General features: G+C 61.7%; 103 protein-coding genes and 1 pseudogene (1 of these 104 running past the window's edge). 72 read left to right on the top strand and 32 right to left on the bottom strand.

Features of this window, described 5'->3' with window-relative positions; translation table 11 throughout:
- Both H3V53_RS01065 and H3V53_RS01060 read left to right on the top strand, forming a co-directional pair.
- A protein-coding gene (locus tag H3V53_RS01065; RefSeq protein WP_336596318.1) for an IlvD/Edd family dehydratase crosses the window boundary here: on the top strand, nt 1-1,089 show its 3' portion. Its footprint begins 696 nt before the window's first position; the window shows 1,089 of its 1,785 coding nt (coding positions 697-1,785); the start codon falls outside the window, past its left edge; the stop codon is at nt 1,087-1,089.
- Nucleotides 1,090-1,113: 24 nt separating this feature from the next.
- Entirely contained in the window at nt 1,114-2,313 is a 1,200-nt protein-coding gene (locus tag H3V53_RS01060; protein WP_336596317.1) for a fumarylacetoacetate hydrolase family protein, read from the top strand.
- Between the two features lie 291 nt (nt 2,314-2,604).
- Here H3V53_RS01060 and H3V53_RS01055 read toward each other — a convergent pair whose 3' ends face one another.
- Complete coding sequence (locus H3V53_RS01055) at nt 2,605-4,167, bottom strand: UxaA family hydrolase (protein WP_336596316.1); 1,563 nt, start codon at nt 4,165-4,167, stop codon at nt 2,605-2,607.
- A 251-nt stretch (nt 4,168-4,418) separates the two neighbouring features.
- Here H3V53_RS01055 and H3V53_RS01050 point away from each other — a divergent pair, with 251 nt between their 5' ends.
- The 14 genes from H3V53_RS01050 (at nt 4,419) to H3V53_RS00985 (ending at nt 18,526) form a co-directional block, all read left to right on the top strand.
- Nucleotides 4,419-5,561 (top strand): CoA transferase, encoded by a 1,143-nt coding sequence (locus H3V53_RS01050; RefSeq protein ID WP_336596315.1) that lies wholly within the window; start codon nt 4,419-4,421, stop codon nt 5,559-5,561.
- Between the two features lie 8 nt (nt 5,562-5,569).
- Nucleotides 5,570-6,787 carry a CaiB/BaiF CoA transferase family protein gene (locus H3V53_RS01045; RefSeq protein WP_336596314.1) on the top strand — a complete coding sequence of 406 codons (1,218 nt, stop codon included), beginning with the start codon at nt 5,570-5,572 and terminating at the stop codon, nt 6,785-6,787.
- The gene (locus tag H3V53_RS01040; protein WP_336596313.1) at nt 6,784-7,968 is read left to right on the top strand and encodes a thiolase family protein; all 1,185 of its coding nucleotides are present in this window, start codon (nt 6,784-6,786) and stop codon (nt 7,966-7,968) included. The genes H3V53_RS01045 and H3V53_RS01040 overlap by 4 nt, the downstream gene beginning before the upstream one ends.
- 8 nt (nt 7,969-7,976) lie before the next feature.
- A complete protein-coding gene (locus tag H3V53_RS01035) occupies nt 7,977-8,408 on the top strand; it encodes a Zn-ribbon domain-containing OB-fold protein (protein ID WP_336596312.1) in 432 nt (143 codons plus the stop codon).
- A gap of 121 nt (nt 8,409-8,529) precedes the next feature.
- Entirely contained in the window at nt 8,530-9,840 is a 1,311-nt protein-coding gene (locus tag H3V53_RS01030) for an MFS transporter (protein ID WP_336596311.1), read from the top strand.
- Nucleotides 9,837-10,883 carry an amidohydrolase family protein gene (locus tag H3V53_RS01025; RefSeq protein WP_336596310.1) on the top strand — a complete coding sequence of 349 codons (1,047 nt, stop codon included), beginning with the start codon at nt 9,837-9,839 and terminating at the stop codon, nt 10,881-10,883. The genes H3V53_RS01030 and H3V53_RS01025 overlap by 4 nt, the downstream gene beginning before the upstream one ends.
- A 208-nt stretch (nt 10,884-11,091) precedes the next feature.
- The gene (locus tag H3V53_RS01020) at nt 11,092-11,991 is read left to right on the top strand and encodes an MBL fold metallo-hydrolase (RefSeq protein ID WP_336596309.1); all 900 of its coding nucleotides are present in this window, start codon (nt 11,092-11,094) and stop codon (nt 11,989-11,991) included.
- Nucleotides 11,992-12,144: 153 nt separating this feature from the next.
- Nucleotides 12,145-13,320, top strand: a complete 1,176-nt coding sequence (locus H3V53_RS01015; RefSeq protein ID WP_054925994.1) for an ABC transporter substrate-binding protein — start codon at nt 12,145-12,147, stop codon at nt 13,318-13,320.
- A gap of 91 nt (nt 13,321-13,411) precedes the next feature.
- On the top strand, nt 13,412-14,281 hold the full coding sequence (locus tag H3V53_RS01010) for a branched-chain amino acid ABC transporter permease (RefSeq protein WP_336596308.1): 870 nt from the start codon (nt 13,412-13,414) through the stop codon (nt 14,279-14,281).
- Nucleotides 14,278-15,318, top strand: a complete 1,041-nt coding sequence (locus H3V53_RS01005) for a branched-chain amino acid ABC transporter permease (RefSeq protein ID WP_336596307.1) — start codon at nt 14,278-14,280, stop codon at nt 15,316-15,318. Before H3V53_RS01010 ends, H3V53_RS01005 begins: the two co-directional genes overlap by 4 nt.
- Nucleotides 15,315-16,100, top strand: coding sequence for an ABC transporter ATP-binding protein (locus tag H3V53_RS01000; protein ID WP_336596306.1), 786 nt, complete (start codon nt 15,315-15,317; stop codon nt 16,098-16,100). Before H3V53_RS01005 ends, H3V53_RS01000 begins: the two co-directional genes overlap by 4 nt.
- A complete protein-coding gene (locus tag H3V53_RS00995; protein ID WP_336596305.1) occupies nt 16,078-16,788 on the top strand; it encodes an ABC transporter ATP-binding protein in 711 nt (236 codons plus the stop codon). The genes H3V53_RS01000 and H3V53_RS00995 overlap by 23 nt, the downstream gene beginning before the upstream one ends.
- A 113-nt stretch (nt 16,789-16,901) precedes the next feature.
- The gene (locus H3V53_RS00990; RefSeq protein WP_336596304.1) at nt 16,902-17,903 is read left to right on the top strand and encodes a dihydroxyacetone kinase subunit DhaK; all 1,002 of its coding nucleotides are present in this window, start codon (nt 16,902-16,904) and stop codon (nt 17,901-17,903) included.
- Nucleotides 17,900-18,526 carry a DAK2 domain-containing protein gene (locus H3V53_RS00985; RefSeq protein ID WP_336596303.1) on the top strand — a complete coding sequence of 209 codons (627 nt, stop codon included), beginning with the start codon at nt 17,900-17,902 and terminating at the stop codon, nt 18,524-18,526. Before H3V53_RS00990 ends, H3V53_RS00985 begins: the two co-directional genes overlap by 4 nt.
- Before the next feature lie 92 nt (nt 18,527-18,618).
- Here the strand turns inward: H3V53_RS00985 and H3V53_RS00980 are convergent, their stop codons facing one another.
- The 6 genes from H3V53_RS00980 to aldA all read right to left on the bottom strand — a co-directional run bounded on the left by H3V53_RS00980 (nt 18,619) and on the right by aldA (nt 26,035).
- On the bottom strand, nt 18,619-19,029 hold the full coding sequence (locus tag H3V53_RS00980) for a Zn-ribbon domain-containing OB-fold protein (RefSeq protein WP_336596302.1): 411 nt from the start codon (nt 19,027-19,029) through the stop codon (nt 18,619-18,621).
- Nucleotides 19,030-19,033: 4 nt separating this feature from the next.
- Nucleotides 19,034-20,164 carry a thiolase family protein gene (locus tag H3V53_RS00975; RefSeq protein ID WP_336596301.1) on the bottom strand — a complete coding sequence of 377 codons (1,131 nt, stop codon included), beginning with the start codon at nt 20,162-20,164 and terminating at the stop codon, nt 19,034-19,036.
- 37 nt (nt 20,165-20,201) lie between these two features.
- Nucleotides 20,202-21,113, bottom strand: coding sequence for an SMP-30/gluconolactonase/LRE family protein (locus H3V53_RS00970; protein WP_336596300.1), 912 nt, complete (start codon nt 21,111-21,113; stop codon nt 20,202-20,204).
- 61 nt (nt 21,114-21,174) lie between these two features.
- Nucleotides 21,175-21,813 carry a flavin reductase family protein gene (locus H3V53_RS00965; RefSeq protein WP_336596299.1) on the bottom strand — a complete coding sequence of 213 codons (639 nt, stop codon included), beginning with the start codon at nt 21,811-21,813 and terminating at the stop codon, nt 21,175-21,177.
- A 48-nt stretch (nt 21,814-21,861) separates the two neighbouring features.
- Entirely contained in the window at nt 21,862-24,471 is a 2,610-nt protein-coding gene (locus tag H3V53_RS00960) for a CaiB/BaiF CoA-transferase family protein (protein WP_336596298.1), read from the bottom strand.
- Nucleotides 24,472-24,601: 130 nt separating this feature from the next.
- A complete protein-coding gene (aldA, locus tag H3V53_RS00955; RefSeq protein ID WP_336596297.1) occupies nt 24,602-26,035 on the bottom strand; it encodes an aldehyde dehydrogenase in 1,434 nt (477 codons plus the stop codon).
- 416 nt (nt 26,036-26,451) lie between these two features.
- Between aldA and H3V53_RS00950 the strand changes: the two genes are divergently transcribed.
- Both H3V53_RS00950 and H3V53_RS00945 read left to right on the top strand, forming a co-directional pair.
- Nucleotides 26,452-27,081, top strand: coding sequence for a GntR family transcriptional regulator (locus H3V53_RS00950; protein ID WP_336596296.1), 630 nt, complete (start codon nt 26,452-26,454; stop codon nt 27,079-27,081).
- A gap of 297 nt (nt 27,082-27,378) precedes the next feature.
- Entirely contained in the window at nt 27,379-28,035 is a 657-nt protein-coding gene (locus H3V53_RS00945) for a GntR family transcriptional regulator (protein WP_336596295.1), read from the top strand.
- Between the two features lie 39 nt (nt 28,036-28,074).
- Here the strand turns inward: H3V53_RS00945 and H3V53_RS00940 are convergent, their stop codons facing one another.
- The 3 genes from H3V53_RS00940 to H3V53_RS00930 form a co-directional block, all read right to left on the bottom strand.
- Nucleotides 28,075-28,800 carry a FadR/GntR family transcriptional regulator gene (locus H3V53_RS00940; RefSeq protein ID WP_336596294.1) on the bottom strand — a complete coding sequence of 242 codons (726 nt, stop codon included), beginning with the start codon at nt 28,798-28,800 and terminating at the stop codon, nt 28,075-28,077.
- A 99-nt stretch (nt 28,801-28,899) separates the two neighbouring features.
- A complete protein-coding gene (locus H3V53_RS00935; protein WP_336596293.1) occupies nt 28,900-29,592 on the bottom strand; it encodes an ABC transporter ATP-binding protein in 693 nt (230 codons plus the stop codon).
- Nucleotides 29,585-30,412: an ABC transporter ATP-binding protein gene (locus tag H3V53_RS00930; RefSeq protein WP_336596292.1), complete on the bottom strand. Its 828-nt coding sequence runs from the start codon at nt 30,410-30,412 to the stop codon at nt 29,585-29,587. The genes H3V53_RS00935 and H3V53_RS00930 overlap by 8 nt, the downstream gene beginning before the upstream one ends.
- Before the next feature lie 195 nt (nt 30,413-30,607).
- On the opposite strand from H3V53_RS00930, the gene H3V53_RS00925 reads away from it, so the two are divergent.
- The 3 genes from H3V53_RS00925 to H3V53_RS00915 are packed head-to-tail and all read left to right on the top strand — an operon-like array spanning nt 30,608 to nt 34,762.
- A complete protein-coding gene (locus tag H3V53_RS00925) occupies nt 30,608-31,837 on the top strand; it encodes an ABC transporter substrate-binding protein (RefSeq protein WP_336596291.1) in 1,230 nt (409 codons plus the stop codon).
- Nucleotides 31,838-31,872: 35 nt separating this feature from the next.
- On the top strand, nt 31,873-33,789 hold the full coding sequence (locus H3V53_RS00920) for an ABC transporter permease subunit (protein WP_054925962.1): 1,917 nt from the start codon (nt 31,873-31,875) through the stop codon (nt 33,787-33,789).
- A 16-nt stretch (nt 33,790-33,805) separates the two neighbouring features.
- The gene (locus H3V53_RS00915; RefSeq protein WP_336596290.1) at nt 33,806-34,762 is read left to right on the top strand and encodes a D-2-hydroxyacid dehydrogenase family protein; all 957 of its coding nucleotides are present in this window, start codon (nt 33,806-33,808) and stop codon (nt 34,760-34,762) included.
- Between the two features lie 83 nt (nt 34,763-34,845).
- On the opposite strand, the gene H3V53_RS00910 is transcribed toward H3V53_RS00915, so the two are convergent.
- The 4 genes from H3V53_RS00910 to H3V53_RS00895 all read right to left on the bottom strand — a co-directional run bounded on the left by H3V53_RS00910 (nt 34,846) and on the right by H3V53_RS00895 (nt 37,871).
- Nucleotides 34,846-36,261, bottom strand: coding sequence for an NAD(P)/FAD-dependent oxidoreductase (locus H3V53_RS00910; protein WP_336596289.1), 1,416 nt, complete (start codon nt 36,259-36,261; stop codon nt 34,846-34,848).
- A gap of 244 nt (nt 36,262-36,505) precedes the next feature.
- Nucleotides 36,506-36,907, bottom strand: a complete 402-nt coding sequence (locus tag H3V53_RS00905) for a hypothetical protein (protein WP_336596288.1) — start codon at nt 36,905-36,907, stop codon at nt 36,506-36,508.
- Nucleotides 36,908-36,952: 45 nt separating this feature from the next.
- A complete protein-coding gene (locus H3V53_RS00900) occupies nt 36,953-37,462 on the bottom strand; it encodes a DoxX family membrane protein (RefSeq protein ID WP_054925955.1) in 510 nt (169 codons plus the stop codon).
- An 85-nt stretch (nt 37,463-37,547) separates the two neighbouring features.
- Entirely contained in the window at nt 37,548-37,871 is a 324-nt protein-coding gene (locus H3V53_RS00895; protein WP_336596287.1) for a BufA1 family periplasmic bufferin-type metallophore, read from the bottom strand.
- 228 nt (nt 37,872-38,099) lie between these two features.
- Here H3V53_RS00895 and H3V53_RS00890 point away from each other — a divergent pair, with 228 nt between their 5' ends.
- Nucleotides 38,100-38,807: a response regulator transcription factor gene (locus H3V53_RS00890; protein ID WP_336596286.1), complete on the top strand. Its 708-nt coding sequence runs from the start codon at nt 38,100-38,102 to the stop codon at nt 38,805-38,807.
- A complete protein-coding gene (locus tag H3V53_RS00885; protein ID WP_336596285.1) occupies nt 38,791-39,867 on the top strand; it encodes a sensor histidine kinase in 1,077 nt (358 codons plus the stop codon). The genes H3V53_RS00890 and H3V53_RS00885 overlap by 17 nt, the downstream gene beginning before the upstream one ends.
- Nucleotides 39,868-39,890: 23 nt before the next feature.
- On the opposite strand, the gene H3V53_RS00880 is transcribed toward H3V53_RS00885, so the two are convergent.
- Both H3V53_RS00880 and bufB read right to left on the bottom strand, forming a co-directional pair.
- Nucleotides 39,891-40,655: an HvfC/BufC N-terminal domain-containing protein gene (locus tag H3V53_RS00880; protein ID WP_336596284.1), complete on the bottom strand. Its 765-nt coding sequence runs from the start codon at nt 40,653-40,655 to the stop codon at nt 39,891-39,893.
- Nucleotides 40,639-41,460, bottom strand: a complete 822-nt coding sequence (gene bufB, locus H3V53_RS00875; protein WP_419539384.1) for an MNIO family bufferin maturase — start codon at nt 41,458-41,460, stop codon at nt 40,639-40,641. The genes H3V53_RS00880 and bufB overlap by 17 nt, the downstream gene beginning before the upstream one ends.
- 64 nt (nt 41,461-41,524) lie before the next feature.
- Between bufB and H3V53_RS00870 the strand changes: the two genes are divergently transcribed.
- The 3 genes from H3V53_RS00870 to H3V53_RS00860 all read left to right on the top strand — a co-directional run bounded on the left by H3V53_RS00870 (nt 41,525) and on the right by H3V53_RS00860 (nt 43,483).
- The gene (locus H3V53_RS00870; protein ID WP_336596282.1) at nt 41,525-42,721 is read left to right on the top strand and encodes a PAS domain-containing protein; all 1,197 of its coding nucleotides are present in this window, start codon (nt 41,525-41,527) and stop codon (nt 42,719-42,721) included.
- Nucleotides 42,675-43,004, top strand: a complete 330-nt coding sequence (locus tag H3V53_RS00865) for a hypothetical protein (protein ID WP_336596281.1) — start codon at nt 42,675-42,677, stop codon at nt 43,002-43,004. Before H3V53_RS00870 ends, H3V53_RS00865 begins: the two co-directional genes overlap by 47 nt.
- Nucleotides 43,005-43,177: 173 nt before the next feature.
- The gene (locus tag H3V53_RS00860; RefSeq protein WP_336596280.1) at nt 43,178-43,483 is read left to right on the top strand and encodes a hypothetical protein; all 306 of its coding nucleotides are present in this window, start codon (nt 43,178-43,180) and stop codon (nt 43,481-43,483) included.
- A 604-nt stretch (nt 43,484-44,087) separates the two neighbouring features.
- On the opposite strand, the gene H3V53_RS00855 is transcribed toward H3V53_RS00860, so the two are convergent.
- The gene (locus H3V53_RS00855; protein WP_054925946.1) at nt 44,088-44,630 is read right to left on the bottom strand and encodes a carbonic anhydrase; all 543 of its coding nucleotides are present in this window, start codon (nt 44,628-44,630) and stop codon (nt 44,088-44,090) included.
- 116 nt (nt 44,631-44,746) lie between these two features.
- Complete coding sequence (locus H3V53_RS00850) at nt 44,747-45,733, bottom strand: nitrilase-related carbon-nitrogen hydrolase (protein WP_336596279.1); 987 nt, start codon at nt 45,731-45,733, stop codon at nt 44,747-44,749.
- Nucleotides 45,734-45,927: 194 nt separating this feature from the next.
- On the opposite strand from H3V53_RS00850, the gene H3V53_RS00845 reads away from it, so the two are divergent.
- Nucleotides 45,928-46,899: a GlxA family transcriptional regulator gene (locus H3V53_RS00845; protein ID WP_336596278.1), complete on the top strand. Its 972-nt coding sequence runs from the start codon at nt 45,928-45,930 to the stop codon at nt 46,897-46,899.
- Nucleotides 46,900-46,948: 49 nt separating this feature from the next.
- Here H3V53_RS00845 and H3V53_RS00840 read toward each other — a convergent pair whose 3' ends face one another.
- The 4 genes from H3V53_RS00840 to H3V53_RS00825 are packed head-to-tail and all read right to left on the bottom strand — an operon-like array spanning nt 46,949 to nt 51,148.
- The gene (locus tag H3V53_RS00840; RefSeq protein ID WP_336596277.1) at nt 46,949-48,184 is read right to left on the bottom strand and encodes an MFS transporter; all 1,236 of its coding nucleotides are present in this window, start codon (nt 48,182-48,184) and stop codon (nt 46,949-46,951) included.
- A gap of 30 nt (nt 48,185-48,214) precedes the next feature.
- A complete protein-coding gene (locus H3V53_RS00835) occupies nt 48,215-48,949 on the bottom strand; it encodes a superoxide dismutase (RefSeq protein ID WP_336596276.1) in 735 nt (244 codons plus the stop codon).
- 37 nt (nt 48,950-48,986) lie between these two features.
- On the bottom strand, nt 48,987-50,171 hold the full coding sequence (locus H3V53_RS00830; RefSeq protein WP_336596275.1) for a chromate transporter: 1,185 nt from the start codon (nt 50,169-50,171) through the stop codon (nt 48,987-48,989).
- Nucleotides 50,168-51,148 (bottom strand): chromate resistance protein ChrB domain-containing protein, encoded by a 981-nt coding sequence (locus tag H3V53_RS00825; RefSeq protein ID WP_336596274.1) that lies wholly within the window; start codon nt 51,146-51,148, stop codon nt 50,168-50,170. The genes H3V53_RS00830 and H3V53_RS00825 overlap by 4 nt, the downstream gene beginning before the upstream one ends.
- Before the next feature lie 256 nt (nt 51,149-51,404).
- Between H3V53_RS00825 and atzF the strand changes: the two genes are divergently transcribed.
- Genes atzF through H3V53_RS00775 form a run of 10 tightly spaced genes read left to right on the top strand, consistent with a single transcriptional unit; the run spans nt 51,405 to nt 61,535 of the window.
- Complete coding sequence (gene atzF / locus H3V53_RS00820) at nt 51,405-53,243, top strand: allophanate hydrolase (protein WP_336596273.1); 1,839 nt, start codon at nt 51,405-51,407, stop codon at nt 53,241-53,243.
- Complete coding sequence (locus H3V53_RS00815; RefSeq protein WP_336596272.1) at nt 53,240-54,337, top strand: BMP family ABC transporter substrate-binding protein; 1,098 nt, start codon at nt 53,240-53,242, stop codon at nt 54,335-54,337. Before atzF ends, H3V53_RS00815 begins: the two co-directional genes overlap by 4 nt.
- Nucleotides 54,338-54,359: 22 nt before the next feature.
- Nucleotides 54,360-55,475, top strand: a complete 1,116-nt coding sequence (locus H3V53_RS00810; RefSeq protein WP_336596271.1) for an ABC transporter permease — start codon at nt 54,360-54,362, stop codon at nt 55,473-55,475.
- Nucleotides 55,468-56,394: an ABC transporter permease gene (locus H3V53_RS00805; protein ID WP_336596270.1), complete on the top strand. Its 927-nt coding sequence runs from the start codon at nt 55,468-55,470 to the stop codon at nt 56,392-56,394. The genes H3V53_RS00810 and H3V53_RS00805 overlap by 8 nt, the downstream gene beginning before the upstream one ends.
- Before the next feature lie 25 nt (nt 56,395-56,419).
- On the top strand, nt 56,420-57,118 hold the full coding sequence (gene biuH, locus H3V53_RS00800; protein WP_336596269.1) for a biuret amidohydrolase: 699 nt from the start codon (nt 56,420-56,422) through the stop codon (nt 57,116-57,118).
- Nucleotides 57,115-58,707: an ABC transporter ATP-binding protein gene (locus tag H3V53_RS00795; RefSeq protein ID WP_336596268.1), complete on the top strand. Its 1,593-nt coding sequence runs from the start codon at nt 57,115-57,117 to the stop codon at nt 58,705-58,707. Before biuH ends, H3V53_RS00795 begins: the two co-directional genes overlap by 4 nt.
- Before the next feature lie 14 nt (nt 58,708-58,721).
- On the top strand, nt 58,722-59,720 hold the full coding sequence (locus H3V53_RS00790; protein WP_336596267.1) for a formamidase: 999 nt from the start codon (nt 58,722-58,724) through the stop codon (nt 59,718-59,720).
- Between the two features lie 4 nt (nt 59,721-59,724).
- Entirely contained in the window at nt 59,725-60,384 is a 660-nt protein-coding gene (locus H3V53_RS00785) for a cysteine hydrolase family protein (protein WP_336596266.1), read from the top strand.
- Nucleotides 60,384-60,782 carry an oxalurate catabolism protein HpxZ gene (gene hpxZ / locus H3V53_RS00780; RefSeq protein WP_336596265.1) on the top strand — a complete coding sequence of 133 codons (399 nt, stop codon included), beginning with the start codon at nt 60,384-60,386 and terminating at the stop codon, nt 60,780-60,782. The genes H3V53_RS00785 and hpxZ overlap by 1 nt, the downstream gene beginning before the upstream one ends.
- A 57-nt stretch (nt 60,783-60,839) precedes the next feature.
- Nucleotides 60,840-61,535 (top strand): GntR family transcriptional regulator, encoded by a 696-nt coding sequence (locus tag H3V53_RS00775; RefSeq protein ID WP_336596264.1) that lies wholly within the window; start codon nt 60,840-60,842, stop codon nt 61,533-61,535.
- Nucleotides 61,536-61,699: 164 nt separating this feature from the next.
- On the opposite strand, the gene H3V53_RS00770 is transcribed toward H3V53_RS00775, so the two are convergent.
- On the bottom strand, nt 61,700-64,807 hold the full coding sequence (locus H3V53_RS00770) for an acetoacetate--CoA ligase (protein WP_336596263.1): 3,108 nt from the start codon (nt 64,805-64,807) through the stop codon (nt 61,700-61,702).
- 577 nt (nt 64,808-65,384) lie between these two features.
- Between H3V53_RS00770 and H3V53_RS00765 the strand changes: the two genes are divergently transcribed.
- Complete coding sequence (locus tag H3V53_RS00765) at nt 65,385-66,437, top strand: GDSL-type esterase/lipase family protein (RefSeq protein WP_336596262.1); 1,053 nt, start codon at nt 65,385-65,387, stop codon at nt 66,435-66,437.
- Between the two features lie 84 nt (nt 66,438-66,521).
- The gene (locus tag H3V53_RS00760; RefSeq protein WP_336596261.1) at nt 66,522-66,839 is read left to right on the top strand and encodes a single-stranded DNA-binding protein; all 318 of its coding nucleotides are present in this window, start codon (nt 66,522-66,524) and stop codon (nt 66,837-66,839) included.
- An 18-nt stretch (nt 66,840-66,857) separates the two neighbouring features.
- Here H3V53_RS00760 and H3V53_RS00755 read toward each other — a convergent pair whose 3' ends face one another.
- Entirely contained in the window at nt 66,858-67,550 is a 693-nt protein-coding gene (locus tag H3V53_RS00755; RefSeq protein ID WP_336596260.1) for a nitroreductase, read from the bottom strand.
- Between the two features lie 161 nt (nt 67,551-67,711).
- Nucleotides 67,712-68,443, bottom strand: a complete 732-nt coding sequence (locus tag H3V53_RS00750; RefSeq protein ID WP_054925929.1) for a GntR family transcriptional regulator — start codon at nt 68,441-68,443, stop codon at nt 67,712-67,714.
- 384 nt (nt 68,444-68,827) lie between these two features.
- Between H3V53_RS00750 and H3V53_RS00745 the strand changes: the two genes are divergently transcribed.
- The 7 genes from H3V53_RS00745 to H3V53_RS00715 all read left to right on the top strand — a co-directional run bounded on the left by H3V53_RS00745 (nt 68,828) and on the right by H3V53_RS00715 (nt 76,682).
- The gene (locus H3V53_RS00745; RefSeq protein ID WP_336596259.1) at nt 68,828-70,144 is read left to right on the top strand and encodes an aromatic ring-hydroxylating dioxygenase subunit alpha; all 1,317 of its coding nucleotides are present in this window, start codon (nt 68,828-68,830) and stop codon (nt 70,142-70,144) included.
- Between the two features lie 58 nt (nt 70,145-70,202).
- Nucleotides 70,203-71,639 carry a glutamine synthetase family protein gene (locus tag H3V53_RS00740; RefSeq protein WP_336596258.1) on the top strand — a complete coding sequence of 479 codons (1,437 nt, stop codon included), beginning with the start codon at nt 70,203-70,205 and terminating at the stop codon, nt 71,637-71,639.
- Between the two features lie 26 nt (nt 71,640-71,665).
- The gene (locus tag H3V53_RS00735; RefSeq protein WP_336596257.1) at nt 71,666-71,989 is read left to right on the top strand and encodes a 2Fe-2S iron-sulfur cluster-binding protein; all 324 of its coding nucleotides are present in this window, start codon (nt 71,666-71,668) and stop codon (nt 71,987-71,989) included.
- Between the two features lie 4 nt (nt 71,990-71,993).
- On the top strand, nt 71,994-73,250 hold the full coding sequence (locus H3V53_RS00730; RefSeq protein ID WP_336596256.1) for an NAD(P)/FAD-dependent oxidoreductase: 1,257 nt from the start codon (nt 71,994-71,996) through the stop codon (nt 73,248-73,250).
- A complete protein-coding gene (locus tag H3V53_RS00725; protein ID WP_336596255.1) occupies nt 73,247-74,077 on the top strand; it encodes a gamma-glutamyl-gamma-aminobutyrate hydrolase family protein in 831 nt (276 codons plus the stop codon). Before H3V53_RS00730 ends, H3V53_RS00725 begins: the two co-directional genes overlap by 4 nt.
- A complete protein-coding gene (locus tag H3V53_RS00720; protein WP_336596254.1) occupies nt 74,053-75,027 on the top strand; it encodes a LysR family transcriptional regulator in 975 nt (324 codons plus the stop codon). The genes H3V53_RS00725 and H3V53_RS00720 overlap by 25 nt, the downstream gene beginning before the upstream one ends.
- 287 nt (nt 75,028-75,314) lie before the next feature.
- Nucleotides 75,315-76,682, top strand: coding sequence for an MFS transporter (locus H3V53_RS00715; RefSeq protein ID WP_336596253.1), 1,368 nt, complete (start codon nt 75,315-75,317; stop codon nt 76,680-76,682).
- Between the two features lie 65 nt (nt 76,683-76,747).
- Here H3V53_RS00715 and H3V53_RS00710 read toward each other — a convergent pair whose 3' ends face one another.
- Entirely contained in the window at nt 76,748-77,299 is a 552-nt protein-coding gene (locus H3V53_RS00710) for a 4-hydroxylaminobenzoate lyase (RefSeq protein WP_336596252.1), read from the bottom strand.
- A 547-nt stretch (nt 77,300-77,846) separates the two neighbouring features.
- Here H3V53_RS00710 and H3V53_RS00705 point away from each other — a divergent pair.
- Together H3V53_RS00705 and H3V53_RS00700 are read left to right on the top strand one after the other, a co-directional pair.
- Nucleotides 77,847-78,977, top strand: a complete 1,131-nt coding sequence (locus H3V53_RS00705; protein ID WP_336596251.1) for a porin — start codon at nt 77,847-77,849, stop codon at nt 78,975-78,977.
- Nucleotides 78,978-79,204: 227 nt separating this feature from the next.
- Nucleotides 79,205-79,435 (top strand): hypothetical protein, encoded by a 231-nt coding sequence (locus tag H3V53_RS00700; protein ID WP_336596250.1) that lies wholly within the window; start codon nt 79,205-79,207, stop codon nt 79,433-79,435.
- 94 nt (nt 79,436-79,529) lie between these two features.
- Here the strand turns inward: H3V53_RS00700 and H3V53_RS00695 are convergent, their stop codons facing one another.
- A complete protein-coding gene (locus H3V53_RS00695) occupies nt 79,530-81,365 on the bottom strand; it encodes a glycosyl hydrolase family 28-related protein (RefSeq protein WP_336596249.1) in 1,836 nt (611 codons plus the stop codon).
- Nucleotides 81,366-81,668: 303 nt separating this feature from the next.
- Here H3V53_RS00695 and H3V53_RS00690 point away from each other — a divergent pair, with 303 nt between their 5' ends.
- The 13 genes from H3V53_RS00690 (at nt 81,669) to H3V53_RS00630 (ending at nt 97,294) form a co-directional block, all read left to right on the top strand.
- A complete protein-coding gene (locus H3V53_RS00690) occupies nt 81,669-83,858 on the top strand; it encodes a GNVR domain-containing protein (RefSeq protein WP_336596248.1) in 2,190 nt (729 codons plus the stop codon).
- A gap of 193 nt (nt 83,859-84,051) precedes the next feature.
- Nucleotides 84,052-85,335: a lipopolysaccharide biosynthesis protein gene (locus tag H3V53_RS00685; protein WP_336596247.1), complete on the top strand. Its 1,284-nt coding sequence runs from the start codon at nt 84,052-84,054 to the stop codon at nt 85,333-85,335.
- Nucleotides 85,336-85,435: 100 nt separating this feature from the next.
- Nucleotides 85,436-86,728, top strand: coding sequence for a glycosyltransferase family 4 protein (locus H3V53_RS00680; protein ID WP_336596246.1), 1,293 nt, complete (start codon nt 85,436-85,438; stop codon nt 86,726-86,728).
- 78 nt (nt 86,729-86,806) lie between these two features.
- Nucleotides 86,807-87,595, top strand: coding sequence for a glycosyltransferase family 2 protein (locus H3V53_RS00675; RefSeq protein ID WP_336596245.1), 789 nt, complete (start codon nt 86,807-86,809; stop codon nt 87,593-87,595).
- 52 nt (nt 87,596-87,647) lie between these two features.
- Nucleotides 87,648-88,841, top strand: a complete 1,194-nt coding sequence (locus H3V53_RS00670) for a glycosyltransferase family 4 protein (protein ID WP_336596244.1) — start codon at nt 87,648-87,650, stop codon at nt 88,839-88,841.
- A 126-nt stretch (nt 88,842-88,967) separates the two neighbouring features.
- Entirely contained in the window at nt 88,968-90,389 is a 1,422-nt protein-coding gene (locus tag H3V53_RS00665) for a glucosamine inositolphosphorylceramide transferase family protein (RefSeq protein WP_336596243.1), read from the top strand.
- On the top strand, nt 90,337-91,071 hold the full coding sequence (locus tag H3V53_RS00660) for a hypothetical protein (protein ID WP_336596242.1): 735 nt from the start codon (nt 90,337-90,339) through the stop codon (nt 91,069-91,071). Before H3V53_RS00665 ends, H3V53_RS00660 begins: the two co-directional genes overlap by 53 nt.
- Entirely contained in the window at nt 90,956-91,402 is a 447-nt protein-coding gene (locus H3V53_RS00655) for a glycosyltransferase (RefSeq protein WP_336596241.1), read from the top strand. Before H3V53_RS00660 ends, H3V53_RS00655 begins: the two co-directional genes overlap by 116 nt.
- A gap of 761 nt (nt 91,403-92,163) precedes the next feature.
- Entirely contained in the window at nt 92,164-92,922 is a 759-nt protein-coding gene (locus H3V53_RS00650) for a helix-turn-helix domain-containing protein (RefSeq protein WP_336596240.1), read from the top strand.
- An 86-nt stretch (nt 92,923-93,008) separates the two neighbouring features.
- Nucleotides 93,009-94,394: a hypothetical protein gene (locus H3V53_RS00645; RefSeq protein WP_336596239.1), complete on the top strand. Its 1,386-nt coding sequence runs from the start codon at nt 93,009-93,011 to the stop codon at nt 94,392-94,394.
- 381 nt (nt 94,395-94,775) lie between these two features.
- Nucleotides 94,776-95,537, top strand: a complete 762-nt coding sequence (locus H3V53_RS00640) for a basic amino acid ABC transporter substrate-binding protein (RefSeq protein WP_336596238.1) — start codon at nt 94,776-94,778, stop codon at nt 95,535-95,537.
- Nucleotides 95,538-95,632: 95 nt separating this feature from the next.
- The gene (locus H3V53_RS00635) at nt 95,633-96,415 is read left to right on the top strand and encodes an amino acid ABC transporter permease (protein WP_336596237.1); all 783 of its coding nucleotides are present in this window, start codon (nt 95,633-95,635) and stop codon (nt 96,413-96,415) included.
- 66 nt (nt 96,416-96,481) lie between these two features.
- Nucleotides 96,482-97,294, top strand: coding sequence for a PhzF family phenazine biosynthesis protein (locus tag H3V53_RS00630; protein WP_336596236.1), 813 nt, complete (start codon nt 96,482-96,484; stop codon nt 97,292-97,294).
- A 44-nt stretch (nt 97,295-97,338) separates the two neighbouring features.
- Here the strand turns inward: H3V53_RS00630 and H3V53_RS00625 are convergent, their stop codons facing one another.
- The 3 genes from H3V53_RS00625 to H3V53_RS00615 all read right to left on the bottom strand — a co-directional run bounded on the left by H3V53_RS00625 (nt 97,339) and on the right by H3V53_RS00615 (nt 100,346).
- Nucleotides 97,339-98,214 carry an amidohydrolase family protein gene (locus H3V53_RS00625; protein ID WP_336596235.1) on the bottom strand — a complete coding sequence of 292 codons (876 nt, stop codon included), beginning with the start codon at nt 98,212-98,214 and terminating at the stop codon, nt 97,339-97,341.
- Between the two features lie 52 nt (nt 98,215-98,266).
- Complete coding sequence (locus H3V53_RS00620) at nt 98,267-99,562, bottom strand: MFS transporter (protein WP_336596234.1); 1,296 nt, start codon at nt 99,560-99,562, stop codon at nt 98,267-98,269.
- Nucleotides 99,563-99,623: 61 nt separating this feature from the next.
- A complete protein-coding gene (locus H3V53_RS00615) occupies nt 99,624-100,346 on the bottom strand; it encodes a GntR family transcriptional regulator (RefSeq protein ID WP_336596233.1) in 723 nt (240 codons plus the stop codon).
- Between the two features lie 166 nt (nt 100,347-100,512).
- Here H3V53_RS00615 and H3V53_RS00610 point away from each other — a divergent pair, with 166 nt between their 5' ends.
- On the top strand, nt 100,513-101,817 hold the full coding sequence (locus tag H3V53_RS00610) for an MFS transporter (protein WP_336596232.1): 1,305 nt from the start codon (nt 100,513-100,515) through the stop codon (nt 101,815-101,817).
- A gap of 79 nt (nt 101,818-101,896) precedes the next feature.
- Here the strand turns inward: H3V53_RS00610 and H3V53_RS00605 are convergent, their stop codons facing one another.
- A complete protein-coding gene (locus H3V53_RS00605; protein ID WP_336596231.1) occupies nt 101,897-102,814 on the bottom strand; it encodes a LysR substrate-binding domain-containing protein in 918 nt (305 codons plus the stop codon).
- A gap of 99 nt (nt 102,815-102,913) precedes the next feature.
- Here H3V53_RS00605 and H3V53_RS00600 point away from each other — a divergent pair, with 99 nt between their 5' ends.
- A complete protein-coding gene (locus H3V53_RS00600; protein ID WP_336596230.1) occupies nt 102,914-103,933 on the top strand; it encodes an aldo/keto reductase in 1,020 nt (339 codons plus the stop codon).
- Between the two features lie 10 nt (nt 103,934-103,943).
- Nucleotides 103,944-104,372 carry an SRPBCC family protein gene (locus tag H3V53_RS00595; protein ID WP_336596229.1) on the top strand — a complete coding sequence of 143 codons (429 nt, stop codon included), beginning with the start codon at nt 103,944-103,946 and terminating at the stop codon, nt 104,370-104,372.
- Between the two features lie 198 nt (nt 104,373-104,570).
- Here the strand turns inward: H3V53_RS00595 and H3V53_RS43520 are convergent, their stop codons facing one another.
- Nucleotides 104,571-104,966 (bottom strand): LysR substrate-binding domain-containing protein, encoded by a 396-nt coding sequence (locus H3V53_RS43520; RefSeq protein WP_419539380.1) that lies wholly within the window; start codon nt 104,964-104,966, stop codon nt 104,571-104,573.
- A 136-nt stretch (nt 104,967-105,102) separates the two neighbouring features.
- On the opposite strand from H3V53_RS43520, the pseudogene H3V53_RS00585 reads away from it, so the two are divergent.
- The 8 genes and pseudogenes from H3V53_RS00585 to xylB form a co-directional block, all read left to right on the top strand.
- Nucleotides 105,103-105,512: pseudogene (locus H3V53_RS00585) on the top strand (SDR family NAD(P)-dependent oxidoreductase); the annotation flags it as partial.
- A 207-nt stretch (nt 105,513-105,719) separates the two neighbouring features.
- A complete protein-coding gene (locus H3V53_RS00580; protein WP_336596227.1) occupies nt 105,720-106,991 on the top strand; it encodes an ABC transporter substrate-binding protein in 1,272 nt (423 codons plus the stop codon).
- A gap of 103 nt (nt 106,992-107,094) precedes the next feature.
- A complete protein-coding gene (locus H3V53_RS00575; RefSeq protein WP_336596226.1) occupies nt 107,095-107,973 on the top strand; it encodes a carbohydrate ABC transporter permease in 879 nt (292 codons plus the stop codon).
- The gene (locus H3V53_RS00570; protein ID WP_054925855.1) at nt 107,961-108,773 is read left to right on the top strand and encodes an ABC transporter permease subunit; all 813 of its coding nucleotides are present in this window, start codon (nt 107,961-107,963) and stop codon (nt 108,771-108,773) included. The genes H3V53_RS00575 and H3V53_RS00570 overlap by 13 nt, the downstream gene beginning before the upstream one ends.
- A gap of 10 nt (nt 108,774-108,783) precedes the next feature.
- Nucleotides 108,784-109,818 carry an alcohol dehydrogenase catalytic domain-containing protein gene (locus tag H3V53_RS00565; RefSeq protein ID WP_054925853.1) on the top strand — a complete coding sequence of 345 codons (1,035 nt, stop codon included), beginning with the start codon at nt 108,784-108,786 and terminating at the stop codon, nt 109,816-109,818.
- 4 nt (nt 109,819-109,822) lie between these two features.
- The gene (locus H3V53_RS00560) at nt 109,823-110,983 is read left to right on the top strand and encodes an ABC transporter ATP-binding protein (protein ID WP_336596225.1); all 1,161 of its coding nucleotides are present in this window, start codon (nt 109,823-109,825) and stop codon (nt 110,981-110,983) included.
- A gap of 55 nt (nt 110,984-111,038) precedes the next feature.
- On the top strand, nt 111,039-111,932 hold the full coding sequence (locus H3V53_RS00555; protein ID WP_336596224.1) for an AraC family transcriptional regulator: 894 nt from the start codon (nt 111,039-111,041) through the stop codon (nt 111,930-111,932).
- 31 nt (nt 111,933-111,963) lie between these two features.
- On the top strand, nt 111,964-113,424 hold the full coding sequence (xylB, locus tag H3V53_RS00550) for a xylulokinase (RefSeq protein WP_336596223.1): 1,461 nt from the start codon (nt 111,964-111,966) through the stop codon (nt 113,422-113,424).
- Nucleotides 113,425-115,343: the final 1,919 nt, after the last annotated feature.

Below are 115,343 nucleotides of genomic sequence, written 5' to 3'. Positions count from 1 at the left end.
GAACGAGGCCAGATGGCCTATGCGACGGGCAAGCGCATTGTGGATCTCGTGCGCGACGACGTGCGCCCGTCGCACATCATGACGAAAGAGGCGTTCGAGAACGCCATCGTCGTCGCCTCCGCGCTGGGCGCCTCGAGCAACTGCCCGCCGCACCTGATCGCGATTGCGCGACACATCGGCGTCGAATTGAGTCTCGACGACTGGCAGCGTGTGGGCGAACAGGTGCCGCTCATCGTGAACTGCATGCCTGCGGGCGAGTATCTCGGCGAGAGCTTTCACCGCGCCGGGGGAGTGCCGGGCGTGCTGCGCGAACTCGACAAGTCCGCACTGGTGCATCGCGACTGTCTGACCGTCTCGGGCCGGACCATTGGCGCGATTGCGGACAGCACGGCGGAGCCCGACCGCGAAGTGATCAGATCAACCGCCGAGCCGCTCAAGCACGGGGCGGGATTCATCGTGCTGTCGGGCAACTTCTTCGACAGCGCCATCATGAAGATGTCGGTGGTGGGCGATGCGTTCCGGCAGACCTATCTGAGCGAGCCTGGCGCCGAAAACACCTTCGAGGCGCGGGCCATCGTGTTCGACGGGCCGGAGGATTATCACGCGCGCATCAACGACCCGGCGCTCGATATCGACCAGCACTGCATTCTGGTGATTCGCGGGGCAGGCACAGTGGGTTATCCCGGCAGCGCGGAAGTCGTCAATATGGCGCCGCCTGCCGAACTGGTGCGTCAGGGCATCACGTCGCTGCCGACGCTTGGCGACGGACGCCAGAGCGGCACATCCGCGAGCCCTTCGATCCTGAACATGTCGCCGGAAGCCGCCGTAGGCGGCGGGCTCGCCCTGCTGCGCACGGGCGACCGGATCCGCGTCGACCTGAATGCGCGCAAGGTCAATGTGCTGGTCGACGAAGCGGAACTGGCGCGCCGGCGCGACACGGCGAGCTTCACGATTCCCGAGGCGCAGACGCCCTGGCAGGAGCTTTATCGCAAGACGGTCGGGCAACTCTCGACGGGCGGATGCCTCGAGCCCGCTACGCTTTATCTGAAGGTCATTGAAGAGCGCGGCAACCCGCGCCACTCCCACTAATCGGTCCGGCCAGGAGCCAATTCGATGAATGCCATTTCTGCAGCAACCGTACTTCCGCATGATGTCGAGCAGGCACTGCTCGTCGGCCGTGTGTGGCGCAAGCTCGCCACGCCCACTGGCGAGCTGGAAGGTCCGTGTGTCGTGCTGGTGCGCAAGGGCGAAGTGCTGGACATCACAGCAAGCGCGCCGACGACCGCCGATCTTTTCGAGCGTGAAGATCTCGTTGCTTTCGCGCGCAGTGTGTCGGGCGAGTCGTTGGGTTCGGTGCACAAGCTGGTTGAAGCAACGCTGCGTCCCGGATCGACCGATGAGCCGCGCTTGCTCGCTCCGAGCGACGTACAGGCCATCAAGGCGTGCGGTGTGACCTTTGCCGTGAGCCTGATCGAGCGTGTCATCGAGGAGCAGGCGGGCGGCGATCCGGCGAAGGCACAGGAGGTGCGCGAAACCATTGCTGCAACCATTGGCACGGATCTGTCAAAGGTCCGCCCCGGCTCCGACGCGGCGACCAAACTCAAGGCCGAACTGGAGCGGCGCGGGGCGTGGTCGCAATACATGGAAGTCGGCATCGGCCCCGATGCAGAGGTGTTTTCGAAGTCGCAGCCGATGTCGGCTGTCGGTCTCGGCGCCGACGTTGGCTTGCTGGCAGCATCGAGCTGGAACAACCCCGAGCCGGAGATCGTGCTCGCCGTCAACAGCCGCGGCGAGATCGTCGGCGCGACGCTCGGCAACGACGTCAACCTGCGCGATATCGAAGGCCGCTCGGCGCTGCTGCTCGGCAAATGCAAGGACAACAATGCATCGTGTGCCATCGGTCCATTCGTGCGCCTTTTTGACGATACGTTCGATCTCGATACCGTGCGTCAAACCAGCGTGAGCCTGCGCGTGGACGGCGCAGACGATGATTTCGTGCTGGAGGGCGTGAGCCATATGAGCGAAATCAGCCGCGACCCGCAGGATCTCGTTTCGCAGACGTGCGGTGCTCACCACCAGTATCCCGACGGCTTCATGCTGTTTCTCGGCACGATGTTTTCGCCCATCAAGGATCGCGATACGCCCGGCGGCGGCTTTACGCATCACCTCGGCGATACAGTCACCATCTCGACGCGCGAACTGGGGGCGCTCGTGAACACGGTGCAGCTGAGTGTGGAGATTGCGCCGTGGACTTTCGGTGTGCGCGCGCTTTACCGCAATCTGGCGCAACGCGGACTGATGCACGCTGCCTGAAGTTCGTGAAATCCGCGCGCAGAAGCTGATGCGACGGCAACAATAGAGACGCGGGCGCCGCCCCGTCTCTGCGTTGCGCTTCGGCGTGCAGTGCGTGCGTTCGCGCAGACGCGTGTCCCTCGATACGGTTCGAGCCCAGATCCGCGACATTCTGAGAAAAACGGGCGCATCCGGCTGCGCGATTTTGAAGGGATCGTCGCGTTGTGCTCAACGATGCACACGGACGCCGACCTCACCGCTTCAGGCGTCCAACTCCTTGGCAAGCCGCTGGCTCGCTGAGCATGACCTCGATTACATTTGCGCGCCGATCATCCATGGCACGAATTCGTCGTCGCCGACGCCCAGTGCTTCGCTGCGGCTTTTTTCTCCGGACGCCACGCGCAGGATCGCCTGAAAAATCTCCTCGCCCTTTTCCTGGACGGTGACGCCGCCGTCCATGATGTCGCCGCAATTGATGTCCATGTCGTCGCGCATGCGGTCGTACATCTTCGTATTGGTGGCGAGCTTGATGGACGGCGCGGGCTTCGCGCCGAAGCATGAGCCGCGTCCTGTCGTGAACACGACCAGATTCGCGCCGCTTGCGATCTGTCCCGTCGCGCCCATCGGATCGTAGCCTGGTGCATCCATGAACACGAGTCCGTGCGTATCGACGGGCTCGGCATAGCGATACACGCCCATCAGCGGCGTCGAGCCGCTCTTTGCCACCGCGCCAAGCGACTTTTCCAGAATGGTCGTGAGCCCGCCCGCCTTGTTGCCCGGCGTCGGATTATTGTCGATGCTGCCTTTTTCCCGCTCCGCGTAGCCTTCCCACCAGTGAATGCGCTCGACGATCTTCTCGCCGACTTCGCGCGAGACGGCGCGCCGCGTCAACAGATGTTCTGCGCCGTAAATTTCAGGCGTCTCCGAGAGAATCGCGGTGCCGCCGTGCTGCACCAGCAGATCGACGGCCGCGCCAAGCGCGGGGTTCGCGGTGATACCCGAGTAGCCGTCCGAACCGCCGCATTGCAGCGCGATATTCAGATGCGATACGGGCAACGGCTCGCGCACGGCGCGGTTGGCATCGGGCAGCATTTTGTCGATGGCGGCGATCGCCGCGTCGATGGTGGCCTGCGTACCCCCGAGTTCCTGCATCACGAGCGGCACGACGGCCGGACCACTCTCGACATTCTGCGCGACGAACATCGCGCCCATCTGGTTCGCCTCGCAGCCGAGTCCGATTACGAGCACGCCCGCGAAGTTCGCATGCTTCACATAGCCGCCGAGCGTGCGGCGCAACTGCTGGATGCCTTCGCCGTTGTGGTCGATGCAGCAGCCGAAGCTATGCGTGATCGGGACGATGCCGTCGACATTCGGATAGTCGTCGAGCGCGCCGGGCATCGCGAAATGCTGCGCGACGCGCTTGGTGACGGTCGCCGAGCAGTTGACCGTGCTGACCACGCCGATGTAATTGCGCGTCGCCACGCGGCCGTCCGCGCGCCTGAAGCCCATGAAGGTAAGCGGCGCGCTTGGAGGATCGACGCGCTTTAAGTCGCTGCCGTACGCATAGTCGCGCTCGAACGAGCCTATCGACAGGTTATGTGTATGCACGTGTTCGCCCGCTGCGATGTCGCGCGTCGCGAAGCCGATGATCTGGCCGTAGCGCCGGATCGATTCACCCGTTGCAATGTCCCGCAATGCGATCTTGTGCGCGGCGGGGATGTCGTTGAGCACCGCGAGCGCGCCGAACTCGGCGAGCGCCGTGCCCGCCGCGAGCGCGTCGCGTGCGATCGCGACATCGTCCGCGTCGTGCAGTCTGAGCGCGCGCGACGACGGGTTGCCAAGCGTGTCGGGGAGCGTTGCCGAAAGCGTATCCATGCTGATCCTCCTGATACCTGTACTGCCGAGTTGACGTTGAAGGGCGCGCCCGTTCGTGGGGAACCGTATTGCCCGTCGATGATGCGATAGCGCATCGCCGCGGCGAAATTGGTCAGACCAAAAAACGACGTCGAACGACATCGCGCGCCGGCGCGCGCTAACCCGTGCGTATTTCGCATTCACGTGACGAACGCTTGTCGCTGCTAAAAATATAATTTATATTTTGTACGTACACGGCGACAGGAGGAGCAGTGAACAGTCCATTCGGTGACATCCAGATTCTGGATATGACCTACGATTTCGGGCGCTATGTCGGGCGCCTGTTTGCGGATCTCGGCGCGGCGGTCACGCGCATCGAGCCGCCGGGCGGCTTGCCCGACAGGCGGGCCGTGGAGGGCGACGATGCGCTGGCGCGCGCGGCGCGCGTGTATGAGTTCGAATTTCTCAACGCGAGCAAGCAAAGCCGCGAACTCGATCTGGAGGCGGACGCGGGACGCGAGGCGTTCGCCGTGGCGGCGCGCAGCGCGCAGGTCATTCTGCTCGAACGCGGCGGGCCGCTTTACGGGGAACTGGCGTGGGTGCGGGAGCAGGCGCCGTCGGCCGTCATCACGTCGATCTCGCCGTTCGGACACACGGGGCCGTGGGCCGATGCGCCCGCGACCGACCTCACGTTGCAGGCGGCGGGCGGCATTGCGTGGCTGTCGGGGCGTCCCGACGACGCGCCCTTGCGCCTGCCGGGCGCGCAGGCCACGATGATCGCCGGCGTGTACGCGGCGACGGCCACGTCGCTCGCGCTTTACGACAGCATCGCAACGGGGCGCGGCCATGACGTCGAGGTGTCGGTACAGGAGTGCATCGCGCATTCGCTGCAGAACTCGGTACAGATGTGGGACTTCGAGAAGAAGGTATCGATGCGTGGCGGCGAAGGCACGCGCGACGCGAGCGAAGACATGTTTGCCTGCAAGGACGGCCTGATCTTTCTGGCAGCGCCGCGTTCGCTCGGCGTGTCGTGGAACGCGCTGGTGCAATGGGTCGTCGAAACGGGCCATGCAGCAGGCGAGGAACTGACGAAGGAGCGCTGGGCCGATCGCGTGTGGCGCCTGTCGGGCGAGGCGAAGCGCATTCTGCGCGAGACGCTCGAATCGTTCACGCGCGACTACACCCAGGAAGAACTGACGCGCGAGGCGCTCGCGCGCAAGATCGTTATGGGACCCGTCGCGAAGGTGCTCGACGTGCTCGACGATCCGCAATTGCAGCATCGCGAGTACTTCACGACGCTTGAGCTTGCCCACGCGCGCGGTCGCGCGCGCTTTCCCGGCGCACCCTACCGGATGTCCGAACCCGTCTGGCAGGTGCGGCCCGCAGCGGCGTCCGATCAACAACAACCGGCCTGAACGATGCAATGAAACCCGACTTCCTGAAAGGCATTCGTTTCACCGATCTCACCTGGGCCGGCGCGGGGCCGTTCGGCACCAAGGTCTTCTCGGACTTCGGCGCGGAAGTGCTGAAGATCGAAAGCATCACACGGCCCGATTCCGTGCGCACGGCGGGCCCGTACAAGGACGGCGTGTTCGGCATCAACCGCAGCGGCTACTTCGCGTCGCGCAACACGGGCAAGAAGAGCATTGCGCTGAATCTGAAGATGGAAGAGGGCAAGCGCATCGTGCGCGAGCTGGTCGCGCAGTCCGATGTGGTGTCGAACAACTTCGGGCCCGGCGCGATGGATCGCTTCGGCTTCAGCTACGACGCGCTGCGCGAGATCAAACCGGACATCATCTATCTGTCGATGCCGATGTACGGACAGGACGGACCGCGCGCGAATCTGCTCGGCGTCGGCATGACGATCAGCGCCGTGACGAGCATCATGTGGCAGACGGCCTATGGCCCCGACGATCCCGTCGGACCGGGCACGCACTATCCGGATCACGCGGCGAATCCATATCACGCGGCATTCGCGGTGCTGGCCGCGCTTGCGTATCGCCGCAAGACCGGGCGCGGCATGAAGATCGATCTGTCGCAGGTGGAATCGACCATCAACTTTGTCGGGCCGTCGCTGGTCGAGGCGGCCGTGACGGGACGCGAGCCGCCGCAACTCGGCAACCGCAGCCGCAGCGACGCGCCGCACAACGTGTTCCGCGCGAAGGGCGACGATGCATGGGTCGCGATCAGCGTGACGGACGACGCGCAATGGCGCGCGCTCGCCGCGGCAATGGGCCGCGACGATCTCGCCGGCGACGCCGCGCTTGCCACTTGCGCGGGACGCCTTGCGGCGCTCGAATGCGTGGAGGCGGCTGTTGCGCAATGGACCCTGCGGAACGAGCCGGGCGCCATCGTCGCGATGCTGCGCAACGCGGGTCTCGCGGTCGCCGAGGTCGCGAGTTCGCGACAGCTCGTCGAAAGCGATCCGCAGCTCGCGCATCGCCGCTACTGGCAGCACGTCGCACATCCCGAGATCGGTTCGGCACTGCTCAATTCGCCGCCGTTTTTGATCGACGGCGAGCGCGTCGAGCTCGCGCGTCCGCCGTTGATGGGCGAGCACACGCATGAAGTGCTGGGCAGCCTGCTGCGCCTGTCGCCGCGGCAACTTCAGGAACTCGACGAACAGGGAGTGTTTTCATGAACGGATGGAAAGCGGCCCAGCCGTCGGGCGCATTGCGCCGCGCAGCCGCCGTGGTCGGCGTCGGCCACTCGGACTGGATGGGCGACTGGACGCGCGTTCGCAACGGCGAAAAGCCGACCGACAACTACGGCTACGGCGCGATCGCCTTTCGCGAAGCGCTTGCCGATGCGGGCATCGGCAAGGATGAAATCGACGGGCTGATCGCCGGTCCGACGACCGCTTACGAGCGTATGTCGGAGGTGCTCGGCATCGATCCGCGCTGGGGCGACCAGGCGGACGCCGTGCTGTCGGTCGCACAAGCGGTCACGGCGATTCAGGCCGGCCTCGCGGAAACCATTGCGCTGGTGTACGGCAACGATCAGCGCTCGGCGCAGATCCAGTATGGCGGCCCGCAGGCAATGGGCGGCGACGCGTTCCTGTCGTACGTCTATCATTCGCCGTGGGGGCTGACGTCGCAAGGTGCGCTGTATGCGCTGACGTTTCGCGCGTTTTGCGAGGCACGCGGCTTCGATCCGCTCGATCTTGGGCACGTCGCCGTCGCGCAGCGCGCATGGTCGTCGATGAATCCGAATGCGGTGATGCGCAAGCCCATCACGTTCGACGATTATCGCGAGGCGCGCCCGATCTGCGAGCCGCTGCGCCTGTTCGACTATTGCATGATCAACGACGGCGGCGTCGCGCTGATCGTCACCACCGCCGAGCGCGCGAAGCGCTTCGCGAAACCGCCCGTTTATATCGAAGCGCTTGGCAGGCGCGATCTGAATAGCGGCGCGACGAGCCTCGAACCGCGGCTCACTGACTTTTATCTCCCGGCGCAACAGGACTGCGCGCGCCAGGCGTATGACATGGCGGGCTTCGGACCGCAGGACATGGACCTGTTCCAGGTCTACGACAGTTTCTCCGTGCACGTGCCGCTCGCGCTCGAAGGCTATGGCTATTGCGCCGTCGGCGACGCCGGGCGCTTTCTGCGCGAGGCGGGGATTGGACCGAACGGGCGCCTGCCGACCAACACGGGCGGCGGCCATCTGTCCGAAAGCTACATGCAGGGCTGGGCGCATCAGATCGAATGCGTGCGGCAACTGCGCGGCGAATGCGGCGAGCGCCAGGTGCCCGATTGCCGCCATGCGCACTATACGTCCGACGTGGCGGGCAAGGCCGTGTCGATCATCTACAGCCGATAGGAGCCGTCATGACGGAAACCCGAGCCGAAACACCAAGGACGCCCGCACCCGTGATGGGCATGTACGACGTGCCGATGTGGCACAGCATCCGCGACGGTGCGATGCAGCTTCAGCATTGCGCGCCATGCGGCGCAACGCTGTATCCGCCCACGCCCGTCTGTCCTCATTGCTTGTCGGGCCGGCTCGAATGGAAGCGGGTGAGCGGGGGCGCAACGGTGCTGTCGTGGGCCGTCTTTCACAAGACCTATCTCGAAGCGTACCCCGCGCCCTATAACGTGGTTGCCGTACGTCTGGACGAAGGGCCCGTGATGGTGTCGAACCTCGAACCGCCGCTGCCGCAAGAAGGCTGGATCGGCAAGCGCGTGAAACTCATCTATGCGACGATGCCGGACGGGTTCGTGCTGCCGCGCTTCGTGATCGACGACGGGCCGCGGGCGTGACCGCGATCGCAGTCATCGCAGTCATCGCAGGCACCAAAGGCATCACACTACGACAACGATACGAGACATCATCAAATGACGGCGGTTGCAGGCTGGCGCGCGCAACCGTAAGGAGACGACCATGCGCTGGAAATCGCGCTATTGGGTGTACCTCATGCTCTTCGCCCTCGCGGCGATCAACTATCTGGATCGCGTCGCGCTGTCGGTATCGGCGGGTCGGATACAGACCGATCTTGGCATCGACAAGGTTCAGCTCGGCTACCTGTTCTCCTCGTTTCTGTGGGGCTATACCTTGTGCCTCGTGCCGATCGGGCTGATGGTGGACCGCTTCGGCGCGCGCAGCGTCACCGCGGCCAGCATGGCCGTATGGTCGGCGGCGACAGCGGTGACGGGCGCGGCCGTGTCGATGGGCGGCGTGATCGGGGCGCGCGTCGTGATGGGAATCGGCGAATCGTGCTGCTATCCCGCGGCGTCGCGGATCATCCGCGAATGGGTGCCCGCGAAAGAGCGCGCGACGGCCATGACGATCTTCAACTCGGGCGCGTACTTCGGCCCTGCGCTCGGCGCAGTCGGCCTGTCATGGCTCGTATCGGTGCTCGACTGGCGGCTCTCGTTCGTGGTGTGCGGCGTCGTCGGTTTTATCTGGCTCGCGGTATGGCTCATTTTCTTCAGACAGCCTGAGAACACCAGCTGGATTTCCGCTGAAGAACGGGCGACGATCCATCGCGAGCGCGAAACCGCGTCGCAGGCGCAGGGCGCCGCGGCGCCGCCCGTCGGGCTCGGCCGCCTGATCGGCTGCACGACGATGTGGGGGCTGATGCTCACGCAGGGCGCGGGCGCGTACACGCAGTATCTGTTCCTCACGTGGCTGCCCAACTATCTGCAGACGGAGCGCGGCATGACGCTGCTCAAGAGCGGCACCGTAATGGCGCTGCCGTACCTCGGATCGATTGTCGTATCGGTGGCGCTCGGCATTCTCAGCGACCGGCTGCTGACGCCGCAAGCAGTGGAAGCAGGGCGTCGCCGCATCGTGCTCGGCGCGGTCGTGCTGGGCGGCGCGACCATTCTGTTTGTGCCGTGGGTGTCGAGCATCGAAGCGATCCTGCTGCTGATCACAGTCGCGCTCGGCGCAGTGGCGACAGGCAACGCGCTGAACATGACCTTGCTTGGCGATCTGCTGCGCTCGAAGTCCGACCTCGGGCGCGCCACCGGCCTGTTGCTGATTGGCGGCAACGTGTTCGGCTTCATGGCGCCCATCGTCACGGGTTACGTCGTGAAGGCGACGGGACATTTCGACGCCGCATTCGCGGCTGCGGGCGGACTGCTGCTGATGGGCGCACTGTCGTCGTGGTTCTTCACGCGCTCGCCGATCGGCACGCGCGACGACGCATCCGGCGAGCGCATGCAAGAAGCGGTCGGGGGAGTGAAATGAGCACTGCCCACAACGAAAGCGCGCCGAAGCAGGCCGTGCCTCACAATCCCGTGCGGCCCGAATGGCTCGCGCTGCGCGAGGAGCCCGCGCTCGAACCCGGCCTGCCCATCGTCGATGCGCATCATCACTTGTGGGAGTTTCCGCACAAGTCGTATCGCACGCACGATCTGCTCGCCGACATCGCGAGCGGCCACGACATCCGCGCGACGGTGTTCGTCGAGTGCAAGACCCACTACGACGCCGACGCGCCCGCCGAACTCGCGTCGGCAGGGGAACTGCGCTTCGCCCTTGCCGAGTCGCTCGACGGGCAACGGCGCGGCGCGAAGACACGCGTTGCCGCTGCGCTGGTCGGCAACGCAGAGTTGGCGCTTGGCGCCGAGGTGGGGCGCGTGCTCGATCATCTGATTGACGTGGGGCAGGGGCGCTTGCGCGGCATCCGCAACATTGCCGTCTGGCATGCGCAAGTGCGCGCGTCCGCCGCGACGCCGCCCGCGCATCTGCTGCTCGACGCGACGTTCAGGGCCGGCGTCGCGCAACTCGAGCCGCGCGGCCTGAGCTTCGATGCATGGGCGATTCACACACAATTGCCCGAGCTGTCCGATCTCGCGGCGGCGTTGCCGCAAACGCGGATCGTCCTCAATCACGTGGGCGGCCCGCTTGGCCTCGGCCCGTATCGGGGACACCGCGACGACGTGTTCGCTGCATGGCGACGCGATGTTGCCGAACTCGCGCGTCGGCCGAACGTCTTCGTGAAGCTGGGAGGCTTCGGCATGCCGCTGTTCGGTTTCGATTTCGAGCGCGATGCCGTGCCGCCCGATTCCGCCTCCATCGCGGAGAAGCTGCGTCCGTATGTCGAAACCTGCATCGATGTGTTTAGCGCATCGCGCTGCATGTTCGAAAGCAACTTCCCCGTCGACAAGGGCAGCTTCGGCTACGGCGTGATGTGGAACGCGTACAAGCGCCTCGCGGCAGGCGCGAGCGACGCCGAAAAGCGCGCGCTCTTTCACGACACGGCGGCGCATTTTTACCGGCTCGAAAGCTGATACATGCAATGCCAACGTTGTGTCGCCCCGGTTGGAGGCGACACAACAAATTCAGTAGAGCTATATAAGCGTTCCGCTGACGGAGACGCGCGCGCGCAATAATAATATTTTGCTTCGATGCAAAATATAAAAAATATGGACAGCCTGTTTCCTAAATATATAATGCATCGAAACGGACCTGCAGGATTCCAGAACACAGGAGACGCAAGTGAACGTGCAGAAGATCGGCAACACCGAAATCCGCAAGGTCGATGAAATCAGCCGCATGGCGCTCGACGCCAACTGGCTGTTCCCGTCGATCGACGAGCAGGTCGTCGAAGCGAACCGCGACTGGCTCGGCCCGAATCTGGTCGAACCCGGTTCGACGCGGCTCTATATGAGCTTTCACAGCTACGTGGTGCGCACGCGCCATCACACCATTCTCGTCGACGCGTGTAACGGCAACCACAAGCAGCGTCCGTCGATGCCCGCATGGAACGACCTGAACACGCCGTATCTGCATAACCTGGCGGCGATCGGCGTGCGGCCCGAAGAGATCGACATCGTGCTGTGCACGCATCTGCACGCGGACCACGTGGGCTGGAACACGCGTCTCGACAACGGCCGCTGGGTGCCGACCTTTCCGAATGCGCGCTATCTGATGGCGCGCGTCGAGTTCGACTATCTGCTGAATCTTCATCGCACGCAGCCGCAAACGCCCGTGAACCGCGGCTCGTTCGAAGATAGCGTGCTGCCCATCGTCGAACACGGACGCGCTGACATGGTGGAGCTCGACCACGTCGTCGAGCAGGAACTGGGCGAGGGCGTCTGGCTGACGCCCGCATGCGGGCACACGCCCGGCCACGTCTTCGTCAACGTCGGCTCGCACGGGCGCGAGCGCGCGGTCTTCACGGGCGATGTGATCCACCACGCGATCCAGTTCGCCGAACCGTCGCTGACCAACCTCGCCGACTACGACAAGCAGCAGGCCTACGACACCCGGCTCGCCGTGATGCGCCGCTACGCGGATACCGACACGCTGCTGATGACGGGGCATTTCCCTTCGCCGACGGCGGGCCGCATCGTCAGTCACGGGGACCGCTTCCGTTTCGCCTTCGAGGGCGCCTGACGCGCCGCGCACCGTACCGCGGCCACGCAGCGGACAGACCGGACGGTGTCGTTCACGCGGCCTGTGCGCCATCATGCGGGCGCCCGCGCGGCGACCCGTCATCGCACCCACGCCGTCGGCATGCGTCGGCATGAATAAACAAGGAGACAGGGTATGAGCAGTGAGAGGCTGAAGACGATCGCGAGCCGCGCGTTGTGCGCCGCCGCGCTGTGCGGCGCAGCGTGGTCCGCGCACGCGCAGGAGACGATGAAGATCGGCGTGATCGCTTCGCTTTCCGGCGGCGGCACCGCGTGGGGCCTCGGCTTGCAGCGCGGCGTGCAGATCGCCGCCGACCAGGTCAACGCGGCGGGCGGGCTGAAGCTCGCGGGCAAGACCTATAAGCTCGAAGTCGTTGCCTATGACGACCAGTACAACGCTGCGCAGGCGAAGACGGCCGCCGATCGCCTCGTGAACCGCGATCAGGTGAAGGTGATTTTCGGACCGGTCGGATCGCCGGGCGCACTCGGCTCGCTGCCCGTCACGGAACCGGCGAAGGTACTGCAGTTCGTCGACGGTTACGCGCCGCAGATTCTGCGCAACCAGTGGAACGGCGCGTATGTGTTTCGCGTCAACAACAGCACACAGGAGTTCTCCGAGCCGATCGTGCAATGGCTGCACAAGTTCGCGCCTAACGCCAAGAAGATCGGCATGATCGCGCCGAACGACGCAACCGGCCAGTCGGGCGTGCCGATCCTCACCAACGCGTACAAGAAGAACGGCTTCGACGTATGGACCGATTCTTACGAGCGCGGCACGAAGGAATTCACACCGCTGCTGCTGCGCATGATGGCTCAAAACGTCGACGTGTTCGATCTGAACGCCAACGCGCCCGGCGAAGCAGGGCTGCTCGTCAAGCAGGCGCGTCAGGTGGGCTACAAGGGCATCATCATCCAGTCCGGCGGCGCGGGTATCGACGAGCTGATCCAGATTGCCGGCCCGCTTGCGAACGGCATGCTCAAGTACGACGTGATCGACGAGTCGCTGCCGCGCGTGAAGCCGTTCGTCGCGGCCTATCAGCAGAAGTACACGGGCGTGATGAACGGACTTGCGCCCGTCTACTACAACGCCGCCAGTATCCTGTTCGAAGCAATGCGCCGCGCGGATTCGACGGACACCACGCAGATCCGCGACCAGATCGAAAAGATGACGGGCTACGACGCGCCGATCTTCGGCAAGGTGGTCTGGACGGGCAAAAAGGACTACGGCGTCGATCATCAGTTGCTGCATACCTTTGTCATCAAGGAAGTGGAGAACGGCAAGGCAAGCGTGAAGGCCGTCATTACGCCTTGACGTGCGCCTTGACGTGCGCCTTGGCGCACGCGTCGAGGCGATGCAGCCGGGCGCATCCGCGCCCTCCAACGACGACATTGCGGAGCAATTCATGTTCACTCCTGCCGTGCTAGGACAGATCTTCGTCGACGGCCTTGGCCTGAGCGCGATCTATGTGCTGATCGCGCTCGGCTTCACGCTACTGTTCGGCATCATGCGCGTGGTGAATTTCGCGCATGGCGCGTTCGCCATGCTGGGCGGCTATACGCTTTATTACTTCTACGGCGGTTTTGGCCTGCCGTACCTGGTGGCCGCGCCGCTTGCGGCGCTCGTCGTGGCATGCGTCGGGCTGATCTTCGAGCGCGTCGTCTACCGCTTCTTCTATCAGCGGATGTTCCAGAGCATGATCGGCCTGCTCGGACTCGACATGGCGATCATGTACATGGCCGTGATCGTCTGGAACGCGCAGGAGCGCTCCGTGCCGCCGAGCACCGACGCGCTGCTGCAACTCGGCGCGCTGGTCGTGCCGGAGCAGAAACTGGTGATCGCTGCCATCGCCGCCGTCGCGCTGCTCGCGTTCTATCTGTTCACGCATTACTCTCGCTATGGACTCGCGATGCGCGCGGCCGCACAGGACGTGGCGATCGCGGAGGCCCAAGGCGTCAACAGCACCGCGATCTACCGGCTCGCGTTCTTCATCGCGATCTTCATGGCGGCACTGGCGGGCGGCTTCTACGCGCAGACCTATGCGCTGTCCCCATTCGTCGGCGAGCCGCAACTGATGATCGCCTTCGTCGTGGTTATCCTGGGCGGCATGGGCAGCATTCCGGGCGTGGCGCTCGGCAGCTTGCTGCTTGGTCTCGCGAACAGCTTTCTCGGCACGTTCTACGGCAGCGCGGCGTCGATCTTCGTGTCGTTCGGCGCCGTGATCGTGCTGCTCGTCTTTCGCCCATGGGGCCTACTCGGAACGAAAGAAGCATGAGCAAAACATCGACTCTCGAATCCGCGCCGCAGCGCCCGTTCGCTTCCCGCGAAGCGGCCGCCGGCCCCTTGCAGCGGCCCGCGCGCCGTTGGCTCGCGCATCCCGCTGTGGTCGCTGTCGTGGTAGCGGCGTTGATCGCGCTGCCGCTGTTTGCGCAGGACAAGTTCATCTTGTCCATTGCGGTGACGACCTGCATCACCGCGATCGCCGCCGCCTCGCTGCATCTGATCGTGCGCACGGGCCACGTGTCGCTCGGCCATGCGGCCTTCATGGGCATCGGCGCATACGTGTCGGCGCTCGCGACGATGCACCTCGACTTGCCCTTTCCGCTCGCGATGTGTCTTGCGTTCGTCGCGCCCGCGCTGCTCGCGCTGGTGGTCGGTCCCGTCGTGTTGCGGCTGACGGGCAAGTACTTCGTGCTGGTCACGTTCCTGTTCGGCGAGATCGTGCGCACGGTGTTCGTGAACTGGACGAGCGTGACGGGCGGATCGAACGGCATTTTCGGCGTGCCCGCGCCGAGCGAGTTCTTCTCGCAGCCCGTGCCGTTCTATTACCTCACGTGCGGATTCGCGATCGTAATCGTCGGCGTGATCGGGCGGCTGCTCGCGTCGGAGACGGGGCGCACCATCGACGCGCTGCGCGAGAGCGAGGCGCTCGCGCGCTGCTCGGGCGTACCCGTGCTCGCGACCAAAGTGTCGATCTTCGTGCTCGGCTGCGGCATCGCGGGCATGGCGGGCGCGCTTCAGGGGCACTTCGTGCACTACATCGATCCGACTTCGTTCGCGCTGGAGCAATCGCTCAATCTCGTCGTCATCAACGTGATCGGCGGCATGTACACGTTGATCGGGCCGATCGTCGGCACGCTGTTCGTCGTGCTGCTGCCTGAGTTCCTGCGCGGCTATGTCGAACTGCAGCATGTGTTCTTCGGCATCGTTCTGATACTCGTGATGGCGTTCTTCTCGGGCGGTATCGCGGATGCCGGCGCACTGCTCAAACGGATGATGGGCGAGCGAACGCAAAGGGGAGGCGCGCGATGAGCAACACGTTGCTGAAAATCGAAAATCTGTCGCGCCATTTCGGCGGTCTTGCGGCGGTGTCCGAGCTGAACTTTCACGTCGGTGAGCACGAGATTCTCGGCATCATCGGACCGAACGGCGCGGGCAAGACGACTGCGATCAATCTGGTGAGCGGCGTGATCCGGCCGAGCGGCGGGCGCGTGCTGTTCGACGGCGAAGACATCACCGGGCTGCTGCCGCACGTGCTGGCGCGCAAAGGCCTCGTGCGCACCTTCCAGTCGACGACGGTCTATGGCTCGCAAACGGTCTACGAGAACGCCGTGCGCGGTGCGTATCTCGGCCTGTATCCGGGCTTCGTCGCGGCGTTCTTCAATACGCGCCGCGCTCGCCGGCTGCGCGAGGACACTGCGCGGCGCGTGGGCGAACTGCTCGACTGGCTGAATCTGTCGGAGGTTGCCCACCTGCAGGCGGGCAGTCTGCCATACGGCTACCAGAAGACGCTCGGCATGGTCATCTCGCTCGCAGCGCAGCCGCGCATCGTGATGCTCGACGAGCCCGTCGCGGGGCTGAGCGCGGAAGAGGCGGACCATGTGCGCGACACGATCCTCAAGATACGCGCGCGCGGTATCACGGTGATCGTGATCGATCACAACATCCGCTTCATGAAGGGTCTGTGCGATCGCGTGATGGCGATGAACCAGGGGCACGAACTGACTACGGGCGCGCCGCTCGACGTGCTGGCCAATCCGAAAGTGATCGAAGCATATCTGGGGAGAGGCCATGCCGCAGCTCACCGTATCTGATCTGAACGTGCGCTATGGGCGCGTGATCGGCACGCACGACGTGTCGTTCTCCGTCGAGGCAGGCGAGATCTTCGCGCTCGTCGGCAGCAACGGCGCGGGCAAGAGCAGCGCGATCAAGGCGATTCTCGGCATGGCGCCGAGCACGTCGGGTTCGATCACGTTCGAAGGCGTCGAATTGCGCGGCCTGAAGACGAGCGAAATCGTCCGGCGCGGCATTGCGTTGTCGCCTGAAGGGCGGCGTGTGTTTCCGCAACTGTCGGTGGCCGAGAACCTGCGCATGGGCGCCTTCACGCGCACGCGCGACGAGGCGCAGCAGCGCGCCGAGCAGATCTATCGCTACTTTCCGCGCCTCAAGGAGCGCTTCCGGCAACATGCGGCGAGCCTGAGCGGCGGCGAGCAGCAGATGCTCGCGATCGGCCGCGCGTTGATGTCGAGGCCGAGGCTGTTCCTGCTGGACGAGCCTTCGCTCGGCCTTGCGCCTATCGTGGTCGAGCGCATCGGCGACGTGCTCGACGAAGTCCGCCGCGAAGAGAGGCTCACTGTGATACTCGCCGAGCAGAACGCGCACTGGGCGATGCACCTCGCGTCGCGCGCGGTGATCTTCGAACTGGGGCGCTCGGTGAACACGGGGCCGACGGGCGATCTGCTGAAAGACCCTGCCGTGCAGAGCGCGTACCTCGGCGTCTGAACCGCTTCGCGCGCGACCATCAACCTTGTCGGTTTGAACCGGTTTGAAGCGGTTTGAAGCGGTTCAAACCGATCCAGAACTGGCCGGCTTCGCCGGGCGGCACGAGACCACTCATGAAGAAGATCCTCAACGAACCTCTCGCGTATGTCGATGAAATGCTCGATGGCCTGTGCCTCGCGCATCCCGACGTGTATCGCCGCGCGGGCGAAAGCGGCCGCGTAATCGCACGCGCGGCGCCCGCCCGCGAGGGCAAGGTAGGCGTCGTGTCCGGCGGCGGCTCCGGCCATTTGCCGCTGTTCACGGGCTACGTCGGCACGGGGCTGCTCGATGCGTGTGCGATCGGCAACGTGTTCGCCGGGCCGACCGTCGGCGATTGCATCGATGCGATGCGCGAAGCCGATCACGGCGCGGGCGTGCTGCGCCTCTATGGCAACTATGGCGGCGACCGCATGAACTTCGACATGGCGGGCGAGCTGGCCGAACTCGACGGCCTCGAAAGCACGACGGTGCTCGTGACGGACGATGTCGCGAGTGCGTCGGCGCAAGAGAGCGCGAAGCGCAGAGGCGTCGCGGGCGTCGTCTACGCGTACCGTTTCGCGGGAGCGAAAGCGGAACAGGAGGGCGCGTCGCTTGCCGACGTGACGGCGGTCGCGCGCAAGGCGGTGGCAGGCTGCCGCTCGATCGGCGTCGCGCTCACACCGTGCATCGTGCCCGAAGTGGGCAAGCCGGGCTTCACGATCGACGACGGCGAAATCGAAATGGGCATGGGCATTCACGGCGAACCGGGCTTGTGGCGCGGCCCGCTGAAGCGCGCCGATGCGCTCGTGCAGGAGATGCTCGAACGTCTCCTCTCGGACCTCGATACCGCGCGCGGCGAGCGCGTGTCGGTGCTGGTGAACTCGCTCGGCGCGACGCCGTACGAAGAGCTTTACATCGTGTTTCGCGCGGTCGCGCGCGAGTTGCAGACGCGCGGCCTGCAGATCGTGCAGCCGCTCGTCGGACGCTATGCGACGTCGATGGAAATGACGGGCGTGTCGTTGACTATCCAGCGGCTCGACAGCGAACTGGAATGGCTGCTGCACGCACCCGCCGTTTCGCCTTTCTGGAGAGCATGACGATGGCGCTCACGATCGAAGTCGCGGATCACGCGCTGCGCCGGTGGGCCGATGTGCTCGATGCCGCTGCGCCCGAGCTGAACCGGCTGGATGGGCAGCTTGGCGATGGCGATCTCGGCGCGACGCTGGCGCGCTGCGCGTCCAACGTGCGCAGCGCGCTCGACGCGGGCCCGCATGCGGATCTCGGCGCGCTCTTCAAGGCTTGTGCGCAAGCGACCGCGCGGGCATCCGGCTCCAGCTTCGGCACCTTGCTCACCGTCGCGTTCATGACGCTCGCGCGCAATCTGGCGGGCGCGGCGTCGCTCGACTGGCGTGCGCTGCCGGCGCAGGTGAAGGCGGCGAGCGACGCGATTGCGCAGCGCGGCGGCGCGGTGCCCGGCGACAAGACGGTGCTCGATACGCTGATCGCCACACACGATGCCATCGCGGGACTCGACGATCCACGCGCGCAACATGCGGCGGCCACGGCGGCTGTCGACGCAGCGATCGTCACGTTTCGCGGCCGGCCGAACCGCATCGGACGCGCGCGCATGTTCGCCGAGCGTTCAGTGGGCCTCGATGATCCCGGCATGATCGCGTTTCGCCATATGCTGGCGAGTCTCGCGTCGGACCACGCGGCGTGAGCGATTTGCACCAAGATACGTAGGGCACGACCTTGGTGCCAACAACCGAAGGCCGCGCGTTCCGCGCGCGTGGCCTTCGTGCGAGCCGAAGCTCAAGCGGCGACGAACCGCGCGAGCGAAATGTCCGGCGTCACGTCCTCGAATTCGACACGCAGCGCCATGCCCATTCTCACGTCGTCGGGCAGCCGGTTGTCCGCGAAATTGCCGACCACGAGCGGTCCGTCGTCGAGTTGCACGATGCACACGTGATACGGCACATCGTCGCGAAACGCGGGCCAATAGGCGCGATGAAACGTGGCCCACGAAACGAGCGTGCCGCGTCCGCTCACGGCTTCCCAGCTTAGCGCCTCGGACAGACACTGCGGACAGACAGGCGTCGCCGGAAAGTGACGATGGCCGCACTGCGTGCAGGCCTGCACCGACAGCCGATGCGCGCGCGCGTGGTCCCAGTAGCCGCGCGTATAGGCGTCGATCACGGGCAATGGTTTGTCATAGCGGTTCATGGTGCTAGCCTCGCGTGTAGATGATGGAGCGCGTGCACGGCGTGGCCGCGACGTACTGCACGACTTCGCAATTCGCCACCTGGCGCGCGCCGCATTCGCCGCGCAACTGGCGCACCGCTTCGACGTTGAGCGCCCAGCCCTGCATGTACGAATTCGACAGATGACCGCCGTCGGTATTGGTCGGCAGCCGGCCGCCCACGCGCAGCGCGCCGTTCTCGACGAAGCCGCCCGCCGCGCCGCGTTCGCAAAAGCCAAGCCCTTCGAGGCTGAACAGCACGGTCGGCGTGAAGTTGTCGTAGCACATCAGCGCGTCGACATCCTGCGGGCCCACGCCCGCCATCTGATAGGCCTGCGTACCCGCCTCGCGCACCTCGTCGTACCAGAACTCCTGATCGAAATTGCCGATCGCGCTGTGCTCGAACGCATCGCGTGCGCCGACGCCCGCAATCAGCACGGGCGGCTTGCGCAGATCGGCTGCGCGCTCGCGCGTGGTCAGGATCATGCAGACCGCGCCGTCGTTGATCAGGCAGTAGTCGTAGAGTCCGAGCGGCTCGACGATGCGGCGGACCTGTGCGTGATCGTCGAGCGTCATCGGCTTGCGCATCACAGCGTCCGGGTTGAGCATCGCGTTGCTGCGAAACGCGACGGACACTTCGCCGAGCTGTCGCGTGGTCGTGCCGTAGCGCTCCATGTGCATGCGGAACATCAGCGCATGCGAGGCGCCCGGCGACGTGAGGCCCCACGGGTCCCAGAACGACGCGAATTCGTCGCCGCCGTAGTTCATCCGGCGTGAGCGGCCGATGTTCGTATAGACGAGCGCCACGTAGTTGGCAGCGCCGCTCGCGAGCGCGAGCATCGCCTCGACGACGGCCATGCCCGACATGCGGCCGTGGCCGGGCAACGTCATGGTCCAGCGAGGATTGATGCCGAGCGTTTCGCCCATCTGTGCATAAAAGGGCACGCGGCAGCACAGCAGTCCGTCGACTTGCGACTTGTCGAGGCCGCTGTCGTCGAGCGCCGTGCGAAACGCCTGTGCACCGAGCGCGTAGTCGCTGAGATCGGGGAATTCGCCATAGCGGGTGTTGCCGACCCCCACCACGGCGATGCGGTTGGATAACGCCTGCATGGGGTTCATCTGCGGTGCTCCGTCGTGATCGCGCGGAAGATCGGTCTCATGGCCGCTGCGCGCCTTGCTGGCCGACATACACGGCCATCAGCGACGACGCCGTCGTGATGAACAGCCGGTTTCGCTTCGGGCCGCCGAACGTGAGATTGGTGGCCACCTCGGGCAGACGGATCTTGCCGATCAGTTCGCCGTCGGGGGCGTAGCAGTGCACGCCGTCGCCCGCCGTGGTCCAGACGTTGCCTTCGGTATCGATCCGAAAGCCATCGGCGACGCCGGGCGAGATGGTCGCGAACACGCGCTGGCGCGTGAGCGTCACGCCGTCGATGACGTCGTACGCGACGATGTGATGCGGCCCGTCCGGGTCGTGCGACGCGCCTGAGTCCGCGATATAGAGGATCGATTCGTCCGGCGAGAACGCGAGGCCGTTCGGCTTCACGAGCGCGCCCGTCGCAACCGACAGTTCGCCCGTGCGGGGATCGAGCCGGTAGACGTTGTTCGCGCCGATTTCGCTTTGCGCCTTGTTGCCCGTGTAGTCGCTCAGGATGCCGTAGTCGGGGTCGCTGAACCAGATGCTGTCGTCCGATTTCACGACCACGTCGTTCGGCGAATTCAGACGCTTGCCCTGAAAGCGGTCGGCGAGCACGGTGAGCGTGCCGTCGTGCTCGGTGCGCGTCACGCGGCGTCCACCGCTCTCGCAGGTGATCAGCCTGCCCTGGCGGTCGCGCGTGTTGCCGTTCGCGTGGCTCGCGGGATAGCGGTAGACGGTGGCGGGCGCGCCTTCTGTCCAGCGCATGATGCGGTTGTTCGGAATGTCGCTCCACAGCAGATATTCGCCGTCGGCGAACCACACGGGGCCTTCCGGCCAGCGCATGCCCGCATGCAGCACCTCGATGCGCGCGTTCGCTACCACGTTGTGGCGAAAGCGCGCGTAGTTGATGATTTCGAACTCGGGGCTCAAATCGTCTCCTCCTGGTTCAGGTCTGTTTCGACCGCGGTTGAGGGGTGCGCCCGCGTAGCATTCAGGCGCGTTCGCTTTTCAGCGTCCATGCGTCGACGGGTATCGTCGGCATCTCGAAGATGTCCGCCATGCGCACATAGTGGTGGCCCTGCATGCGGCCCACCAGCTGCAGACGCGGCGTGTCGATCAGGCAGCGCGCCGGGTCGAGCACGGCATCGTCGCGCACGTGCATCGCGAGCACTTCGCCGAGTACCAGCGAGCGGCGTTTGCCGAGCGGCACGATCTGCATGAGCCTGCATTCGAACGACACGCGGCTTTCGGCAATGCGCGGCGCGCGAACCATCGTGCAGGGCGCGGGCGTGAGGCCCGCTTCGACGAATTCGTCCACGTCCGGGCCGAATTCGATCGCGGTGACGTTCATCTTTTCGACGATGTCCTCGCTCACCAGATTCACGACGAACTCACGCTGCGCGCGCACGTTTTCGCCGGTGTCCTTGCGGTCGGTGTCGCTTCGATGATTGATCGCGAAGCCGAGCGCCGCCGGGTCTTCGGCGAAGACATTGAAGAACGAGAAGGGCGCGGCGTTCGGCCGGCCGCTCGCGTCGGCCGTCGAGACCCATGCGACGGGCCGCGGCGTGACCGTCGACGACAGCAGCTTGTAGCGTTGCAGCGGCGTATAGGCGGCGAAGTCGAAATACACGTGTGTGTCCTTTGGCAGATGAGGAACTGAAGTGGCCGGCACGGCGCGTCAGATCACGCCTTCGTCGCGCAGCGCCTGAATCTGTGTGTCCGAATAGCCGAGCCATTCTGCGAGCACATGTTCGTTGTCTTCGCCATAGCAGGGCGCGCCGCGATCGATCACGCCGCCGCTGTACGCGGGCGTGGCCGCGAGCTTCACGGGAAACTCGATCACGGGCCACCGGCCGATGCGCGTGCCCGTCACTTCCGTCAGCCACGCGAGCGATGCGAGCTGCGGATCACGGTCGCAGCGATCGGCCGCTGTCTGGCAGACACCGGCAGGCACGCCGGCGCGTTGCAGATACTCCATCGCGGCGTAGGCGTCCTGATTCGACGACCATGCGTTGACGAGCGCATCGAGTTCGTCCTGATGTGCGAGGCGCGCCTCGAGCGTCGCGAAACGCGGATCGCGGGCGAGCGCGTGCAGGCCCGACGCGTCGACGAATGCTCGCCATTGCGTGTCGTCGAAGCACGCAATGGCGAGCCAGCGGTCGACGCCTGCGCACCGATACGCGCCGTGCGGCGCCGCCAGCCGGTACGGCGAACGGTTGCCGTAGCGCGACCAGAGGCGGCCGTTCGCGGACGAGTCGAGCACGCTCGTGGCCGTCTGAAACAAGCCCGATTCGCATTGCGACGAGTCGATCCATTGGCCCTCGCCGGTGCATTCGCGGTGATGCAGCGCGCCGAGGGCAGCGAGCGCGAAGCCGTAGGCGCCGATCCAGTCGAGATACGAATAACCCCAGCCGGCGGGCATCGCAGGGTCGGGCAGCCCCGACATCTCCGTGCTGCCGACGAACGATGCCGCAACAGGTCCGACTGTTCGAAAGCGCCCGTAGCGGCCGATCGCGCCCATCCCCGACTGCTGCACATAGATGATGTCGGGGCGGATCGATCTGAGGACGTCGTAGCCGAGCCCCAGTCGTTGCAGCACGCCCGGCGAGAAGCCTTCCGCGACGATGTCGCACGAGCGGATCAGCTCTTTCGCGATTGCGAGCCCCTTTGGATGCCGGATGTTCAGCGAAATGCCCCGCTTGCCCGCGTTCTTGTTGTTGAACTGACCGCCCATGTCGGGATCGCTGACGGCGGGCAGCGGGCCCGTCGCCCGTTCGCGCGCGGCGCGCCCGCCGACGGGCGCCATCGCGCCGAGCCGCGTGTCGGGGTTCTCCTTCCATTCCACCTTCAGGCTTTCCGCGCCGAGCGCATTGAGAAAGCGCGTGCCGCCCGCCGAAGCGAGGAACCACGAGAAGTCGAAGATGCGCACGCCCTGCAACGGGAACGGCTTGCCGTGCGGCGACAGCGTGACGGCCGGCGCGGCTGCTTGCTCGCGTGGCCGGGCGGGCAGACGCTCGGGCCTGTCGCGAAAGATCGCTGGGTCGTGGTTGTGCTCGCCGATGAAGGGCGCGCGCGAACCCGGCTGCCATGCGGTGTGCGTGCTGAGCCATTTGCTGGTCGGATAGCGGAATGCGCGGCCGAGTTCGGGATGCTCGATATCCGCGAAGGTCGAACGCATCAGCCAGTGCGCGTCCTCGGCGTTCTCGTGCGGCTTGCGCACGGGCGCCCATAGCAGGCCCGCCTCCTGTGCTTCGCGCCACGGCAGCTGCGCATAATCGTACGAACCGACGAAGCGCTGGATCACGTGCAGCATGTGTTCCGTTTCCTTGTCGAGCTCGGCGGAGCCGGGCGTGTCACGCGCGCTCAGATCGCTGTCGCGGGCGGGCGGCTTCAGGTCTTCGGCCTTGCCGTAGTCCTGCAGGAACGGCACGAGCCGCGCCTTGTCCCGCGCGGAGACGCCCCATGCCATGTTCCACCGGCCGTCGGCGGTGCGGCTGATATTGGGCGTGCTGTTGGTCTTTTCGGCGGCATGGCGCGCGGTCTGGCGCATCAGCGGCGCGTGGCGCATGACCCAGGACATCAGGTCCAGTTCGGTGTTGATCGAGACCGCCTGGTGAACCGCGCACGACACGTCCTGCCCCTCGCCCGTGCGCCGCCGATGCAGCAGCGCGGCGAGTACCGCCACCGCCGTCTGGTCGCCCGCGATGTGGTACGCATGCCAGACCTGCGGCGCAATGGGCGGCGTCGAGTAGCTGCCGTCGGGCTCGGGATCATAGCCGCAATTCATCATCACGCCGCCGAGCGCGAGGTGGATCAGGTCGGATGCGCGATAGTCCTTCCACGGACCCTCGTCGCCGAACGGCGTGATGCGCGCGACGACATGCGATGGGAAGCGTTGCGCGAGAGGGGCGTCGAGATGCAGATCGCGCGCGAGTTGGCCGCAGGTGCTGTCGAGCAAGACGTCGGCAGTGTCGATCAGCGCGAGCATCCGCTCGCGGCCCGACTGCGTCGACAGGTCGATTGCAACCGACTTTTTCCCGCGGTTGTAGGCCCAGAAAAACAGCGATCGCTCGGGGTTCGGCGTGTCTTCGAAGAACGGGCCGATTGCGCGCGTCGGACTGCCTGTGAGCGGCTCGACCTTGATGACCTCGGCGCCGAGCCCCGCGAGCACGAGGCCGCAGTATTCGCCGAGTTCGTCGGCGACTTCGACCACGCGCAGACCGGCGAGCATGCCGGGCAGTGTGGCGGGATCGGGCATCGAAGGGAAGGCGGATGCGGAAGATGACATGGATGATCGCGTGACGCGGCGGCCACGTTGAATTCGGGTGATGAACGCGTGCCGCGGCGGCGAACCGTGCGGCGACATGGGCTGAGTCCAATCGACGCGCATGGCGGCACGGGCCGCCATGCCAGGGCATTCAGCCGTTGTTCTGGATATAGACGACGTGCGTCTGCGTGTACTCGTAGAGACCGTGCTTGCCGTCCGCGCCGCCGATACCCGATCGGCGCACGCCCGCGTGAAAACCCTGCATTGCTTCGAAGTTCTCGCGGTTCACATAGGTCTCGCCGAAGCGGATCTCGTTGCAGGCGCGCATCGTGTTGCCCAGGTCGCGTGTATAGATCGACGAGGTGAGGCCGTAGTCCGAGTCGTTTGCGAGTTCGATTGCTTGGTCGAGCGTATCGAAGACGGCGACGGGCGCGACGGGGCCGAAGATTTCGCGGCGCATGATCTCCATGTCCTGCTCGCAGCCGGTGAGCACGGTCGGCTCGAAGTAGCGGCCGCCTGCGTGCTCGACGGCGCGGCCACCCGTCGCGACCCGCGCGCCCGCCGACACGGCGCGCTCGACGAGCCCCTGGACCTTCTGCGCGGCGGCCGCGTTGATCAGCGGTCCCATGTGCACGTCCGGCTTGATGAGCGGATCGCCGAACGTGGTCGCGCGCATCGCCTGCACGAGTTTTTCCGTGAACGCGTCGGCCACCTTGCGATGCACATAGATGCGCTCCGCGCAGTTGCACACCTGGCCGCTGTTGATGACGCGCGAGTCCTTGATCGCTTTGACCGCGAGGTCGAGATCGGCGTCGTCCATCACGATGGCGGGCGCTTTGCCGCCCAGTTCGAGATTGACCTTGGTGATGTTCTGGGCAGCGGCGGCCATGATGCGCGAGCCGGTTTCGACGCTGCCCGTGAAACTCACCATGCCGATGCCGCGATGCCCGGCGAGTGCACTGCCCGCCTGCCTGCCGCTGCCGTAGACAAGATTGAAGACGCCGGGCGGCAGGTCGGTCTGCGCGAGCAGATCGGCGAACATCGCCGCGTTGTTCGGTGTCTCCTCGCTTGGCTTGATGACGATCGTGTTGCCCGTGACGAGCGCGGGCGCCATCTTCCGCGCAATCAGGAAGAACGGGAAATTCCACGGCAGAATGCCGCCGATCACGCCGATCGGCTGACGGAACAGGAGGATGTTCTCGTTGGCGCGGTCGCTCGTGAGGATTTCGCCTTCGAGACGGCGCGCCCATTCCGCCATGTAGTCGAGATAGTCGGCCGTAAAGCTCACTTCGGTGCGCGCAAGCGACAGGATCTTGCCCTGTTCCTCGACGATGGCCGACGCGATCGGCTCCACGTTGTCGCGGATTTTCGCTGCGATGCGCCGCAGAAACGCGGCGCGCTCCACGGCGGGCAGCTTCCCCCAGCTGCGCTGCGCGCGGGTGGCGGCGGCAATGGCTTCGTCGACGGCGGAAGCGGGGGAGTCCGGAATCTCCGATATCACGCTGCCGCGCGCCGGATTCAACACGGCGATACGCTGCGCGCCTGTCGATTCAACAAAGCGTCCGTCTATGTAGTTGCGATGCACGTTGTCTCTCCATGTTCTGTGTTGAGTGGTGCGGGCAAGGCGGTAGTGCGCGCAGTCGGGCGGCGGCGCAGGGCGCGCTTGACGGCTCGTCACGCACAATCTATATAAATTATATAATGCATTATATGAGTTGGATCGGTCAACGGCGATCGGCTCATGTGAGGCTGTGCCGACACCGTTTCAATATAAATTATATTTTATAGTGCGTGATGGCAAGCAGTAGATCAGATGAACTGGCTTTCGACGATGCGAAAGCCCGTACGGGCGTGCACCTCACGATAGCGTCGCGTTGCGTGAACGACGGCTCTGAAGCGTTCTTATCAGGCGGTCGTCATGAGATGCGTCGCGCCGCCGGGGCGCTGAGGTTGCCACGCCGCGGGCAAAACCACGATAACCATGCCGCAGAGAGTGCACATATGGCCTTCTTTACGAAACTGGAACAGGTAGCGGAGCGCTTGCGCGAGCGGATCATCGCGGGTGAGTACAGGCACGGCGAAAAGCTCAAGCAGGCCGACATAGCGGCCGAACTCGGCGTGTCGATCACGCCCGTGCGCGAGGCACTGAAAGTGCTGGAAATGGAAGGCTATCTGGCCGGCACGCCGCACAAGGGTCTCTGCGTGCCCGAGGTCGCGCCTGAGCGCGCGCAGGAAGTCTTCGAGTTGCGCCTGCTGCTGGAGCGCGAACTGACGACGCGCGCCGTCGAGCGGATGACGCGCGAGGAAGTCGCGGAACTCAAGACGATGCACCGTGAGTTCACGTCGCTCGTGAAGGCGCGCGATATCTACGCGGTGCGCGCCGCCAACGTGCGCTTTCACTTTCGCCTCTACCAGATGGCCGATTTACCGCAGACGCTGCAGTTCGTGCGGGTGCTGTGGGCGCGCTATCCGTTCAATTTCCACGACGACCAGGTCGTGCGCTTCAAGCAGATCCTCGATGAGCACTCGGACTTCATCCGTCAACTGGATGCAGGCGACCGGAAGGGCGCCGTCGATGCGATGCTGCATCACATCGAAACCGGCTGGAGCCGCGTGTCGAAGAACATCTGAGCGCCGTTGGCTAAGCCGTGCGCGCGGCTTGTCGCCATTGGTTCGGGACGCCGATGCATGATATAAGCTGTAGAATGGATATTATGTAATGTTTCGTGCACCATCCATCCGCCGCGGCATCGCTGCAACGCTTCCGTAAGCCGGTTTTCGGCAGCGTTCACGCACCCTTTACAATGTCGCAGCGGCGGGACTGTCGGACCCCGCTGGCACGCTACATCTCGCGCCGTCCGACCGCTTCAGCGTATGAGCCGGAATGCCCGGCGCGGGACATGGACCATGGAACCCCCTCGGATGTCTATGAACTTTCAAACAAAGCTCGACCAGGTGGCCGAACGCCTTCGTGAGCGCATCATTTCGGGTGAATATCAGCGCGGACACAAGCTGAAGCAGGCCGACATCGCGGCCGAACTCGGTGTGTCGATTACGCCTGTACGCGAGGCACTGAAGGTGCTGGAGATGGAGGGCTTCGTCGTCAGCGTGCCGCACAAGGGCTTGTCCGTGCCGGATATCGATCCCGAAGCGGCGCGGGAAATTTTCGGGCTGCGCGTGCTGCTCGAACGCGACCTGACGGAGCGCGCGGTGGCGCGTATCACGAAGGCGCAAATCGCCGAATTGCGCGCGCTGCATCGCGAGTTCACCGCGCTGATCAAGGCTCGCGAGGTCTATCCGGTGCGCGCCGCCAACGTACGCTTCCATTTCCGTCTGTACGAAATCGCGGACGCGCCCCAGACGCTGCAGTTCGTGCGCGTGCTGTGGGCCAAGTATCCGTTCAATTTCCACGGCGATCAGGGCGACCGCTTCAAGCAGCTCGTGACTGAGCACGGCGAGGTGGTGCGCAAGCTGGAAGCAGGCGATAAAGCGGGCGCCGTCGAGGCGATGGTGTCGCACATCGAAAGCGGGTGGAATCGCGTGTCGAAAAATGTGCTGCCCGAGTTACAGCTGATCGGCGATTGAGCGGCTATCAGGCGGCGACGCAGCGCATGCCCGTCGCCGTCAATGCCTGTCGAACTGGCTGCCGACAAATTCCAGATGCGCATACATGGCACGTGAAGCGTCGTCGGCGGCACAGCGCAAGATCGCGTCGCAAATGCGCTGATGCTGTGCGAGCCGCGTGCGCGCCCGTTCGGCGGCATGTTCGTGGTCGAGCGTCGCGTCGTACGTGTTGCGTGTGATGTGCTCGCGCAACATTGCAATCACGCTCGAATACAAATGATCGAGCATGCGGTTGTGCGACGCGGCGGCGAGCATCATGTGAAATTCCGCGTCGGCCGCAGCTTCCGCTTCGAGATCGTGCGAGCCCACGGCGTGTTCCATCCGCGCGACGATCGAGCCGATCTTCTCCCTTTCTTCCGCACTCGCGCGCTCGGCCGCAAAACGCGCCGTCGCGCATTCGAACACCAGCCGGAACTCCAACGTATCCGCACGCAGAGGCGGATGTTCGTCGATCAGTTGCAGCCAGGGCGCGGCGAGGCGGGCGGGCTGGCGCTTGACGACAAACACGCCGCTGCCGCGCCGGGTCTCGAGCAGACCGCGCGACACGAGCCGCTGGATCGCCTCTCTCACCGTCGCGCGTGAAACCGCGTATTCAGCGGCGAGCGCGCGTTCGGGCGGCAGGCGCGCGATGTCGCGCCAGTTGCCGCTCAGCAGGCGCCGTTCGAATTCCAGCACGATACGCTCGAGCACGCTGAACGAAGCGTGCGACGAATGGAGGCTCGTCATGTCAGGCCGCTCGCAATAGTCTGCCGATTTTTTCCCGTGCCGGCGATTATCCATCATGGCTGCAACCGTTGCACGACAGTTGCCCGGCGGTTTTATCCGTCACACGCCGAGATGTTCGAGCAGTTGCTCCTCGCGTTCGATCACGTCGCGGTTGGACAGCGTCTGCACGATCCGGCCGTCGACCATCAGGTTATGGCGGTCCGCGACGGAAATCGCAAAGCGCAGGTTCTGTTCGACGAGCAGGATCGTGCGGCCGTCTTCCTTGAGCCGGCGAATGATTTCGCCGATGCGCTCGACGATCACGGGCGCCAGTCCTTCCGTGGGTTCGTCGAGCAGGATCAGTTCCGAGCCCATGCAGAGCGGCCGCGCGATCGCGAGCATCTGCTGTTCGCCGCCTGAGAGCGTCGATGCGGGCTGATGGCCGCGCTCGCGCAGCACCGGGAAGAGTTCGTAGATGCGTTCGAGCGGCCACGCGGCGGGGCCGCGCACGGGCGACACAGTGAGATTCTCGCGCACGCTCAGGGTCGCGAAAATGCCGCGGTCTTCGGCGACATAGCCGATGCCCGCTTTCGCGGTGCGCTCGGGGCCGAGCGGCAGCATATCGACGCCGCGAAAGCGCACTTCACCTGAGCGCTGCGCGATGTCACCGATGATGGCGCGCAGTGTGGTCGTTTTGCCGACACCGTTGCGCCCGATCAACGTGACGATCTCGCCGGGCTGCACATCGAAACTGATGCCTTGCAGCACGCGCGTTTCGCCGTATGCCGCTTCGAGATTGCTGACTTCAAGCATGGCCGTGCTCCCGGTGACCGCCCAGATAAGCTTCGATGACTTGCGGATTCTGCCGCACGTCGGCGTAAGCGCCGACTGTGAGCACCTTGCCTTGCTGCAGCACGACAATTTCGCGCGCCAGGTCGGACACGACCCGCAGGTTGTGCTCGACCATGATCACCATGCGCTCGGCGGCGACGTCGCGAATCAGATCGATGATGCGGCCGATGTCTTGCGCCGACATCCCCGCCGTCGGCTCGTCGAGCAGCAGGATGCGCGGCCGCGCCGCGAGACTGACGCCCAGTTCGAGCGAGCGCTTCAGACCGTAGGGCAGATCGGCGGCGGGCTGGTCGCGCCACACGGGCGCGATGCCGACGCGCCGCATCGTTTCGTCGATTTCGTCGCGCCATGTGTCGAGCGCATGACTCACGCGCCAGAACTGGTTACCGCTGCTGTCGCGGCGCTGCATCGGCATCACGAGATTTTCGGCGACGCTCAGATGCCCGAAGATGCTGGTGATCTGAAAGCTGCGGATCAGCCCAAGGCGCGCGACCGCTTCCGGCTCCAGCCTGGAAATCTCCTCCCCATTGCACAGCATCGTGCCCGTCGTGGGCTTGATGAACCCGCTCAATAGCCCGAACAGCGTCGTCTTGCCCGCGCCGTTCGGGCCGATGATGCCAAACACACCGTTGCCCGAAAATTGCAGGTTCACGCCCGACACGGCGACGAAACCGTTGAAGGTCTTGCCGAGCCCTCGCGCTTCGAGCGAGGCCGGCGATCCGCCGCGATTCGTTGCAGCGTGCGTGCCGTGTATCGGTGTAGTGCTTGCTGGCAAAGCCATCTTGTGTCTCCTCCACGAAAACCCGTGAATGCGGGACGGGTGCGAGCGTTTTCGCATTGGCGCTGTCCCGGGTTGACATCGCTGCGCTGTTGGGAATATAAAATATAAAAAATAAATTTTCCATGCATTCTCGGGCCGGACGACGGACTGTCACGACAGGCAGTCACATCAGAGCAGTCACATCAGGAGACAAACGTGGGATTCCAACCTGTACTGCAGTTCGCAAGGAGAGTGGCGGGCGCAGTGCTGCTGGCGGCACTTGCAGCCGGCGGCGCGCATGCGCAGATGAAGGGCAAGGCGTTCACGGTGCTGGTCGTCACCGATTTGTCGACGGTCTACTCGGACACATCGGGCAAGGGCTCCGTCGACGCCGTGAAAATGGCTATCGACGACTTCGGCGGCAAGGTAAACGGCGTGCCGATCCGCATGATCGTGCTGGACAACAAGCTCGACGTCGGCATTACCGTGAACAAGACGCGCCAGCTGATCGAGACGGAAGGCGTGAACCTGATCACGGACGTGACCGGGTCCGCCGCGGCGATCGAAGTCTCGAAGCTCGCGAAGCAGTACAAGGTCACGACCACGTTCGTGAGCCCGGGCACCACGGAACTGACCAATCGCTATTGCAGCAAATACGCGTGGCACTACGCATGGGACACCTATGCGCTCGCCAACCTCGCTGCCACTCACGTGACGAAGCTAGGGTCGAAGCGCTGGTATTTCATTACCGCCGACTACGCGTTCGGCCATTCGCTGCTCGAACAGTTCAGCCGCGCGGCGAAAGCGGCGGGTGCCGAAGTGGCGGGCAACGACATGGTGCCGTTTCCGAACGACGATTTCTCCAGCTATCTGCTGAAGGCGCAAGCGTCGAAGGCTGACGCGATCGGCATCCTCGAGTCGGGCCAGGACTTGCGCAACGCAGCGAAGCAGGCGGGCGAGTTCGGCTTGATGAACGGCACCGTGCGCATCGTGCCCGGCCAGATGAATCTCAGCGACGTGGCTGCGCTCGGCTTGCCCGCGTGGTCCGGTGCGATTCTTGCCGACCCGTGGTACTGGAACATCGACGACCGCGCGAGCGCATGGGCCGCACGCTTCACGAAGCAGTTCGGCTTCACGCCGGGCAGCCTGCACGCGGGCAACTACTCCGCCGTCACGCAGGTGCTCGACGCCGTGAAGCGCACAGGCACCGACGACCCGGACCGTATCGCCGCCGCGCTCGAAGGCTCGACCTTCGACGACTTCTTCGCGCGTCACGCGACGTGGCGCAAGGCCGATCACATCGTCGTGCACGACATGTATCTCGAACAGGTCAAGCGTCCGCAGGACGTGAAAACGAAGGACGACGTGTTCAAGGTGCTGTCGGTGGTGCCCGGCAACGAGGCGTTCATGCCCGCGTCGATCAGCACGTGCAAGCACGACTGGTAGGGCAGGTCATTCCATCGAATCGTCATGGGGCAATCATGACCCAATACTACGTGCTGCAACTCTTCAACGGGCTCGTCAACGGCGGCTTCATCGCGATGATGAGTCTGGGGCTGAGCGTCATCTTCGGCATGATGCGCGTCGTGAACTTCGCACACGGCGCGCTCTACATGTTGGGCGCTTTCATTGCATTCGTGCTCGGCTCGCAGCTCGGCCTGTCGCTGTGGGCGGCGCTCGTCATCGCGCCGCTCGTCATCGGCGCATTCGGCCTCGTACTGGAGCGGCTCTTTCTGCGTCATCTATACAAGGTCGATCCGTCGTACAACCTGCTGCTGACCTTCGGCCTGACACTGATCATCGAAGACACCATGCGGCGCTTCTTCGCCGTGCAGGGCGCGCCTTTTCTCGTGCCGCAGAGCCTGGCGGGCGCGGTCAATCTCGGTTTCGTGATCTACCCGAAGTACCGCTTTTTCGTGCTCATCGTGTCGCTCGTGGTTTGCGGCGGCACCTGGTTCATGCTGGAGCGCACGCGCCTGGGCGCGCTGGTGAGAGCCGGTACCGAGCGGCCGAATCTGCTGCGCTGCTTCGGCGTGCGCGTGCCGCTGCTGGTGTCCGGTGCATTCGCGTTTTCGGCGGGGCTCGCGGCGCTCGCGGGCGTGCTCGCGTCGCCGTTGAAGAACATCTCGCCGTTCATGGGCCAGGAGATGATCGCGACGACGTTTGCTGTCGTCGTCGCGGGCGGCCTCGGGTCGATTGTCGGCTCGGTGGTAATGGGGTTTCTCGTGGGCGTGATCTCGACGCTCGCGGCGATCTGGTATCCGCCCGTCGCCACGGCCGCGACGTACATCGTGATGATTGTGGTGCTGATCGTGCGACCAGGCGGGATCTTTCGCGGTGTCGATGTCGCGCATTTCCCGCTGCATTACACGCCCATCGGCGCTGCCACGCGGCGCGTCGTGATGAGCTGGCAGGCGAAGATCGTCGCGCTGCTGGCTGGCATCGTGCTGCCGTGGCTCGTGTATCCCGTGCTCGCGTGCGACATCGTGCTGTGGGGCCTGTGCGCGCTCGGCTTCGACCTGCTGTTCTCGTTCGGCGGGCTGCTGTCGTTTGGGCAGGCGGCGTGGTGGGGCGCAAGCGCCTATCTGACGGGCATCTTCATCGCGAAGCTGCACTATCCGATGTGGCTCGGCCTGCTGGCGGGCGTGTCGATCAGCACGCTCGTCGCGCTTGCGTTCGGCATGCTCATCACGCGCAAGCAGGGCATCTATTTCTCGATGGTCACGTTTGCGCTGGCGGAGATCGTGTATTTCGTCGTCAACCAGTCGCCCGCCTATACGGGCGGCGAGGACGGGCTGCACGGCATCACGCGTGGCTCGCTGTTCGGCGTGAGCCTGCACAATCAGATCGCGTTCTACTACGTCGCGCTCGTCGTCGTCGCGCTGACGGTGGCGCTCGTGTTCCGCATCATCCGCTCGCCGTTCGGCCTGTCGCTCGCGGGCGCGCGCGACAGCGAGCGGCGCATGCTCAGCATTGGCTACGACGTGCGCGGCCTGCGGTTGCGCGCGTACGTGTTGTCCGCCTTCGTGATCAGCGTCGCGGGCGGCCTGTTCGCGCTCGCCCATGAATTCGTGAGCCTCGAATCGGTGTACTGGCGCGCATCGGGCGAGCCGATCATGATGACGCTGCTCGGCGGCGCAGGCACGGTGTTCGGGCCGATGCTGGGCGCGGGCGTCGTGCTGTTCCTGCGCGACCATCTGAGCACTGTCACGGACAGTGGCAACCTGGTGCTCGGCGTGACGTTCGTGGTGATCGTGATGCTATTTCGCCGCGGCATTCTTGGCGAAGTGCTGCATCGCGTGCTGGCGAAAACCTCTGCCTGGTCCATGCGTTCCGAACGCGGCTTTAGCGAGCCCTCCGAAGCGGTTTCTTCTTCCGACCAATCGGGTCTTCATTGAGGAGGCATAGTCCGTGATGCGAGTTGCACTACTTGACGATTACCAGGGCGTTGCCATGCGGATGGCCGACTGGGACGCGCTGAAGCCGCGCGCCACCGTGCAGGCTTTCCAAGATCATCTCGATTCGATCGAGGCTCTAGCAGAACGGCTGCACCCATTCGAAGCCGTCTTTCTGATGCGCGAGCGCACGCGGGTGCCGCGCGCGCTGATCGAGCGCTTGCCGAACCTCAAACTGCTGATCACGGCCGCCATGTGGAACGCCGCCGTCGATATCGACGCGGCGACGGAGCATGGCATCCAGGTCTGCGGCACCGACGATCTCGGCACACCGGCGGCGGAGTTGGCGCTCGGCATGATGATCGCGCTGACGCGGGCAATGCCGCAGGATGAACGCGAAATGCGCGCGGGCCGCTGGCAGACGCGCCTTGGCGTCGGTCTGCACGGCAAGACGCTTGGCGTGCTCGGGCTTGGCAACCTCGGCCGGCAAATGGCGCGCTACGGGAACGTACTGGGCATGAAGGTACTGGGCTGGAGCCATCGGCTAACGGACGAGGCTGCCCGCGAGGCGGGCGCAAAGCGCGTCGATCTCGACGAACTGCTGGCGTACTCCGACGTGGTATCGATTCACCTGAAGCTGTCCGACCGCACGCGTGGCCTGCTCGGCAAGCGCGAACTTGCATTGATGAAGCGGGACGCGTATCTCGTCAACACCGCGCGCGGCCCGATTATCGACGAAACTGCATTGCTCGACGTGCTGCGCGAGAAACGCATCGCGGGCGCAGCGCTCGACGTGTTCGATATCGAGCCGCTGCCGCCGCAGCATCCGTTGCTCTCGCTCGACAATGTGGTGCTGGCGCCGCATATCGGCTATGTGACGCAAGAAAACTACCGGCTTATTTACCAGGGCGTGCTGGAAGACGTGCAAGGCTATCTGGACGGGCGCATCGTGCGGCCGCTGAATCGTCCTTCGTGAATCGCCTCAAGGACCATGCGGATAGAAAGGCATCGTCATGGTGTTCTCCAAAATCGTCTGACATTGCAGATAAAAGGACCGTTTCAGATGCCTGCCCGCGCGTCAGCGTCGACGCGTCGAGCGGCGCCCGCCGCCGCGGTGCCCGCATGAGGGGACGGCTTCGGATAAGGCTTTCCATCAGACGGCCTGCCGCCCGCTTGCGGCACATGGCCATTGATTTCATCGGCCTCATTTGAGCGTGTGAAGCGCAGATGCGTGATATCCGTCGGGAAGAACATGCTCCAGCTCCATTCCACGAAGATCCGCAGCTTGCGGCCCAGTGTCGGAATTCTGGCGAGATAAAAGGCGCGCCACAGCAACCAGGCGGGCAGGCCAGTGAGGCGTATGCCGTAAATGGATGCCACACCCTTCATATGCCCGATGGTGGCCATCATCCCTTTCGCGACAAATGCGAATGCGCGAGTCTCTCTACCCATCAGACGACGCACAAGGTTGTCCGCGAGTTGCTGTGCTTGCGCGACCGCGTGCTGGGCGGTGGGCGGCGACGGTTGGCCCGTTGCCGCGTTGTGCACCAACGCGCAATCGCCCGCCGCCCAGAGGGCGGGGAAGTCACGCACGCTCATATCGCCTTGCGTAGCGATCCGGCCGCGCTCGACGGGCAAACCGATGCGTGTGGCGAGCCGTTCGATCAACGGATTGGGTTTCGTGCCGATCGTGCAGATGACCGTCGAACCGCTCAAATGCTCGCCATCCTGCAGCACGACGCCTTCAGCGCCGACCTGCGATGCACGCGTGCCGAGCCTGACGTTGATGCCTCTGTCCGCCATCCGCTGCGCCGCGATCGTGCCAAGCGATTCCGGCATTTCCGGCAACAGCCGGCTGCTGTCGTGCAGTATCGTGACGGCCAGTTCGTCATCCCGCACGAGCTTGTAAAAATGCCGCACGCTATGGAGATAGTCGGCCAGTTCGCCCGCTACCTCGACGCCGGAGAAGCCGCCGCCCACAACGATGAAATGTCCAAGCCTGCGCCTCACATCCGGGTCGGATTCGAGTTCAATACACGCAAGCCGTCGCAGGACCTGATTACGGATGAACATCGCGTCGCCGATCATCTTGAGCGGCAACGCATGCTCTTTCATTCCCGGTACAAGCTCCAGATTTGCGCGCGTTCCAAACGCGAAGATCAGGTGCTCAAACGCGATTTCACGCGTGCCGGCCAGTGTCGTGCCACGTACGGTCCGGCGCTCGTAGTCGATGTCCTGGACGGTTGCCATGATGAAGCGGGAACGCCGGATCATCTGGCGGATGGGCACAATGACCTGCTCGGGGAAAACAGATGCGCCCACGACTTCAGCCAGCATCGGATTGAACGTCGCAAAGCTTTCGTCGCTGATGAGCACCACACGATAGGGCGCGGGCAACCGCTTTTCGAGTGCCTGCGCGAGCGTCGTACCGGCAAAGCCTCCACCAACGACTACGATGTTTTTCTCGGCTTCCATGTCAACTCCTTACGTACCCAGCGGCCGGAGTGGCCTGGGTGTGGGAGATAGTGTGCGAACCGCTCTTCACGTAAGCGTCGCCCGGCGTTCACTTTTCTGTCACGACACCGGAGCGTGCAGGCATCGCGCGCGACCGGATGCGAAGGGCGCGCGAGTCAGCGCCGGAGATGGGTATGACAATCGACTGCGATCGCAACTTCGCGGAGCGCGCCGACGATTGCAATGACACTGCCGATGCGCTCGCTCAAGCAGGCTCGCTGATTTCACGTTGCTGGCGCGCGTGCAGCAGCCGGCGCGACAACGACACAGCGCCGATCGCAAAGCACATCGCCCCAAATGTGACCCACGCATACGGCCGCAACAGCGGCATCGCCACCAGGACGAGCGCGTCGCTCCCGCCGGGGATCATCAGGCTTGCCCAGCCCATCAGCGCACCGCCGCTCAGGCAGCGCAGCAGTAGCGACGGCGTGACGCGCGTGCCGCTTACCGGTTCGCCGCGCATGGCGCGTGTGATCCAGGCTGACGTCACATCCAGCCGTAGCGCACCAAACAGCAGTCCACGCGAGGCGGTAGCGTTGACGTGTCCCTGTGCGAGATCGGCGAGCGTATCGGTATAGATCCAGGCGCCATCGAGCACAAACAGCAACACGAATCGCGCCTTGCAGGCCGCAGGCTGATCAGCAGGCTGCCGTCACGAACGCGATGATGTGTTGCCTGCCCAGCGGCCGATCAGGTAATCGAGCGACAACTTGCCGGGGCCGTGCAGCAGCGTCACGAGCAGAAAGAGACCCCAGTACCGGTGATCGCGCAGCCCGACTTCACCGAGCCCCGGATAGGAGATGACGGCAATGATGTTGAAGACAAAGAGTCCGAATGCGGCGAAGCGCGAGCCGAGCCCAAGCACGAGGAAGATGGGGAATCCCAGTTCGGCGGCCGTGCCGAGATACGCAGCGAGTACGGGCGGAAGCAGCGGGACCGCATATTCGCCCTGAAACAGGGCGAGCGTCGACGACCAGCTCGCGATCTTGGTGAGCCCGGACTGGAAAAACACCAGACCGATGACGATACGAATGCCCAGGTCGAGCACGGGCGAGGCGAACTCCAGCGCGCGCAGCGCCGAACGGTAAAGCGAGAGTGCCTTTTGCGGCACGCTGGACGGTTCGGCGCGGGGCGTCGCGGAAAGGGGCGATGAGAGCTTCATGTTGGAACCTCGGGTCGGGGGGGAGCTCAAGCGGAGATCAGGCGGCGCCGCAGGTCGATGCGGCGCCGGGACGGCGAGGCCGTTATCAGCCCGCTGCGGCGGTTTTGGCGGCGGGACTGAGAACGCCGCTTTTTCCGCCGGGTTTGGCGAACTCCGACATCTGCAGATGGCCGCCGGCGATCTTGTCGCAGGTGCCCTTCGGAACAAGAATCCAGGCTTCCGTGTCATGGTCCATCTTGGCGGTGGCAGCGCATGAACTCTTGCTGGTGCCGCAGTCGTTCTTGCCTGCCTTCGCGATGCCCGCGCACTTTTCGAAGTCGCCGGCTGCAAATGCGGCCGTGCTTGCCGTCGCGACGCCAACGGCAAGCAGACTCGCAATGGCGCCTTGAATGATGCGTTCGCTTTTCATGATGCTTCCTCCAGGGTGGTGATGAGGACAGGCGCGATTGCCTGCGTCCCGGGATGAAGTGTGCAAAGCGCTGCTCACGGCTTTATCGCCCGAAAATCAAATTTTCGTCACGGCGCGCGGCCGCGCTGGACACGCCACGTTGGCGATCTAGAATGATCTGGACAACATGCAATTGCCCGTATGCACGGGCGGTGCCGTGCCCCCAACAGTTCAGTGAGGATGCCCGTCATGTCTCGTAACGTTCTGGTGATCGAAGACGACAATGACATCGCCCAACTCGTCCGCATGCAACTGACGGGTCTTGCCTGCGAGACGACGGTACTGAACGACGGCAGGGCGGGGCTGGCGGAAGCGCTCGCCAGGCCGTATGACCTGGTGGTGCTCGATCTGATGCTGCCGGGCGTCGACGGCCTGGAGATCTGCCGGCGTCTGCGCTCGGAGCGACGCTATACGCCGATCCTGATGCTGACCGCGAAGTCGACTGAACTCGACCGGGTGCTGGGCCTGGAGATGGGGGCTGACGACTACCTCGCCAAACCGTTCAGCGTGCTGGAATTCGTTGCGCGTGTGAAGGCGATTTTCAGGCTCGTCGGGATGCTCGCGAATACGGCGGCGGGAGAGCATACGCTGATCGAATGCAAAGATCTGAAGATCGACGTCGAAAGGCGGGACGTGACCGTGCGTGGCGCTGCAATCATGTTGACCGCCAAGGAGTTTCAGTTGCTGCTTCATTTTGCGCAGAACCCGGGGCGTGTCTATACACGCGCCCAGTTGCTCGATCAGGTGTGGGGCTACAGCCATAGCGGCTATGAACATACGGTCAATTCCCATATCAACCGCCTGCGCGCGAAGATCGAAATCGACCCGAACGCGCCGGAGTACATCCAGACGGTGTGGGGCGTGGGGTACAAGTTCCGCAATGCGACCGAAATCTGACCTTCATCTTTTCGCCACCTTGTATGGCCGGCTCGCGCTGTGGCTGATGGCGGTGTTCGTCGCGATCGGCGCCATCATGATCGTCGCGTCGCAACGGATGTTCGAGACACAGCGGCTATTCGAGTTGATGACCAACCTGGTGGTCGGCACGGTGGCGTTCAGCCTGCTCACCGCGCTCGTCGTTTTCCGCTTTCTCACGCTCAGACTTCGCAAGCTGGCGTCCGCAATCGAAGCCTTCAGGGCGAGCGGGTTCGCCAATCCGATCCGGGTGGAGACGACGGGCGGCAATGACGACGAGATCGGACATCTCATTTCCGCATTTCAGGAGATGTCGGAGCGCATCGCAATGCAGCTCTCGCAGCTTGAACAGGTGGACCGGCAGCGCCGCGAACTGCTCGCCAACGTCTCGCACGATCTGCGAACCCCGCTAGCCTCGATGCAGGGTTATCTCGAGATGGTGCTCATCCGGGACGACGGGTTGTCCCAGGACGACCGTTACCGGTATCTGCAGATAGCAGTGAAGCACTGCGAGCGGCTTGCAAGGCTCGTGCGGGATCTGTTCGATCTCACGAAGCTGGAGGCAAACGAAGTGAGGCCGCAGGTCGAATCATTTCCGATCAGCGAGCTTGCGCAGGATGTCGTCCAGAAGTTTGCGCTCAGCGCGCAGAAGCGCGATCTCAGGCTGAGCGCGAGCGTGTGCGCGGACTGCCCGCCCGTTTGCGCCGATATCGGCATGATGGAGCGCGTGCTCGAGAACCTGATCGAAAACGCCATGCGCTATACGCCGGCCGGCGGGGAAATCAGCGTCGGTGTGCATCGGGCCGGTGACCGGGTCGAGCTTCGGGTGAGCGACACGGGGCAGGGCATTCATCACGACGATATCGGCAACGTCTTCGATCGCTACTATCGCGCCGATCGCAGCGAATCCAGCGACGCAGGCAATGCGGGCCTTGGGCTCGCGATTTCTCGCCGCATCATCGAGCTGCATGGCGGGCGGATTCGCGTCGAAAGTACGCCCGGCCTTGGCACGACCTTCACGGTCGAACTGACGATGGCATGAACATCGCACGTGCCTGCCAAAGCTCAAAGATCGAAGCCGACGATGGTCGAGTCCAAAATGCGGCGCTCGATGAACTCGCCGAGCGCAAAGCCGGGATCACGCTGCAATGCGAGGTCGTAGGCGTCGTCTATGGTTTGCCCTGCGCGCAGTGCGCGCAGCATCGCGAACTCGCCGTCGGGCAGTGCCTGGATATCGACGGCGAAGCCGACGCGACGCACCAGAAGGCGATCGCCACCGGCTTGGGCATCAATGCTTTCGTCGCTCGGGGATTCCGGCTGGTTGACCTGCCAGATCTTCAGGACCGGGAATGCAGAGGCGAACAGCCGGCACGCGGGGTGGAGCCTTAAACGCAGTGTCGAGCATTCTGCGCCAGCGAGGCCCGACAGTTCCGATAGTGGAAGCGGCGCGTGATCCGCAGCATGAAAGACTTCGTGCGCGAGCCATTCGAGCGTCGCGGTATCGGACAGGTAGGGGAGAGAGGCGGCGGGCGGAAAGCTTGCCAGGAACGCCGGAAAGCTGTCGCCGAAACGTTGGATATCGCCGCTTTGCGACGGATGATCGCGTATGTACCGGTTAGCCGTGTAATCGAAGAATTGCTCGCCGACCAGCCTGTCAACGACGGGATAAACGGCGCGCAGTGCTCCACGCAAGTTGTGATACGTGTTGCCGATATAGACCGCCAGCCGGTCGTGCGTGTTGTTGCCGCACAGCGTCCAGTCGATTGCGGACGCGTCCCGGTCAACAATCGCGCCCGCAAACGCGACCTGCAATTCATGAAGCGATTGCATGGCGAGCCCTCATGATCATCGCGGCGTGACTGGATTCTTCGAGCAGAACGTCGAGCGACGGAATGTCGGTGTCCCATTCGATCAGCGTCGGCACAAGGCCGAAGCGGTGGAGCGCACGCGCATAGAGTTCCCAGACGGCGGGTGCAACACGCGTGCCGTGCGTGTCGATCAGCAGGGCACCGACACGGTCGTGGCCCGCAAGATGAATCTCGCCAATTGCATCAACGGGCAGCGCGTCCAGATAGGTGTCGGGATCGATGCCGTTATTTGCTTCATTCACATACAGGTTGTTCACGTCGAGCAATATTCCACAACCCGTCCGCCGGGCGACATCGGCAATGAATTCAGCTTCGGGTATGGTCGAATGACGGAACTGGACATAGCTCGATATGTTCTCGATGAGAATCTGCCTGTGAAGATGTTCCTGCACTTCGTCGACGTGATCGCACACGACATCGAGCGCCTCGTCCGTGTAGGGCAAAGGCAAAAGGTCATTGAGGTGTCTCGATCCGGCGCGCCCCCAACTCAGGTGCTCGGATACGAGTCCGGGCTCGATTCTGCAAACCAGATCGGCCAGATGCCGGAGATGCTCCTTGTCGAGCGGACCCGTCGATCCGAGGCTGAGTCCCACGCCATGCAGACTCAGCGGATACGCATCACGGATACGTTCGAGGTAATGAAGTGGTTGGCCGCCCGCACCAAAATAGTTTTCGCTATGCACTTCAAACCATCCGGCAGGTGGCCGTTCGCGCAGGATCTGCTGATAGTGCGGCGCACGCAGGCCGATTCCGTTCAAGTTTGGCACGGTGCGCGCCGCTGAGAACGGTGTGACAGGGGTACACATCGGGCAATCCTCTTCGGCAACGTGCATGAACTGCACTGTCGTCGATAGTGATCACGAATCCGTCACGATTGCGTCCATTTTTGAACCCGCGCACATCTCTTCGATTCGAGCGGCCTCGCCGCACGCGCTGGTGCCGCGCGGGATGTTCGCCTATCTTTTGGAAGAGCGGAACACCCTTCGACGCGAAATATCGGGCCTTCGTATGAGTCTCAAATGGAAGCTGATCTGGCCGGCCGCGGCCTGTGCGCTACTCATATTCGTCGGTCTGGCGGCCGGTCCCGTTCCTGTGTTGATCGCGGGACATGTGCGATGGGGTCTTCTGATTGTTGTCGCGTTGGCGCTCGCGGTGCTGCTTGTGGTGATGGGCGCCGTGTCGGAGCTTCGCTTGTGCCGTCCCCTTCGGGCCATTCTGCAGACGTTTGGAAATGCCACTCACGCCGATGCAGCGCGCGGGTCCGCCGATGAAATGCAGGCGGTGCAGCGTGCTGCGCGAGAACTTCGCGACAAAGCCGAGGCGCTGGGTCAGGCGCTCAATGCTGCCGAGGCAAAGCGCTCGGCCCTCGCTGCCGAACTGCAATACAGCGAGGAGCGGTACGTACTCGCGATGCGGATCGCGGACGACGGCCCATGGGAATGGAATCTGCAAACGAACGAATTCGTGCTTTCCACGCGCTGGAAATGCATGCTCGGGTATAACGACGACGAATTTGCGGATTCATGGGAGAACTGGCGCGCGCATATTCATCCTCTTGACCTTGCCGGTGTGGATGCGACGCTGCAATGCCGACTGGCAGGCCAGGAACGCCAGTTCGAACATCAGTTCAGGCTATTGCACAGGGATGGCCGGTACCGATGGGTCAGTTCGCTCGGCACCGTCATACGCCACGCGAGTGGCAAGCCGTTGCGCATCGTTGCGCTCGATACGGACATCACGCGAGTAAAGCAGATCGAGAGCGTGCTACAGCATGTTGTCGAAGGGACGGCGGGAATGGGGGGGCGAGGCATTTTTCCGGGCGCTGGTGCGCCACTTCGCCGCCGCTCTGGACGTGCCGTGCGCGTTCATTTCAGAATGCGCCGGGTGGCCACCCAAAAGCGCGCGGACACTCGCTTACTGGCTTCGCGACGACTTCCGCGAAAACATCGAATTCGAACTGGCGGGTACGCCATGCGAAGCGGTGTACAGCAACGGTCACCCTGTATTTCATGCGTCGGGCGTTGGTAAGTTATTTCCCCGTGATAAAGCGTACGAAAGCTATTACGGCATACCGATCTTCGGCACGCGAGGCGAGGTGATTGGACACATGGCTTTCTTCAACGATCGCGAAATGAAGGAACAGGATGTCCTGACCGATGCCGTTTATCAGATCTTCACGACACGCGCGGCTGCCGAAATCGAACGCAAGGCGGCACTCGATCGCCTCAGGCACTCCAGCTTCCCGAACGGGCCGGACGCTTCGGGCGTTGAAGATGCCCCTCGCTCAATGTCGAACGTGACGAACATGTGATTTCCAGTGGATAGAGGCGTGATGAGCGCCAACCAGAATCGCTCCTGAAGTTCGGTATGGAGCGGTTCACTGCGATCGTTTCGGGATGACCCCCGGAGACGAGTGCTCCAGCACAGGACTTGGCGTGACGCGTCAGCCACAGTGGCGGCGCATTTCCTTTCTCTGGAGCAGACATGAAAACCGTTCGCAACGTTATTCTTTGTGCTGTCGTTCCTCTGGTTTGCGCAATGGGCGCGACGCACGCGTACGCGCAAGGTATCGGCCGCAGCGGCACCTACGGACCCATGTGGGACAACGCCGTCACCATGTCCATGGACAAGCTCACTGCACAGCAAAGAAACGAAGTGGTGCAGATCAAGAGCAAGATGATGCAGATGACCATGGAGCACGAACAGGCGATGGCTAAGATGGAAATGGACTTCATGCAGACCATGATGGACTTGCAGAAGCAGTTACTCGACGTGTTCCGTGGGCATTGATTGTTGCGCTGCCGAGCGCGGCATTGAGGCCGAATGGCGAATCCCGCCGCGCTCGTGTTCGTTATCCATGTGCGGCGCGTACCAGCGCTGCTTGAATCTTCGCGCACATACCGCGATGCAAAGCGGTTAGCGCACTGCAATGAATGCAGGTGAACCGAGAGCGATCCGGTTGTTTGGCGGGAATACACACCAGCCATCATGGTGGCGGAAAAAGAACATCGACAATGTGCGGTTTTGACATTCTCTTTCGACGCGTACGTACCGTCTGTTGCGCCCGTCGGCCGGACCGAACCGCGTCACCCTGATGGGCGTGGTCGCGGTTGGCGCGAGCCATTTGTCGATCAGGGAATACAAGGACCGAGGACTCGTATTCATGATGGCCTCCAACTTCTTTCCGATGCGGGCTTAAAGGCACGATGCCTTCGAGGCACCCGGAAGGTAGTGTGGCAGGCGGGGTTCACGTCGTAGTCGCGGAAATATCACAAGTTTGTTCCGGTCCCACGTCGCCATCGAATGGCGCTCGCCGTGCGAGTGCGCAAGCGATACAGCGGTAATCGCTGATGAAAGACCCGGCGATGCGCCGGCTCTTTCATCGCGCCAATTCTCAGCCTGCCGTTTCACGCAAAGGCGCGGGTGGAACAACGGTTTTGATGAGGCCTGTCTTGACGTCGTACACCAGCCCCGACACGATCAGGTTATCGGGTAGGTTGCTGTTCGCGCGAAGTGCGGCGACGTCGAGTGCCACCGCCTCGTATGGTTCGGTGATACGGAGTTCATCGAGCGCGTCCGTCTCCACGCCGAGATGCTTCGCGAGCAATGCAGGCGCATGCTTATGGCAGCCGATGATTCCGCAATCCGTGTGCTGGAGCAGAACGAGATTGCGCGCACCATCGGGTCGTCCTGCCGCTTTCGCAACGACGCTCAGCACGGCCAGCGTTTCGAGCAGCGGTTTGTTGACCCGGCCACCCACATTGCGAATCACGGCTGCCTCACCCTGCTTCAAACCGAGCACATTGGCGGGATCGACGCGAGGATCGACACAGCCGACAACCACCGTTCCCGTCGATGGCATCATTTTCAGTTCAGGTGCGAACGCGGTGTTGGCGTAGTCGGCGTTGCGCTCCAGCATGACATCGTTGAAGTCCATTTTTCCTGCTCCTGCGTTGTTGGCTCAAAGTAGCCTGATTGAAGTTCGCGCGTCTGTCGCATCGCACACGCGCGATGCGCACCCGACGACGGTATCGCGCATTTATCGCACGCGGCTCAGGCGAGCTCTTCCAGATCGCTGGCGGGCTCTTCACCCACTGCGCGCACTGATCGCTCGATGACGTGCTGCTTCGGCGTACGGTCGATCACCAGCCCGAGCACGTCGGGACGGCTGTAATGACCACGGGAGTCCATCATGCGTTTGCGCTTGTCGATCTGCCAGAAATCCAGATCGGCGATGATCTCGCCCTCTCCTTCACGCAGCGGTGCGCCACCCATGTACTCGCCGTCCGGCGACACGATGGCGGTGAAACAGCCGCTGGAGATCGGGCCAATCTGGGTTGTGTTCGTATCCCGCAGAATCTGCTGTTGCTGTTCGGGCGTGAGCCAAGCGGTCGCGTTGACCACGAATGCCCCAGCCTCCAGCGCGTGCTGGCGGATGTTCACGGAGATCTGCTCGGAGAAAAGATCACCGGCGAACGAACCCGGATACATGGCCGAATGAATTTCCTCGCCATCGGCCATCAGCGCATAGCGTGCGAGCGGGTTGTAGTGCTCCCAGCACGCCAGCTGGCCGACGCGGCCCACCGCGGTATCGATTGCGCGCAAGCCTGATCCATCGCCCATTCCCCAGACCATTCGCTCGTGGTAAGTCGGCGAGAGCTTGCGGCGCCGCTGCACGAGCGTGCCATCGGCATCGAACAGGAGTTGCGTGTTGTAGAGCGTGCCGCCGTCGCGCTCGTTGACGCCAATCGACACCACCATGCCCGCCTGGCGCGCCGCCTCGCCGATTGCGCGAGTCGTATCCGACGGGACAGTCACCGCCTGCTCGAGCAGCTTGTAGTGCTCGGCCCCCATTGCGAATGGCGATTCGACGAACGAAAAGTACGGATAATAGGGAACGACGGTCTCGGGGAACGTGGCGAACTGAACGCCCTGCTTGCCGAGTTCCAGAATCTTTCTGACGACTTTATCGACAGTACCTTCCCGGCTATACAGGACAGGCGCAATCTGGACGGCTGCGGCGCGGATGATCTTTGACATGGTGATGTTCCTTTCCTGGCTGCGATGCGGATAAGAGAAGTGCCTGTACCTTAACGTCGCGGGCCATGACTAACCATGTCGTTGTTGCCACCATTCATGACATCCGTCGCCGGAGCGCAGTAAGCTCGTAATTGCGATTCATCCAGACGGCAGTCATTCACACCAGGTTCACATTGCGGACGGCAGGATCAGATATGCACCGGATTGGCTTCATAGTGCCGAAGAGATTTCAGATGATGAGCCTCGCGGCTCTAACGGTGTTCGAGATCGCGAATATGCCGCCGAGAGGCCCGTGCTACGAGGTTCATCTGCTGTCCGAACACGGTGGTCCCGTCGTATCTTCGGGTGGCATGACACTGGAAACCGAGGCGTTTGGCGATCCGGCGTTCGACACGGTCATCGTGGGCTCAATCACTGAAATGAAAATGCCGTCTTCCGACGCGCCTGTGGTGGCTTTCGTGAAAGAGGCAGCCAAAGCATCCCGACGGATAGCCTCGATCTGCAGTGGCGCATTTGTCCTCGCCGAGGCGGGACTTCTGGAGGGCAGACGCGCAACCATGCATTGGGCTCACGCGTCCGAATTCAGGGCGCGGTTCCCTAATGTCCGCACAGAAGAAGACCGGATATTCGTCAACGACGGTCCGTACTGGACCTCAGCGGGAATGACGGCGGGGATCGACCTCGCCCTGGCGTTGCTCGACAACGACCTCGGGCCCGATGCCGCAAAAATGGTCGCCAGACTTCTTGTCATGAATCAGCGTCGGCTGGGTGGTCAGATGCAGCATTCCGCACTGCTGGATATGACGCCGAAATCCGACCGGATCGAATTGGTCCTCGCGCATATCCGCCGCAACCTGCGCAATCCACTCACCATCGAAGAACTTGCGGAGGTGGCGAACCTCAGCCCTCGGCAGTTCAGCCGCGCATTCGTCGCCGAGACCGGTCAGTCGCCCGCCAAAGCTGTCGAACGGCTTCGTCTGGAAGCCGCCAGATTCATGATCGAGCAAGGCCGTCATACGATTAACGTGGTGGCGCAGGAAACGGGTTTCGCGGACCGGGAGCGGATGCGCCGCGCGTTCGTCCGAACGTATGGCGTACCCGCCGATATCCTGCGCAGGAGCGCCCGGGCGGAACTCGGCACTGACACCTTGGATCGCATGGTGTAGCGAGCCTGGTTCACGCACGGCTTTGCGCAGCGCCATGGACTTGCGCGGGTCACGATGCCCGTCCATCCGGCCGGACGCGGCGGAATGCGACGAGCAGCGAAAGGTCATAGGCAATCTTGAGCACACCGCACGCGAGCAGCGGCGCACCGAGCCATCCCAGACCGAGTAGCACCCCGGATAGTGTCGGCGCGAGGGCTGCCGCGAGGCTTCTTGGCACCGCGGTGAAACTGGCGGCAGCGGGGCGTTCAGCCGGGGTGACGATCGACATCACATACGCGCTGCGAGTCGGCACATCCATCTGCGAGAGCGCGCTGCGCGCAAGGAGCAGCGCCAGGGTCAGCGCAAGCGACGGGGAAAACGCGGCGGCAATGAGGCATATGCTCGACGGGATATGCGTAAACACCATCGTGTTGAGCAAGCCGATACGGCGCGACAGCGGCGCAGCGACCAGTTGAGAACCCGCGCTGAGCAGCCCCGCCCAGAAAAAGAACTGACCTGCTGCGCCAAGCGATAATCCAAACCGCTGGATCAACCACAAGGTCAGCAGCGAGTTGACGAGAAGACCACCTGCAAAGGCATCGACGCTGAACAGCAGCGCCAGACGGGTGACGATTCCGCGCGAGGGACCGAGCGGTGTGGAAGGCATGCCAGTTGCCGGATGGTGCGATGGTAGATGCCGATAGAGAACCCAGACAATGAAGCCCGTCGTCGAGTAGACGATAAACATCGCGCGCATCGCGATGAGGGGTGTGACCGCCGAGTGTGCAGCGATCCAGTCGGGCAATGCGGCCGCGAGGGCGCCGAGTGAGGCAGACAGCGCACCGATCAGGCTATAGCGCGCGAACAGTGCGGTACGTGCATCGCCTGTCGCTGACTCCGCGAGCCGCGCATGCTCAAGCGGAAGAAACAGGCTGACATCGCCCGAACTCGGGTTCAGTGTGCCGACGAACGCAACGACGAGCAGCGGCCACAGTGATGACAACCCGGCGAACGCCAGACCGGTGGCGATCATGAGGGCCGCCGCGAAGCGCAACAGACCGCGCGGCGCAAAGCGATTGCCGACGGCACCCACCAGCACGGTTGCGAAAGCCGAGCCGAACAGGGTGGTCGTGCTGATGAGTCCGACGGCCAGTTGTCCAAAGCCAAGCGCCAGCAGATAGCCGGGCAGCAGCACTGCGATAAAGCCGTCGCACACGCCGCGCAGTCCCCTGGCAACCAGCAGGATCAGGGCACTCTGCTCGACTCCGTCGGGAAGCAGAAGCGCTGGGCGAGTCAGGATACCCATGCAGGCCGCCGACCAGGTTCGCAGGACATGTCACGCCGGTTTTTGCGCAGGCATCGCAGCCCGCAGCCTCGACGCGGCGTTGTCCCAGTTGATGATGCTGAAAAGCTGGTTGACGTAGTCGTTGCGCCGGTTCTGGTACTTCAGATAGTAGGCATGCTCGAACACATCGAGGATCAGGACGGGCTGGATGCCCCACGCCGTGAGCTTCTGATGGTTCTCGCATTGCAGGATCATCAGCTTGCCCGTCGCTGGGTGATAGCCGACCACGCCCCAGCCCGACGCCTCGACAGCAACCGTTGCAGCGATCAGCTGACTCTTGAACTTTGCATACGAACCGAAGTTCCTGTCGATGGCCTTGGCCAGATCGCCCCTCGGCTCACCGCCTTTTCCCGAGATGCTCGTCCAGTAAACCGTATGCAGGATGTGACTGGACAGCTGGAAGGCAAGCTCCTTTTCGTAAAACTTCACGAGCGCGAAGTCGTTCGAGTCCCGGGCTTTCGCAAGTGCGTCCTCTGCCTTGTTGGCGGCGACCACCGCGGGCTTGTGATGAAAGTTATAGTGCAGTTCGACTGTGCGGGCGTCGATCGCCGGTTCCAGCGCGTCGTAGGCGAAGGGAAGCGGGCCCGCCGCATATTTGCCATCGGCGTCGGTCAGCTTGTCGACAAAGCCGGGTTCTTCAACCGCGTGTGCGTTTTGCGCTTGTGCGAGCACAACACCCGCGCCGAGCGCGGCCGTGTTGTGCAGGAAAGTACGACGTGTTGCCATGACTGCTGTCCTCGCAGGTGGACGCACGCGCAGGAAATCAGATGGCGTGCGCATGAATGAGCGGGTACACGACAAGGCCGATGAGCGCAGCCGCGACCACAATGACCGGTTCCTGCAGCTTCTTGAAACGCCACAGCAACAGTGCGGTCACGAGGGCCAGCAGAACGGTCGGCCAGTCGACGATGGAGCGACGCGCGATGACTATCACCGAGCCGGTGATCGCGCCGACAGCGGCGGCCGTAATGCCGTCGACAAACGCCTTGACGGCGGGCAGCTTGCCGTACTTCCTGAAGTACGGCGCGGGCAGCACGGTAAAGAGATAGCACGGCAGGAAGGTGCCGAGCGCGGCTATGCAGGCACCGGCAAAACCTGCGACCAGATAGCCGATGAAGCCAACGGTGATGACGACGGGTCCCGGCGTAATCATCGCGACGGCGACGGCATCGACGAACTGCTTGTCATTGAGCCAGTGATGTTCGGTGACCACACCGCCGTACAGAAACGGGACGATCGCCAGCCCCGAACCGAACACGAAGGCGCCCGCTTTCGCGAAGAACAGTCCGATCTGGCCGAGCAGGGGCCAGTCGAGCCCGCCGAGTATCCCGCTGGCAACGGGCAACTGCGTTGCCGCAACGGCGTGCAGGCCATCCTTCGCCAGCCATCGCGGCGGGGCGACCACGAACCAGTTGATGAGGCCGCCTGCAATGAAGAGCCACGCGATTTCGGATTCGGTGATGACCGTCACCGCGGCGAGCGTCAGGTAGATCGCCCACAGAATCCGGTTCCTGCCGACGGTCCGCGCGGTGAGCTTGTAGGCGCTCATCGCGATGATGCCGACAACAGCCGCACCCACCCCATAGAAGGCCGCCTGCATCCAGGATAGGCCGCCAAAATGCGCATAGGCCCAGCCGAGGCCGACGACCATCAGGAACGACGGCAACACGAACGCGATACCGGCGAGCGTCGCACCGACGAGGTGATAGTGCACGTGGCCCATATAGATGCCGAGTTGCGCGGCCAATGGCCCCGGCATCATTTGCGCGAGCGCGAGCCCCTCGCGATAGTCCGACTCGCTGATCCAGCCGCGCTGCTCGACGAGATCGCGGTGCATGTAGCCCACGAGCGCCACCGGGCCGCCGAACCCGAACATGCCGAGTCTCAACATGTACAGCACCAGCTGCCTCAGCGTGTAGCCAGGCACCGTCGCCGTCGTCGTGTTCATGATCGTCCCCCGGTCTCGCGGCTCCTGGCGGCATTCGAGAAATGCGTGTAAAGCGAGTCGAGCACGCGGCTCATTTCGTCGAGCAGGTGATCGTCGTCGGTTGCGCGCTCCCTCGCGCCCGCCATCACGGCTTCGAAACCGATCGCTTCAGGAACGGGGGCACCACCGACATCGAGCGTATGGACCATCGCGCCAAGTCGAAGCAGTGCCCGGTCCTTGTCGAGACCGAAGCTCGCCATCAGCACCTCGAAGGTCACGCGCTCGCCGACATGCGTGAACGCCGCACCGTCGAAGTCGAAACCAATTGCGTTGGCGGGGCATGCGCCCGGCGATGTGAGCCAGATGAACCGCGCATCGCGATCGATGAAGCGACGGATCAGCCAGGCGCTCGCCACGCGGTCGACCCACATATGCTGACGCGTGGCCCAGGTACGGCCCTGATAGTCGCCGACCGGGAGGCTTCGGATCGGCCGTTCGGCCGAATGCGGCTCGCCCGGCGACAACACGGTGTCGACCAGACCGATGAAGTCCTGCCACGCAGCCTCGGCCCGGGTCGAGGCGTCGCCTGGAAAATAATCGATTGCGACGATGGCTTCGTAGTCCTTGCGCAACTTGCGCAGCAGCTTCGTGAGATCAGCCGCCGATTGGCCGGAAACGGTTTTGCGTGCGTCCTGTAGTGAGCGCATGAACCCGGCGTGATCTTCGCCGCGGTCGAAAAGCGCACGGAATTCCTCGTCCTGCGCAGCATCGAGGCTCGGTGCGCGCAGCAGGTGTGCGGTGCCCCCGCTGTCCGCGATGGCGCTCGCCAGTTCGCGGAGCATCTGCTCGTGCGCTTCGGTGTAGGGCAGCAGATAGATGCCATCGCGCAGCACGGCGCATCCCTTCGCTTTCAAGGTTCGCCAGAAGCGCATCCGCGCCGTGGCGTTTTCGGTGGGAAGCGTGAGAACCAGCAGGGACCAGGTTGTCGTGATGTTCATGTAGCGTAAACTACACGTCAGTAGCATGATCTACAACCGATTTTTTGGGCGGCGGCGACCGGAAGCGGATAGATCGTCGGCTTGCACCGTGAACGGGATCATGCGCACCACGTCTGAGTCGGCGCTGAACCCGAATGGTTCACGCGCCAAGGCGCTCAAGCCGTGGTCCCGTATCAAGTCATTGTTTGCAAAGGAAATGTCGGCGCTGGCATAGTCAGTGCAATGTGAGTTCGAACTTGTATGCAAGATTGAACTCATGACAGTCACCCAAGCTGACCAGCCATTTACCGTTCGCTCGCTCGTCGATGCTTACGCATGCGGGGATGCCGATCCGTTGCAGGTGATCGCAACGACGCTCGCGCGGATCGAGGCCAGCGCGCGGCCTGAAGCATGGACGCTCGTCGTTCCGGCAGCCGATCTCAAGGCGACGGCCGCCGCGCTCGCACGCGAACTCGCTGAGTGCGGCGCGGCGGTGTTCGAGCGCAAGCCGCTGTTCGGCGTGCCGTTCGCGGTGAAGGACAACATCGACATTGCGGGTTTGCCGACCACGGCCGGTTGCCCGGCGTTTGCCTATACACCGGACGAGACGGCTTTCGCCGTTCAACGTCTGATCGACGCCGGCGCAATCCTTATCGGCAAGACCAATCTCGATCAGTTCGCGACGGGACTCGTCGGCACGCGCTCGCCGTTCGGCGCGGTGCGGCAGGTCAATCGTCCCGAGTATGTGTCGGGCGGATCGAGTTCGGGATCGGCGGTGACGGTGGCGCAAGGCATCGTCGCGTTCTCGCTGGGCACCGATACGGCCGGTTCGGGCCGTGTGCCCGCAGGGTTCAACGGCATCGTCGGACTCAAGCCGACGCTCGGGCTCGTCAGCAAGCGCGGCGTCGTGCCCGCATGCAAGAGTCTCGATACGCTGTCGATCTTCGCGCACGACGTCGCCGATGCCTGGCTCGTCCTGCAACACATGGCCGCGTTCGACGCGCTCGATGGTTACTCGCGGCACGTCGCGTCGCTCGGTTTGCTGCCGGATGCACCGCGTGTGGCGATCCCGGACACGCTCGAATTCTTCGGCGACACGCAGGCAGCCGATGCTTTCGCCGCGACGCTGGACCGTTTGAAGCTGGCACCCGCGACGTTCCCGTTCGCGCCGATGCAGCGCACCGTCGCGCTGCTTTACGACGGTCCATGGGTCGCGGAACGCCGCGCGGCGCTGGGCGAGTTCTTCACGACCCATCACGGCGATATTGATACGACCGTCGCGACAGTCATCGGCAAGGCAGAGGCTTTTTCCGCCGCCGACGCCTTTAATGGCCAATACGAACTCATGCTGCTCAAGCGCGAAGTCCAAGCGCTGTTCGATCGCGTCGACATACTGATCGTGCCGACGACGCCGACACATCCGACCATCGCCGAAGTGCGGGCCAATCCCGTCGAAGTGAACAGCCGCCTCGGCGTCTATACGAACTTCGTCAATCTGCTCGATCTGTGCGCGCTCGCCGTGCCGTGTCTGCCACGCGCCGATGGCTTGCCCGCCGGCATCACGCTGATCGGACCCGCTGGCGCGGATCGGCGTCTTGCCGTGCTCGGCGCGAGGATTCAGGCCGTCTTCGAGGACGCGACGCCTGCCGCGGCCATCGAGCCACTGCCGTTCCAGGAACCGGGCATCAGGCTCGCTGTGGTCGGCGCACATTTGCGCGGCATGCCCCTCGAATGGCAGATGCAGCAGGCGGGCGCGCGCTTCGTCGAAGAAACGGTGACGTCGCCGCACTACCAACTTTTTGCGCTGGCCGACACGCAGCCGCCCAAGCCGGGTCTCGTACGCACTCAAGCGGAAGGCAGCCCGATCGCCATTGAGCTATGGGACATGCCCGTGCGCACCTTCGGCGCATTCGTCGCGGCGATTCCCGCGCCGCTCGGCATCGGCACGATCACCACGGGCGATGGTCGCGAGGTCAAGGGCTTCATCTGCGAGCCCGCCGCCGTCGCGCCCGGAAGCGGCGCACGCGACATCACGTCGTTCGGCGGCTGGCGCGCGTATCGGCACAGCGACGTCTGTTCATCCATCGATCAACCCACACAGGAAGCCACATCATGACCAATCGCCGCCAGTTCATCCAACGCGCGGGCGCGCTCGCGCTTGGCAGCGCGATGCCCTTCGAACTCGCGTTCGGCGCAAGCAATCTCACCGTCGGTGTGATCTATGTCGGCGCGAAGGGCGATTACGGCTACAACCAGGCACAGGCTCAGGCCGCCGCGATCATCAAGAAGATGCCGGGTGTGAAAGTGGTCGAGGAAGAGAACGTGCCCGAGACGGTCGCCGTGCAAAAGACCATGGAAGCGATGATCGAGCAGGACGGCGCGACGCTGATCTTCGCGACCTCGTTCGGCTATTTCGATCCGCACGTGCTCAAGATGGCCGCGAAATATCCGAAGGTCCGCTTCGCGCATTGCGGCGGTCTGCGGAAGCAGGGGAACCCGCCGAATATCGCCAGCTACTTTGGCTATATCGACGAATGTCAGTACCTCAACGGCGTCGTCGCCGGTCACGTGAGCAAAACGAAGAAGCTGGGTTTCGTCGCTGCGAAGCCGATTCCGCAAGTGCTGCGCAATATCAACGCGTTCACGCTCGGCGCGCAATCGGTCGATCCGTCGATCACCACGCATGTGATCTTCACGGGCGACTGGTCGATGCCCGTCAAGGAAGCCGAAGCGGCCAACAGTCTCGTCGATCAGGGATGCGATGTGCTGACCTGTCACGTGGACGGCCCGAAGGTCGTCATCGAAACGGCGGAGAAGCGCGGCGCGATGAGTTGCGGTTATCACGCGAGTCAGGCCGCACTCGCGCCGAAGGGTTATCTCACCGGCGCGGAATGGGACTGGGCGACGCCGTTCAAGGAACTCGTCACGGATGCGCAAGCGGGCAAGCCGCAACCGAACATCTTGCGCGGCGGCCTGAAGGAAGGCTTCGTGAAGATGTCGCCCTACGGCGCGAAGGTCACGCCCGATGCGAAGGCGAACGCCGACGCGATCAAGTCGAAGATGGCAGCGGGCGACTACGTGATCTTCAAAGGCCCGATGAAGGACAACAAGGGCGGCAATGCGATCGCTTCGGGCACCGCGTACGCGCAGACGGATATCAAGCTTGAAAGCATGAACTATCTCGTCGCGGGTGTCGTCGGGCAGATCTGATTTTTTCGTTCGCGGAGCCGGCATGCGTTCCTATCCTCTGTTGCCGCGCGTGGCGCTCGGCGTGTTGCCCGCATTGCCGACGCTGTGCGCGCTCATCGGCACGCTGGTGCTGTTTTCGGTGTTCCTGCTCGCGCAGGGCCAGCCCGCCGACGATGCGCTCGTGCTGATCGCGCAAGGCGCATTCGGCTCGTCGTTCGCGTGGCAGAGCACGCTGCTGCGCGCAGCGCCGCTGATGCTCACCGCGCTGTGCGTGGCGTTGCCCGCGCAGGTCGGGCTGATCGTGATCGGCGGCGAGGGCGCGCTAGCGCTCGGCGGGCTTGCGTCGGCAGTGGTGGCGACGCTCATGCCCGCCGCGATGCCGTGGTACATCGCCGCGCTGTTGATGGCGCTTGCGGGCATGATCGCGGGCGGCGTGTGGATCGGCGCGGTCGGCGCGATGCGGCAACTGCGCGGCGTCAACGAGACCATCAGCAGTCTGTTGATGTCGTATATCGCGATTGCGCTGTTCAAGCATCTCGTCGAAGGCCCGTTGCGGGACCCCGCGAGTCTGAACAAGCCCTCTACGCCGCCCATCCCCGACGCGTTCGCCATCGGCTCGCTGCCGGGTCTCGACGTGCATTGGGGGCTGCTGTGGGGCGCGCTGGCATGCGTAGCGGCATGGGTCTTCGTGCGTCACAGCACGCAAGGCTTCGCGATGCGCATCGTGGGCGGCAACAACCATGCGGCGAAGCTCGTCGGCTTGCCCGTCAACCGGCTCGCGATCGCAGCGTGCGCGATGGGCGGCGCGGCGGCGGGTCTGGCGGGCATGTTCGAAGTGGCGGCGGTGCAGGGCAGCGCGAATGCGTCGCTGCTCGCCGGTTACGGGTATGCAGGCATCCTCGTCGCATTCGCGGCGCGTCAAAACCCGCTCGCGATCATTCTGTGCGCGGTGCTGGTCGGCGGGATCGAAGCGAGCGGCTCGCTGTTGCAACGGCGTCTCGGCTTGCCGGATGCGACCGCGCTCGTCCTGCAAGGTCTGCTGTTCGCGAACCTGCTCGCCTGGGAAGCGATGGGCGGCCGCCTCGCGTCGTGGCGCGTCAGATTGCAGGCGATGTCGGTCGCGCGTTCGCCCGTTCGACTGGAGGGCACTCATGTTTGATGCACATTCACCCGTCGCTGTACTGTTGCTGTCGCTGATCGCGGGCGCTATCCGTGTGAGCACACCGTATCTGTTCGTGAGCATCGGCGAATGTCTGACGGAGAAAGGCGGGCGCGTCAATCTCGGACTCGAAGGCATTCTCGTCTCCGGCGCGATGACGGGTTACGCCGCCGCCTATCTGTCGGGCTCGCCGTGGCTCGGCGTGCTCGCCGCCGGCGGCGCGGGATGGCTGCTCGGCGCTGTGCACGGCCTGATATGTTCGCTGCCGCGCGTGTCGGACATTGCATTCGGGATCGCGCTGATGCTGGTCGGCACGGGCCTCGCGTTCTATCTCGGCAAGCCCTTCATCGAACCGCAAGCGCCGATGCTGCCTTCGATCGATTTCGGCGCGTGGGCCTCGTCGCCGCAACTGCATAACGCGCTGCATATCAATCCGCTGTTCATCATCGGCGTCGTGCTGGCGTTCGCGTTGCAGTGGGGATTGCGTCATACGCGCTGGGGCATGGCGCTGCGGCTCGTCGGCGAGAACGCGGAAAGCGCTCGCGCGATGGGCTATCCCATCACGCGCGTGCGCATTCTCGCGACGACCGTCGGCGGCTTTTTTGCGGGCGTGGGCGGCGCGTATCTGTCGCTCGTGTATCCGGGAAGCTGGAACGAAGGCTTGTCGAGCGGACAAGGCCTGATGGCCGTCGCGCTCGTCATCTTCGCGCGCTGGCAGCCGTTGCGGTGCCTGTGGGCCGCGCTGATTTTCGGCGCAGCGGGCGCACTGGGCCCCGCGTTGCAGGCTATCGGCGTGACGAGCGGTTACTACCTGTTCAACGCCGCGCCTTACGTGCTGACGCTCGTCACGATGATCGTCAATTGCCGACCGGACCGCGCGCTGGCAGGCGCGCCCGGCGAACTCAGCCTCACACGTTGAATCTCACCTTCACGGAGCCGAACACATGACCCGCTTCATCGAAGCACGTCCCTATCCGTGGCCTTTTGACGGCAATTTGCGGCCCGACAACACGGCGCTCGTCATCATCGACATGCAGACGGATTTCTGCGGCATCGGTGGTTATGTCGACAAAATGGGCTATGACCTGTCGATGACCCGCGCGCCCATCGTGCCGATCAAAAACGTTCTGACGCTGATGCGGGAGCAGGGCTTCACGATCATCCACACGCGCGAGGGGCACCGGCCGGATCTGTCGGATCTGCCCGCCAACAAGCGCTGGAGAAGCCGGCGCGCGGGAACGAACGGTGTCGGTATCGGCGACGATGGACCGTGCGGCAAGATACTCGTGCGCGGCGAACCTGGCTGGGAAATCATCGATGAACTGAAGCCGATCGAAGGCGAGATCGTCATCGACAAGCCGGGCAAAGGCTCGTTCTGCGCGACCGATCTCGAACTGATCCTGCGCACGCGCGGCATCGTCAACCTGGTGTTGACGGGCATCACGACAGATGTGTGCGTCCACACGACGATGCGCGAAGCCAACGATCGCGGCTTCGAATGCACGATTCTTGCGGACTGCTGCGGCGCGACCGATCAGGGCAACCACGACGCAGCGCTCAACATGGTGCTGATGCAGGGCGGCGTGTTCGGCACGGTATCGGATTCGAAAGCGCTGCTTGCCACGCTCGGAAGCCGGTCATGAACGCTCCCGTCAAAGCGATGAGCGTCGAAGTGCTGGGCGCGACCAAGCGCTTCGGCGCATTCACCGCGCTCGACGACGTGACACTGAAGGTGCGCGCGGGCACCGTGCATGCCCTGCTGGGCGAGAACGGCGCGGGAAAGAGTACGCTCGTGAAAGGGCTCGTCGGCTATGGCGTGCTCGATGACGGCGAGATCATCGCGGATCAGCGGCAGGTGAAGATCGCGTCGCCGCGCGATGCGCAGGCGCTGGGCATCGGCATGGTGTACCAGCATTTCACGCTGGCGGCGGGCTTGTCAGTCGAAGAGAACCTGCTGCTTGCGCGCGGGCGGTTGCCGTGGAAGATCGATTGGCCGAAAGAACGTGCCGCGCTCGACACGTTCATGCGTTCGATGCCGTTTCGTCTGCCGCTCGATGCACCCGTTTCCAGCCTGGCTGCCGGCGAGAAGCAGAAGCTCGAAATCCTGAAACAGCTCTATTTGCAGCAGCGTTTCTTGATTCTGGACGAACCCACGTCCGTGCTCACGCCGCAGGAGGCCGACGAAGTGCTGGGCCTCATGCGCGATCTCGCGACGCGCGGCGAACTGACCGTGCTGATGATCACGCACAAGTTCCGCGAAGTGATGGCTTATGCGGACGATGTCACCGTCTTGCGCAAAGGCGAGCTGGTCGGCACGAGCGCGGTTGCCGATACGAGCCGCGACAGGCTGGCCGCGTGGATGATGGGCGGCGAAACCTTGCAGGACGATCCGGAACTGGCTGCGGCGCGCCCTGCGCGTCGAACGGTGTCGGCGGATGCGCCCGTGCGCCTCGCGCTGTCGCAACTCAGCGTGATCGATGACCGGGGACATACAGCCGTGCGCGATCTGTCGCTGTCGGTACGGTCGGGCGAGATACTCGGCATCGCGGGCGTGTCGGGCAATGGACAGAAGGAACTGATCGAAGCGCTCGTCGGCCAGCGCCGCGTGCACAGCGGCGAAATGCGCATGCATGGTGCGCCGTATCGCGCGACGCGTGAGGAGATGACGCGGCTGCGTGTGTTTGCGTTGCCCGAAGAGCCGCTGCGCAATGCATGCGTGGCGAACATGAGCATCGCGGATAACCTCGCCTTGCGCGACTTCGATCGCACACCGATGAAGCGCCACGGCTGGCTGCTCGATCGTCGGGCAATGCGTGAACGCGCCGAGCGGCTCATCGCCGAATTCAATGTGCGGCCGCCCGTTCCCGCACGCGCGATCGGCACGCTGTCGGGCGGCAATGTGCAGCGCGCCGTGCTCGCGCGTGAGCTGGGGCAAGCGGTCGATGTGCTGATCGTCGCCAATCCCGTGTTCGGGCTGGACTTTGCGTCCGTCGCCGATATTCATGCTCGCATTCTCGCCGCGCGCGATGCGGGCGCGGCCGTGCTGCTCGTCAGCGAAGACCTGGATGAACTGCTGGAACTGGCGGATCGCATCGCGGTGATCGCGGAGGGGCGGCTCGTGCACGAAACGGCTGCGAGCGGCGCGGATCGCGTCGCGCTGGGAAGGCACATGGCGGGCCATGTCGAGAGTGCCGGGCGCGATGTGGGCGCACCCGTCGCCGTTCACGCATAAAGGAGCGAAGAAGAATGAGTTCAAGTGGTCTCGGTGGGTTGAACAAGTCGCCGCAGGGCATCGTCGTGGGTCTCGTGCAGTTGCAAAATCCCGATGTCGCGACGCCGCAGCAACTGGCCGCGCAGACGCGGCGCATCGTCGAACTGATTGGCAAGGCGCGTCGCAACAACCCCGCGATGGATCTCGTCGTGTTCCCCGAATACATGCTGCACGGCCTGTCCATGCGCACCGACGATGCCATCATGTGCTCGCTCGACGGTCCCGAAGTCGCTGCGCTGAAGGCCGCTTGCATCGAGCATCGCATCTGGGGATGTTTTTCCATCATGGAGCGCAATCCGCGCGGCAATCCGTATAACAGCGGCATCATCATCGACGATAAGGGCGAGATTCAGCTTTACTATCGGAAGCTGCATCCGTGGGTGCCCGTCGAGCCGTGGGAACCGGGCAATGTCGGCGTGCCCGTGTGCGTCGGGCCGAAGGGCGCGAAGCTGTCGCTCATCATCTGTCATGACGGCATGTTCCCTGAGATGGCGCGCGAAGCCGCCTACCAGGGCGCGGAGATCATTCTGCGCACAGCAGGCTATACGGCGCCGATCCGTCATGCGTGGAAGATCACCAACCAGTCGAACGCATTCCAGAATCTGGCGCAGACCGCGAGCGTGTGCCTGTGCGGCAGCGACGGCACGTTCGACTCCATGGGCGAAGGCATGTTCTGCGATTTCGACGGCACGGTGATGGTCGAAGGCAGTCACCGTCCCGACGAAATCATCACCTGCGAAATGCGCCCGGACCTGGTGCGCGAAGCGCGCATTCACTGGGGCGTCGAGAACAACATCTACCAGTTCGGGCATCGCGGTTACGTGGCCGTCGAGGGCGGCGCGCAGGATTGCCCTTACACGTTCATGCAGGACATGGTGCGCGGCGAATATCGTTTGCCCTGGGAAGACGAAGTCGTCGTCAAGGACGGGACGTCATGCGGATTTCCGAAACCCGAACGCCGCTACGAGGGCTGACACGATGCCGACTGTCTCGCATGCCCGGCCCTCGCCGTTCACGTTCGATGCATCGCATACGGCGCTGATCGTCATCGACATGCAGCGCGATTTCATCGAGCCGGGCGGCTTTGGTGAGGCGCTTGGCAACGATGTGTCGCTGCTCGCATCGATCGTGCCGGCGGTGGCGCGTCTCATCGAGCATGCGCGCGACAGCAACTGGCTCGTTGTCCACACGCGCGAGTCGCATGCGCCGGATCTGTCGGACTGTCCGGAAGCGAAGCGGCTGCGCGGCGCGCCGAGCGCGCGTATCGGCGATATGGGCCCGATGGGCCGCATTCTCGTGCGCGGCGAGCCGGGCAATGCGATCGTCGATGCCGTTGCGCCCGTGGCGGGCGAAATCGTCATCGACAAGCCGGGCAAGGGCGCGTTCTACGCGACACGTCTCGGCGAAGAACTCGCAGAGCGTGGTATCACGCATCTCGTGTTTGCGGGCGTGACGACGGAAGTCTGCGTACAGACGAGCATGCGCGAAGCCAACGACCGTGGCTACGACTGCGTGTTGATCGAGGACGCCACAGCGAGCTACATACCTGCGTTCAAGGCCGCGACCATCGAGATGATCCGCTCGCAGGGCGGCATCGTCGGATGGACGGCGACGCTTGCTGACATACTGGAGGGCTGATGGAATTGAATCGACCCGACACCGTAGCCGAAGTCGAGCGCGCGTTCATCGCATATGAACGTGCGCTTGTCGATAACGATGTCGAAACCATGAACGCGCTTTTCTGGAACGCGCCGGAGACGGTGCGTTATGGTATCGCTGAAGTGCAGCACGGCGGCGACGTCATCCGGCATTGGCGCGAGACGTGCGCGCCCGTGCCGCGTTCGCGGCGTTTGCATCGCACGGTCGTCACGACGTTCGGCGCGGACTATGCGACCGTGAGCACCGAATTCACGAGCGATGCCACGCACTTGCTCGGCCGTCAGATGCAGACATGGGCGCGCATCGGCGATCCATCGGATATGTTCGAAGGATGGCTGATCGTCGCGGCGCATGTGAGCCTGATCGAAACGCCCTGAAAGAGCCTTTGCGGGAGACACGGAATCAATTCGCCCAAACTCACGGACAGCAACACAGTGCGCTCCATTCACAGCGCCAATCCGCTCGCCGAACAGGTGTATCAGGAGTTGAAGCAGGACATCTTCAGCTTTCGCCTGTTTCCGGGCGACCGCTTTTCTGAAACCGATATCGCCCAATATTACGGCGTGTCCCGCACGCCGATGCGCGATGCGCTGTTCAGGCTGTTGCGCGAAGGCTACCTCGAAGTCGGATTCAGACGTGGCTGGAAGGTGTCCGAGATCAACTTTGCGCAACTCGATCAGCTCTATGACCTGCGGATTGTGCTGGAGACCGCGTCGCTCGACAAACTCGCCACCTCCGCTCCTCCGCATCCGGAGATCGATGCACTGATGGCGATCTGGTGCGTACCGCCCGAGGCACGCGAAAGCGATCCCGTCGCGATGTTCGGCATGGACGAGAACTTCCATCGCGGGCTCGTACGCGCGAGCGGCAACGGTGAGATGCTGCGCGTTCACAACGAAGTGACGGAGCGCATCCGCATCGTGCGTCGGCTGGATTTTCTGAAGCCGCACCGCACCAGCGCGACATACGACGAGCATGCGACGATGCTTCGCTTCATCGATCGGGGCAAGTGCGGAGAAGCGGCGATGCTGTTGCGCGCCCATATCACGCAAAGCAAGCTGGAAGTGCGCAAGATCACCGTGTCGATGCTAACGGAGGCACGCGACCGCAAGCTGCCGTTCGTGGGATGACGCACCGGAATGTAGTGCCGCGCTAACCTCGCGCCGTGGCGCGCCCGCCGATGTGCACCTGGACGGGCGATCGCCCGCTCGCGCAATCGCCAATGCACGCTGTCAGCAGCGACACCGCAGCGACACCGCAGCGTGACTGCTCGTGCAACGCCAGCCTCGCCGTGTCACGTGTTCGTCAAAGCGGTGTCCAGCAATGCCGCCACGACCTGCAGGTTCGGCTCGACAAGCATACTGTCATGGCCGCCGGGTACCTCGGCAGTGACGAGGCCGCGGCGTGCGACTCGCTGCCACAACAGCATCGGGTCGCCATGCTCGTCCAGCCGTGTCGCGGCCCGGACATACAGGATCTGTCCTGCATCGTAAGGGGGCGGCCGGTAGCGGGTCATCGCCAGTACCAACGTTTCGCGCACCTGTCTGAGCACGGGCGGTAATCCTTCCATCGTCGAGTCCGGCCGCAGCCTCATGTGGCCCAGACGCATTCGCACGTGATCGGCTCCAACCAGGAGCCGATCGGCAAGGTAATCTGCCATCCCCGATGCCGGCACCGCGCGCAGCTTGCGCCATTGGCCGCTGATGCGGCCGTAGCATTGGCGCATCCATGCGCTCCACGGCAGCCAGCGTTCATACACGTAAGGGTCGAGCAGGCACAGCAATTCGACCTCCTCGCCCGCATGCCGCAGTTGTTGTGCGATCTCAAACGCGACCAATCCGCCAAACGAATAGCCGGTCACAGAATAGGGACCATTCGGTTGTACCGTGCGCATCTCATTGATGTAGCAGGCAGCCATTTCTTCGACGTGGCGTTGTATCGGTTCGGCGCCGTCGAGGCCGCGTGCCTGCAGTCCAAAGACCGGGCGCGGGCTGCGCAGCGTATGGACCAGCGCCGCGCATTCCATCACCGAGCCGCTCAAGCCATGCACGAGGAAGAGCGGCGTACCCGTTCCTTCGCGCATGGGCACCAGAATCTGCGACGTCGGCTGCGATGCGTCCTGTTCGATGAGCGCAGCGAGGCTGGAGACCGTCGGCGCGATCAGCAGCTTCGCGGGTGCAATCGTGCGGCCTGTGGACAGGCGTATTTCGGCGAGCAGCCTCGCCGCGAGGAGCGAATTGCCGCCCAGTTCGAAGAAGTTGTCTTCGCGACCGATCGGCGCGAAGTCGAACAGTTGCTCCCATAGCGCCAGCAAATGTCGTTCGAGTTGTTCGCGTGACTCGCCGGCGGGTGGCAGCTCGGGAGTCGCGGGTCTGAGCGCGGGATGGTCGCGGATCGCGTCGAGGCATTCAGGGTTGCGCAGCGCTGAGACGTTGGTGGAGGGTAATCCGTTGATCGCATTGAAGGCGGCGCGCTCGGATTGCTTGCCGTTGTGTGTGACGGGCAATGCATGGACCGCGATGATCCGGTCTGGAACGTGCGCGCCCGAGGCGCGGTGTGTGAGATCGCGGCGTATTCGGGCGACCAGTGGGCCCGTAAGCGTGATGCCATCCTGCAAAACCAGCAGCAGTACGATACGCGGCGCAGGTGTTTCCGCGCCCGTATGATCCGCGCGCATATCGCTTTGCCGGTGCTCGACGACCATCGCGTCGCGGATCTCCCGGATATCGTTCAACACGCGATAGATTTCGGCTGGAGCGATCCTGATCCCCCGTACATTCAGTATGCCGTCGGAGCGGCCATGCAGGCGGGCCGTGCCTTCAGTCGAAAACTCAATTAGATCGCCATGCGTCCACACACCTGGATTGCAGGCGAAATAGGCCGCGTGAAAGGCCGTGCCGTCGATATCGCCATAAAAGCCTAGCGGGCGTGACGGAAACGGATTCACGCAGACGAGTTCACCGATTCCCGTGGTGCGCTCTCCCTGATCCCATGCCTGAACGTCGAGTGCAAGGCTCTTGCATTGCGCTTCTCCTGTATAAACCGGCAAGTCGGGATGGCCAAGCACGAAACAGCCGAGGATATCGGTGCCGCCCGAGATCGACTGCAGTGGCAGCGGTTTGACATGATCGCGCACCCAGTCGAACTGCGTGTCGTAGAGCACCGCGCCCGTCGACATGATCGCGCGTAGTGCGCCAAGATCGAACTGCCGCCCTGGCTCGAGGCCCGCGTCCTCGCACATCTTCAGATATGCGGGGCTTGTGCCGAACACCGTCACACGCTCGTTGGCGACGAGTCGCCACAACACATCGATCGTGGAGATGGGTCCATCGTAAGTGACGATTTCGACGCCAGACGCAAGCGCCGATAACTGCCAGTTCCACATCATCCACGCGCAGCTGGTGTGAAAGTACATCCGGTCACCGGGCCGAAGGTCGCTGTGCAGCCGGTGCTCCTTGAGATGCTCGAGCAGGCTGCCGCCTGCACCGTGCACGATGCACTTTGGCTTGCCCGTCGTGCCTGACGAAAACATGATGAAAAGTGGATGATTGAACGGAAAGCGACGCCAAACGAAGCGCGCGGCATCGCTTTCGTCGATGAGTTCGTCAAGTGAATAGCGGGGCAACGTGAGCGTGTCGGGCAGGTCGCGTTTATCACCGGCGCAGACGAGCCCCTGCAGGGAAGGCAGAGCGGCCGCGAGCGCCTCGACTTTTTCTGCCACTGGCATGCCTGTGTCGAAATCGCGCGCCGCGGCATGCGCGAACAGCAGCCGCGGTGCAAGCGGCGCAAAGCGATCGAGAACAGCTTCGACACCCATGTCGGGCGCAGCGGACGAGAACGTTGCGCCGAGCGCGCTCACTGCCAGCGCGGTTACCGTCGCGTCGACGTCGTTACGCATGATGGCCACCACGCGGTCGCCATCGCGCAAGCCCAAGGTCGAAAGAGCGTGTGCAAGGCGCGCTACACGCTCGCGCAGTTCTCCGCGCGTCAGATGCACGCGTCGCCCATCTGCGTAGCATGCGGTGAGCGCAGGTGCATCGGCCGGTGCCACGTCAAGGTTAAGAAGATTCAGGGTGTAGTTAAGCTGAACATTCGGAAAGAAGCACGCATGCTCGCATGCATCCCCGATGCAAACGGGCGCTATGCTGCCGGACACGTCGACCTGAGCCCATTCAATAAAGCACTCCCAGAATGTGCGATAGTCCTTGACGGAATAATCGTGTAATGACTGGTAGTTGTTGAGTACCTTGCCGGTACGCGCCTGTAAAAACTCAGTAAATGCGGTCATTTGCGATGTTGCCGAACGCCGGGACGTGGTGTTATGAATTGGAATTCGCCCTGAGTCGACCGCTGAGTATTGCGGCGCTTCGGAGAAACGGTCTTGATCCACGGAAAGCTCCATCAATATCTTTATTCTTCGAAAATTGAATTCGTCGAACGGAGACGAATGCACCGGGTTTGCGATTGCAGCAGAGCGAGCGTCAAGTGAGATAATTGCCCATTTAATCGCGCAGCGCGTACCGGTGCTGTGAACGCCGCATTTGCTGTGCCTATACGCGAAAGTCGTTATCGTTTATTCGCCGCGATGGTATGAACAAACAAATCAGCGAAAGTCTTTCCGTCTCTCTATTCAGGCGGTGATCTCCCGTGATGCTGCGCCGGGACAGTCAACGGGAAGGCGCGCAAAGCAAGGAAGTCCCGGGTATAAAAGGTGCTCCCTTTCATGGTTGACGTTCTTGCGGTCCGCGGACCGCTTCGAGAGGCAGCCATGGACCGATTGCAAGGCTTCGACCTTATCACTGGCGCGTGGCTTCAACGCGCGCTGATCGCGCTTTTGTCGGTGGTCTGTCTTTCGTGCGGCGGCGGCGGCGGGGGGGGGCGCGGGAGCGGGAGCGAGTGCCGGCGCAGCGGTTCCGTGGGTTGGTACCTGGGCTGTCGCACCAGCCGTCACTAGCGCACAGGGCTTTAACAACCAGACGGTGCGCCAGATCGTGCACAGCAGCATCGGCGGATCTGCCGTGCGCGTGCGGGTGTCGAACCTCTACGGGAGCGACCCGGTCGTGATCGGCAACGTTTATGTCGCCTTGCGCGACAGCAGTCCCAATAGCGGTCCCACTACGGTCTCCAGCAGCAACAGAACGGTGACGTTCGGAGGCCAACAAGGCGTGACGCTGGCCGCCGGTGCGTCGATTGCAAGCGACCCGGTTCCGTTCGACGTGCCGCCGCTCGCGGATGTTGCCGTCAGCCTGTATTTGCCCGGCAAGACGCCATCGCATCCGACGGGTCACGACAGCTCGCTACAGGACGTTTATGTCGCGCAGGGCAACGTCGGCGCCGATTCGGCCTTCAAGGGCTTCACGACGAATCCCAGTGGCCAGGCTTATTATTTTCTGACGAACGTCGATGTCCAGAATGCGCAGGCAAGGGGCGCGGTGGTGGCGTTCGGCGCGTCTATCACCGACGGGCGCGCGTCCAGCAGCAACGCTAATCGCCGCTGGACGAACGATCTTGCCGTGCGCCTGTCCGACGCTCACATGGCGGTCGGTGTGCTGAACGAGGGAATTGGCGGCAACAACTTTTTCACCGATGACGGAGGTGAAGCCGGCGTCAAACGCTTTGATCGCGACGCGTTGGACCAGCCGGATGTGAAGTGGATCATCGTCTCCGACGATGCCGTCAACAACCTCAACTCCTCGACACCCGCCAGCGCACAGGATCTGATGGGCGCGTTCCAACAGTTGATTGCCCGTGCGCATCGAGTCAACGTCAAGGTTATCTGCTCGACGTTGACACCGTTTCGCGGCACGCCGTTCTGGACGCCTGCGATTGAAACTGCACGCGAACAGGTCAACGCGTTCGTGCTGAGCCCGTCGAGCGGCTGCGATGCAGTGCTGGACCAGGCTCGCGCCCTGAGCGATCCCGCTGATCGGGCCTCCTTCCTGCCGGCGTTTAACAGCGGCGATAACCTGCATCCGAACGATGCGGGCATGCAGGCGATCGCGGGCGCATTGGATCTCAAGAGCCTCCAGTGATCAGCTTGGCACGTCGCTGACGCCTGTGTTGCAATACGTGTCTGCGCAACCTCGTGGCGATGATGCCCGGACAGGAGAAGGAAGATGATCGATGGACTGGTGGGCGGGCGCCTGTACGGCGAGGCTCAGATTGGCACTGGGCAAAACGGCAAACGGTACGTGACGTGCAAGGTGCGGGCAACCACCAATGATGGCGATACGATTTTCGTCAACGTGATCGCGTTCGACGATGAGGTGCAAACCGCATTGCTCGCGCTGTCTGACGCAGAAAGCGTCGCGCTGAGCGGGGCGTTGACCCCGAAGGTATGGACGGACAAGAATGGCCTGACCAAGCCCGCGATGGATATGGTCGCGCACAGGGTCATGACGGCTCATCAGGAACGCCGCAAGGGTGATGCCTGATGTGCTGTTTGATGCCTGTCACTCGCACACTTCGTCAAACCCGGCGAATCTTGCGAAGCGATCAACCGGCTCGCGAGGCATGTCGAGCCGGTTGACGACAGAAAAATCGTCCGCATAACCGAGAGACATGCCGCAAACCACTTCGTGACCCGGTTCGATCTGAAGATGGTTTGCAATGACGGACTGGTAGCGCACGAACGAGACCTGCGGGCATGTATCGAGTCCTCGTGCACGCGCGGCAATCATGATGGTTTGAAGGAATAGCCCGTAATCCAGCCAGCTGTATTTCTGCAGAGAGGCATCGATCGTGAAGATCATGCCGACGGGGGCGCCGAAGAAATCGAAGTTTCTGCCCGTAGCCCGTGCGCGCGCATCCATGTCTTTTCTGTCGATGCCGAGTGCGCCGTAATAGCGCACCCCGAAATCTTCCTGCCTCGACCTGAACGAATCCGGCAAGGGTTCCGGCAGGTGTCGTAGCGGCGGATGGGTTTCATCGGCGTGTGCGCAGGCTAGCGCATCGCCAAGCTGCTTTTTGATGCGACCGCCGAGCACGTGGACGCGCCAAGGTTGCGTGTTCGAATTACTGGGTGCAGTGCGTGCCACATCGAGAATCGCAACGATGTCCTCTTTCAATACCGCGTCGGGGCGAAAGACGCGAACGGCTGTCCTCGATCGGATAATGGAGTCGATAATAGAGGCATGCAGATTCATTTACCGGTCTCCACGGCTTTGGATATGTCAAAGCAATGATGACACGGGCCAGGGACACTCTGCGGTGAAATAGCTGCAAGACCAAATTGCAGCGGATAGGATTGACCCGCGTCCAACCCGCGCAATCGCGACATGCGGATCACGACACGCAGACATCGCGCCTATAGAACTGCCTCCGCCACCAGCTGCAATGCGGGCGCGAGTTTCAGATACACCTCCGGCCGTTCGAGCGCGTAGGTCAGATTGCGTTGCGCGATCTGCACGTGTTCTGTGGCGAGCGATTGCGCTCGCGTGCCTTCTCCGCGTTCCATCGCCTGCACCAGGCTGTGATGCTGCTGATGCGCCATGAAGAGCCATTGACGGCCTTCCTCGATGGCTGACTGCATCGGCAGCATCGCGCTGGCCGCGGCGAACGGCAGGCGGTTGTTCATTTCGATTGCGCGGATCAGGGCCGCATTGCCCGATCCCTCGACGATCAGCTTGTGAAACCGGTTGTTCATGTCCGTGTACGCAGCGTAATCGTCGAGATCGAGTTCCGACTTGGCGAGCAGACGGTCGCCCGCGCGCAGACACTCGTTCAATCCATTCGACAACTGGCGCGGCACGCCATGCTCGCTAACCAGTCGGGCGGCCATGCCTTCGAGATGTCCGCGCACGGCAATCGCATCGGCGATCTCTGCGGCAGTGATGCGCCGCATCACATAGCCGCCTGCCGGCGACGGTTCGACGAGACCTTCCTGTTCGAGCGTCGTGAGCGCGAGACGAACGGGCGTACGCGACGCCTGCAGCCGCTCCGCCAGCGCGACCTCACCGAGCCGCTCCCCCGGGGCGAATTCGCCCTTTAGGATCAGGTCGCGCAGATACACCAACACACGTTCTTGCTGGGATTCCATTTCGTTCTCCGGCTGCCTTGGCGGCAGAGATGACATCGCTACTTGTGCACCTGATTGTAGTGCATTGGCGGGCTGATCGGCATGAATTGCTCGCTACTTGTACAGCACGTGTTCGTCACTGTATGCAGAGCGACATTCTTTGCGCAGCGTGAACCAAAATATTATGCCAGGTATAAATCCCTATCGTCTAAAAAATAGTGCATTAAATCAATACGATAAGCCGACGAGAAATCAGATTTAGGGCGCTGTTCCGGCGCCCGCACGACCACGCGTTGCATACAGGCATTGCGTATATGGATTCTGCGTCCTATTCTTCGTCCTCATCAGCGCAAGGTTTGCATACATACACCCTGCGCCTGCATTCATTGAAACCGGAGGCAAACCATGATGAGTTCGCAGCAAAACGACACGATCACGCGCGTTGGCAAGGGGACGCCCGCCGGGCAGCTTCTGCGCAATTACTGGCAGCCCGTCGCGCTGGTCGAGGAACTGCCCGCGCAGCGTCCCGTCCGCGCGGTGCGGTTGATGGGCCAGGACTTCGTCGTGTTCAAGGACGAGCAGGGGCGCTACGGCATGCTCGATCGCGACTGCCCGCATCGCGGCGCGGACCTCGCGGCCGGTCGTCTCGAAGCGGGCGGTCTGCGCTGCGCTTTCCACGGCTGGCTGTTCGACGTCGATGGACACTGCCTGTCGACGCCGGGCGAACCCGTCGGCAGCACGCTTTGCAAGAAGGTGCGGCAGAGCGCATATCCCGTGGTCGAGCGCAGCGGCATCCTGTTCGCGTACATCGGCGGGGGAGAGCCGCCCGCGTTTCCGAACTTCGACTGCTTCGCCGCGCCGTCCGAGTACACCTTCGCGTTCAAGGGGCTGTTCGAGTGCAACTGGCTGCAGGCGCTCGAAGTCGGCATCGACCCGGCGCACGCGTCGTTTCTGCATCGCTTCTTCGAAGACGAGGACGTGAGCGAGAGCTACGGCAAGCAGTTTCGCGGGGCGTCGGCGGATTCGGATATGCCTGTCACCAAGGTGCTGCGCGAATTCGAATCACCGGAAATTCTCGTCAGTCCGGCCGACTACGGGCTTCGCCTGATCGCAAAACGTCCGCTAAACGACACGCAGACCCACGTGCGCGTGACCAACGTCGTGTTCCCGCAGGCGTTCGTGATTCCGATGAGCGCGGAAATGACGATCACGCAATGGCACGTGCCCGTCGATGACGAAAACTGCTACTGGTGCGCGATTTTCACGAGCTTCGGCGCGCCGACCGACAAGGCGCAGATGCGCGAGCAGCGGCTCGAACTGTACGAACTGCCGGACTACACGTCGCGCAAGAACAAGCGCAACCACTACGGCTTCGACGCCGACGAGCAGCAGAGCCAGACCTACACCGGCATGGGTTTCGACATCAACGTGCACGATCAGTGGGCCGTCGAATCGCAAGGCGCGATCCAGGACCGGACGCGCGAGCACCTGGGCACGACCGACAAGGGCATCATCGCGTACCGGCGTCTGCTCGTCGATGCAATCGAGAAGACGCAGGCGGGCGAGAAGACACTGATGATGATCGACGCACAGCAGGCAGCACATCTGACGGGCCCGGCGTCGATCGACGGCATTGGCCCCGCCGAAGGCTGGGACGACTACTGGAGAGCCTCCGACGTGAAGCGTCGCGAAGCCGCGCCCTGGCCCGCACCGAAAGCCTGACGACGAATCCCGCAACCACAATGGAGCGCGCGGCCGTCGAGCGGCCGCGCGAAGCAACATGTCATTTGTCGAAACCCACGGCCTGTGGACAGACGATCAGCACAGGGCGTATGGCGCATTGCTGGAACGGTTGAAAGAAAGCGACGTACAGGTGGTGCGTTTTTCGTTTCCCGATCAGCACGGCCAGCTGCGCGGCAAGACCCTCGTCGTCGACGAGGCGATGCGGGCGTTCAAGAGCGGTGTCACGCTGACGAGCACGCTGCTCGCCAAAGATACGTCGCATCGCACGGTGTTTCCCGTGTTTACGGCGGGCGGCGGCTTCGATATGCCCGAAATGCAGGGCGCCTGCGACACGCTGATGGTCGCCGATCCGACAACCTTCCGCGTGCTGCCGTGGGCGCCGCATACGGGCTGGGTCTTGTGCGACGTGTACTTCGCGAACGGCCGGCCCGTGCCGTTCGCGACACGCCATCTGTTCCGGCGCGCGCTGGAGCAGCTCGGCAATTACGGCTTCCAATTCATGTCTGGCCTCGAAGTCGAGTTTCATGTGTTCAAGATCACCGATCCGAACATGAAGCCCGAGCATTCGGGACAGCCCGGCATTCCGCCCGATATCGAATTGCTATCGCATGGTTATCAGTATCTGACGGAGTTGCGCTACGACGCTGTCGATAGCGTGATGGAAATGCTCAGGCGCGGCATCGACGGACTCGCGCTGCCCGTGCGCTCGCTCGAAGTCGAATACGGCCCGAGCCAGTTCGAGTTCACGTTCGCACCGACCAAAGGCATGAAAAGCGCCGACGACATGATTCTGTTTCGCAGCGCCGTGAAGCAGATTTGCCAGCGCAACGGCTATCACGCGACCTTCATGTGCCGTCCGCGCATTCCGAACGTGGTGTCGAGCGGGTGGCATCTGCATCAGTCGCTCGTGCATGCCGCTGACAGCACGAACGCATTCATGCCGACTGATGCGGGCGCGCCACTTTCCATCACCGGCCAGCGCTATCTCGCAGGATTGCTCGCGCATGCGCAGGGCGCGACGGCCTTGTCCACGCCGACCATCAACGGCTATCGCCGCTACCGGCCGTACTCGAATGCGCCCGATCGCGCGAACTGGGGCTGCGATAACCGCGGCGTGATGCTGCGCGTGCTGGGCGGTCCCAACGATTGCGCGACGCGCGTCGAAAACCGCGTCGGTGAGCCGACGGCGAATCCCTATCTGTACTTCGGCTCACAGGTGTTGTCGGGTCTCGACGGACTGCGGCGCAAGCTCGAACTGCCGGCGTCGGCGGATACGCCCTACGAAACGCACGCAGACGCGCTGCCTCGCACGTTGAGCGACGCCATCGCCGCGCTGCGCGCCGACGAATGTCTGCGCGAAGGCTTCGGCAGTGCGTTCGTCGATTACTTCTGCAAGCTCAAGCAGGCGGAGATCGACCGCTTCAACCTGGAAGTGACCGAGTGGGAACACCGGGAGTATTTCGAAACGTTCTGATGGCGTTCCCATCAAGGAGTGAAGTCATGCCTATCGTCACCTACATTCTGCGCGACGGCGAGCGCCGCACCATCGACGTGAGCGCCGGCACCAGCGTAATGGAAGCCGCGATTCACCACAACGTGCGCGGCATCGATGCCGAATGCGGCGGCTGCCTGTCGTGCGCGACCTGTCATGTGTATATCGACGAATCGTCGACGGCCGAGTTGCCGATACCCGACGAATCGGAACTGGAACTGCTCGACGGCGTGGCCGCCGGGCGCCGCCCCGAAAGCCGCCTGAGCTGCCAGCTCGTCGTGATGCCCGCGATGAACGGACTCGTCGTGCAGATTCCGCCGCGCCAGGGATGACATCATGAAACGCACGCTGGTGATTGTCGGCGCGTCGTATGCGGGCGTTCAGCTTGCCGCATGCGCGCGCGAACTCGGCTTCGACGGCCGTATCCTGCTGCTCGGCGACGAGCCCGACGCGCCATATCAACGGCCGCCGTTGTCAAAGGGCTTCTTGACGGGCAGTTATGCCGAAGCGCGTTTGCCGCTGCGCTCGCAGGCGTTTTTCGACGAAGAGAAGATCGAGCGGATGCCCGCGACGCGCGCGACCCGCATCGACCGCGAGCGGCGCGAGATCGAACTGCACGACGGCTCGCGCATCGCGTACGACCATCTCGCGCTGACGACGGGCGCGCGCGTGCGCAAGCTCGATTGTCCAGGCGCGACGCTCGATGCCGTTCACTATCTTCGCGATCTGCGCGATGCGAGGCGGCTTGCAGCGAGCGCGCGTTCGGCAAGGCGTGCCGTGGTGATCGGCGGCGGTTATATCGGCCTCGAAGCGGCTGCGTCGCTGCGTCAACAGGGACTCGACGTGACCGTCGTCGAGACTGAGCCGCGCCTGCTGGCGCGCGTCGCGTCGCCGTGGATTTCGGAGTTCATGCTGCGCGCTCACGTCGAGCGCGGCGTTGCGTTTGAACTGGGCCGCAGGGTGGTCGCGCTGCACGACGCCTATGGCATCGTGTCCGTCGAACTGGACGACGGCACGCGCGTGCTCTGCGACCTTGTGGTGGTCGGTATCGGCGTGATTCCCAACACCGAACTCGCCGTGAACTGCGGACTGCACGTGGAAGGCGGCATTACCGTCGATGCCTGCGCGCGCGCGTCCGATCCGCTGATCGTCGCGGCGGGCGATTGTGCATCGTTCGTTCCGCACTGGGCACCGCCCGACGCGCGGGCATGCCGCATCGAGTCCGTGCAGAACGCAAACGATATGGCCAGGACGGCGGCGGCGTCGGTTCTTGGCCGGTCGGAGCCGTATCGCGCGATTCCTTGGTTCTGGTCCGATCAATACGACCTGAAGCTGCAGATGGCGGGCGTGAACGCGGGCTTCACCGACTTCGCAGTGCGTGGCTGCGCCGACGACAGGAAGTGCTCGCTCTTCTACTTCCGCGACAAGACGCTGATTGCTGTCGACAGCATCAACCGGCCGCAGGATCACATGCTTGCGCGCAAGCTGCTCGCCAGCGGCGTGCAAGTGTGGGCGGACGAAGTGCGGGACCCTGCTTTCGATCTCAAGGCGTTGGCGAGCCGCGATTCGCAAGCCGCTCGGGGAGTCGCATGATGGGTGATGAAACGCACGATCGACCTCTCGTCGGCGTGGTGTGCGACCGCTTCTTTGCCGGCGAACACGACCTGCACAGCGCGAAGCACAGCTATGTCCGCGCGCTGATGTCGGGCGCAAACGTCAGCCCCGTGCTGATTCCCGCCACGCGTGATGTGGACGCGTTCGACGCGTATCTCGATGCCGTGAGCGGATTGCTGTTTCCGGGCGGCGCGTCGAATGTCGAAGCGCACCGTTATCGCGGACAAGCAAGCGCCGACATGCTCGTTGATCCCGACCGCGATCACACGGCGCTCGCGTTGATGCAGGCCGCAGCCTCGCGCGGCATGCCTGTCCTCGCGATCTGCCGCGGCTTTCAGGAGATGAACGTTGCTTTCGGCGGCACGCTGCATACGGATATCCACGCGTGCGGACATTCGGAAGATCACCTCGAAGATCCTTCGGAAGATCTGCACACGCGCTATCGCTATCGCCACGACGTCGAACTCGCGCCAACGGGCATGCTCGCGACGCTCGCCCACGCGCAGCGCGTTCGTGTGAATTCGCTGCATCGTCAGGGCGTGGCGAAGCTCGCGCCACGGCTGGTCGTCGAAGCGCGCGCATCGGACGGATTGATCGAAGCGTATCGACTCGACGGACACCCATTTGCGCTCGGCGTGCAGTGGCATCCCGAAGTGATGCTGGAAGACGATGCATTGTCGCGCGCGATGTTTGCGGCATTCGGCTCGCATTGCCGCCGCCACAGGCGCGCGAACACAACACGCGACACTACCCGCAGCCGCACATCAAAGGGCGTTGAACCATGTCAGCAGACCGCATCGACCTGAACCTGTTGCGCGTGTTCGACGCGATTTTCGAAGACCGCAATCTCGGTCTGGCGGGCAAGCGTCTGCATCTGAGCCAGTCCGCCATCAGCCATGCGCTCGCGCGGATGCGCGAGGTGCTCGGCGACGATCTGTTCGTGCGCACAGGCAAGGGCATGGAGCCGACCCTGCGCGCGATCGGCATGGCCGCGCACGTGCGCGGCGCGCTGCAGCAGATCCGCGCCGCGCTCGGCGTCGATGCATTCGATCCGCGCGTTGCGCAACGCAAGTTCGTAGTGGCGGCGAACGACTACATCACGCTGCTGGTGCTGGGGCGTCTGAGTCAGCGTCTGCATGCAGAGGCGCCACTCGTCGATCTGGTCGTGCGGCCGTCGACGCGCCTCGATCTCGCGGGGCAGATCGACGTAGGCCGGATCGACGTGGCGATCGGCATTTTCGCGGATGTGCCGACGCGTTTCCGCTCGACGACGCTCTGGGAGCAGACCGACGTCATGCTGCTTCATCGCGATCACCCGATCGCCGACCGGCCGCTCACGCGCGACGACTTGCTTGTTCATCCGATGATCGCGATCTCGCAGGGCGGAGAGGAAGAGGGGGCAGTGAGCGGCTTTATCGTCGAGCGGGGGCTCGCGCGGCAATCGGAAATGTTCAATCGTGATGCCCTCAACCGCGCCTTTGCCGATGCCGCCGACATGCCGCGCATGCGCATGTCGGTCGCGCACTCGCTCGCGATTCCCGCGCTGCTGCGTCACAGTGACATGCTGGCGCTCGTGCCGTCGTCGCTCGGCCGTGAACTGGAGCGCTATGGCGAACTGAAAATGCGCGCGACACCGTATGAATGTCCCAACGTCGCCGTGCGCGCCGTATGGCATGAACGCAACGACGCCGATCCGGCGTTGCAATGGCTGCGCAATCAACTCGCCGATGTCGCGCGGCAGGTGCGAAGCAGCTGATCGATTCCGTTCAAGATCGGTATGCAGACAATTCACCGTGGGCTCGAGTCACGCACGTTCGCGCGAACTTCATCGAAATAGCTGGGAAAAAGCGGCTTTTTGAGCCTAACCGTGAACATCGCACGATGCTTCTGCTTCTTGCGGCATACGTGCGCGCGACGTTCGCGTGATTCGCCGGGTTGTTGGCGATATTTGACGCTCTTAATCTGGGCTGCGATGACCGGTGAGACACGCAGCGTGCGCTGACGTGGCGGCGCCGGCAGTTCAATCCCATTAGTGAGGATGCAATGGAAGAGACAAGGACTGTCGATGTACAAGCGCTCATCAATGAGCACCCGTTTTCGCGTTTTCAGTGGCTCGTGTTCGCGATGTGTTTCGTGATCGTATTGATGGATGGCTTCGATACGGCGGCGATCGGCTTCATTGCGCCTTCGCTGTTGTCGGAGTGGCATAGCGGCAAGGCGGCGCTTGCACCCGTGCTCAGTGCCGCGCTATTCGGACTCGCGTCCGGCGCATTGCTGTCAGGCCCGCTGTCGGACCGTTGCGGGCGGCGCGTCGTACTGACTGTGTCGGTGCTGCTGTTCGGCGTGTCGTGTTTTGCGTCCGCGTTTGCGCAGAATTTGTCGGAACTGACGACATTGCGCTTCGTCACGGGCATTGGACTCGGCGCCGCGATGCCGAACGCTGTCACGTTGATGAGCGAGTTCAGCCCGGACGGGCGGCGCGCAACCATCGTCAATCTGATGTTCTGCGGCTTTCCGTTGGGCGCTGCATTCGGCGGCTTTCTCGCTGCCTGGATGATTCCGCAGTTCGGTTGGCGCAGTGTGCTGCTGCTCGGCGGCGCGGTGCCGATGCTGCTTGCCGTCGTGCTCGCGTTGCGCTTGCCCGAGTCGATCCGTTACATGGTGTCGAAGCAGAAGCCAACGGAGAAGATTCGCAACGTGCTTGTGCGTATCAGCGCTGACGCGCAATTTGCTCACGCCTTCGTCTTGCAGGAAGGTGTGAAGCGCACAAAAGAAGAAAGCAAGGGCGGCATTCGAATCGTGCTGTCACGCTCGTTCATTGTAGGTTCCGTGATGCTGTGGCTGTGCTACTTCATGGGACTCGTCATTTTCTATGGACTCGTCAACTGGATGCCCGTTCTGCTCAAGGATGCGGGGCTCACGCCGCAACGCGCCGCACTCGTGTCCGCACTGTTTCCGCTAGGCGGCGCGGGAACTGTGTTGTGCGGCATGCTGATGGACCGCTTCAATCCCAATCGCGTGGTGGCGGCAGCGTATGCGTTCGGTGCAGTCGCCGTGTATGCGATCGGTCAATCGGTCGGCAATATCGGTCTGCTGATGTGCGCGGTGTTCATCGCCGGCGTGCTCGTGAATACCGCGCAGGCGTCGATGCCCGCGCTGGCGGCAGCGTTCTACCCAACGGCCGGTCGCGGAACGGGGGTTGCGTGGATGCTCGGCGTGGGCCGCTTCGGCGGCATCACGGGCTCGTTTCTGGTCGCGGAGTTGACGCGGCAGCAGGTCAGTCTGCCGGGCATTTTCACGGTCGTCGCGATTGCGGGCACGGTATCGTGCGTGGCGCTGATGATCAAGCAGGCGGTGAGTTACAATGAAGCAGTATCCGATCTGCCAGACGGCGAATCGCTTGCGCACTGAAAACGGCTAAACGATTTCTATCGAGCACTGGAAGCCTCATGTGAGGCTCCCAGTGCTTTTGCCTGTCATTGAACGGGCGGTTTGACGTCGTATGCAATGCGCCCCGATGGCAAGAAGAACAACGCGATCACGGCACCGCCTTTTGCCTCCGGAAAATGGTGGCTGCCCGGCGCGGGCGCGGTCCAGCCGCCATAACACCATCCGTTGGGTCCGGCGAGTGCCGCACCTTCGTTGAGCGGCACGACAAGATTGAACTCGCCATAAGGATGCGAGTGATAGTCGCCGCGAAACGCGTTGTCAGGATTGCCCTGCGTGTTGGCGGTGCTGTCCATCAACACGGCCGTGATGCTGAAATAGAACGTTTCTGCAGCGGGCGCGACGAGTCGGGCGCGTCGGTACTTTGGGCCGGCGATCTCGACATCGGCTGCCCAACCTTCCTCCACGCCACGCGTAATGAGGCGCGCGAGCTCCTGATAGAGCTCGCTATCGACGCCATATTTCGTGTTCAGCCATTGCTCTACTTCCGTGCCCGTCGTCATGTTTTTCACTTCGGCGAGGAAGGGCAGGCAACGCGCGACAAGCTGATCTTTGGTGCTGGAATTGGGGGATTCGGACATTTCGCTATCTCCTGAGTGTGATGGCCCTGCACGTCGTCGTCGCGTAACGCGTGCGTCGATGTGCGTGGTGGCGATCTCAAGATGCCATAGCAAAGTCAATCGAAGAAGCGAAACTCCTGCAAATCAATGATGCATGTCGTGCATATTGCAATCACGCATCTTGAACGTTGTGAGACGACGCGACTCGCACTTCTCCGCCTATTTGCCGCGTGCCGTCAGTTATGCGTACCTTGTTCGCTTCGTTCAATATTGGTTTGAATACATTTCACGGTCCTGTTTGCAATGACGGTACATGAGCGAATCTCGTCGTTGCGAGAAGATTTGCGCCGTGTAGTACGTTTGCGATAGAAGAATTTCCAGAGCTGTCGCGCAAATCCGAGTGGCAAAATCCTCCCGCCTTCGCCCCCCGACGTCGCTCGGTGAGCGGCAATCGATGTTTTCCCCGTTGTTGCTTTTTTTTGTCGAACCCTAAGCTCGCCGACATGTATTTATCGAGCGACGATTCAATTCGTCATCCAAAGGATTGTCTTGAGAGAACGGAGACCACATGAAATATGGCAGGATCGCGGCGCTGGCAGCGGGACTATTCGGCACGACGGCGTTTGCGCAAAGCAGTGTCACGCTCTATGGCGTACTGGACACGGGCATCGAGTACGTTTCGCACGCGAACGCCGCAGGCGACCACGTAATCCGGATGCCGGGCATCACCGGCGAGTTGCCATCGCGCTGGGGCATGCGCGGCGCGGAAGATCTGGGCGGACGAAACAAGGCCGTATTCATTCTCGAAAGCGGGTTCAACATCAAAGGCGGCGACTCGGGTCAAGGCGGTAGGCTGTTTGGACGACAGGCGCTTGTCGGATTGGAAGGGGTCTGGGGTTCGCTGACCTTCGGCCGTCAATACACGATGTCGTACTGGGTGCTGTCGGATGCCGATATTCTCGGGCCCGACATCTACGGCATCGGCGCGCTGGACGCATTCTTGCCGAACGCAAGAAGCGATAACACAGTCGTCTATAAAGGCAAATTCTACGGATTTACCGTCGGCGCTTCCTGGTCGTTCGGACGCGACAGTACGGGCACGGGCAATTCACCGGGGCAGGGAACATGCGCCGGACAGGTGCCTGGCGACGTGAATCAATGCCGCGAATGGAGCGCGATGCTTAAATACGACGGCACCTACTTCGGCGTGGCGACAGCTTATGACGAACAGCGTGGCGGTACTAACGCGGCCGCCAACTTCTTCGACGGCGTCGCGCCATTTCCGATCACAGCCACAGGCGACAAGGATGCGCGGCTTCAGGCGAATGGCTATGTGAATGTCGCGGGCGTGAAGGTCGGCGGTGGATGGGTGGGGCGTCGCGTCGAATCGAGCGGACCGGGCGGCGACGTACGTTCCAATCTGTTCTTTCTCGGCGCGCAATGCTATGTGACGCCCGTCTTGGCCATCGACGGCGAGGCGTATCGTGTGATCGTTCAGCAACAGGACGCGCGCGCGACAATGACGAGCCTGCGCGCCACGTACTTCCTCTCGAAGCGCACGGCAGTGTACGGCAACGTTGCTTACTTGTGGAATAGCGCGCAAGCGCGCTATTCCGTCAGCGCGGGTGGCGGTGGCACGACGCCTGCCGCGGGTGTGGGCCAACTTGGTGCGATTGCAGGCATCCGGCATACGTTCTGATGGTCCGGCGAGCGGCCATCGCGATTCCGGAGGCGAGGCTTTGCGTTACGTAACTCGTCTTCGTAACGTTCCTTTCGTCATGAATCAGACTAAGCTGCGACATTGTTAATCGCTCGACAGCCCCCCCCAGCGCAAGCCAGTCGGCACCCTCGACATTCGAGTTACCATTCGTTTCGCGCAGCCAACCAAAAACGGCGGGCGGACTGTCCGGACGAGCGTTTGCATGGATGGAAGATGCTTTTCGTACAAAGTCGCCGCGCTGCCAGACACCCATCGATGGCATGCTGGGAGCCTCGAATGGCGGGGCGATGACAGACGGCAAGATCACATTGGCGCCAGCAGGTCCAAAAAGCACCTTGCCGATCGCTGCGGAAGCGTATCGTGAAGCAGGCGGATCAATTGAAAGCTCGATGCGCGCAAATGCCGCGCGTGCTGGTGGCACGATGTGCTGCGAATGAATGGAGACGCAGCTTCCGCTTTGCAGAAAACCATACCCGTTGGTGGGTGTGACGCCGCCAAGCAGGAAAACACCCGAATTGGGTCCGTTGCCGATCAGACGTCTGTCTCTGTCGTGAAACGTAGCGCATACGTTGAACTCACCGCCGGCGGCGCGCCATTTCTTTGTAGTTCGACGTGCACGTCAACCGAAAAGTCATAACATGTCGTGGCGTCGACGTCCACTAACCATGCGATGCAGTTATGCGCGTCGAGCGTTGCGCTGTACATCCATTGACCGCCGCGCTGAACTGTCGATACAAATCCTGCACGGCACGCCGAATCGTCCAGAGAGCGCGCCATGTAAGACGTAGGGATGCGGCGTTTGCCAAGCGCTGCGGTGAAATCGGGTAACAGGCTTGTGACGGCCTCAATGCGTCCCGAGAAAGCAAACGTTTCATGGCCGCACCTTATCTTCGAGATGCCCGTGATATTGCGCAGCGAGTACAGGCGACGTTCATACGCCGCTGTTGTATTGCCAGAGGGATTGGTCGTCGCGTCGCGCAACTGCTCGGCGTGGCTGAGCGTGATCTGCTTTAGATGATTGCCACGGCCGATGTCGAAGCCGTCAATATCAATCGTGGTGCCTTGTCCGATGACCCGAACCAGATCCACTACACCGTTCAGCGCGGTGTCGGGTGGAACGTTTTCTCCGTTGCTGTTTCGGATGCGTAAAGTGCCTTGCGTGGTATTCAGCGACGCAACCCCTCCCATCAAATAGCAATGGTCGAGATAAATGTTGGAACCGCCAGAGTCGGTTTCTTCTTGAATCGCATAGGTATTGACTGTGGAGATCGAAGGTGCGGACAGCAGGCAGTTACGAAACATGACATCGCCCGCATTCGCAAAGCGAATGGTCTGAAGTGCTTTTGAGTTCGAGTTGTCGAACACGCAGTTGTCGAACTCGATATTCACGCTTTGCTGTCGTCCTACCTCGAGCGCAACGCATTGCTCCGCGAGCGATCGTCCATGGCTATCTTTGAGTGTCTCGGGGTTCCACGTGCCATCGGCAAACTCCACCACTTCGGAGCGGAATTCGCAGTTAGCGATACGCATTTGCGCAAAATCGACATTGAGGTCGATGCCGCCCGATTCCGGGTCTATTTCGATGCCACGACGTCTGCTGGTCGTATATCGTTCTGCGATTCCGGCGGAAAAGCACACGGCCACATACCGGATGTCGACCTGCTGCAATACATTTCGCCAACACGTCCCTTTACAGACGACGCCGAAGAACGGCGTATGAGCCGAGGCACGTGAGTATTTGCGGCCGCCCGTCAGCGTAAGGCGCTGCAATCCAACGAAGCCTTCAAGGAGCACCATTGGTTTGCGAGCGACATTCAGTGGAATATCGCTGGCCCAGATCAGCCAGGTGGAGTGAGGTCCGTCGCCTGTCAAAGTCACCGCGATCACGTTGTTTGCGATGTCGCCTTCATTGGGGCTATACCGATGCGAGAGTTCGAGCGTGTCGCTAATGAGATACCGCCCGGCGGGAAGATAGACATGTCTGCCGGTAGGGAATGCCTGCGCGACAGCGGCGCGGATAGCCGCCGTATCGTCGGTTCGCCCGTCGCCGCGCGCCCCAAATGTTCTGACGTCGATGGAATCGTCTCGACTGGTTACGGTATAGGCTGGCGACGAATCGGCGGGACTCGGGCAACTTGCGTCCCTGCGCGAGGCGGTGTCATCGATACGGTTTGTCTGATCGTGCAGATTCGAATGAGCTGCCTCGCGATCTAAAGATGGACCTTCAGCATGCCCTGGAACGCTCAGCGCACAACTGGCCAGACACAACTTGAGCGCGTCTCTTCTCGAAGGCAATTTGGGCTCCCCCTTGCTCGCGCGGGACTGTTCGTGCGCTTCATCGAAACCAACCTTGATCCTCAGTATCAAGCATACCCGTGCTGTTTCTTCAAAAGCCGATTGGTTGGCGCTTTGACGGTTCCTTACCCGCCAAGATGTTGGCGGCATCGGTCAACAAAAATTGGCGGCCCTTTCGATTTGAATATGATCGACCCGTGCATGCATCGGCGAGCATTGAGTCCGAACGCCTCACACGATTGACTGTGTCATCGCATGAGGCGCCTGTTGTGCGGCGCTCTATATGAAGCGCTGTGGAAACGGTGAACCAACGCTATGAGTCAACCTACCGATATGCGTCGATATGAGCCGGGGTACGAAGACGGAGTTCAGTTCATGGACCAGTTGTCGTGGCTCGCCCAACAATGGCGGCTTGTCGCGACGGTAGCCTCAATCGTGTTTGCGGCGGGCCTCGCATACGCGTGCTTTGCGCCGCCCGTTTATCGATCTGACGCGGTCATTCAGGTCGAAGCAGGTGGACCATCCGAACGTGAGAGGGATCGAGAAAGGATCGGACGTATCGAGGAAATCCTCAACTCGAGCGGAAAGACCACTGCCGATACGGAAATGGAATTGATGCGCTCGCGGCTCGTCATCGCAGAAGCCGTGAGTGATCTGCAACTCTACATCGACGTCTCCCCGCGCTACTTCCCGGTTATCGGCAGATGGTGGGCCTCGCGCCACACGGATGACGACCGGGCTGCGCCCGTGTTGGGGCTTTCACGCTACGCATGGGGTGGCGAGAAGATCACGGTCTCTCGCTTCGACGTTCCGCGGGCACTTGAAGGTCGCGAATTCATTCTGATTGCGCGTGATCGTGAAGAATTCGACCTGAGAGGGCCCGGCGGGAACTTGCTCGCCAGCGGAAAGGTGGGGCAGCCGCTGCGGGTGGACACAGTAAAAGGCCCAATTGAGCTGCTGGTGGCGACGCTGATCGCGTCTCCCGACTGTCAGTTCAAGCTCCGGCGGGACTCGACACTCGAAACCATCAACGGTTTGCAGAAGGAGCTCTTCATAACCGAAAAGACCAAGGAGACCGGTGTTGTGTCGCTGTCGCTCGACGGTTCGGACCCGGCGCAGATCACACGCGTGGTCAACGCGGTGGCCGATGAGTACATTCGTCAGAATGTGCAGCGCAGGTCGGCGGAAGCACGACGTTCGCTCGAATTTCTCGACACCCAACTGCCTATTCTGCGTCGCGAGCTGGAACATTCGGAACAAAGGTACAACGCGTTTCGCAATGAGAATGGCACGATCGATCTCAGCGAAGAGGGACGGCAACTCGTGAAGGACGTCGCCGACAACCGTGCAAAGACGATCGCACTCCAGCAGCAACGCGCGGAAATGCTGCAACGCTTCACCTCTTCGACCCCGTCCATTGCAACCGTCGACAAGCAGATCGCACTATTGAAGCAGGAACAGTCCCGACTTTCTGAGCGTGTGGCACATCTGCCCGATACCGAGCAAAACGTGCTTCGCCTGCAGCGCGACGTACGTGTGAACAACGAGCTTTACACGAACATGCTGAACAACGCGCAGCAGCTCAGAGTGATCGAGGCGGGCGAGTTAGGTAGCGCGCGGCTCGTGGATCGGGCGATGGTTCCCGAATCGCCGATCAAACCCAAACGGTCGTTGATCGTTTTGATCGCAGGGATGGTAGGGCTGCTTGTTGGCGTGGGAATGGCCAAAGCGCGCGCAGCGGTGGCCAAACGTGCGGACCGCTCGAGCGACATCGAGCGCGCGGCAGGGTTGCCCGTATTCGCAGTCGTGCCTCGCAGCACGCGTCAGAGACTCATTCAGCGACAAACGGGCGGCAGCAATGCTGTCGAACGGGTGCTCGCGCTCCATGCGCCTCAGGACGAGGCTGTCGAAAGCCTACGTAGCCTGAGAGTGGCATTGCAAGGCGCGATCGATATCGCGACAAAAGGACCCAACATTGTCATGATCACAGGTATCCGGACAGGCGCGGGTAAGTCGTTCCTGTCCGTGAATTTCGCGGCTGTATCTGCCGTTGCGGGGCGGCGGGTACTGCTGGTCGATGCGGACATGCGATGTGGAAACCTGCACGCGAACTTTGGGCTCGATCAAGGCGCGGGACTGGCGGAAGCACTTGCTGGGCATCCCGTCGCGGGACTCATCCATCAGGGCGTCATGCCTGGCGTCGATTTCCTGAGTAGAGGTTCGCTCTTTGCATCACCCGACGAGATGCTCCTTCGTCACTCGGCAAAACGCACGTTCGACGAACTGGCGGGTCGCTATGACCTCGTTATCGTCGATACACCGCCGGCGCTTGCGGTCACCGATGCCGTGCTGATTGGCAGGTTCGCGACTATCAAGCTGCTTGTCATAAGGAACGGAGCGCATTCCGATGAAGAGATAGCGGAAGCCAATAAACGGTTCAGGCAAGCCGGCGTCAAATTCAACGGAATCCTGGTAACCGACGTACGCCAGAGCGCGAAGAGCTATATGACGGGCTACTCACGTTATTACACGTATTCGGGTGGTGCCGTGCCCGATCACGTATGACAATACGTTGAGTCCTTTCAGCAAATTGCATAGCGACAATCGCTAACGTCCGTTTCAATGTCATCTCCGCGTACCGCTCGCTCATTTGAGCGCCGCGGAGCGGGACTTTGTTCAACTTCGGTTTCGAGCGTCGCAGAAGCCAATATGCCGATGGCGCAGGGGCAAGATGAGACGAGGGCTATATAGGATTTCGATGGGGCTGGGCGCGAATGTCTTCGGCCAGGCTGTAACGATCGCAATTCAATTGCTGTCGTTGCCCATCTTCCTGCATTTCTGGAACATTTCGCTTTATGGCGAATGGCTGATGCTGTCGGCCATACCCGCCTATATGTCAGCGATGGACGTGGGCATTCTATCCGTCGGCATGAACAGGATGACGATTCTTGCTGCGGGCGGAGACGTGCGCAGTGCGGAGCGCGTTTTTCACAGCCTGCTGGCGTTTGCGCTACTTGCGATCGGTGTCGTTGGTACAGTCGTGCTCGCCGGGCTATGGCTTTTCAGCTTTGGAGACACCGGGTCGGAAATCGAACACCGGCTGACATTGTCAATGCTGCTCATTACATCCCTGATGTGCGTATTCTGCGGGCTTTTTGAAGCCGTCTTTCGCGCCAGCGATGCTTACGCGAAGGGAATCATTGCGTTGAATCTCGGCCGTCTCAGTGAATGGATAGGTAGCATAGTCGGACTCGTGCTGGGTCGATCGCTGTTCCACGTGGGTCTCGGCTTGCTATGCGGACGTATGCTCGCTAACGTGATCACGTGGATCTACGTGACCCGTCGTTATCCGCAGTACCGTTGGCACACCCGCGAAGCAAGCCGCAGCGAACTGACAGCAATGATTCTACCCGGGCTGTCTTACCTATCGCTGCCTGCTGCCAACGCGCTGAGTCTGCAGGGCATGGTGTTGCTGGTGGGAACTATGTTCGGCACACCGACACTCGCCGTATTCAGCGCCTATCGAACCTTGTCCCGAGTCGGATTTCAGGCTGTGAACATGCTTGGTCGCGTACTTTGGCCGGAGTTTTCACGGCGATACGGCGAACGCGCCTACGGGACCATGCAAACGCTGTATCGATATGGCACGTGGGCCACACTGATGGCCTCGCTGGGCGTTGCATCGATACTTTATTTTGCCGCGCCGGTCATCCTCTCGATCTGGACTCACGGAAAGATCAGTTACTTGCCAGTACTGTTCAACATTCTTCTGCTTATTACGGCATTTTCCGGAATATGGCAGGTTGGATTGATCTTGCTCACAGCCGTTAATCAGTTGGGCACCGTATCGATCATCTATGTTGCGGTATCAGCATTGAGCTTGGCAGCAGCGTATATTGCCGGACGGTGGTCGGGAATAGAGGGTGCCTCCCTCGCTATGCTGACTACCGAGCTCGTGATGGCGTTGACCTGCTTCATCTACGTCAGGCAATTTCTTGGGCAATACGCTAACGAGTGCGGGTCTGTCCTGGCTACACGATGAACCGTACGCTGTAGATAGCAAGAAGTGTCGAATGCCAGACAATCGGGATACAGGTAACGGTTAGTAATTAAGTACTACTACGAGAGATATGTGAAGCGCCATGCACAAAGTGATCATTTCGAACGGTGTGTTCCGGTTTCATCTGGTTTCCGCAGCCGTCGAGGCCGCGCGGCGAGGGGCGCTCGATATGTTTCTGACCGGTGCGTATCCTACCGGGCATTTGATGGGGCCGGTAGCCAGATGGATTGCCCGACTGTCTCCGCCCGTGGCGCGATTCCTCGATCGTGCAAGCTCTGGACTGCCCGAATCACGCGTGAGATCGGTCTGGTTAGCCGAGTTATTCATCCAGTCTGGTGTGGCGTGCGGAAAGCTACTTCACCTTCATGACCTCAACAACCGGCTGCAGAGCATAGGCCTTCAGTTGTATGGCTGGCTTGCGCGTCGGCCGATTGCGCGGAGTCAGGCGCAGATCTATCACTATCGGGCAGGATATGGCGGCAGTTCCGTTGATCTGGCAAAGCGGATGGGCATGCTGTGTCTTTGCGATCACTCGATTGCTAGTCCGTTGGTACTCGAGTTCATGGTCGACCATGGCGGAGTCATCCCCACCCCGGATCTGATCCCGAGGACAAAATTATCGCCTATGTGGAAGCGGGTAATGGCGGATATCGACGCGGCAGATCACGTGCTCGTGAATTCCGAATTCGTCCGCACAACGCTGATGTTGCATCGAACGCCCAAAAACAAGATTAGCGTCGTCTATCAAGGTCTGGACGAGAAGTTCGTCGACTGTGTTCCGCCGGCTGCTCAACCGAGTGGAGCGAACCATATCCTTTTTGCCGGCGAGGTATCCAGACGAAAGGGATTCGATCTCGTCATTCAGGCATTGGAAGCGACGGCTTCGAAGGACTGGGTGCTGACCGTCGCGGGCGGCATTAATGAGAAAGAGCGTCATATTTATCAGGCGTTCCTTTCCCGCTCTAACGTTCTCCATCTGGGATTCGTTTCCAGACAGAAGCTGGCGGAATTGATGTCGGGGATACCGATATTTCTGTTTCCGTCCTTGGCCGAAGGCTCCGCGCGAGTGGTGTTCGAAGCACTCGCATGTGGGTGCTACGTGATCACGACGCCCAATGCGGGAAGCGTCGTTGAAGATGGCGTGCATGGTGCGCTTGTGCCACCCGGCGACGCTGCATCGCTACGACTGGCGATCGAGAAGGCGCTGAGCGATCCTTCGCTGGTTCGAGACATCGGCGTACGAAACCGGACCTTCGTTCGCGACCAACACAGCCAGGACAAGTACGGTGATCAACTCAATGCGCTGTATGGAAGGCTGCTTGTGGCTCGTGGGAGCCATCGTACTGAAAGTATCAAGACGAACTCCCTTTCCTGACATCGTTGCAAATGGGAATGATGGTCGTCGGTCGAATACATTAGCCATCGCCCATTACTTACGTACACGAGGACTCCGGTGAACAAGATTTCCGTGGTGACGATTTCCTTTAACAAGGGTAAGTATCTGCGTCGATGCATTGATTCCGTCTTGTGGCAAGACGGCGTGCCTATCGAGATGATCGTGGTGGACCCAGGAAGCACCGACGGCAGTCGCGACATCATCGATTCGTATGGAGACAGCGTCGTCCGTGTCTACGAGACAGATAGAGGGCCAGCGGACGGATTGAACAACGGCTTTAAACGGGCAACCGGCCAGATTTATTGTTTCGTGAATGCAGACGACTTCCTGCTTCCCAGATCGCTGCGATTCGTCAGCGGCTTCTTTGACCGGGAGCCAACCGTCGATGTGCTTCACGGGGGCGGGTACATTGCCGATCAGGAAGACGCATTAATCCGGCGATACTTTCCTTCCTCGTTTGGAAAACGCTTCTTCGCCTACCAGGCGATGAATCTGTTTCAGCAAGGCTACTTCTTTCGCGCTTCAGTTTACAAAGAGGCGGGCGGCTTTAACGAGGACAACCGGATCTGCTGGGATGCCGAACTCTTTTTGCGTTTCAAGCTGCAGGGACGACGGTTCTACGGTATATCGCGACCACTGGGTGCATTCCGCCGCTACGCAGAAACGATTACGGGCGGCCCAGAATACATACAAAAACTCGACGACGAGTACGTTCGTTTATTCGCCGACGCGATGGGAAGAGAGCGTCAGACGTTCGATCAGCGAGTTGGCCATCTGTTGTGGGCGCCAAAGCAATTCACGATTCTGTTCATCATGCTCCGTTCGATGCTTAGAGGTTATGCGTGACCTTCCATCATGACCGCAACGCTGAATACCGCTAGTCACAAAGGGAACTGAAATGAAGATTGCCTATATTACGCCCTATGACGCACACGATCCGAATGCATGGTCCGGGGCGGGTTATCAAATTCCTCGAGCGCTTGCCAGCGCGGGCGCGGAAATTGTCTATATCGGCGGTCTTCGCAAGCAGCCAGACGCACCGGCACTGGCGCGCTCGCTGTGTGCAAGGCTCCTTGGAAATGTTCATCAACTTGAACGAGAACCGTCCGTAGTACGGGCCTATTCGGAACAGGCGAGCCGAAAATTGCGGGAACTGGATGTGGATCTTGTGCTCTCGCCTGGTGCAATCGCGGTCACCTATGTGAAAACGGAGGTGCCGAAGATTATCTGGACAGATACGAGCTTTGGCGGAATCGTCGACTATTATCCAGAGTTCGAAAAGATGACCACGCGTAACCGGCGCGATGGCGACATCCTCGAGCGAATCTCGCTCGAGACCTCCGATATGGTCGTATTCAGCTCCGATTGGGCCGCCAAGCGCGCCGTATCGCTTTACAGGCTTGACTCATCGAAAGTACGTGTGATTCCGTTCGGCTCCAACTTTTCCAGCGGGCTGGAGGCATCGACTGTGCGCTGCCTGTCAGTGGACCGCTTGCGTGGCGATGAGATCAGGCTGCTCTTCGTAGGCGTAGCCTGGGAGCGAAAAAATGGCGAGTTTGCACTGGCAGTAACGGAAAAGCTGCGTCAACGCGGTATTAAAGCGTTCATCGATATCATCGGATGCAGGCCGGGTGCTAGACGCGAGTGGGCGATGGAATATGGCTTCCTTTCAAGAGATAACGAGCAACAGTCGCGAACGATTCAGGCCAGCTTTGCACGCGCGACATTTCTTATTCATCCCGCCGTCGCCGAATGCAATGCGAACGTGTTCTCGGAGGCGTGCTCTTTTGGCGTTCCGATTCTTGCCAATAAGACGGGCGGAACTCCGACTTCAGTCATACCGGGCGTCAACGGGAACCTATTTGCGTTAGACGATCCGCCGGAAGTATGGGCGGACTACATCGTCAACACAATGAGCGAGCGTGAGAAGTATCTGAGCCTGTGTCTGGGGGCCTTTGAGCAGTATTCGAGTAGGCTGAACTGGTCAGCGGCTGGTTCGACGATGCTGGATGCGATGGAACGAGTGGTGTCGCGTTATCGCGCGCATGCACGCGAAGCTCCAGCGATGGGGGTTGTGCCTTCAATGGGGTAAGGATTTGCAATCGCGGGAACGTCGACTCAGCCAACACCAATATGAGGAGGGGGGATGCATACGAGGCAGTATCCTGCATCGCTTAGAGTCTGGATGTGGATCGAGCGACACACAACAAGACGGGCAATGAACGAATCACTGACGGGGATTGACCTCGAGTCAGACTTTGTCGTGCTGTTCAATGGCAGGCCGGGTATGGCTGCGTTGTGGAACGTTTTGCTTCGTAGGATTACACCGCACATTCAGGTGCTGGAGCGCGACTCTGGAAAATCGACACATCGCGTACTCGCCGAGTCTTATCTCGCGCTGCCGGAGAAGGACGTTTTTTGCAGATCGCTCGAGCAATGCGTGCGCCGTTGTGAGGCGCTGTTAGGTCGGGCGCGGCGTGAGCCCGGTGTCGAGTCCCGCGATCTGGGTGAAATTTCCGGACCATTGCCGGACATAAAAGACCGTGTCTCCATAGGCATCGTGTTGCGGTTTGGTGCACATCATCTATTCAAGCGGGTTAGGCGGAAGATTGCGTCGTTCTTATACCATGACGAGCATTGGACGCTTGCCACACACAGATTGGAGCATCGCCGGAGCGAGCCGTCGTTGCCGAAGTCGGGTCGACGAGTTGGGGGGCCGCTACCGGCAGTTCTGTCCGAACGGGAGTGGCACCACCTACCCGGACGCAGCGATCATTTCTATGCCGATCCATTTCTGTGGACTGACAAGTCAGGTCAGTCTCATCTTTTCTTCGAAGAACTTTCTTATGAGGATAATTGCGGCGTTATCAGCCATGTAATGGTCGACTCACGGGGGGAGCGATTCATCGGCGAGCCACAAGTCGTGCTACGCCGCCCCTACCACCTTTCCTATCCGTTTTTGTTCGAGTATGGCGGCGCAATCTTTATGATTCCGGAGACGTCGGCGAATGGAACGATAGAGGTGTATCGTGCATCCACATTTCCCGTAGTCTGGGAATTGCACAAGGTGTTGCTTAATGACGTCATCGCTGCCGACACGACGCTCTTTCACGAGAATGACACGTGGTGGATGTGGACCAGCATCGCGAGCAGTGGAGAGCCGAATTACGATGAATTGTCTCTCTTCTACGCCGATAATCCATTTGGGCCATGGACGCCGCATCCACTCAACCCCATCGTGTCGGATTGCAGGTCGGCGAGAATGGCCGGAAACGTTTTCCGGGACGGGGCGAACAGGTTAATCCGCCCAGCTCAGGATTGTGAACGCACCTATGGTGCAGCCGTAGTTTTATGCGAGGTAACCACGCTTACCAGGACGACATATGCAGAGCGAGTCGCACATATCTGGGAACCGCTCAAGGGCTTCGATGGCGTGCACACCTGGAACCAGGCGGGCGATCTCGCCGTGATAGACATAAAAAGAAGGGTGAGCCGATGGACACCAACCCGGCAACGGCGCGGGCCATCCAGGAGGAAGGGCGATGAAAATAGCGATCTTGTGCTTCGGCCGTCTTGGACGGGGCGGGATGGAAACGGTGATAGCTCGCGTCCTGGGCGAGATAACCCGACAGGGGCATGAAGGAAAGCTCTTTCTTTTGGGCGGGTCGACGCATGAGGGCTGGCTGGAAGGCCTGAATAGTTGCGTGATCGGAGACCCGCATGAAAGCCGCTGGCGGCGCTATGTCAAATATGCGTTGCTATCTGCGATAGCGTTGCGACAGTTTAAGCCCGATGTTCTTTTGTGTGCCGATGGTGCAGCGCTAAAACTCGCGCGTCCGATCAGGTTTCTTCTTCTACATGAGGCGCCAATTGGCGCATGGTTTCATGAGACGCTGCAAGACGAGCACATATCGGAGCTGCGCACTGCGGACTTTCACCTCTGTATCAATTCAGCGAACGAACGGTTGTTATCGAACGCTGCGGAACTGAAAGGGCAGCGCATTTATCTGGTACACAATCCGGTCGATGTGAAGCACAGCTCGCAAGAGATCACGCGTCCAGAAAGGGAGAAGCGATTCCTGTACGTCGGTCGACTGACTTACGAGTATCCCAAGAATATCAAGGATCTTTTGATTGCGCTTGCGGGCGTCGGCGGAATGTGGAAGGCGACGATCATCGGTGACGGGCCAGACCAAAAAAAAGCTGATGAATTGTGCACATCGATACGGCATGACCGATCGGATCGAATGGCTGGGGTGGAAAGTCGACCCTTGGGAGAACATCGAGTCCGCTTCGGCGCTAGTTTTGACATCGACCGTTGAAGGGTTCCCTATGGTTTTGTCTGAAGCGATGGCCAGAGGGTTGCCATGTGTCAGTTCCGATTGCGCGGGCGCGCGGGATATCGTGGAAACGGGTGTCAACGGTTGGCTTTATAAAGCCGGTCAAGCGGAGGAGTTAGCCGCAATATTGGAAGGCATCGTGATGGGAGACCGCCAGCTTCCGCAAAGCTCCGCGGTGCGCGCATCCGTGTCGAGGTTTGATTCCAGCAATGTTGTCAAGGAAATTATCGACGCCTGTGCAGCAGAGTGTGCGCGCCGCAACGGTTCTCCGCGCTTCCACAATAAGGAACGTCTGGATTCTCTTCGCCCATGAGAGTCGCGACTAACGACAGCCCAATTTGCGATGCCGGCAGTTGTCTTTTTCGGCCCGCCAATTTCAATGATCAGACGTTTGTGATGATGCTTTTCTGAAACGTTGCATTTTCATCGAATGTCGCATCCCTGAAGAAGATCGATACTCCCGAGTATTTTCGAGTGCTCCAAATTTGAGATCCTACTACTTCGGTTTCTGTTCTTGGCGGGTCCATGCTGGCCGTTTCGGAATATAAAGATGTACTAGAAATATATGTCCTGACGAATCAAGATGAAGAGTGCATTAAGTAAATTAATCCGCAACAGTGTTGCAATGCAGTAATGTCTCTGTGTGGCGCGCGTTTATGGTGCTAACGGGTACGGTCTGGATATGCGTTGTTGAATAGAACGCCGAGGGGCCTGTTCAGTCTTACTTCGTCAACTATTTCCTCGTCTTACTACCGATCTGCTTATCTAGAGACATCTATCGGCAAATCGAGCGAGTCTTGCGGGAATCGCAGAATGTGTGATCAAGCATCGAAGACGTAGGTAGTGTTTCCATTTGAAGCTTTCTTTGCCTCCATAGTGAAATGCGTCAAACACTTTTGGCGCTGCGTTCTCTATGAGGTGTCTTGGATTTGCAGTTTCTGGATTGCAACTTCTTATGCGGGTAGGTTGTATTTACTCGCGCGGCCTACACAGGTCTACGGCGTAGCGTGTTGAGGGACGCGCTTGCCCGGAGTCCGGATCTCGATGGCCGCATATTAAATAGGAGGAACCAGAATGAACGAATTTGAGAAAGCGGCTTTGGCTGAGATCTCGGAGGCGCACGGTACACTGGAGAATGCTTCATCGGTCGCTCCGATTCGTGCGTCAGCGCGAGCGGGAACCACCCCCGCCGATTCCAGCATCGTCGGGCGGCTGCATCTGATCGACAAGGTTACCGCGATGCAAGTGCCTGTCGTCACGTCCGGGGCAACGCACCGTCTGCGGTTGTTGCTTCAGCCTTTCACATGTGAGCTGCTTGCTTCGCTCGCCCAAGGAGGACCTCCGCCATATGAACTGATCGCGGCAGGATGGTTGTACGTCAACGAAGACGTTGAAGCCGCCAGCAGTCAAGCCGTCGAAATTCGTTTTCGGTTCGAAGAGCCGGGAACGCGCACACATTTGAGCGCGCGGGATGAAGGACCCGCCATCGACGAAAAGATTCATGCGTCCGCGACGTGGCTCAAGTCCAATCTGGAGCACGCGGTTACCGTATCGGACGTGGCGCGAACCGTTGCAATGAGTGAGCGCAATTTCTTGCGACGCTTTCGTCAGCAGATCGGAATGACGCCATCCGAATATCTGCTTCGCGCCAGGCTCGAAAAGACCTGCCACTTACTGGCGGAAAGTCAGCTGCCTGTCGACAAGATAGCGAGACGATGCGGCATGTCGGACGGTACGCGGCTCGCAAAGATCTTCCGAAAGCGCTTTGGGATGCCGCCGACAGAGTATCGCCTGCGCAGCAGAACGATGCTGGGTGTGGGCCACCAGACCTGAATCAATTGCGTTTTGTACCTGGTGGGCGCGAGCGCGTAATCGCGTGCAGGTCAAGTCCGCGCAAAAATCGCGGAGAGGAGGTATTCGTGGTCCGCTCAACGCTTGACAGGGACGTAACGTTCTCGCGCGGATTGGCACGATTGCCCCTGGTCTCTCTTTTTGTGGGCGTCGATCTCGCTATCCTGCTTCCATTCGATGCTGCGTTGGGCGCCGCCTGCAGCATTCTTTTGCCAATGTGCATGTTTATTTCGGTGGCGCATCGCTATCGATCGTTACTCGACTACAGGTGTGTGTACCTCTTCGCGCTCACTGCGTGGTCTTTCACACATTGCTATGGCATCCTCGTTCTGCTTTTGCAGGACGGTGTCCAGCTTCAACGCTATACCGGTGCGCTGACGGTCTATGGCTATGGCGTCATTCTTTCGACACTGCTTGTACTGTTATTCTGGAAGGACAGCGCAGTAGTCGTATACCCAAATCGAAATTTTGTTGGCAAAGGCCCTGGGAAACTGACGTTGTTAATGTTTGTCCTCACGAGTTTTGCCAATGCTGCCGTTGTACAACTGGATCTGTCGTCGCTGCCATTGGCTTCGATGTTCGGTTCGTTCATGCTGGTTTCGTTTGCTGCCGTACAACTCGGCTACGCGAATCAGAGGCGATGGGTCGCACTGATTGTCGCCTGCGGGTATACAAGCGAAGTATTTTCGTTGGGAGCGGCAAACCGTACCAGCATGCTTGTGCCAATGGTCGTGACGGGACTCGCGCTTCTCGTCACCCGTCCGCGTTTGAATAAACGAATCATGTCGATCCGGACGGCTTTGCTGGCCGTCTGCATTCTGCTTGTAGCCTTGTTGGCCGACTGGCAAAAGCAGATGAAGATATCGCTCTTCGAAGCATTGTCCGGTAGTGACATGAGGACGCTACCGGGGTTCATGGTGTCCGCGTCCAATAGCAACTACATGGCACACGCCGATGCGACCGTCGATTACCTGAGCTACGTTCAGTACGTCATCGATCACCAACTTTACCACTACGGATACTGGTTCATGCAGGTTGCGACCTCATTTGCGCCGCGCATGCTCTTTCCAGAAAAACCCAATTTCGACGTGTCGGCTATTCTTTACGAGGCACATGTGGTGCGGGCGCCGATGTATTTCGATTTTCTGTTCGACAGGATCGTCGATTCTGGGCTATGCGGAATCGTGCTTTACAACCTGGGTTATTTGCTACTCACGTCAATTGTCTATCGCATGTACGCTCGCGTCATGGTCGAGAGACCTCTGGGCTTAGAGTGCGGCTTGTACCTTGCTTCGCTTGCCACGCTCTATCTTGTGATGCGTGGTCCCATCATCCTGATTGCGTGGTTTCTCTTGTTCCCAATGGTCGCTATTGCCGCGTTGGACCTTGTCTTGAGGTTCATGCGAAGAAGCAGGATTCGCTCGGTGGCGCATCGCATAGGTAATGTCGGGTAGTAGTCCATCTGCAGCGGAAAACATAGCGATGACCGCCCGCCACAGCGCTCGCTGCCAGCCGGTTGCCTCCGCGGCCGCTTGACATAAGGCCCGGCGGCGCCGCGTTCTAGCCATCAGACGCTCTTCGTCCGTCACACGCCATCCGCACGTCCAAAGAGCAGCTTTGCACGCGCACTTTCAGGTCATCATCGTTCTCTGACTGATCGCATAGATCGAGACTGCGCAACTCGATGCGAGCGTTGAGCCAGCTTGCCAGCATGATCGGCGACTCAAGCATCTGTCGTCGATGGGCGCATCGACGCTCAACGGGTCGAGGGTAAAGGGTTTTTTTGGTTAGCCATATAATCCCTACTTTTTTACCCACACCCGGGCGATCCAGTTATGAAGAAAATTATCCTTACTTTGGCCGCGTCGGTGGCCGTCTATGTTTTCGGTTCTGCCGGTGCACAGGCGCAAGATCGAGAACTGGTGGTGGCATCGAGCGCCACTTACACGCCGTTCGCGTTCGAGAACAAGGACAAGCAGATCGTCGGATTTGACATTGACATCGTCAATGCCATCGCCAAACAGCAGCAGATGAAGTTGCGCATCGTGAATACGCCGTTCACCAGCATTTTTGCGTCGCTCAACAATGGCGACGTCGACTTTGTCATCTCAGGCGTCACCATCAACGAGAAGCGAAAGCAGAGCTTCGATTTTTCGTCGCCGTACTTCGATGCGCGTCAGTTGATCGCCGTGCCCAAGAACAGCCCGGTGAAGTCACTGAAAGACCTTGATAGCAAGAAGGTATCGGTGGTCAGCGGCTCCACGGCCGACGATGTCATGAGCCGTGAAGTAGGCAAGACCAATCCGAATATTCGGCGTTTTGAAAGCACGCCGCTCATCATCTCCGAGCTGGCTTCAGGCGGTGTCGACGCTGCCATTGGCGACAATGGTGTCATCGCGTACCGTGTTTCGCAGAATCCTGGCCTTAAGACTGTCGAAGACGCCAATTTTCCCAAGGAGTATTACGGCATCGTCGTACGCAAAGGCGACAAGGCCTTGCTGGAGAAAATCAACGCAGGCCTTGCGGCGATCCGTGCGGATGGCAGTTATAACGTGATCTACAAGAAGTGGTTCAACCAGGATTTCAAGCCTCAGTGATTGGCTGATGTGACTGCGTGTATAGGGCGGGGCCAGAGCGTGCGTCACAACGACACCTGGCCGTTCGTCGGTCCTGGTTTTTCTAAAAAGCGAGCATGGAAGACAGCAATCCAGTCATGTGGTTCGGGTGGTTCCGCCCGGATATCCTCGTAGAGTACAAGCAGCTGTTCTGGCAAGGCGCATTGGTCACCGTGGGCATGACCGTGGCGTGTGTGCTGATGGGCTGTGCCCTGGGGCTGCTGTTGGCACTGGCGCGGCTGGCCGACGCGAGACACCAACCGTGGAAGGCCGCGTGCAAATATCTGCTTCGCTGGCCGTCGACGGCGTACGTCAGCTTTTTTCGCGGCACGCCGTTGTTCGTGCAGATTCTGTTGATGCACTTTGCGGTGATGCCGCTATTTATCCATCCGGTGAGCGGCCTTTTCATCAGAGGCGATCTGGCTCGCACGCTGAAGCAGGATTATGGCGCACTGATCTCCGGCGTCGTTGCGCTCACGTTGAACTCGGGTGCCTATATTTCGGAAGTTTTTCGCGCCGGCATCCAGTCGATTGAGCGTGGCCAGCGTCAAGCCAGCTTGTCACTGGGCCTCACGCATGGCCAGATGATGCGTTATGTGGTGATTCCGCAGGCATTCCGGCGCATGCTGCCGCCATTGGGCAACAACATGATTTCCCTGCTCAAGGACACATCGTTGGTCTCCGCAATCGGCCTGGGGGAGATGGCGTACGCCGCGCGGACGGTGGCAGGTGCCTACGGCCGCTATTGGGAGCCTTATCTGGCGATCGCCGCCGCGTATTGGCTGATGACGTTCGCACTGACCATCGGCCTGCGAAAACTGGAACAGTACCTGGCGCGAACGGATCACGTCGCGCACTAAAACCTGAACGTAACGAGGCGAAACTCGTGTACGCCACGCGCTTGAGGGGGTGCCAAGGCGATGAAGATGCATCGCATGCTTTGCTTCGGCCGTACGGATGAGAGTGGCAATGCCGCGGTCGTGGTAGAGGAGTCAGCTTTGGCTAAACCGGAGCGGCTAGAGTTCGCTGGGCGGCAAAGCGCAAACGCGACGGTGTTTATGGAAGCGAATGCTGCGGGTGATATACAGCTTGACTACTACTATCCGCACGCCCGCAGTCCCCTTTGCCTGCATGCAACGCTTGCGGTGGGCGCGGTGTTCTTTGAGCGATCTCCGGGCACCCGACGGGCCCGGTTCGTCACGAGCATGCATCGGCAGGTGCTCGAGGTGGAGCGCGTCGACGGCGGTATTTTTGTTGGCGTCACGGCGCAGCGGTGCCCGCCATTGGTTGTCGATGTAGCAGAAGCGGCTCAGTTGCTTCGGGTCGGTCGGGCCGAGTTGAGGGGCGTACCGCGACTCGCATCGGTTGGCAGCGCAAAGTTGCTGGTCGCCGTGTCGGCCCCCTCCGTGGTGGCCACGTTGGAGCCTGACCTCGCCGGCATTGCCGACTGGAGTCGCAAGCACGGCGTGTCGGGAATGTACGTTTATTGCCGCATTGGTGATGGCGTATATCAGGGGCGTAACTTCAATCATCTCGAGCGGCAATTCGAAGATGCCGCGACGGGCGTGGCAGCAGGTGCGCTCGCCGTGTCGCTTAAGCGGGACGTCACGGTACTGCAAGGCGATGCGCTCGGCCAACCGTGCACGATCCAGGTCCGCTATGCACACGAGGCGTTGCAGGTTGGCGGACGAGCGGTCAGGGTGGTCCATTCACGCTCGCGGGTTTGTCCGAGCGGGTGATGCTTTTCGTTTAGCCAGTCCTTGCCTGCAATACGCCATGTGAATCACGCAACGTCGAAGCTGTAAAGTCTTGCAGGCGTATCCGCCAGGACCACCGCGCGCTGTTCTTCAACCGGAAGCAGCGCGCGAAGAAGCTCGAATGCGTCAGCAAAATCCTCGTTCGCTTCGAACCGCGTATGCGGCCAGTCGCTGCCCCACATAAGGCGATGCACGCCAAAGGCCGCTTTCAGAAAATGAAATGCCTCGTGCACGTCATCATCGTCCGAGCGAAGCTGTCGCCTGTTCCGGTACGCTGCCGATATCTTTACCCACACGCGCTGCGTATCCGCCAGTTCAAGAAGACGGCGAAAGCCCGCGTCGCGTACACCGGCATCGGGATCAGGCCTGCCGAAATGATCGACGACGACATTCACGCCAGCATCCAGAAGCGGCTCGACGACGCCCTGCAGTCGCGCAGCTTCCGCATGCACTTCGACATGCCATCTCAGATCGCGAACATGTGCGAGGGTTGGCGCGCTCAGCCATCTGTCGAGCGGAAGGTCAGCATGCCCGATCAGGTTCAGCCGAATCCCCGCAATGCCCGCATCCGCCATCTGCGTCAGCGTGTCGATGTGACAATCACGCTCGATCACCGCGACACCGCGTAGCCGCTCTGGCTCGCGGCGCAGCGCATCCAGCATATAGCTGCAATCGGTGCCAAGAAAGCTGGGTTGCACAAGCACGCCATGCGATACGCCATGCGTATCCAGTTGGGCGAGGTATGCATCGAGCGTGGCGTCGTAGTCGGGCGCATAGCGGCGCTGCTGGGCGAGCGGTAGGCCGCGCTCGAATACATGAGCATGGGTATCGACAGATGCAATGTGGGCAGGACGATGCGCAACCTGCTCGTGGCTCGCGTCTGTCTCCGGCTTCTCGATCATGGACGTCCCTTCATTTTTGGTCTTGCGCGGCCACGGGCCAGTGCCCCGCGCGTCAATGCCTTTGCGCGTGAGAAAGCGCGCCTGCATGTTCCGACTCAAGTGTGGCTTCGCCGAGTGCGCGGCCGCGCGTCTCCGGCAGCATCAGCACGGACAGCACGACAATCGCGTAGGCGAGTCCCGCATCGATGCCGATCGCCGTCCCGAGCGACATATTTGCGGACATATGCCCCACAAGCACCGGAAATCCCGCCGATACGACGCGACCGAAGTTGTAGCAAAAGCCCACGCCCGTGCCGCGCATTCCGCGCGGGTACAGTTCGTTGAACAGCGCGCCCATGCTTGCCGGAATACCCGCTGCAAAGAAACCCAGTGGAAATCCGAAGAACAACATGGCGGTATTGCCGAGCGGAAGAAACAGATAGGCCGTCACCGTTATCACGCAGCAAATTGCAAACATGAGAATGGTCTTGCGGCGCCCGATGCGATCCAGCAGTTGCGCACTCACGAGGCACCCGCAAAAAAACGCGACGATCACGACGGCGAGGTAGCCGCCCGTGCTTAACACCGACAGGTGGCGCTCGCTCTTCAGAAATGTGGGCAGCCACGTCATCAGCGCGTAATAGCCGCCATGCGCGCCCACGCCGAGCAGTGCGCCGATCAGCGTCATGCGTAGCACTTGCGGAGAAAAGATGCCGACGACGAGGCCAGGCGTCTGGTCTTGCTGATGCGCACGCGCATCGCGCGTCGCGTGTGCCGGCGCGGCAGGCTCCTGCACGCCGCGTCGAACGTACAGAATCAGCAGCGCGGGAACGATGCCAATGCCGAACATCACACGCCACGCGGTATCCCCAGGCAGTAGCGAGAACATCAACGCATAGAGCAGCACTGCCGCGCCCCAGCCGACGGCCCATGCACTCTGCACGCTGCCCATCGCCTTGCCGCGATGTTCGTTGCGGATCGTCTCGGCCATCAGCACGGCGCCCGCCGCCCATTCTCCGCCGAAGCCAAAACCTTGCAGTGTCTTCAGCACGAGAAACTGCGGATAGTTCTGCGCGAACGCGCACAGGAAGGTGAACACGGAAAAAAACGCGACGGTCCATTGCAGCGTCTTTACGCGTCCCAGCCGGTCCGACATCATGCCCGCGATCCAGCCACCCAGCGCCGACGCCACCAGCGTGACGCCGCTGACGAGCCCCGCCTGCGTCCGGCTGATCGACCATTCGGCGATGATCGCCGGAATCACGAGGCTGAACATCTGCACATCGAGCGAATCGAGCGCCCATCCGCCGAAGCACGCCCAGAACGTCCGGCGTTCATTGCCTGAGATCTCGCTGAACCACTTGAACATCGCTGTCTCCTGGATCGTCGTTCCTGCCTGGGAACAACGTAGGTATGAGGGCGTGCGATCGCTAGCGGATCTCGGCCTGATAGATGAATTCGCTGGCGGGCCCGCGTGAACGGCGCCATTCGAGCGGCTGTCTGTCGTAGCCGTACGCGAGACGCTCGATGACGACGGCAGGCGTACCCGGCTCGATGTGCAACAGCCGTGCGTGCAACGGCCCAATGGCTTCGACGGTCAGCGTTTCCGTGGCGGACGCCACGACCTGATTGCACTGCGCCTCGTACACGGGGTACAGCAGGTCACCAATTTCATTCAGGTCCATCTGCGCAAAGGCGGCAAAACGTACGTAGGGCAGCCAGATTTCTTCGGCAAGCATCGGCACGCCGTCGATCAGCCGCAGGCGCGACATCTGGATCACGCGTGCGCTGCTCGAAATCTGCAAGGTCGCGGCGACTTCCGACGGTGCGTCGACGACTTCGCGCCGCAAGATGCGGCTCTCCGGAATGCGCCGTTCGCCTTGCCGCGTCTGAAAGCGGAAGAAGCGAAACAGGGAGCTATCGAAGCTCGCGCGGCGCACGAACGTCCCTCTGCCCTGGAAGCGCTCCAGCAGGCCTTCCGCGACGAGCAGATCGACGGCCTTGCGAACCGTCCCAACCGCTACGTCGTAGCTTTTGGCGAGGGCCTGCTCAGTAGGGATCGCTTCGCCCGGCCGCCAATGGCGGGCGGCGATCAGGGCAACCATTTCGTCGCGCAAACGCTGGTAACGGGGCAACCGGTCATCGGCATGCATGTTAGTCTCCGTCGAATTCATATACATGATTTCATGATGGAGCCCGCCGATGGATCGGTGATAACCCGTATCAATGCCTTTATTTCCAGGTTAGCGGGTTTCTACCCATTGTTTCAAAATCGGATTCAACTAAACATATATATGAATTCTTGAACGGAGATGGATCGTGAGCCAAACCCTGAGTGCCGAGCAGGCTGTCGTGAAGAAGATCGCCTGGCGGCTGATGCCGCTTTTGATCGTGATGTTCCTGATCGCGTTTATCGACCGGCAGAACGTCGGCTTTGCGAAGCTGCAGATGGTGCACGCGCTGGGGATGTCGGAGGCGTCCTATGGTCTGGGCGCGTCGCTGTTCTTTATCGGCTATCTGCTGTTCGAGGTGCCGAGCACGCTTGCGCTGCATCGTTTCGGCGCGCGCCTGTGGCTCGCTCGCATCATGGCGACCTGGGGCGCCATTACCGTGGCGATGGCATTCACGCATTCGACGGGACTCTTCTATGTGTTCCGCTTCGCACTGGGTGTCGCCGAAGCCGGCTTCTATCCGGGCGTGATCTTCTATCTGACGCTCTGGTTTCCGCAGAGTCATCGCACGCGCATGCTCGGCTTCTTCACACTGGGCAGTGCGCTCGCCAACATGCTGGGCTCGCTCGCGGGCGGCTTGCTGTTGTCGCTGGATGGCAATCTTGGTCTCGCTGGCTGGCAATGGGTGTTCGTGGCAACGGGGATGCCCGCCGTCATCGTCGCACTCGTTGCGTTGCGCTTTCTGCCTGAGTCCGTCGAACGCGCGCCGTTCCTGTCCAACGAAGAGAAGGATCTGATGATCGCGGCGCTCCGGCGCGAGGCGCCGGTGCAAGCGGCCGCGGAGCATCCGTGGCGGGCGCTCGTCGACAAACGCGTGCTGATGTTCGCGTGCGGCTACATGCTGATGTCCACTTCGCTCTACGGCGTGACGTACTGGCTGCCGACGTTGCTGAAAAGTGGTGGCGTTTCGCATTCGTCGCTCAACGGCCTGCTCAACATGATCCCGTGGATGCTCTCCGCGCTGCTTCTGCTGTGGCTGCCCGCGAAGCTCAAACGCGAGGGCGTGGTACTCAAGGCGATGGCGATGGTGGCCGGCGTCGGCGTGATCGGCTTCGCGCTGAGTCTCGTGCTGCCCGGTCTGCCGCTGCAGTTTGCCGCCCTCGTGCTGGGCGGGGCGTGCATTCCGCTGCTCTATCCGTGCTTCTGGTCGCTGCCGCCGCGATACTTCACAGGCGCCCGCGCTGCAGCGAGCATCGCAGCGATCAATTCGATCGGCAATCTTGGCGGCTTCTTCGCGCAGAACCTGATGCCTTACATCGGGAAGATCGCAGGCAACGCGAGCGCCCCGATGCTGGTGCCCGTCGTCTGTCTGACGCTGCTTGGTCTCGGCATGTCGATCGCGTCGGCACGAAGCGGCGCAGGCGAGCGCGTGCGGGTTGCGGCGCGGCAGTAAGCAACTTTCGACGAAAGGTATAGGACGGGCAGGCTGGCGCCAAAGCGGGGGGGACAAACGTCAGTCGCTGCCGTGCCGCTCAAGCATGCGACGACATTGGCGCCACCGCGCCTGGATGCAGCAGCGTCCTGCGGAATTGCTCTACCAGCGGTCTCAGGTTGACGCGATGCCACGCCGCCCATAGCGCCGTCCGATAACTGAACCACGCTAGTTCATGCAGCACCACCCCAGCGGGCGCATGGCGCCGCAGGCTTTGCTGGATCATCGTGACGCCGAGGCCCGCCGCGACGAGACCGAGTGCCGCCAGCGGCTCGGTGGCTTCCATCGCGATGTCGGGTGTGAACCCGGCTTTCGCGCATGCCGCGATGAAATTGTCGTGGCGCAGCGCGCCTTCTTCGTACATCACGGCAATCCACTTCTGCGCCGCCAGATCGTCGGGTGTGAAGCGCGACGCGTTCGCCAGCGGATGATCCTCGGGAATTGCGAGCAGCATGGGATCGTCGAGTACCAGCGCGGATTCGAGGTCCGGGTCGTCGGACGATAGCGGCTCGCAAACGAGCGCGATATCGAGGCTGCGCTGACGCAAGCCAGTTAGCTGATCGGCCGACCGGTAGCTGTAAAGGGCGATGTGCACGTCGGGCTTCTGCGCGCGCAGTTGCCGCAGCGCGCGAGGCAGCACGCCGGAGTGCATCGCGTTCTCCAGATAGCCGATGCACAACCCCCCTTCGTCGCCGCGCCCAAGGCGCCGCGCCAACGACTCCAGCCGTTTTGCGTGCGTCAGGAACGCCTGCGTTTCCGCGAGAAAGGTGCGCCCATCGGTAGTCAGCCGGATGCGCTGCTGCGAACGTTCGAATAGCGTCAGACCGAGATTTTCCTCGAGCTGGGCGATCTGGCGGCTCAGCGGCGACTGCGAGATATGCAGCTTCTCGGCGGCGCGCCCGACGTGCTCCTCTTCGGCGACCGCGACGAAATAATGCAGTTGACGGATATCCAGCATATAAGACCTCTTCGGACTCAAGTTTGTCGAATTATGTCTTAGACAGACTTAACTTGCCGTCCTAGACTCTGCACTACCGACTCAATCAAGGAGCAAGTCATGAGCATCAAGGACAAACTGCCCGCCGGCACGCAACAGGGTTTCGGCGCTGCGCCGCTGGGCAACATGTTTCGTAATATCCCGGAAGAAGAAGCGCTGGCAACCGTCAAGGCAGCGTGGGATCAAGGCGTGCGTTATTTCGACACGGCCCCGTTGTACGGCGCTGGCCTGTCGGAAATCCGGCTAGGCGATGCGCTCTGCGCCTACAGGCGCGACGACTACGTGCTGAGCACGAAAGTAGGCCGCGTGATTCTCGACGAAATCGAGGATGTCGGCGCGCGCGATCTCGGCGAGAAAGGGGATGTGTTCGCCTTTGGCCGTCCGAACAAGATCGTCAACGACTACTCCGCTGACGCAACGCTGCGTTCGATCGACGACAGCCTGAAGCGCCTGAAAACGGATCGTCTGGACATCGTCTGGGTACACGACGTCGCGCAGGACTTCTATGGCGACGAGTGGCTCGCGATGTTCGAATCGGCGCGCAAGGGCGCGTTCCGTGTGCTGAACCGTCTGCGCGACGAAGGCGTGATCAAGGCGTGGGGGCTGGGTGTCAACCGCGTCGAGCCGTGCGAACTGCTGCTCGATCTGTCGGAAGTGAAGCCGGATGGTTTCCTGCTTGCGGGCCGCTATTCGCTGCTCGATCACGAGCGTGCATTGCAGCGTCTGCTGCCGGCCGCTGCCGCGAAAAACGTGGAGATCGTCGTCGGCGGTCCGTATAGCTCGGGCGTGCTGGCGGGCGGCGCGCACTTCGAATACCAGAAGGCGTCGCCTGAAATTCTCGCGAAGGTCGAGCGCATCAAGGCGATCGCCGCGCGTCACAACGTGAGCGTCAAGGCCGCCGCGCTGCAGTTCGTGCTGGCCAATCCCGTTGTCGCCGCAGTGATCCCCGGCGCGAGCAAGCCGGAGCGTATCGCGGAAGACCACGCTGCCGTCAAGGAAGCGATTCCCGCCGACTTCTGGCGCGAGTTGCGCGAGCAAGGTCTGGTCGCCGCCAATGCACCGCTGCCCGTCAAGGCCTAAGGAGACTGACATGGCTCAAGCCAATGCGTCGATCCGCATTCCCGTTTCGCCCGACGAGGTGTGGCAACTGATCGGCGGCTTCGACTCGCTGCCGGACTGGCTGCCCTACATTCCGTCGAGCGAATTGAGCGAAGGCGGACGTGTGCGGCGTCTTGCCACGCCAACGGGCGATGTGATCGTCGAGCGTCTGGAAGCCTTCGACAACCGCGCGCGCAGCTACACCTATTCGATTCTCGAAGCGCCGTTTTCCGTCACGGGCTATCGGTCGACGCTGCAGGTGCGTGAGAGCGACGAGGCGGGTGCGTCGCTCGTCCACTGGAGCGGTGAGTTCACGCCGAACGGTGTGAGCGACGAGGAAGCGTCGAGGCTTTTCGAAGGTATCTACCGTGATGGTCTGCGCGCGCTGGCGGCATCGTTCGGCGATAAAGGCATCGCGTAGCTTGCGTGGAACCGGGCCCGATGATGCACCATCGGGCATTCGGGCCGCATGCCGCAGGCCCTGAGTCGTTGAAAACGGGTAACCGCTGGCGAATCAATCGTTTCGCCGGCGGGAAGGTCGCGTTGGCGCAGCGCGACTGATCGCCGTTGCGAGGGGCGCTTCACAAGCAAAGAGAAAATAAACCGCACCCTGAACCGGCTAGCCTGCTTTCCATATCTGGTCACAGGTTTGAGCGATGAGTGCCCGCATCCATCGGTGGGCGGAATCGCGATCGTATCGCGTATGCCAGGCCATTTGACAATCGAACGGTGCAAGCGTCAGCGGTACATTGCATGCGTAAATCTGGTCTTTGAGGGCATGGGTGCGCACCACTCCCGCGGGCAGCACGGCGATCAGGTTCGACGAAAGAAGAAGCGATGGCGCGCCCGAAAAATTATTCAACGTCATCGCAACTCGACGGCGCTTACCGGCGCGCTCCAGCGCGCCATCCGCAATGCCAACGGGATCTCCCGAAAGGGAGACGAGAAGGTGCTCGGCTTCGAGAAACTGCTCCCCGGTTATCGGAGACTGCGCGAGCGGATGATCCCGCCTCATCGCGCAGACCTAGCCCTCTGTGAAAAGCCGCTGAAGCTTGAATTCGGCGTCCATGGGCTGAAGCCCACCGATGCATATGTCGATATCGTTGTCTCGTAGCCGGGTACTCGTTTCCTGACTGGTTCTTTGACGCGAATTGCTCGGCACGTTACTCGCCATCAAGCACGAACTGCGGTCAATGTCGGTTCAGCGCAGCGGGAGCATCGTCAATGTGTCATCGACAATGGGAATCCGCGGCGCTGCCCGCAATGCGCTGTATGTTGCCAGCAAGCATGCCGTAGAGGGCCTTACAAAATCCGCTGCACTCGAAGCCGCACCGTTCAATATTCGCGTCAATGCGGTGGCGCCCGGCCCCATTCAAACGGAGATGCTCGACCGGATCACGGGTTCCGAACAAGGCAAGGCAACGATGCTCGCCACCGTGCCGCTACAGCGCGCGGGAACGCCGGAGGAAATTGCGGACGCAATTGTCTTCGTCGCGTCGGATAAGGCGAGTTTTATGACGGGGAAGTTCTTGGAGTCAACGGCGGACGAACGGCTGCGTGAAGCGTCTGGATTGAGCGCGCGGGCAACAGGTTTGTATTGGATTTTGCATTGCACACAAAATCTGAGCAAAAAGTATTGAACTGCTGATCCGTTTTGGCGTGGATCGCGTGTTTCGCGGGTGTTAGCTTAGCCACCGTATTCTCGGGTGTGTCGAAGCCCGCCCGAGGATAACAACGCGATCGACACAAAATCCTTCAGGAGACAGCAGTGAACAGGTTCCGCTATTCAGCAGCGTGTGCCCTCATCGGCGCGGCTTTGCCTTTCTCGGCGTTGGCGCAGTCGTGCAACGTCCCCGTTCTCAAGGTGTTGGCCCAGAAGAGTCTGGGCCTGACCGTCATGGAAAAGTCCCTCGCGGACTATCAGAAGCGCACGGGCACCAGGATTGAAATCAGCTACTTCGGCGAAAACGATCGACGCGCGAAGTCGCGGCTCGATGCATCGACGGGTGCGGGTTCGTATCAGGTTTATTACGTCGATGAAGCGAACGTTGCTGAGTTCGCGTCGGCTGGCTGGATCGTTCCTTTGCTCAAGTACTACCCGAAAGACGCGGACTACAACGACTTCCTGCCGGGCCGCCGCGACGTCGCGAGCTATAAGGGCGTCGCGTACTTTGCGCCGCTGATCGGTGGATCGGATTTCCTGTTCTACCGCCGCGACGTGCTCGAAAAAGCGCACATGCCCGTACCTCGCACGCTGGACGAACTCGTCGCCGACATCAAGAAGCTGAACTCGCCGCCGAACATGTATGGCTGGGTCGCGCGTGGACAGCGCGGCTCGGGGATGAACGTGTGGCGCTGGGCGCCCTTCATGCTCGCAGAGGGCGGCACGTGGACCGACAAGAACCAGCAGGCGGCGTTCAATTCGCCTGCTGCAGTGAAGGCGACGCAACTCTACACGGACCTCTTCAAATACGCGCCGCCCGGATCGGCGACCTACGACTGGAGCAATGCACTCGAAGCATTCCGTTCCGGCAAGGTTGCCTTCATGATCGAATCGACGCCGTTCGCGGACTGGATGGAAGACCCCACGAAATCCAGTGTCGCAGACAAGGTCGGCTATACGAAGCCGCCTGCACCGCTGCCTTCGGCCGCATACGGTCACGGTCTCGCCATCTCGTCGGTCGGCGCCAAGGACGAATGCACGCGTCAGGCTGCCGGCAAGTTCATTGCATTCGCGACGAGCAAGGAACAGGAACAGGCACGTCTGCGCGAAAACGTATTCAGCGACTACAACCGCACGAGTACGGTTCAAAGCGATTACTTCCAGAAGCACGTGAAGCCGCAGATTCTGGCTGGCCTCAAAGACACGACGCCTGTTTCCAAGGTCACGTTCTGGCCGAGCGCGCAATGGCCCGATATCGGCGACAACCTTGGCGTCGCGCTCGAAGAAATCTTCACGGGTACGCAGAAAGACGTGCCAGGCGCATTGAACGACGCCGCGCAATATGCGCAGGACGCGATGGAGCACGCACGCAAGTAACAGCGCGTGCAGGTGAGGGCAGAGCCGTGTCACGCCTCTGCCCGGTTCGATCCGTTCCGGAAGGCTGTATGCCTTCCCGTTTCATCGTCCGTCGAGGTGTTGCATGTTCAATCGCGGAAAAACCAGCCTTCCGTTCGTCTTTCTCGTGCCGCCATTGCTCGTGATGGCGGTGCTGGGTCTGGTACCCACTGTGGCTGCAATCAATCTCGCGCTGAGAAATCGCGTGCTGCGCTATTCGGATAGCGAGTACGTGTGGTTTCGCAATTTTGCGCGCCTGTTCTCGGATCGTCGCTTCGTCAATTCGATCGAAGTGTCGGCAATCTGGGAAATCGTTACAGTGGTTGGCGCAGTAGCGGTGGGGATTGTCATTGCGATCTATCTGTTCGAGCACGTTCACGGCCGCATGCGCAATGCGATCAGCGTATTGCTGATTACGCCCGTGCTGCTGCCGCGGGTATCGGCTGCATTTATCTGGAAGTTCATGTATTCGCCGTTGACGGGCATTCTCAGCTGGATGCTCGGACTCGTCGGCATACATGACACCGCGTTTCTTTCTGATCCGGGCCTTGCGCTTTACGCAGTCGCACTCGTCGATATCTGGCAGTGGGGACTGTTCTTCTCCGTGGTCGTGCTGAAGCTGCTGGAGACCTTGCCGCCTGAGCCGCTCGAAGCGGCACGTCTGGACTATGCGAAGACGTGGCAGGTCTATGCATATATCGCGCTGCCGATGCTGAAGGCGCCCATCATGAGTCTGGTGTTCATCAAGATGGTCGAGTCGCTGCGATCCTTCGATCTGATCTATGTGATGACCAAAGGCGGCCCGGGTGTATCGACGGAAACGCTGGACATGTACGCGTATTCGCAAGGTATCGGTTTGTCGGGCAAGGTGTCGTACGCGTCGAGCATGGCCGTGCTGATGATGGTCGCGACCACGCTGATTTTCACTTTTATCTGGAAACGGGTGAACAAATGGGAAGACTGATCCCTCGCAGCACGGTTCTCCTGTTTGGCGTGGCGCTGGCGCTGGTTGCTGTGTTTCCGGTGTTTTGGGCCGTACTCAATTCGCTGAAGAACCTGCTCGATATCGTCACGCCGACGCCGCGCTTCTTTTTCAGCCCGACGCTCGATAACTACCGGCAGGTGATTTCGAGCCCTGAGGTACTGATCGCGCTCGGCAACAGTTCAGTGATCGTCGGCACGGCGGTGCTGCTGGGAACGCTGCTCGGCGTGCCGGCCGCGTATGTGATTGCGCGCTATCACGTGCCGGGCAAGCGCGACATCCAGTTCTTTCTGCTGTCGCTACGCTTCCTGCCGCCCGTGGCCGTCGCGATTCCGCTGATCGCGATCTGGGTCGATCTCGGACTGTACGACACGCGCTTTTCGATGATCGTCACCTATCTGCTGACGACGCTTTCGACCATCACGTGGCTGTCGATTCCCGTCTTCCAGCGCGTGCCGCGCGAAATCGAGGAAGCGGCCACGCTCGACGGCTGCGGCCCGTACGAAGTGTTCTGGCGCATCGCCTTGCCGACCTGCGCGAGCACGCTGATGGGCGGGATCATCTTCAGCTTCGTGCTGGTATGGAACGAACTGATGATCGGCCTCGCGCTGACTTCTTCGCACAGCGCCACGCTGCCGGTCGTGGCTTCCGCATTCACGTCGCTCGGACAGGAAGTGCCGTGGGGTGTGATCAACGCTTCGACAGTGCTGCTGGCACTGCCGCCGATAATCTTCGTGGGCGCGCTGAGCCGCCTGCTGAACTCGATGCTCAAAGGAAAGTAAGGAGACTGTAGTGAAGGCACTTGTACTGGAAGCCACCCGCGAACTGAGTCTGCGCGACATCGAATTGCCTCAGGCCGTCGGCCCGCGGGACGTCAAGATCCAGATCCACACGGTGGGCGTGTGCGGCAGCGACGTTCACTACTACACGCATGGCCGCATCGGGCCGTTCAAGGTCGAAGAGCCGATGGTGCTCGGGCACGAAGCGTCGGGCACGATCGTCGAAGTCGGCGCGGACGTCACCCATCTGAAGGTGGGCGACCGCGTGTGCATGGAGCCGGGCATTCCGCAATTCGACTCGCCCGCGACGATGCGCGGTATGTACAACCTCGATCCCGCCGTGCGATTCTGGGCGACGCCGCCCATTCACGGCTGCCTGACGCCGTTTGTCGTGCATCCCGCCGCGTTCACGTTCCGCTTGCCGGATAACGTGTCGTTTGCGGAAGGGGCGATTGTCGAGCCTTTGTCGATCGGCCTGCAGGCCGCGAAGAAGGCGGCGATGAAGCCGGGCGATGTGGCCGTGGTCATCGGCGCCGGGACGATCGGCGCGATGACGGCGCTGGCGGCGCTGGCTGGCGGCGCGTCGCGCGTGATTCTCGCGGACGTGGTGGGCGCGAAGCTGAAGCACTTTGCCGGCAACCCGGCCGTCACGACGGTCAACGTCACCGAACAGTCGCTCGCCGATGTGGTCGCAAACGTGACGCAAGGCTGGGGCGCCGACGTCGTGTTCGAGGCGTCGGGCAACGCAAAGGTCTTCGAGACCTTGCTCGATTACGCATGCCCCGGTGGTTGCATCGTGCTCGTCGGCATGCCGCCCGGACCTGTCGCGCTCGACGTAGTGGCGATGCAGGCGAAGGAACTGCGCTTCGAGTCCGTGTTCCGCTACGCCAACATCTTCCCGCGCGCGCTGGCGCTGATCAGTTCGGGGATGATCGACGTGAAGCCGTTCATCTCGCGCAAGTTCTCGTTTTCGGAAGGCGTGAAGGCGTTCGAGGAAGCCGCTGCCGGTCATCCGGAAGACGTCAAAATCCAGATCGAAATGGACTAACGCCATGGCCAATATTGTCTGCAAAGGGCTGACGAAGCACTACGAGGGCGGCCCGCCCGTGCTGCATCCGCTCGACCTTCAGATCGACGACGGCGAATTTGTCGTGCTGCTCGGGCCGTCTGGCTGCGGCAAGTCGACGATGCTGCGCATGATCGCCGGGCTGGAGGGCATTTCGGGCGGCGATCTGTCGATCGGCGCGACGGTCGTGAATGAGGTGCCCGCCCGCGAGCGCAACGTCGCGATGGTGTTCCAGAACTACGCGCTCTATCCGCATATGAACGTGTACGACAACATCGCTTTCGGACTGCGCCGGCTGAAAACGCCGAAGCAGGAAATCGACCGCCGCGTGCGCGAAGTCGCGTCGATGCTCAATCTCGACACGCTGCTCGAGCGCAAGCCGCGCGCGATGTCGGGTGGTCAGCAGCAGCGCGCGGCGATTGCACGCGCGATGATCAAGACGCCCGATGTGTTCCTGTTCGACGAACCGCTGTCGAACCTCGATGCGAAGCTGCGTGCGCAATTGCGCACCGACATCAAGCGCCTGCATCAACGTTTGCAGACCACGACCGTCTATGTCACGCACGATCAGCTCGAAGCGATGACGCTGGCCGATCGCGTGATCCTGATGCGCGGCGGCAGAATCGAGCAGGCTGGCACGCCGAGCGAGCTTTATCACTATCCGCGTACCTTGTTTGCTGCGGGCTTTATCGGCACGCCGGCGATGAACTTCTTGCCGGGCACGATCGGGCGTTCGTCGGATGCAGTTTCCGTGCGCGTGCTCGACGAAACGTGGATACTTTCTGGGTCGCGGTTCGCGTCCTTGAGCGCCGGCCAGGATGTCAAGGTCGCGATAAGGCCGAATTACGTGCGGGTCGCCGATGGAAGCGGCCAAGCCGATTCTCTCAAGATGCGCGGCGTGGTGGAACTGGTCGAAATCCTCGGTGCTGACGCTCTCGTGACGGTCGACTGTTCTGGCGAGCGGGTCACAGCCCTTGTGCCGTCGGACAGCCTGCCGTCGATTGGCTCGCGTGTGACGCTCGAGATGAACCGCCGAGACCTGCATGTGTTCGATGCGCAGAGCGAGGAAAATCTCACGCTCGCGTCGGGCAAGGAACCGAGGCACGCTGAGGGTGAGCGGCCAACATCGTCAGTCGGAATGCACTAGCGCGCAACCGGCTACGCAGAAGAAGCCGGGTGAGCCGGTACGAAGGAGACAATGAATGAGTCCAGATCTGGAACTGGTGCACACCCGGCAGGATGAATCTTTTCGGGCATGGACCCACGACTATCCGCATAGCGTGGCGAAATGGCACTTCCATCCCGAGTACGAAGTGCACGTCATTCGCGCGTCGACGGGGAAGTTCTTCGTGGGCGATTTCATCGGTGACTTCGCGCCGGGCAATCTCGTTTTGACTGGCCCCAATCTGCCGCACAACTGGATCAGCGACGAAGGCGCCGACGCCGATGTGCCCTCGCGCGACCTCGTGCTGCAATTCTCGCGCGAGGCGGTCGAGCGCATGGTCGCCGCGTTTGCCGAATTGAGCCCGGTGCTTGCGCTGCTGGATCAGGCATCACGCGGACTTCAGTTTCCCGATGCGCTCGGGCTGTCCATCACGCCGTTCATGAAGGAGCTGTCGTCGGCGCATGGCGCGCGCAGGGTTGCGTTGCTGATGAACGTGTTCGAGGAGCTGGTCGGTTGCGCAGACCGGAAGCTGCTTGCGGGGCCGTCATATGACGTGAACGCGCAGCGCTATATGTCGTCGACGATCAATCAGGTGCTGTCGTACATCCAGCAGAACCTCTCCGGCAATCTGCGCGAAACGGACGTCGCGGCGCTGTCCGGCATGAGCGTGAGCAGCTTCACGCGCTTTTTCAAGCGCCACACGGGCTGCACCTTCGTTCAGTACCAGAACCGGCTGAGGCTCAACGAAGCCTGTGAACTGCTGATGTGCACAGACCTCAGCGTGACCGACGTCTGTTATCGCGTCGGTTTCAATAACGTATCGAACTTCAACCGGCAGTTCCTCGCGCAGAAGGGCATGCCGCCGTCGCGTTTTCGCGCGCTGCATCGGCTCAACGAGGTTTCGCGTCCGGAACATCGCGCAGCAGCGTGACGTCGCACCACATAACCAGAGGAATCAGATCTTGAGTTTTCTTGGAATCGACCTGGGCACCTCCGAGGTCAAGGTTGTGCTCACCGACGACGAATCGAACGTCGTTGCTACGGCTGGCGTCCGCTTGCGTGTGGAAAATCCGCACCCGCATTGGTCGGAGCAGAGTCCGCAAGCGTGGTGGAACGCGACGCTCGACGCCATCGGCAGCATCAGGGCCGAGCACGCGGCTGCATTTTCCAGGTTGCGTGGCATTGGACTTTCAGGGCAGATGCATGGGGCCACGCTCCTGGACCGCAGCGGCAATGTGCTGCGGCCGGCCATTCTATGGAACGACACCCGCGCTTACGCGGAGTGTGTCGAACTGGAGGCGCTGGTTCCCGACTCGCGAACCATCACAGGCAATCTCGCGATGCCCGGGTTTACGGCTCCCAAGCTCATGTGGCTTTCGAAGTATGAGCCGGCCGTCTATCGATCCGTCCATAAAGTCCTGTTGCCCAAGGACTATATTGCGTGGAAGCTGACTGGCGAGTTCGTGTCGGAGATGTCCGATGCGTCGGGAACGCTGTGGCTCGATGTCGCGCGACGCGATTGGTCCGATCGGATGCTGTCCGCAACGGGGTTGTCGCGCGACAACATGCCGAGGCTCGTGGAAGGGAGTGAGCCCGCTGGCCAATTGCGCGATGAACTTCGGCGTGAGTGGGATTTGACCGGTTCCGTCGTCGTATGTGGCGGCGCGGGCGATAACGCGGCGAGCGCCGTGGGCATCGGGGTCGTGAATTCGGGCGACGCGTTTCTGTCGCTGGGGACATCGGGCGTACTGTTCGCCAGTACCGCGCGATATGCGCCGAATCCCGAACAGGCCGTTCATGCGTTCTGTCACTGCCTGCCTCGCCAATGGCATCAAATGAGCGTGATCCTCTCGGCGGCCGCCAGCCTGCAATGGCTGTCTGCGCTGTTGAAGACGGATGTTTCCGAACTCGTCGCTATCGCACCGCAAGGGCGAGACGGCAATCCGCCGATATTCCTTCCGTACCTGAACGGCGAACGGACGCCTCATAACGATGCAACGGCAAAAGGCGTCTTCTTTGGCATGACGGGATCGCATCGCGCCGAGCATCTCGCCTATAGTGTGATGGAGGGGGTCGCGTTTGCGATGTCGGATGGTTATGCGGCGTTGCGTGGCGCCGGCACGACGCTGGAGGGAGCATCGTTTGTCGGCGGCGGTTCCAGGAGCGCGTTCTGGGGAAGCCTGTGCGCGACGGCGCTGGGTTTTCCACTTCATCTCCATCAAGGAAGCGACATTGGCGCCGCTCTGGGCGCGGCGCGGCTCGCTCGCCTCGCACTCGGGGAAGACGATGTCTCCGCAGTTTGCTCGATGCCGTTGGTTCTGGAGACCTTTGAACCACAAGCCGATTTGCAGGCCGAAAGTGAGGAGCGGTACGGTCGGTACCGACGGCTTTACACAAGCTTGAAATCTGAGTTCCAAACCTGAAAGGCCGGGCGCGTATCTGCGAAGTGGGCTTCCGGGCGGACCTCTATTTTTGCCAAGAAGCGAGAATTTTATGTCGCCCGGACATTGCGTTCATGTCTGCATCAGATTCGAAATCTTAACTTAACCTTAAGAAAAGACCATTGGGCATCGCCGAGCTTTTGTTTTTTTTATACCGGAAATCTTTACGCCGCATTGTCTTTTTGACTTTAATCGAACCAGCAATTACTGCACAATTTTTCCTTTAATGCGCTAGACGCATGAGCGCTAAGCCAGGCGTTTTCCCTGACCTTCGTAGCTCCCCAGCCACCGTACGGCTCTGTTCTGATGTACGCGTGCTTTCTGCAATATAACCCCGGCTTACTACACTGCTACACGGTCTGAGGGCAACCAGCCGTCGGCCCACGGACCGCACTTCAGTGTGCGACGCGTCATTTCGTTCGCGGCGGGTTCCTCGTTCGCATAGCACTCATTCACCCAGTCAGCGCTACAGAGGAGTGTGGCGCCGCAGCACGCCTTCGATTGCATCAATTCTCATTGTCGTTCCATATTTTTCGCGTCGAATAAAACTGACAGAAATGGTGCTATTTACAGGTTGATGACGTTTCGGAATCCATACATTCATTCAGATATCCATATGGATATCATTAAATTATTTGTCGATCTTTTTTACTGGTCCTTCTTCATCCTTGTCTCCAGTGCGAAGCAGTACAACTTGTGCAGTACTCAAGCATTTCCCACCTGTTTTGCCGCTCGGAGGAGCCAACTGATGAAAAAGCCGATACTGGCCTTGTTGTTGATGGCCACGGCCGTACTCGCTGGATGTGGAGGAGGAGACAACGGTTCGAATTCGACGTCATCCACGCCCGCGCCTACGCCATCGAAGTTGTTGACGAACATTGCCGTGCCCAATTCGAAAACGCCCGCGTTTAGTTTCGACATTGGCTACACGGAAGCAGGCAAGTACTATCTCGCGGATCGAAACAACAAATCCGTCGATGTCGTCGACACGAAATCGAACGCGCTAATTGCGCAGATTCAAGGTGGATTTACTGGCGCAGGCGCGAGTACAGATGCTTCTGGGCCTGACGGCATCGTCGGTGTAACGGGAATGAATACGCTGTATGTGGGCGACGTAGATTCTGTGAAGATCGTCGATACGAACGCGATGAAAACGGTCAAGACGATTCCGATCAGTACATCGGGATCGCGCGTCGACGAAGGCTGCTACGATCCCGACGATCATCTCGTCATGTTCGCGAGCCCCGGCGAGACGCCACCGTATGTCAGTTTCATCTCGACCACGACGCAGGCGGTCGTGTCGAAACTGGTCTTTAACGGCTCGTCAGGACTGGAAGCTTGCGTGTATGACCCGTCTTCGAAGAACTTCCTGATCAATAACGATGGAACGGCGTCCAACCCGGACGGCGAACTCGATGTCATCGCCGCCAGTTCCGTCACGTCCGGCACACCTGCTGTCAGCAAGTCCTTTCCGCTCGGCAAATGCGCGCCCACCGGCATCGCGCTCGGGCCGAACAGCGATGTGCTGATCGGCTGCGACCCAGATGCGGGTAGTGCGCTAATTACGTTGATTCTCGATCGCAACACGGGTTCGCAGTTGGCATCGATTCCGTTCGGAGGAACGGACCAGGTCGCTTACGATCCCGTGTCGAATCGCTACTTCCTGCCTGCGCGTCATTGGGTGACGGGCGGTACGGCAGCGGCGTCGGGATTCACGCCGCAAATGGGCGTCATCGACGGCACGACACGCAAGTTGCTCTACACCGTCGCAGTAGGAACGGGCGCGCACTCAGTTGCAATCGATAGCGGACTTGGACAGGTCTACGTGCCGTTCCAGGCAGGCGCCGGTGCGTTCCCGAACGGGGGGGATCTCGGTCTTCGCCACGAAGTAGGCCGCTCAC

This window comes from Paraburkholderia bengalensis, assembly GCF_037126505.1.
Lineage (GTDB): Bacteria > Pseudomonadota > Gammaproteobacteria > Burkholderiales > Burkholderiaceae > Paraburkholderia > Paraburkholderia bengalensis.
The sequence above is the reverse complement of the archived record's forward strand: the minus strand, read 5'-3'. Positions and strand labels throughout refer to the sequence as shown.

What these genes read in the sequence shown, in the direction of transcription:
- H3V53_RS01045 (WP_336596314.1), top strand. Translation starts at nt 5,570, where the DNA reads ATGAAACCCGACTTCCTGAAAGGCATTCGTTTCACCGATCTCACCTGG.
- H3V53_RS00665 (WP_336596243.1), top strand. Translation starts at nt 88,968, where the DNA reads ATGAACGAATCACTGACGGGGATTGACCTCGAGTCAGACTTTGTCGTG.
- H3V53_RS00670 (WP_336596244.1), top strand. Translation starts at nt 87,648, where the DNA reads ATGAAGATTGCCTATATTACGCCCTATGACGCACACGATCCGAATGCA.
- biuH (WP_336596269.1), top strand. Translation starts at nt 56,420, where the DNA reads ATGACCCGCTTCATCGAAGCACGTCCCTATCCGTGGCCTTTTGACGGC.
- H3V53_RS01040 (WP_336596313.1), top strand. Translation starts at nt 6,784, where the DNA reads ATGAACGGATGGAAAGCGGCCCAGCCGTCGGGCGCATTGCGCCGCGCA.
- H3V53_RS00650 (WP_336596240.1), top strand. Translation starts at nt 92,164, where the DNA reads ATGAACGAATTTGAGAAAGCGGCTTTGGCTGAGATCTCGGAGGCGCAC.
- H3V53_RS00980 (WP_336596302.1), bottom strand. Translation starts at nt 19,029, where the DNA reads ATGAACCGCTATGACAAACCATTGCCCGTGATCGACGCCTATACGCGC.
- H3V53_RS00920 (WP_054925962.1), top strand. Translation starts at nt 31,873, where the DNA reads ATGACCCAATACTACGTGCTGCAACTCTTCAACGGGCTCGTCAACGGC.
- H3V53_RS00845 (WP_336596278.1), top strand. Translation starts at nt 45,928, where the DNA reads ATGCACCGGATTGGCTTCATAGTGCCGAAGAGATTTCAGATGATGAGC.
- H3V53_RS00790 (WP_336596267.1), top strand. Translation starts at nt 58,722, where the DNA reads ATGAGTTCAAGTGGTCTCGGTGGGTTGAACAAGTCGCCGCAGGGCATC.
- H3V53_RS00900 (WP_054925955.1), bottom strand. Translation starts at nt 37,462, where the DNA reads ATGAAGCTCTCATCGCCCCTTTCCGCGACGCCCCGCGCCGAACCGTCC.
- H3V53_RS01035 (WP_336596312.1), top strand. Translation starts at nt 7,977, where the DNA reads ATGACGGAAACCCGAGCCGAAACACCAAGGACGCCCGCACCCGTGATG.
- H3V53_RS00860 (WP_336596280.1), top strand. Translation starts at nt 43,178, where the DNA reads ATGAAAACCGTTCGCAACGTTATTCTTTGTGCTGTCGTTCCTCTGGTT.
- H3V53_RS00705 (WP_336596251.1), top strand. Translation starts at nt 77,847, where the DNA reads ATGAAATATGGCAGGATCGCGGCGCTGGCAGCGGGACTATTCGGCACG.
- H3V53_RS00880 (WP_336596284.1), bottom strand. Translation starts at nt 40,655, where the DNA reads ATGCAATCGCTTCATGAATTGCAGGTCGCGTTTGCGGGCGCGATTGTT.
- H3V53_RS00940 (WP_336596294.1), bottom strand. Translation starts at nt 28,800, where the DNA reads ATGACGAGCCTCCATTCGTCGCACGCTTCGTTCAGCGTGCTCGAGCGT.
- H3V53_RS01005 (WP_336596307.1), top strand. Translation starts at nt 14,278, where the DNA reads ATGAGCAAAACATCGACTCTCGAATCCGCGCCGCAGCGCCCGTTCGCT.
- H3V53_RS00890 (WP_336596286.1), top strand. Translation starts at nt 38,100, where the DNA reads ATGTCTCGTAACGTTCTGGTGATCGAAGACGACAATGACATCGCCCAA.
- H3V53_RS00625 (WP_336596235.1), bottom strand. Translation starts at nt 98,214, where the DNA reads ATGATCGAGAAGCCGGAGACAGACGCGAGCCACGAGCAGGTTGCGCAT.
- H3V53_RS00935 (WP_336596293.1), bottom strand. Translation starts at nt 29,592, where the DNA reads ATGCTTGAAGTCAGCAATCTCGAAGCGGCATACGGCGAAACGCGCGTG.
- H3V53_RS00885 (WP_336596285.1), top strand. Translation starts at nt 38,791, where the DNA reads ATGCGACCGAAATCTGACCTTCATCTTTTCGCCACCTTGTATGGCCGG.
- H3V53_RS00825 (WP_336596274.1), bottom strand. Translation starts at nt 51,148, where the DNA reads ATGAACATCACGACAACCTGGTCCCTGCTGGTTCTCACGCTTCCCACC.
- H3V53_RS00795 (WP_336596268.1), top strand. Translation starts at nt 57,115, where the DNA reads ATGAACGCTCCCGTCAAAGCGATGAGCGTCGAAGTGCTGGGCGCGACC.
- H3V53_RS00770 (WP_336596263.1), bottom strand. Translation starts at nt 64,807, where the DNA reads ATGGAGCTTTCCGTGGATCAAGACCGTTTCTCCGAAGCGCCGCAATAC.
- H3V53_RS00595 (WP_336596229.1), top strand. Translation starts at nt 103,944, where the DNA reads ATGGCTCAAGCCAATGCGTCGATCCGCATTCCCGTTTCGCCCGACGAG.
- H3V53_RS00840 (WP_336596277.1), bottom strand. Translation starts at nt 48,184, where the DNA reads ATGGGTATCCTGACTCGCCCAGCGCTTCTGCTTCCCGACGGAGTCGAG.
- H3V53_RS00745 (WP_336596259.1), top strand. Translation starts at nt 68,828, where the DNA reads ATGATGAGTTCGCAGCAAAACGACACGATCACGCGCGTTGGCAAGGGG.
- H3V53_RS00680 (WP_336596246.1), top strand. Translation starts at nt 85,436, where the DNA reads ATGCACAAAGTGATCATTTCGAACGGTGTGTTCCGGTTTCATCTGGTT.
- H3V53_RS01015 (WP_054925994.1), top strand. Translation starts at nt 12,145, where the DNA reads ATGAGCAGTGAGAGGCTGAAGACGATCGCGAGCCGCGCGTTGTGCGCC.
- H3V53_RS00785 (WP_336596266.1), top strand. Translation starts at nt 59,725, where the DNA reads ATGCCGACTGTCTCGCATGCCCGGCCCTCGCCGTTCACGTTCGATGCA.
- H3V53_RS00560 (WP_336596225.1), top strand. Translation starts at nt 109,823, where the DNA reads ATGGCCAATATTGTCTGCAAAGGGCTGACGAAGCACTACGAGGGCGGC.
- H3V53_RS00815 (WP_336596272.1), top strand. Translation starts at nt 53,240, where the DNA reads ATGACCAATCGCCGCCAGTTCATCCAACGCGCGGGCGCGCTCGCGCTT.
- H3V53_RS00600 (WP_336596230.1), top strand. Translation starts at nt 102,914, where the DNA reads ATGAGCATCAAGGACAAACTGCCCGCCGGCACGCAACAGGGTTTCGGC.
- H3V53_RS00570 (WP_054925855.1), top strand. Translation starts at nt 107,961, where the DNA reads ATGGGAAGACTGATCCCTCGCAGCACGGTTCTCCTGTTTGGCGTGGCG.
- H3V53_RS01030 (WP_336596311.1), top strand. Translation starts at nt 8,530, where the DNA reads ATGCGCTGGAAATCGCGCTATTGGGTGTACCTCATGCTCTTCGCCCTC.
- H3V53_RS00760 (WP_336596261.1), top strand. Translation starts at nt 66,522, where the DNA reads ATGATCGATGGACTGGTGGGCGGGCGCCTGTACGGCGAGGCTCAGATT.
- H3V53_RS00730 (WP_336596256.1), top strand. Translation starts at nt 71,994, where the DNA reads ATGAAACGCACGCTGGTGATTGTCGGCGCGTCGTATGCGGGCGTTCAG.
- H3V53_RS00740 (WP_336596258.1), top strand. Translation starts at nt 70,203, where the DNA reads ATGTCATTTGTCGAAACCCACGGCCTGTGGACAGACGATCAGCACAGG.
- H3V53_RS00715 (WP_336596253.1), top strand. Translation starts at nt 75,315, where the DNA reads ATGGAAGAGACAAGGACTGTCGATGTACAAGCGCTCATCAATGAGCAC.
- H3V53_RS00960 (WP_336596298.1), bottom strand. Translation starts at nt 24,471, where the DNA reads ATGTCATCTTCCGCATCCGCCTTCCCTTCGATGCCCGATCCCGCCACA.
- H3V53_RS00655 (WP_336596241.1), top strand. Translation starts at nt 90,956, where the DNA reads ATGAATTGTGCACATCGATACGGCATGACCGATCGGATCGAATGGCTG.
- H3V53_RS00555 (WP_336596224.1), top strand. Translation starts at nt 111,039, where the DNA reads ATGAGTCCAGATCTGGAACTGGTGCACACCCGGCAGGATGAATCTTTT.
- H3V53_RS00830 (WP_336596275.1), bottom strand. Translation starts at nt 50,171, where the DNA reads ATGAACACGACGACGGCGACGGTGCCTGGCTACACGCTGAGGCAGCTG.
- H3V53_RS00700 (WP_336596250.1), top strand. Translation starts at nt 79,205, where the DNA reads ATGGAAGATGCTTTTCGTACAAAGTCGCCGCGCTGCCAGACACCCATC.
- H3V53_RS00635 (WP_336596237.1), top strand. Translation starts at nt 95,633, where the DNA reads ATGGAAGACAGCAATCCAGTCATGTGGTTCGGGTGGTTCCGCCCGGAT.
- H3V53_RS00870 (WP_336596282.1), top strand. Translation starts at nt 41,525, where the DNA reads ATGAACTGCACTGTCGTCGATAGTGATCACGAATCCGTCACGATTGCG.
- H3V53_RS00990 (WP_336596304.1), top strand. Translation starts at nt 16,902, where the DNA reads ATGAAGAAGATCCTCAACGAACCTCTCGCGTATGTCGATGAAATGCTC.
- H3V53_RS00995 (WP_336596305.1), top strand. Translation starts at nt 16,078, where the DNA reads ATGCCGCAGCTCACCGTATCTGATCTGAACGTGCGCTATGGGCGCGTG.
- H3V53_RS00950 (WP_336596296.1), top strand. Translation starts at nt 26,452, where the DNA reads ATGGCCTTCTTTACGAAACTGGAACAGGTAGCGGAGCGCTTGCGCGAG.
- H3V53_RS00725 (WP_336596255.1), top strand. Translation starts at nt 73,247, where the DNA reads ATGATGGGTGATGAAACGCACGATCGACCTCTCGTCGGCGTGGTGTGC.
- H3V53_RS00575 (WP_336596226.1), top strand. Translation starts at nt 107,095, where the DNA reads ATGTTCAATCGCGGAAAAACCAGCCTTCCGTTCGTCTTTCTCGTGCCG.
- H3V53_RS00855 (WP_054925946.1), bottom strand. Translation starts at nt 44,630, where the DNA reads ATGGACTTCAACGATGTCATGCTGGAGCGCAACGCCGACTACGCCAAC.
- H3V53_RS00735 (WP_336596257.1), top strand. Translation starts at nt 71,666, where the DNA reads ATGCCTATCGTCACCTACATTCTGCGCGACGGCGAGCGCCGCACCATC.
- H3V53_RS00930 (WP_336596292.1), bottom strand. Translation starts at nt 30,412, where the DNA reads ATGGCTTTGCCAGCAAGCACTACACCGATACACGGCACGCACGCTGCA.
- H3V53_RS01055 (WP_336596316.1), bottom strand. Translation starts at nt 4,167, where the DNA reads ATGGATACGCTTTCGGCAACGCTCCCCGACACGCTTGGCAACCCGTCG.
- H3V53_RS01010 (WP_336596308.1), top strand. Translation starts at nt 13,412, where the DNA reads ATGTTCACTCCTGCCGTGCTAGGACAGATCTTCGTCGACGGCCTTGGC.
- atzF (WP_336596273.1), top strand. Translation starts at nt 51,405, where the DNA reads ATGACAGTCACCCAAGCTGACCAGCCATTTACCGTTCGCTCGCTCGTC.
- hpxZ (WP_336596265.1), top strand. Translation starts at nt 60,384, where the DNA reads ATGGAATTGAATCGACCCGACACCGTAGCCGAAGTCGAGCGCGCGTTC.
- H3V53_RS00945 (WP_336596295.1), top strand. Translation starts at nt 27,379, where the DNA reads ATGAACTTTCAAACAAAGCTCGACCAGGTGGCCGAACGCCTTCGTGAG.
- H3V53_RS00685 (WP_336596247.1), top strand. Translation starts at nt 84,052, where the DNA reads ATGGGGCTGGGCGCGAATGTCTTCGGCCAGGCTGTAACGATCGCAATT.
- H3V53_RS00710 (WP_336596252.1), bottom strand. Translation starts at nt 77,299, where the DNA reads ATGTCCGAATCCCCCAATTCCAGCACCAAAGATCAGCTTGTCGCGCGT.
- H3V53_RS00605 (WP_336596231.1), bottom strand. Translation starts at nt 102,814, where the DNA reads ATGCTGGATATCCGTCAACTGCATTATTTCGTCGCGGTCGCCGAAGAG.
- H3V53_RS00910 (WP_336596289.1), bottom strand. Translation starts at nt 36,261, where the DNA reads ATGGAAGCCGAGAAAAACATCGTAGTCGTTGGTGGAGGCTTTGCCGGT.
- H3V53_RS00640 (WP_336596238.1), top strand. Translation starts at nt 94,776, where the DNA reads ATGAAGAAAATTATCCTTACTTTGGCCGCGTCGGTGGCCGTCTATGTT.
- H3V53_RS00660 (WP_336596242.1), top strand. Translation starts at nt 90,337, where the DNA reads ATGGAAACGGTGATAGCTCGCGTCCTGGGCGAGATAACCCGACAGGGG.
- H3V53_RS00895 (WP_336596287.1), bottom strand. Translation starts at nt 37,871, where the DNA reads ATGAAAAGCGAACGCATCATTCAAGGCGCCATTGCGAGTCTGCTTGCC.
- H3V53_RS00805 (WP_336596270.1), top strand. Translation starts at nt 55,468, where the DNA reads ATGTTTGATGCACATTCACCCGTCGCTGTACTGTTGCTGTCGCTGATC.
- H3V53_RS00755 (WP_336596260.1), bottom strand. Translation starts at nt 67,550, where the DNA reads ATGAATCTGCATGCCTCTATTATCGACTCCATTATCCGATCGAGGACA.
- H3V53_RS43520 (WP_419539380.1), bottom strand. Translation starts at nt 104,966, where the DNA reads ATGAGGCGGGATCATCCGCTCGCGCAGTCTCCGATAACCGGGGAGCAG.
- H3V53_RS00915 (WP_336596290.1), top strand. Translation starts at nt 33,806, where the DNA reads ATGCGAGTTGCACTACTTGACGATTACCAGGGCGTTGCCATGCGGATG.
- H3V53_RS00985 (WP_336596303.1), top strand. Translation starts at nt 17,900, where the DNA reads ATGACGATGGCGCTCACGATCGAAGTCGCGGATCACGCGCTGCGCCGG.
- H3V53_RS00720 (WP_336596254.1), top strand. Translation starts at nt 74,053, where the DNA reads ATGTCAGCAGACCGCATCGACCTGAACCTGTTGCGCGTGTTCGACGCG.
- H3V53_RS01060 (WP_336596317.1), top strand. Translation starts at nt 1,114, where the DNA reads ATGAATGCCATTTCTGCAGCAACCGTACTTCCGCATGATGTCGAGCAG.
- H3V53_RS01000 (WP_336596306.1), top strand. Translation starts at nt 15,315, where the DNA reads ATGAGCAACACGTTGCTGAAAATCGAAAATCTGTCGCGCCATTTCGGC.
- H3V53_RS00835 (WP_336596276.1), bottom strand. Translation starts at nt 48,949, where the DNA reads ATGGCAACACGTCGTACTTTCCTGCACAACACGGCCGCGCTCGGCGCG.
- H3V53_RS00630 (WP_336596236.1), top strand. Translation starts at nt 96,482, where the DNA reads ATGCATCGCATGCTTTGCTTCGGCCGTACGGATGAGAGTGGCAATGCC.
- H3V53_RS00615 (WP_336596233.1), bottom strand. Translation starts at nt 100,346, where the DNA reads ATGCATGCCGATGACCGGTTGCCCCGTTACCAGCGTTTGCGCGACGAA.
- H3V53_RS00975 (WP_336596301.1), bottom strand. Translation starts at nt 20,164, where the DNA reads ATGAACCCCATGCAGGCGTTATCCAACCGCATCGCCGTGGTGGGGGTC.
- H3V53_RS00750 (WP_054925929.1), bottom strand. Translation starts at nt 68,443, where the DNA reads ATGGAATCCCAGCAAGAACGTGTGTTGGTGTATCTGCGCGACCTGATC.
- H3V53_RS00850 (WP_336596279.1), bottom strand. Translation starts at nt 45,733, where the DNA reads ATGTCAAAGATCATCCGCGCCGCAGCCGTCCAGATTGCGCCTGTCCTG.
- H3V53_RS01025 (WP_336596310.1), top strand. Translation starts at nt 9,837, where the DNA reads ATGAGCACTGCCCACAACGAAAGCGCGCCGAAGCAGGCCGTGCCTCAC.
- H3V53_RS00810 (WP_336596271.1), top strand. Translation starts at nt 54,360, where the DNA reads ATGCGTTCCTATCCTCTGTTGCCGCGCGTGGCGCTCGGCGTGTTGCCC.
- H3V53_RS00690 (WP_336596248.1), top strand. Translation starts at nt 81,669, where the DNA reads ATGGACCAGTTGTCGTGGCTCGCCCAACAATGGCGGCTTGTCGCGACG.
- H3V53_RS00620 (WP_336596234.1), bottom strand. Translation starts at nt 99,562, where the DNA reads ATGTTCAAGTGGTTCAGCGAGATCTCAGGCAATGAACGCCGGACGTTC.